Origin of the sequence: Roseimaritima multifibrata, from assembly GCF_007741495.1 — a bacterium.
GTDB lineage: Bacteria > Planctomycetota > Planctomycetia > Pirellulales > Pirellulaceae > Roseimaritima > Roseimaritima multifibrata.
On sequence record NZ_CP036262.1, the window covers coordinates 865,070 to 980,412 of the forward strand.

Annotated in this window: 75 protein-coding genes (2 of these 75 running past the window's edge); 45 read left to right on the top strand and 30 right to left on the bottom strand. The window is 54.5% G+C overall.

Annotated features, from left to right (window positions below; all coding sequences use genetic code 11):
- The 6 genes from FF011L_RS03290 to FF011L_RS03315 form a co-directional block, all read left to right on the top strand.
- Positions 1 to 2,062: the 3' portion of a PSD1 and planctomycete cytochrome C domain-containing protein gene (locus FF011L_RS03290; RefSeq protein WP_145350134.1), read on the top strand. 515 nt of this gene lie to the left of the window's left edge; only the last 2,062 of its 2,577 coding nucleotides appear in the window; the start codon falls outside the window, past its left edge; the stop codon is at positions 2,060 to 2,062.
- A gap of 133 nt (positions 2,063 to 2,195) precedes the next feature.
- The gene (locus tag FF011L_RS03295) at positions 2,196 to 3,608 is read left to right on the top strand and encodes a DUF1501 domain-containing protein (RefSeq protein WP_145350135.1); all 1,413 of its coding nucleotides are present in this window, start codon (positions 2,196 to 2,198) and stop codon (positions 3,606 to 3,608) included.
- A gap of 187 nt (positions 3,609 to 3,795) precedes the next feature.
- On the top strand, positions 3,796 to 4,971 hold the full coding sequence (locus FF011L_RS03300) for an MFS transporter (RefSeq protein WP_246109702.1): 1,176 nt from the start codon (positions 3,796 to 3,798) through the stop codon (positions 4,969 to 4,971).
- Positions 4,968 to 6,185 carry a M20 family metallopeptidase gene (locus FF011L_RS03305; RefSeq protein ID WP_246109703.1) on the top strand — a complete coding sequence of 406 codons (1,218 nt, stop codon included), beginning with the start codon at positions 4,968 to 4,970 and terminating at the stop codon, positions 6,183 to 6,185. The genes FF011L_RS03300 and FF011L_RS03305 overlap by 4 nt, the downstream gene beginning before the upstream one ends.
- Positions 6,186 to 6,197: 12 nt before the next feature.
- Positions 6,198 to 7,133 (top strand): amidohydrolase family protein, encoded by a 936-nt coding sequence (locus FF011L_RS03310; protein ID WP_145350137.1) that lies wholly within the window; start codon positions 6,198 to 6,200, stop codon positions 7,131 to 7,133.
- Positions 7,134 to 7,204: 71 nt separating this feature from the next.
- Positions 7,205 to 8,209 (top strand): threonine ammonia-lyase, encoded by a 1,005-nt coding sequence (locus tag FF011L_RS03315; protein WP_145350138.1) that lies wholly within the window; start codon positions 7,205 to 7,207, stop codon positions 8,207 to 8,209.
- 11 nt (positions 8,210 to 8,220) lie between these two features.
- On the opposite strand, the gene FF011L_RS03320 is transcribed toward FF011L_RS03315, so the two are convergent.
- The 3 genes from FF011L_RS03320 to FF011L_RS03330 form a co-directional block, all read right to left on the bottom strand.
- Positions 8,221 to 8,607: a hypothetical protein gene (locus FF011L_RS03320; RefSeq protein ID WP_145350139.1), complete on the bottom strand. Its 387-nt coding sequence runs from the start codon at positions 8,605 to 8,607 to the stop codon at positions 8,221 to 8,223.
- Between the two features lie 1,057 nt (positions 8,608 to 9,664).
- Complete coding sequence (locus tag FF011L_RS03325; protein WP_145350140.1) at positions 9,665 to 11,266, bottom strand: alkaline phosphatase D family protein; 1,602 nt, start codon at positions 11,264 to 11,266, stop codon at positions 9,665 to 9,667.
- A gap of 152 nt (positions 11,267 to 11,418) precedes the next feature.
- On the bottom strand, positions 11,419 to 12,711 hold the full coding sequence (locus tag FF011L_RS03330; RefSeq protein ID WP_218932988.1) for a nucleotide disphospho-sugar-binding domain-containing protein: 1,293 nt from the start codon (positions 12,709 to 12,711) through the stop codon (positions 11,419 to 11,421).
- Between the two features lie 119 nt (positions 12,712 to 12,830).
- Here FF011L_RS03330 and lpxB point away from each other — a divergent pair, with 119 nt between their 5' ends.
- Positions 12,831 to 14,012, top strand: a complete 1,182-nt coding sequence (gene lpxB, locus FF011L_RS03335; RefSeq protein ID WP_145350142.1) for a lipid-A-disaccharide synthase — start codon at positions 12,831 to 12,833, stop codon at positions 14,010 to 14,012.
- Positions 14,013 to 14,210: 198 nt separating this feature from the next.
- On the opposite strand, the gene FF011L_RS03340 is transcribed toward lpxB, so the two are convergent.
- The 3 genes from FF011L_RS03340 to FF011L_RS03350 all read right to left on the bottom strand — a co-directional run bounded on the left by FF011L_RS03340 (position 14,211) and on the right by FF011L_RS03350 (position 22,678).
- Entirely contained in the window at positions 14,211 to 17,972 is a 3,762-nt protein-coding gene (locus tag FF011L_RS03340) for a serine/threonine-protein kinase (RefSeq protein WP_145350143.1), read from the bottom strand.
- Positions 17,973 to 18,081: 109 nt separating this feature from the next.
- Positions 18,082 to 19,533, bottom strand: coding sequence for a DUF1501 domain-containing protein (locus FF011L_RS03345; RefSeq protein ID WP_145350144.1), 1,452 nt, complete (start codon positions 19,531 to 19,533; stop codon positions 18,082 to 18,084).
- Complete coding sequence (locus FF011L_RS03350; protein ID WP_218932989.1) at positions 19,526 to 22,678, bottom strand: PSD1 and planctomycete cytochrome C domain-containing protein; 3,153 nt, start codon at positions 22,676 to 22,678, stop codon at positions 19,526 to 19,528. The genes FF011L_RS03345 and FF011L_RS03350 overlap by 8 nt, the downstream gene beginning before the upstream one ends.
- 122 nt (positions 22,679 to 22,800) lie before the next feature.
- Here FF011L_RS03350 and FF011L_RS03355 point away from each other — a divergent pair, with 122 nt between their 5' ends.
- Complete coding sequence (locus FF011L_RS03355) at positions 22,801 to 23,625, top strand: AraC family transcriptional regulator (RefSeq protein WP_218932990.1); 825 nt, start codon at positions 22,801 to 22,803, stop codon at positions 23,623 to 23,625.
- A 20-nt stretch (positions 23,626 to 23,645) separates the two neighbouring features.
- Here the strand turns inward: FF011L_RS03355 and FF011L_RS03360 are convergent, their stop codons facing one another.
- Together FF011L_RS03360 and FF011L_RS03365 are read right to left on the bottom strand one after the other, a co-directional pair.
- Positions 23,646 to 25,262 carry a DUF6798 domain-containing protein gene (locus tag FF011L_RS03360; protein WP_246109704.1) on the bottom strand — a complete coding sequence of 539 codons (1,617 nt, stop codon included), beginning with the start codon at positions 25,260 to 25,262 and terminating at the stop codon, positions 23,646 to 23,648.
- A gap of 49 nt (positions 25,263 to 25,311) precedes the next feature.
- Positions 25,312 to 26,805 carry a SpoIIE family protein phosphatase gene (locus tag FF011L_RS03365; protein WP_145350147.1) on the bottom strand — a complete coding sequence of 498 codons (1,494 nt, stop codon included), beginning with the start codon at positions 26,803 to 26,805 and terminating at the stop codon, positions 25,312 to 25,314.
- A gap of 497 nt (positions 26,806 to 27,302) precedes the next feature.
- Between FF011L_RS03365 and FF011L_RS03370 the strand changes: the two genes are divergently transcribed.
- Both FF011L_RS03370 and FF011L_RS03375 read left to right on the top strand, forming a co-directional pair.
- Positions 27,303 to 28,409, top strand: a complete 1,107-nt coding sequence (locus FF011L_RS03370; protein WP_145350148.1) for a Gfo/Idh/MocA family protein — start codon at positions 27,303 to 27,305, stop codon at positions 28,407 to 28,409.
- 146 nt (positions 28,410 to 28,555) lie between these two features.
- On the top strand, positions 28,556 to 29,632 hold the full coding sequence (locus FF011L_RS03375; RefSeq protein WP_145350149.1) for an acyltransferase family protein: 1,077 nt from the start codon (positions 28,556 to 28,558) through the stop codon (positions 29,630 to 29,632).
- Positions 29,633 to 29,752: 120 nt separating this feature from the next.
- On the opposite strand, the gene FF011L_RS03380 is transcribed toward FF011L_RS03375, so the two are convergent.
- From FF011L_RS03380 to FF011L_RS03390, 3 genes are all read right to left on the bottom strand, one after another.
- Entirely contained in the window at positions 29,753 to 46,291 is a 16,539-nt protein-coding gene (locus FF011L_RS03380) for a CHRD domain-containing protein (protein ID WP_145350150.1), read from the bottom strand.
- 610 nt (positions 46,292 to 46,901) lie between these two features.
- Positions 46,902 to 48,206 (bottom strand): Lpg1974 family pore-forming outer membrane protein, encoded by a 1,305-nt coding sequence (locus FF011L_RS03385; protein WP_145350151.1) that lies wholly within the window; start codon positions 48,204 to 48,206, stop codon positions 46,902 to 46,904.
- A gap of 586 nt (positions 48,207 to 48,792) precedes the next feature.
- Entirely contained in the window at positions 48,793 to 49,857 is a 1,065-nt protein-coding gene (locus FF011L_RS03390) for an AAA family ATPase (protein WP_218932991.1), read from the bottom strand.
- Between the two features lie 158 nt (positions 49,858 to 50,015).
- On the opposite strand from FF011L_RS03390, the gene FF011L_RS03395 reads away from it, so the two are divergent.
- Together FF011L_RS03395 and FF011L_RS03400 are read left to right on the top strand one after the other, a co-directional pair.
- Positions 50,016 to 52,340, top strand: a complete 2,325-nt coding sequence (locus FF011L_RS03395; protein ID WP_218932992.1) for a DUF4159 domain-containing protein — start codon at positions 50,016 to 50,018, stop codon at positions 52,338 to 52,340.
- 314 nt (positions 52,341 to 52,654) lie between these two features.
- Positions 52,655 to 53,671, top strand: coding sequence for a hypothetical protein (locus FF011L_RS03400; RefSeq protein ID WP_145350153.1), 1,017 nt, complete (start codon positions 52,655 to 52,657; stop codon positions 53,669 to 53,671).
- A 276-nt stretch (positions 53,672 to 53,947) separates the two neighbouring features.
- On the opposite strand, the gene FF011L_RS03405 is transcribed toward FF011L_RS03400, so the two are convergent.
- Complete coding sequence (locus tag FF011L_RS03405) at positions 53,948 to 54,721, bottom strand: GDSL-type esterase/lipase family protein (RefSeq protein ID WP_145350154.1); 774 nt, start codon at positions 54,719 to 54,721, stop codon at positions 53,948 to 53,950.
- A 115-nt stretch (positions 54,722 to 54,836) separates the two neighbouring features.
- On the opposite strand from FF011L_RS03405, the gene FF011L_RS03410 reads away from it, so the two are divergent.
- Together FF011L_RS03410 and dcd are read left to right on the top strand one after the other, a co-directional pair.
- Positions 54,837 to 55,886, top strand: coding sequence for a DUF6807 domain-containing protein (locus FF011L_RS03410; protein WP_145350155.1), 1,050 nt, complete (start codon positions 54,837 to 54,839; stop codon positions 55,884 to 55,886).
- 88 nt (positions 55,887 to 55,974) lie between these two features.
- Complete coding sequence (gene dcd, locus FF011L_RS03415; protein WP_145350156.1) at positions 55,975 to 56,556, top strand: dCTP deaminase; 582 nt, start codon at positions 55,975 to 55,977, stop codon at positions 56,554 to 56,556.
- Here the strand turns inward: dcd and FF011L_RS03420 are convergent.
- From FF011L_RS03420 to FF011L_RS03440, 5 genes are all read right to left on the bottom strand, one after another.
- Complete coding sequence (locus FF011L_RS03420; RefSeq protein WP_145350157.1) at positions 56,544 to 56,960, bottom strand: OsmC family protein; 417 nt, start codon at positions 56,958 to 56,960, stop codon at positions 56,544 to 56,546. The genes dcd and FF011L_RS03420 overlap by 13 nt on opposite strands.
- Positions 56,957 to 57,952 carry an NADPH:quinone reductase gene (locus FF011L_RS03425; protein WP_145350158.1) on the bottom strand — a complete coding sequence of 332 codons (996 nt, stop codon included), beginning with the start codon at positions 57,950 to 57,952 and terminating at the stop codon, positions 56,957 to 56,959. The genes FF011L_RS03420 and FF011L_RS03425 overlap by 4 nt, the downstream gene beginning before the upstream one ends.
- Before the next feature lie 55 nt (positions 57,953 to 58,007).
- Positions 58,008 to 58,865, bottom strand: coding sequence for a hypothetical protein (locus FF011L_RS03430; RefSeq protein ID WP_145350159.1), 858 nt, complete (start codon positions 58,863 to 58,865; stop codon positions 58,008 to 58,010).
- Positions 58,866 to 58,984: 119 nt separating this feature from the next.
- Positions 58,985 to 60,433: an anti-sigma factor family protein gene (locus FF011L_RS03435; RefSeq protein WP_145350160.1), complete on the bottom strand. Its 1,449-nt coding sequence runs from the start codon at positions 60,431 to 60,433 to the stop codon at positions 58,985 to 58,987.
- 60 nt (positions 60,434 to 60,493) lie between these two features.
- A complete protein-coding gene (locus FF011L_RS03440) occupies positions 60,494 to 61,123 on the bottom strand; it encodes an RNA polymerase sigma factor (protein WP_145350161.1) in 630 nt (209 codons plus the stop codon).
- A gap of 254 nt (positions 61,124 to 61,377) precedes the next feature.
- Between FF011L_RS03440 and FF011L_RS03445 the strand changes: the two genes are divergently transcribed.
- Positions 61,378 to 61,923, top strand: coding sequence for an NUDIX hydrolase (locus FF011L_RS03445; protein ID WP_145350162.1), 546 nt, complete (start codon positions 61,378 to 61,380; stop codon positions 61,921 to 61,923).
- A 99-nt stretch (positions 61,924 to 62,022) separates the two neighbouring features.
- Here the strand turns inward: FF011L_RS03445 and FF011L_RS03450 are convergent, their stop codons facing one another.
- Together FF011L_RS03450 and FF011L_RS03455 are read right to left on the bottom strand one after the other, a co-directional pair.
- The gene (locus tag FF011L_RS03450; protein WP_145350163.1) at positions 62,023 to 63,318 is read right to left on the bottom strand and encodes a polysaccharide biosynthesis/export family protein; all 1,296 of its coding nucleotides are present in this window, start codon (positions 63,316 to 63,318) and stop codon (positions 62,023 to 62,025) included.
- Positions 63,319 to 63,323: 5 nt separating this feature from the next.
- Positions 63,324 to 64,322: a hypothetical protein gene (locus FF011L_RS03455; RefSeq protein WP_145350164.1), complete on the bottom strand. Its 999-nt coding sequence runs from the start codon at positions 64,320 to 64,322 to the stop codon at positions 63,324 to 63,326.
- A gap of 228 nt (positions 64,323 to 64,550) precedes the next feature.
- On the opposite strand from FF011L_RS03455, the gene FF011L_RS03460 reads away from it, so the two are divergent.
- On the top strand, positions 64,551 to 64,745 hold the full coding sequence (locus FF011L_RS03460; protein WP_145350165.1) for a hypothetical protein: 195 nt from the start codon (positions 64,551 to 64,553) through the stop codon (positions 64,743 to 64,745).
- Here the strand turns inward: FF011L_RS03460 and FF011L_RS03465 are convergent.
- Complete coding sequence (locus tag FF011L_RS03465; RefSeq protein ID WP_145350166.1) at positions 64,742 to 65,608, bottom strand: DUF1571 domain-containing protein; 867 nt, start codon at positions 65,606 to 65,608, stop codon at positions 64,742 to 64,744. The genes FF011L_RS03460 and FF011L_RS03465 overlap by 4 nt on opposite strands.
- Before the next feature lie 558 nt (positions 65,609 to 66,166).
- Here FF011L_RS03465 and FF011L_RS03470 point away from each other — a divergent pair.
- Positions 66,167 to 67,324 (top strand): prenyltransferase/squalene oxidase repeat-containing protein, encoded by a 1,158-nt coding sequence (locus FF011L_RS03470; protein WP_145350167.1) that lies wholly within the window; start codon positions 66,167 to 66,169, stop codon positions 67,322 to 67,324.
- A gap of 212 nt (positions 67,325 to 67,536) precedes the next feature.
- Positions 67,537 to 69,075, top strand: a complete 1,539-nt coding sequence (locus tag FF011L_RS03475; protein ID WP_145350168.1) for a TolC family protein — start codon at positions 67,537 to 67,539, stop codon at positions 69,073 to 69,075.
- Positions 69,076 to 69,078: 3 nt separating this feature from the next.
- Here FF011L_RS03475 and FF011L_RS03480 read toward each other — a convergent pair whose 3' ends face one another.
- Entirely contained in the window at positions 69,079 to 70,014 is a 936-nt protein-coding gene (locus FF011L_RS03480; RefSeq protein ID WP_145350169.1) for a YdjY domain-containing protein, read from the bottom strand.
- A gap of 201 nt (positions 70,015 to 70,215) precedes the next feature.
- Here FF011L_RS03480 and FF011L_RS03485 point away from each other — a divergent pair, with 201 nt between their 5' ends.
- From FF011L_RS03485 to FF011L_RS03525, 9 genes are all read left to right on the top strand, one after another.
- Positions 70,216 to 72,081 carry a hypothetical protein gene (locus FF011L_RS03485; protein ID WP_145350170.1) on the top strand — a complete coding sequence of 622 codons (1,866 nt, stop codon included), beginning with the start codon at positions 70,216 to 70,218 and terminating at the stop codon, positions 72,079 to 72,081.
- A 123-nt stretch (positions 72,082 to 72,204) separates the two neighbouring features.
- Complete coding sequence (locus tag FF011L_RS03490) at positions 72,205 to 72,627, top strand: hypothetical protein (protein WP_145350171.1); 423 nt, start codon at positions 72,205 to 72,207, stop codon at positions 72,625 to 72,627.
- Positions 72,624 to 73,055 carry a TadE/TadG family type IV pilus assembly protein gene (locus FF011L_RS03495; protein ID WP_145350172.1) on the top strand — a complete coding sequence of 144 codons (432 nt, stop codon included), beginning with the start codon at positions 72,624 to 72,626 and terminating at the stop codon, positions 73,053 to 73,055. Before FF011L_RS03490 ends, FF011L_RS03495 begins: the two co-directional genes overlap by 4 nt.
- Before the next feature lie 5 nt (positions 73,056 to 73,060).
- Positions 73,061 to 74,128, top strand: a complete 1,068-nt coding sequence (locus FF011L_RS03500) for a vWA domain-containing protein (RefSeq protein ID WP_246109705.1) — start codon at positions 73,061 to 73,063, stop codon at positions 74,126 to 74,128.
- A 13-nt stretch (positions 74,129 to 74,141) separates the two neighbouring features.
- The gene (locus FF011L_RS03505; protein ID WP_145350173.1) at positions 74,142 to 74,576 is read left to right on the top strand and encodes a TadE family protein; all 435 of its coding nucleotides are present in this window, start codon (positions 74,142 to 74,144) and stop codon (positions 74,574 to 74,576) included.
- A 511-nt stretch (positions 74,577 to 75,087) separates the two neighbouring features.
- Positions 75,088 to 76,146: a tRNA preQ1(34) S-adenosylmethionine ribosyltransferase-isomerase QueA gene (queA, locus tag FF011L_RS03510; RefSeq protein WP_145350174.1), complete on the top strand. Its 1,059-nt coding sequence runs from the start codon at positions 75,088 to 75,090 to the stop codon at positions 76,144 to 76,146.
- A 55-nt stretch (positions 76,147 to 76,201) separates the two neighbouring features.
- Entirely contained in the window at positions 76,202 to 76,819 is a 618-nt protein-coding gene (locus tag FF011L_RS03515) for a phosphoesterase (protein ID WP_145350175.1), read from the top strand.
- A 2-nt stretch (positions 76,820 to 76,821) separates the two neighbouring features.
- A complete protein-coding gene (locus FF011L_RS03520; RefSeq protein ID WP_246109706.1) occupies positions 76,822 to 78,030 on the top strand; it encodes a cysteine desulfurase family protein in 1,209 nt (402 codons plus the stop codon).
- Positions 78,031 to 78,248: 218 nt separating this feature from the next.
- Positions 78,249 to 78,974 carry a pyridoxine 5'-phosphate synthase gene (locus tag FF011L_RS03525; RefSeq protein ID WP_145350176.1) on the top strand — a complete coding sequence of 242 codons (726 nt, stop codon included), beginning with the start codon at positions 78,249 to 78,251 and terminating at the stop codon, positions 78,972 to 78,974.
- Positions 78,975 to 78,987: 13 nt separating this feature from the next.
- On the opposite strand, the gene FF011L_RS03530 is transcribed toward FF011L_RS03525, so the two are convergent.
- A complete protein-coding gene (locus FF011L_RS03530) occupies positions 78,988 to 81,264 on the bottom strand; it encodes an FAD-dependent oxidoreductase (RefSeq protein ID WP_145350177.1) in 2,277 nt (758 codons plus the stop codon).
- A 377-nt stretch (positions 81,265 to 81,641) separates the two neighbouring features.
- Here FF011L_RS03530 and FF011L_RS03535 point away from each other — a divergent pair, with 377 nt between their 5' ends.
- The gene (locus FF011L_RS03535) at positions 81,642 to 83,297 is read left to right on the top strand and encodes an alpha/beta hydrolase (RefSeq protein ID WP_246109707.1); all 1,656 of its coding nucleotides are present in this window, start codon (positions 81,642 to 81,644) and stop codon (positions 83,295 to 83,297) included.
- A gap of 92 nt (positions 83,298 to 83,389) precedes the next feature.
- Here the strand turns inward: FF011L_RS03535 and FF011L_RS03540 are convergent, their stop codons facing one another.
- Complete coding sequence (locus tag FF011L_RS03540; RefSeq protein WP_246109957.1) at positions 83,390 to 84,703, bottom strand: threonine/serine exporter family protein; 1,314 nt, start codon at positions 84,701 to 84,703, stop codon at positions 83,390 to 83,392.
- A 1,029-nt stretch (positions 84,704 to 85,732) separates the two neighbouring features.
- Between FF011L_RS03540 and FF011L_RS03550 the strand changes: the two genes are divergently transcribed.
- Both FF011L_RS03550 and FF011L_RS03555 read left to right on the top strand, forming a co-directional pair.
- A complete protein-coding gene (locus tag FF011L_RS03550; protein WP_145350182.1) occupies positions 85,733 to 86,470 on the top strand; it encodes a ribonuclease E inhibitor RraB in 738 nt (245 codons plus the stop codon).
- A 314-nt stretch (positions 86,471 to 86,784) separates the two neighbouring features.
- On the top strand, positions 86,785 to 87,084 hold the full coding sequence (locus FF011L_RS03555) for a hypothetical protein (protein ID WP_145350184.1): 300 nt from the start codon (positions 86,785 to 86,787) through the stop codon (positions 87,082 to 87,084).
- Between the two features lie 280 nt (positions 87,085 to 87,364).
- Here FF011L_RS03555 and FF011L_RS03560 read toward each other — a convergent pair whose 3' ends face one another.
- Complete coding sequence (locus FF011L_RS03560; protein ID WP_145350186.1) at positions 87,365 to 88,771, bottom strand: DUF3300 domain-containing protein; 1,407 nt, start codon at positions 88,769 to 88,771, stop codon at positions 87,365 to 87,367.
- Positions 88,772 to 89,086: 315 nt separating this feature from the next.
- Here FF011L_RS03560 and FF011L_RS03565 point away from each other — a divergent pair, with 315 nt between their 5' ends.
- The 7 genes from FF011L_RS03565 (at position 89,087) to FF011L_RS03595 (ending at position 97,268) form a co-directional block, all read left to right on the top strand.
- Positions 89,087 to 89,620: a sigma-70 family RNA polymerase sigma factor gene (locus FF011L_RS03565; protein WP_145350188.1), complete on the top strand. Its 534-nt coding sequence runs from the start codon at positions 89,087 to 89,089 to the stop codon at positions 89,618 to 89,620.
- A 35-nt stretch (positions 89,621 to 89,655) separates the two neighbouring features.
- Positions 89,656 to 90,612 (top strand): hypothetical protein, encoded by a 957-nt coding sequence (locus FF011L_RS03570; protein WP_145350190.1) that lies wholly within the window; start codon positions 89,656 to 89,658, stop codon positions 90,610 to 90,612.
- Between the two features lie 154 nt (positions 90,613 to 90,766).
- Entirely contained in the window at positions 90,767 to 92,392 is a 1,626-nt protein-coding gene (locus FF011L_RS03575; protein ID WP_145350192.1) for a c-type cytochrome, read from the top strand.
- Between the two features lie 54 nt (positions 92,393 to 92,446).
- Positions 92,447 to 93,091 (top strand): redoxin domain-containing protein, encoded by a 645-nt coding sequence (locus FF011L_RS03580; RefSeq protein WP_145350194.1) that lies wholly within the window; start codon positions 92,447 to 92,449, stop codon positions 93,089 to 93,091.
- Between the two features lie 382 nt (positions 93,092 to 93,473).
- A complete protein-coding gene (locus FF011L_RS03585; RefSeq protein ID WP_145350196.1) occupies positions 93,474 to 94,475 on the top strand; it encodes a hypothetical protein in 1,002 nt (333 codons plus the stop codon).
- 341 nt (positions 94,476 to 94,816) lie between these two features.
- Entirely contained in the window at positions 94,817 to 95,575 is a 759-nt protein-coding gene (gene map, locus FF011L_RS03590; RefSeq protein WP_145350198.1) for a type I methionyl aminopeptidase, read from the top strand.
- 244 nt (positions 95,576 to 95,819) lie between these two features.
- Positions 95,820 to 97,268, top strand: coding sequence for a sulfatase-like hydrolase/transferase (locus FF011L_RS03595; protein ID WP_246109708.1), 1,449 nt, complete (start codon positions 95,820 to 95,822; stop codon positions 97,266 to 97,268).
- A gap of 9 nt (positions 97,269 to 97,277) precedes the next feature.
- Here FF011L_RS03595 and FF011L_RS03600 read toward each other — a convergent pair whose 3' ends face one another.
- Complete coding sequence (locus FF011L_RS03600; RefSeq protein WP_145350202.1) at positions 97,278 to 97,556, bottom strand: DUF1294 domain-containing protein; 279 nt, start codon at positions 97,554 to 97,556, stop codon at positions 97,278 to 97,280.
- Between the two features lie 66 nt (positions 97,557 to 97,622).
- Here FF011L_RS03600 and FF011L_RS03605 point away from each other — a divergent pair, with 66 nt between their 5' ends.
- The 4 genes from FF011L_RS03605 to FF011L_RS03620 all read left to right on the top strand — a co-directional run bounded on the left by FF011L_RS03605 (position 97,623) and on the right by FF011L_RS03620 (position 102,721).
- Positions 97,623 to 99,560 carry an AAA domain-containing protein gene (locus FF011L_RS03605; protein ID WP_145350204.1) on the top strand — a complete coding sequence of 646 codons (1,938 nt, stop codon included), beginning with the start codon at positions 97,623 to 97,625 and terminating at the stop codon, positions 99,558 to 99,560.
- A 35-nt stretch (positions 99,561 to 99,595) separates the two neighbouring features.
- Positions 99,596 to 100,960, top strand: a complete 1,365-nt coding sequence (locus FF011L_RS03610; RefSeq protein WP_145350206.1) for an NAD(P)/FAD-dependent oxidoreductase — start codon at positions 99,596 to 99,598, stop codon at positions 100,958 to 100,960.
- A 379-nt stretch (positions 100,961 to 101,339) separates the two neighbouring features.
- Complete coding sequence (locus FF011L_RS03615) at positions 101,340 to 102,311, top strand: HD-GYP domain-containing protein (RefSeq protein ID WP_246109709.1); 972 nt, start codon at positions 101,340 to 101,342, stop codon at positions 102,309 to 102,311.
- A gap of 83 nt (positions 102,312 to 102,394) precedes the next feature.
- On the top strand, positions 102,395 to 102,721 hold the full coding sequence (locus FF011L_RS03620) for a hypothetical protein (protein WP_145350208.1): 327 nt from the start codon (positions 102,395 to 102,397) through the stop codon (positions 102,719 to 102,721).
- Between the two features lie 69 nt (positions 102,722 to 102,790).
- Here the strand turns inward: FF011L_RS03620 and FF011L_RS03625 are convergent, their stop codons facing one another.
- Together FF011L_RS03625 and FF011L_RS03630 are read right to left on the bottom strand one after the other, a co-directional pair.
- Positions 102,791 to 103,744 (bottom strand): tetratricopeptide repeat protein, encoded by a 954-nt coding sequence (locus FF011L_RS03625; protein ID WP_218932993.1) that lies wholly within the window; start codon positions 103,742 to 103,744, stop codon positions 102,791 to 102,793.
- Positions 103,745 to 104,262: 518 nt separating this feature from the next.
- Entirely contained in the window at positions 104,263 to 104,829 is a 567-nt protein-coding gene (locus FF011L_RS03630; RefSeq protein ID WP_145350212.1) for a hypothetical protein, read from the bottom strand.
- Between the two features lie 286 nt (positions 104,830 to 105,115).
- Between FF011L_RS03630 and FF011L_RS03635 the strand changes: the two genes are divergently transcribed.
- Positions 105,116 to 106,477, top strand: a complete 1,362-nt coding sequence (locus FF011L_RS03635) for a Gfo/Idh/MocA family protein (RefSeq protein WP_145350214.1) — start codon at positions 105,116 to 105,118, stop codon at positions 106,475 to 106,477.
- On the opposite strand, the gene FF011L_RS03640 is transcribed toward FF011L_RS03635, so the two are convergent.
- Together FF011L_RS03640 and FF011L_RS03645 are read right to left on the bottom strand one after the other, a co-directional pair.
- Complete coding sequence (locus FF011L_RS03640) at positions 106,474 to 108,255, bottom strand: hypothetical protein (protein WP_145350216.1); 1,782 nt, start codon at positions 108,253 to 108,255, stop codon at positions 106,474 to 106,476. The two genes, FF011L_RS03635 and FF011L_RS03640, sit on opposite strands and share 4 nt — an antisense overlap.
- A 380-nt stretch (positions 108,256 to 108,635) precedes the next feature.
- The gene (locus tag FF011L_RS03645; protein ID WP_145350218.1) at positions 108,636 to 110,477 is read right to left on the bottom strand and encodes a phospho-sugar mutase; all 1,842 of its coding nucleotides are present in this window, start codon (positions 110,475 to 110,477) and stop codon (positions 108,636 to 108,638) included.
- A gap of 169 nt (positions 110,478 to 110,646) precedes the next feature.
- On the opposite strand from FF011L_RS03645, the gene glmM reads away from it, so the two are divergent.
- Both glmM and FF011L_RS03655 read left to right on the top strand, forming a co-directional pair.
- The gene (gene glmM, locus FF011L_RS03650) at positions 110,647 to 112,008 is read left to right on the top strand and encodes a phosphoglucosamine mutase (RefSeq protein WP_145350220.1); all 1,362 of its coding nucleotides are present in this window, start codon (positions 110,647 to 110,649) and stop codon (positions 112,006 to 112,008) included.
- Positions 112,009 to 112,078: 70 nt separating this feature from the next.
- Positions 112,079 to 113,734 (top strand): leucine-rich repeat domain-containing protein, encoded by a 1,656-nt coding sequence (locus FF011L_RS03655; RefSeq protein ID WP_145350222.1) that lies wholly within the window; start codon positions 112,079 to 112,081, stop codon positions 113,732 to 113,734.
- Between the two features lie 32 nt (positions 113,735 to 113,766).
- On the opposite strand, the gene FF011L_RS03660 is transcribed toward FF011L_RS03655, so the two are convergent.
- Positions 113,767 to 114,843, bottom strand: coding sequence for a Gfo/Idh/MocA family protein (locus FF011L_RS03660; protein WP_145350224.1), 1,077 nt, complete (start codon positions 114,841 to 114,843; stop codon positions 113,767 to 113,769).
- A gap of 147 nt (positions 114,844 to 114,990) precedes the next feature.
- Between FF011L_RS03660 and nusG the strand changes: the two genes are divergently transcribed.
- Positions 114,991 to 115,343: the 5' portion of a transcription termination/antitermination protein NusG gene (gene nusG, locus FF011L_RS03665; protein WP_246109710.1), read on the top strand. It continues 289 nt past the right edge of the window; the window shows 353 of its 642 coding nt (coding positions 1-353); it begins with the start codon at positions 114,991 to 114,993; the stop codon falls past the right edge of the window.

The following is a 115,343-nucleotide window of genomic DNA, read 5'->3' on the forward strand; positions in this document are numbered from 1 at the left end:
GCCGGTTCAGCGCGGTAGCGATGTGGATCTAGAAAAGGGACGACAGCATTGGGCGTTTCAGCCGGCTGTCAAACATGCTCCACCGCAGATCGACCCCAACGCACCCGAAGAAAACCCGATCGATGCCTTTCTACTTGCCGGCCTGCAGGAGCAAGGGCTCCAGCGTGTCCCCTTGGCGGACAAAGAAACCTTTATTCGCCGCGCAACATTTGATCTTCTCGGTCTGCCGCCAACTCAGGAAGAAATTACGGCGTTTGTTGAGGACGATTCCCCTGCGGCAGTTCGGCGATTGGTCGACCGGTTACTCGCTTCTCCGCACTATGGAGAACGCTGGGGACGGCACTGGCTAGACGTTGCACGCTATGCCGATTCAAACGGCGTCGATGAAAACATTGCACATGGCAACGCCTGGCGCTATCGCGACTATGTGATCGCAGCATTTAACAATGACAAACCGTACGATCAATTTGTGACAGAACAGCTGGCAGGCGACCTGTTGGAATCGGGCGAGGATACATCGCTTCGCAATGAACGATTGGTCGCGACCGGATTTTTGGTCCTTGGTCCCAAGTTCTTGGCCGAGCAAGATCAAACCAAGATGGCAATGGATATTATCGACGAGCAGCTTGATACCGTCGGAAGAAGCTTGCTGGGATTGACCTTCGGCTGCGCCCGTTGCCACACACATAAGTTTGATCCGATTAGTCATCATGACTACTACGGGCTGGCGGGCATCTTTAAAAGCACGCATACGATGGATAGTTATAAAACCATCGCCAAATGGCACGAAAACGAGATTCCAACCCCCGCCGAAGCCGAACACATCGAAGCGCATCAGAACAAGGTCGCAGCGCAAGAGAAAAAGATTGCGGATCGACTTGCGGAAGCGTTCGCTCAGTTACCTGCAGTGACGGAAGAGAAGCCTGATGCCAAAAAGAAAACGGCCGCCGAAAAAGAGAAGCTGCTTCCTGCAGAAGTCCAAAGCGAACTGAAAACCTTGCGTGATGCATTGAAAGTGTTGCAGGACAACAAGCCTGAAATGCCATCGGCAATGGGAGTGACCGACGGCACGATCGTTGACACCCCAGTGCATCTGCGAGGCAGCCACCTAACGCTGGGCGACGTTGTACCGCGACGCTTCCCGCAAGTTTTGACCTCTGTTGATCAACCACCTCTTCCTGCCGAAAAAAGCGGCCGGTTGGAATTCGCGCGTTGGCTGACCAATGGGCAGCATCCACTGACCGCACGCGTGATGGTCAACCGAATTTGGCACGGGCATTTTGGCAAAGGGCTGGTTGGAACGGTCGATAATTTCGGGCTGCAAGGGGATCGCCCTAGCCATCCCGAATTGCTTGACTGGTTAGCCATCCGTTTCGTTGAAGAAGGTTGGTCGCTGAAAAGCATGCACCGCCTGATCATGACATCCGATGCCTATCAGGCCAGCAGCCAATTCAATGCTGAAAACCATCAAAAGGATCCCGGCAATCGCTATTACTGGCGGTTTGACCTTCGTCGCTTAGAAGCCGAAGCGATCCGTGATTCGTTATTGGCTGTCAGTGGGAAACTGAACCGCACGGCGGGTGGCAGCATGCTGACGGTGAAGAATCGTGAATTCTTGTTTAATCATACGTCTCAAGACAAATCGACTTATGTGACCTTTCGAAGGTCCATTTACATCCCGGTGATCCGCAATCATCTATACGACATGTTTAAGTTGTTTGATTACAGCAACGCCAGCATCTTAAATGGGAATCGAAATGTCAGCACGATCGCGCCACAGGCATTGTTCATGATGAATTCCGAGTGGATGGATGACGTCACGTTTTCGCTGGCGGATCGTTTGCTTGCGGCCTCGCCGGATTCCAAGCAGCGAATTGAACAGCTTTATCTTGATGCTTACGGACGCCAGCCATCAGACAACGAAACCGCGATGGCCCTGAAGTTTGTGACGCAAATGAATGACAACCTCGAATCGCAGTCCGAAGAAGAGGCTGAGCGACATGCTTGGCAGGCGTTGTGCCAGTCGGTCGTGTCGGCAAATGAATTTGTCTACATCCGCTAGCCAAATGCTCCATACAAAAGGTTGCAACAGCCACGCGGCATGAAATTGAAAAGCTCCTGAAACCTTTTTGGTCATGCAACGGATTGTGACTCACGCACCCTTCCCCTCCGATCCCACCAGATGACTAAAACCGATGATTAATCTATCGCGTCGAAAGCAGCTGCAGTCTTGTTGTGCAGGGTTTGGTTCGTTAGCACTTTATAGTTTGCTGGCCGAAGAATCGCGCGCCGCCATGAAAGGAATGCCACAAGGGGGAACTCCGCTTCCGCATTTCCCTGCGAAAGCGAAACGGGTCATTTTCATGTTTATGAAAGGCGGCCCGTCGCACATGGACACATTTGACTACAAACCTCAACTGCAAAAGGATGACGGGAAACCGCTTCCGTTTGATAAGCCTCGTGTTCAGTTTGCACCGACAGGTGACCTGCTGGGGTCGCCTTGGAAATTTAAAAAATACGGGCAAAGTGGAATTGCCGTTAGCGAGCTGTTTCCAAATGTTGCGGAATGCGTAGACGACCTGTGTATTATCAATTCGATGCATGGTTCGAATCCAGCGCATGGCGGCGCGAGCATGAAATTGCATACCGGTAGTGACGTCTTTGTCAGGCCTAGTATGGGAGCTTGGGTGTCGTATGGTCTGGGGACCGAAAACGAAAACCTGCCTGGGTTCATTACCATCTGCCCAACTTTGGCACACGGTGGGACACAGAACTGGGGGTCGGGATTCCTGCCCGCTAACTTTGCAGGGACTCCCCTTGGAAACGCGAGTCTTTCGTCGGAAGAAGCAAGGGTCAAGTACGTCAAAAATGCAAGGCTCTCGCTTGAAACCCAGCGGATGCAATTGGATTTAACGCAAGAATTTAACCGCGAATTTTTGAAAACGACCGGCCCCGATTCAACATTGGACGCTCGCATCAAGAGCTTTGAATTGGCATTCCGAATGCAAACGGAAATGCCGGCGGCGCTGGACCTTTCTCAGGAAACGGCAAAGACCCAACAGCAGTACGGAATCGATCAGGAAAAGACCGCCGATTTTGGTCGCCAGTGCTTGATGGCTCGCCGGTTTGTGGAAAGAGGGGTTCGCTTTGTGCAGGTCACGCACAGCAATACCGAAGTTCAATGGGATCAGCACGGGGGATTAAAGAAGGGGCATGAACAGAATGCGGCCGAAGTCGACAAACCGATTGCAGGACTGCTGCGTGACTTAAAGGCTCGCGGCTTGCTAGATGAAACGCTGGTGGTCTGGGGCGGCGAATTCGGTAGGACGCCGACCTGTCAGGGGGCGACCCGCGATGGCCGTGACCACAACCCCGAAGGGTTTACGATGTGGATGGCTGGGGGAGGCGTCAAGGCGGGGATTCAGTACGGTGCGACCGATGAATACGGTTATTATGCGACCGAAAACAAAGTCCATATCCATGACATGCACGCAACCATTCTGCATCTGATGGGTTTGGATCATCTTCGTTTGACCTACCGACATGCGGGACGTGATTTCCGTCTGACCGACGTCGCCGGAAAGGTCGTTGACGGAATCATTGCTTAGTCTTTTGCAGGTGTTTGGTCGTATGCGATTCCGCTCCCTGGTAATCGATTGATTCTCAGGGGCGTCATTTTTAGTTCAGTAGCTTTCTCCGTGAGTCAAAACGATCAACGTCCCACTGAATTCCACAGCACCGCCAGCGCCCCGTGCACGCTGGATTCTGTTGGCCCTGCTTGTCACGTCGATTTTGGTGAACTACATCGATCGCGGCGCCCTCTCCGTGGCGATTCCCGATATCGAGACGGAGTTTTCTTTATCCCCGACTCAGAAGGGATTGTTGCTCTCGGTTTTCTTTTGGACGTATGCGCTCCTTCAGATGCCAGCGGGCTGGGTTGTCGACCGCTATGACGTCAAATGGGTTTATGCGATCGGGTATCTAATCTGGACCATCGCAACCGCGATGACCGGTTTTGTTGGCGGGTTCACTGCACTGATTTTCGCAAGACTGCTGCTAGGGCTTGGGGAAAGTGCCGCCTACCCCGCGATATCACGATTGATCGTCGAAAATTTCCCGGAACGGCAGCGTGGGATGGTCAATTCGCTGATCGATGCAGGAACCAAAATCGGGCCTGCTTTCAGTATCCTTGCCGGCGGCCTGCTGGTCGATCGTTATGGTTGGCGTTCGCTATTTGTTGTCTTGGGGGTCGGTGGCTTTTTCTGGTTGATCCCATGGATTCGGTACGTTCCTTCGCGCCCGCATGCGGCAGCTAGCGATGCGACGGATACAAAAGTCAAGGACCGTCCCTCTTTGCTGCAAGTCAGTTTGCATCGTTCTGTTTTGGGAACTTCACTGGGAATGTTCTCGCTCGGTTATGTGTGGTACTTCCTGTTGACATGGCTGCCCTCCTATCTGATTGACGTTCATCAATTGAATTTGAAGGAGACCGCCGTCTCTGCGGCACTTCCCTTCTTGGCAATGGCCGCTTCATCCGTTTTCTGGGGCTGGGCAGCGGACCGGTTGATCGACCGCGGTCGCTCGCCGACTTTTTCTCGTAAACTAATTTCCTTAAGCGGTTTGACGATCGCTGCGGTGTTGCTGGTGGCTACTTCGCAGGCACAATCTTCGACCGCGTGTGTGGCTCTGTTGACGGGAGCTTGTTGTGCACTTGGCATGTTCACTGCAAATGTTTGGGCGATGACCCAGACGATGGGTGGACCGGCTGCAGGGAGTTGGACGGGGATCCAAAACTGCATTGGTAACATGGGGGGCGTTGTTTCTCCTCTGGTTGCAGGGTGGTCTGTTGAGCAGACCGGGTCCTATCAAACGGCATTTTATGTTGCCGCTGGTGTCATGCTTGCCGGAGTCCTCTCCTATCTGTTTATTGTTGGACCGATCAAAGAAATTGCCTGGCGGAAAGAAACATGAATGTGACAGCCCCTAGTGATGAATCGCTGCTTGAACTGCTGGCTGATTTGGTCCGTATCAATAGTGTGAATCCCAATTACGAAGGGGGAGTCACCGAAGCGGCGATGGCGGACTTCGTCGAACAATATTTCCAGCGGATAGGCGTCGAAACCTGGCGTCAGATCGTCTACCCCGATCGTCCCAACGTGATTGCCAGGATCCCTGGATTGGATCCTTCCCGGCGGATCGTGTTCGAGGCCCATTTGGATACGGTTTCGACGGTCGGAATGACGATCCCACCTTGGACGCCAGATATCCGCGATGGAAAGATGTATGGGCGTGGTGCATGCGACACCAAGGGTGGGATGGCCGCCATGATGCACGCGTTGGCTTCACTGGTCCATCAAGGTTATACGCCAGCATGTGATGTCCTCTTCGCAGCGACGATCGACGAAGAGTACTCTTACCGCGGGGTGGTCGCTTTGTGCGATTCGCTAGACCCGGGGCCTGTCGATCCGATCATTCTTGAAACGGAAGTTCCGCCTCGGAACCCATTGCGGGCAGAAGCCGCCATCATTGCCGAACCAACCGGATTGGAAGCCGTGATCGCCAGCAAAGGTTTGGTTCGCTGGAAAATTGAAACGCGCGGTAAAGCGGCTCATTCGGCAAAACCGCATCTGGGGAACAATGCAATCGAACAGATGGCACATGTCATTCGAGCGATCGAAGCAGACAACCTCCGTTTAGCAAAACTGGCACATCCTCTACTTGGCCCTGCGACGTGTAATATCGGAGTCATTCGCGGAGGGGTTCAGATCAATTTCGTTCCTGACCGCTGTGAGATTGAAATCGATCGTCGCTTGCTGCCCGGAGAGACGCGGGAAGGCGTCTTGGCCGAATACCAACAACTGCTTGACCGACTGGCCGCCGATCACCCTGCGATGGATGCGGTCATGCACCCTCCGATGCTAAGCGATCGCCCGCTGGAAACCGACGTCAATTCTGCGGCCGTCAAAACGCTCAGGCAGGTCCTTGAATCGCTCGGCCATCCAGCGGAACCGATCGGAGTCCCATTTTGTAGTGACGCCAGTAAGTTTGGAGCCCTAGGGATTCCAAGTATGATCTTAGGACCGGGTAGCATTGACCAAGCCCACGCCGCGGTCGAGTTCATCGAATGCGAGCAAGTCATTGCATGTGCCGAAATTTATCGTCAATTTGTTCTTCAGTTCAAGTAAGGCTTCGACTCCATGAATATCACTCGTCGAACATTTGTCCAAGGTTCGGTTGTCGGCGCCGCTGCCCTTGCCAACGGAATTGCAGTTGCCGATCAGACTGCCGCCACAAAACCCGCAGCAGGTAATTGGATCGATGCCCATGTGCATGTTTGGAGCCCTGATACGAAGAAGTATCCAACCAGTCCCGAGATCCTGAAATCGGATTTTCAGCCCGCTAGTTTTACTCCGCAAGAATTGTTTGCCGAATGTGAACCGTCGGGAGTCAACCGAATCGTTCTGATTCAGATGAGTTTCTATAAATACGATCACAGCTACATGTTCCAGGCGATGCGTGACAACCCAGGCCGGTTTTCGGCGGTTGCGTTGATCGATTATCAGCGGCCGGATCTGCGACCTCATGTCGAAAAAATGTTGGGAAAAGGAGTTCGCGGTTTTCGTTTGCATTCCCACGGTGACGCGGGAGAGTGGGTTACGGATCCTGGGATGGCGAACCTTTGGAAGTTAGCCACCGAGTTGGATTTTGCAATCTGTCCGTTGATCAATCCGAATGATATTCAGCATGTCGATTCGCTCTGCCAGAAATATCCAACAACCAAGGTCGTTATCGATCACTTTGCACGAATCGGTGTTAGCGGTCAAATCGAAAAGGAACCGCTTCGTCAATTGTGCCGTTTAAGTCGATTTGCCAATACGCATGTTAAGACATCTGCTTTTTATGCACTCGGCAAAAAGACGGCTCCCTACGATGATCTCATTCCGATGATCAAGCAGGTCTACGACAGCTATGGTCCGGAACGTTTGATGTGGGCAAGCGATTGTCCGTTTCAAGTAGCCGATCCCCATGAATACGAAGCCTCGATTGCTCTGATTCGTGATCGTATCGATTTCCTTAGCGAAGAAGACAAACAGTGGATGCTAAAGAAGACTGCCGAAAAAATGTTCTTCTAGGACGCGGCTCTCTTTCTTGCGATGCGTTTCCTCTGCCAGCCCTTATTCATTCCTGTACGATTTTTTCTGCCATGCCTAGCTTCTCGGTCGCTTCAATTTCGGATGTCTTGGACGCAGAAAAGGTCATCCGTCAGCACCTGTCGCCGGTACCGCTGATTCGTTCCTATGCGCTGGAGAAAGAACTAGGGCTTGAGCCTGGCCGCCGCGTCTGGATTAAGGATTACGGCTGGACGCCTGTCGGTTCGTTCAAGTTGTTAGGTGCCGTGAATTGGATGGCGAGGAACCTTGACCGAATTGCAGATCGCCCTGTTGCGGCACACTCATCAGGAAACTTCGCTTCCGGACTTGCCTTCGCAGGGCACGTGTATGGGAAGCGAGTGATTATCGTGATGCCGGAGGATGCACCGAAAATTAAATTCGAACGGACCGGATCTTTTGGTGCAGAAATACGCACCTACGACAAAACGACCGACCATGAAACGGGCGAACGAGATCGTTTGACTCGAGAGATTGCAGAAAACGAAAACGCCGTACAGGCTTCCCCTTATGACGACAATCATGTGATTGCAGGAAACGGGGTCGGAGGTCTGGAAATCGTGCAACAACTAAAGCAGCAAGACCGAGATGTATCGCACTTCGTCTGTGCTGTTAGTGGTGGAGGCCTGATGGCCGGTCATGCGCTCGCCATCCGTGACGGTTTTCCCGATGCCCGCATTATCGCTGTCGAACCATCCGAAGCGGATGATTTCCGCCGCTCGCTAGAGGCCGGAGAACGTTTGCGGGTCGATCATCCACTTAGCATCTGCGACGGATTGTTGTCGTACGATGTCGGCGAGCACAATTGGCCTATCCTGCGAGACCTTGTCGACCAAGCGGTCACCGTTGACGATCAGCAGACCAAGCAAGCGATGCGGTGGCTGGACGAAAAGCACGGCGTACGCACCGAACCGTCGGGGGCGATTACGACGGCGGCCTTGCTGGCGCAAACGGTGGATCTTTCAGGGACGGGGGATGTGGTTGTTGTGTTAAGTGGACGCAACGTCGACCCCGATGCATTTCAGAACTGGATCCAGTAAAGCCTCGCTTCTCAGCGAATGACTTTATCGTCTTTCGATGCGTTCCCTTGTGGATTGGGGCTTACCTTGTCCGCAAGGGTTTCCATGTACTGAATCCGTTCGTCCACTTGGCGGAGCAGCGTCTGAACGACCATTATCTTGGTTTCAAGCTCGGCCTTCAGTTCACGCTGCAGATCAAACATCGCCCCTTGCCAGCGAAGTGTTTCCACGGGAGCGTCTGCCAACGGCATGCTTTGCGGCTTGCTGGCTGCGACCTTTTTGAGTGCTTGGCGATGCTGGCGATCTTCCTGCCGATAACGTTTTTTAGACTTCATCTGCCGCCGGACAAACACCCAACCCATCAAGACAATTCCAGCCAACATCATCAGCTGAGGGAATTGCGAGGAAAAATCGAGCATTTCTTCGGTCCTAGGAAGTGGCAGGCTTTGGGGGCTTGAGCGTTCACTCGGATTTATCGGCACCCGGCTGGGAAAATAACAGCATTAGCGAAAGCGTGCAGGTTAAACCGGTTCTAACACCTAGGGTGTTTTCCTGTTAAAGGGTTAGCCTGCCGAACGGAATCCGCCGTCGCTGTCGATCATGCGAAACTCCAACGGATTGGCCGTTTGCAGGTACAAGTCTCTTTGTGGAAAGGCGATCGAAATTTTTGAATCGCGAAATAGACGATCGATACTTCGTCGTACTTCCGTTTCGATCTTTCGGTTTTTTGGTCTTCCAAAATCGCGACAACCGCTTTCTGCTGAGAGGGAAACACGTCGATCTGCTTTAGTTGTTCAACGTGGCTTTCACCGGTGGAGGGCATGCTTGGTGGAGTATCTGGTTGATTCTCCGATTCGGCTGGCTAAGCCGCTTGCTTGGCCTCTTTCTATATCATTACCACGCGAAGTTCCGAGGCGACATCGGCCTGTTTCTTGTCCAACGATTTTGGATCGACAGACATTAGCTGCCAACATGGGGTACGGAAATGGTAGCTGTGGTCCTAGTTGCTACCATCGAAGGGAGTGGCCCTGAACGTCCCTTTTCCGCTTTCAATCTCCCGTGGAAGAGGATCGATTTCATCACGAGCGGAATTCAGTTGACGCCTGAATCCAGCTGAGGAATGGCGGTCTGCGGCAGCCAGTAAATGCCAAAGCGATTGCGACGGCAGCTCGATTAAGTCGGGCAATGAGGCAGCAATCTTTGGATGACTTTGGCGGATAAGGCAAGAAAAGAACCGTCCAGGACTCTTCTCACAACGCAATCCAAACCGCCATGATCAACCCCTCGTTTGATGGTTGATCTTCGTGCGAATCGTCCATTATTCCGAATCTGCTCGGAAATAGACGCCCCGGGCAAACTAGAGGTTCAGCCGGCCCCACATCGGTTCAGCTCTCCAGGCTGGATTGCTAAACCGATGCCATGCGTCCTGGGCGAATGATCCGCTGCTCTTCTAGGGAGAGCAAGCGGGCCGCGGTTTTAAGCTGAAAACGCGCCTGGACGACCGGATTCAACGACAAAACTTGCTCGCGTTTGCGACGTTCCACCAGGCTTTAACACGTCGTCAACGACAACGTAATCGCTAACCCAGTTTTCAGGTGTCAAAGTACACCGCACGTAACCGCGTTCGCGATTGTAGAACTGGATCCCCGGGTTGTGGGATCGTAACCAATCGTGATCCTTCGGCTTCGCTGCGCCATTTCCGCCGCTGGAAATCGATGTCCCAACAAATTCTGTTGCCAGTACGGGCGTTTCTGGACGCTGGTCGTCCAGTCGTAGGTTATTCACCCAATTGCAGTGAATGTCACCTGTTAAAACAATCGGATTGGCAACGCGGCGATCGGTGAGGAATTGAAGTAACTGGCGACGTTCCGCGTTGTATCCAGGCCACTGGTCCATCGAATATTCTTGAGCTTCGCTTTTGCCTTGGAATCCGACCATCCCCATCATTACTTGCTGAGCCAGCACATTCCAGGTCGCTTCGGATTGCAGCAGGGATTTGCCCAGCCAGTTCTTTTGTTTGTCTCCCAACAGCGTGTTGGTTTTCGCCGAGGCAGCTTCATTCAGCGGAGAGCGTCGGTCGTTGTTGGGTTGATCCGAACGGTATTGACGGGTGTCGAGGATCTGGAAATTTGCCAAGCGGCCGAATGAGGCCGTTCGGTATAGCTGCATCTCGGGACCTTGCGGCAAACAAGTCGTTCGCAGCGGCATCATCTCGTAGTACGCCTGATATGCATTGGCGCGTCGAATCAGAAAATCAGCGACGTCGATCCCTTTCTGTTCACTGATGTCAGCGGCACAGTTGTTGTCGAATTCGTGATCATCCCATGTCACCAACCATGGGCAACGGGCATGCATGGCTTGCAGTTGGGCATCCCCCCGATATTGATTATGCCGGATACGGTAGTCTTCCAGCGATTCAATTTCTTTCCCGTGGTGCGTCCGCACTTTGCCGTTGCGTCCTGCTTCGTACTCGTAGATGTAATCTCCTAGGTGGAAAACCAAATCCAGTTCGTCTTCTGCCATTTGCTCGTAGGCGGTGAATAATCCTTGTTCGTAGTTCTGACAGGAAGCGAACGCAAACTGTAGTTTTTCAGGGAGGGTTTCCATCGCCGGCATGGTCCGAGTCCGTCCGATTGGACTGACAGCGTCTCCCGCAGTGAAGCGATACCAATACCAATGATCGGGACTCAAGCCATCGACCTCGACATGCACCGAATGCCCCAGTTGCGGCGTCGCTACCGTGGTGCCCGAGGCGACCACTTTGTTCATGGATTCGTCGGACGCGATTTCCCAGCGAACCTCTACCGCGTTCGCGGGCATTCCGCCAAACGGCTGCATGGGTTGAGGAGCTAGTTTCGTCCACAACACCATGCCGGTGCTGTTTGGATCCCCGGACGCGATGCCAAGCGTGAATGGGTCTTCGCTAAATTTCGGACTGGGATCCGCCCACGAGGTTCGTCCCAGCAATGGCAATGAAGCAAGTGAGGCACTGTAAGCAAGCAGCAGGCGGCGATTCAGACCACCTTGATCACGAAGGGCTGCGCGAATTTGTTTTGCGTTCGGTTGAAAATGAGTCATCGGAATCTAGCGGGGACAAAAGGGAATAAAAGCAGCCAATTGTTGTCACAGCACAACCAAGTCGGCAATGAATCGCAACGGGTAGTAATTCTAACCGCACGTTGGAATGCGACAGCTTCACGTGTTACCAATTCGCCCAGGTTCATCGAAACTTAACTTCCTAGGTTGGTCTGTCCTTCGCGAATGACTGGCTGGTTAGTCGACAACGCCCGCTCGACTATTTCCGCTGCTCGAGAGGCACCACCGTTGGTCAGGATATCCTCCTGAATCTGGGCCGCCCGTTGGCGATATTTTGGGTTGGACAAAACGTCGGAAAAAGCTCTTCGTAGATCGGACACCTGTCGCTTTCGCGGAATCATCATCTTGCCAACCCCCGAATGCTCGATCCTTGCGGCAACGCCAGGTTGATCGTTGGTTACTGGAAGCGCGACCATCGGTACTCCTTGGGCGAGCGATTCCGATGTGGTGTTCATCCCCGCATGGGTAATGGTCATGGCGGCCCGCTTCAGGAGTTGTAGTTGCGGTGCATGTGGAACGATGATCGGCCCGGGCGGAAGGTCGGGCAACGTCGATGGATCGCTTGATCCGAGTGAGACGACCAACTGCGCATCCAAGCCCTGACATGCTTCGATCAAGTTTCGAAACGTCCCAAACAAGCGATTTTGTAACGTCCCCATCGATGCATAGATCAATGGCTGGTCGTTCAATCGCTCGTACGGAAACGGCACGCTCGCCCGTGATTGTTCCTGCGTCCAAGACCCGACGTAGTGGAACCAAGGAGCGAGCGCTTGCCGAGGGAAATCAAACGATTCAGGAAGTTGGCATAGTTGTGCCAATGGCGAATCCAACTGCGTGAGCGAGCGACAGGGGGGCTGCTTCCATTGTCGACGATGTTGGTTGATCAATTTCAGTGCTGGACGGCTAAGAAAATCGATACCCCGCCAACCCATTTGATTGCGAATTCGACCCAGCCAATCGGAGCGGTAGTTCCAGTGAAAAGCAGGAGGCGGGACGTTCGGTTCACGATGGAACGTCAACGCGTTACAAATCGTCACGAAAGGAATCTGCATCGACTGGGCAACGGCGATATCTGCATGACGAAGTTGATCGATAATCAAACCGTCGACCTGCAGGCGTTTTAAGATGGCCGGCAGTTCTTGCAGGATCACCGACGAAAAATCTTGTGCATGGTTAAGCGTGCACCGGACCGCCGCAAATCCTTCCAATCTTCCCAATCGAGAGGCAAGCTGAGGGATCGTGCCCGTGGGGAAAGCGGTTTCGCCGAGTGGATGGTACTCCAGTCCTGCCGCGTTGACGGCACGCTGAGCGTCCCTCACCCCCACAAAGGTTACCTTGTGCCCCCGTTCGCGAAGCTGCCACCCAATCGCCAGGGTCGGATTTAAATGGCCGGGAACTTCGGGGCAGAGGCAGGCATAGTGAGCCATAAAGGCGAATCCCCTGGCACTTTGTAGTGGAATCAATATTGACGCCAATCGACGTTTCGCACTATAGCGTAGGGTACCGTATTTATCCGCGTAGGCCCTCTGTTCATGGTAGTTCGAAGATGTCGCAACGGCTGTTCTTTTCCGTGGGAGAGCCCAGTGGTGATCAGCATTGTGCGCGATTGATCGAATCCTTGAAGAAGGAGGCCCCATGCTTGGAATTGCGAGGCTTTGGGGGCCCGGAGATGCGTCGAGCGGGCTGTCAGCTGGATTTCGAGCTGACAACGATGGCGGTCATGGGAATCGTTGAAGTTCTGCCAAAAATTCGCGAATTCTTCCACTTGGCTGATCAAGCCGAAGCCATCTTTGCTAGAGGGGATGTCGACGCTGTATTGCTAGCCGATTTTCCGGGGTTCAATTGGCACATCGCCAAACGAGCCAAAAAGTACGGCTTGCCGGTCTATTATTACCTTCCGCCTCAGTTGTGGGCGTGGGCACCGTGGCGAATCAAGAAGATGCGCCGAACGGTCGACAAAGTTCTTTCGGTGCTTCCGTTTGAAGCTAATTGGTATCGCCAGAGGAACGTTGACGCCGAGTATGTCGGGCATCCTTTCTTCGACGCCGTCGCCGAATCAAAATTGGACAAGGCCGTACTAGCCGACTGCCAACGGCAAATCGATTCCGGACGACGGTTGGTCGCGATTCTTCCCGGCTCACGGCAGCACGAAGTGACGCGAAACTGGCCCGTCATGCTGGATGCGATTCGCCAGCTGGCAGCAACCTATCCCGATGTTCGCTTTTTGGTCGCTGCGTTTCGCGACAAGCAATGCCTCTGGTGCCGTGACCAGCTGACGGCAGAGGATCGCAACCTGCCGATCGATTTCTTTGTTGGTAAAACCAGCGAAGTCATCGAAGTTTCCGAATGTGCGATGATGGTATCGGGATCGGTCAGTTTAGAAATGATGGCCCGCAAGACTCCGGCGGCGGTCATTTATCGCGTCGGTCGAGTCTTCTACGCGACGGCGAAGATGATGGTGAATATTCCTTACATGACGCTTCCGAATATCATCGCTAACGAGATGGTCTATCCGGAGATGGGGTCTTGTGGATCGCCACAAGCGACGGTTGATTTCCTCGTCCAGCATGTCACACGGATGCTTTCCGATACGGAATACCGCACGGAGCTCTCACTGAAATTAGACAATTTGCATCGAGAGGTTGGTCAGCCGGGGGCAACAACCAAAGCGGCCGTCAAGATCGCTCAGTTGATGGCCGGCCCCTCCAGCTATGCGAAGGTGGCGTAAAAGTCCAACATGGGCTGACGGCAGCCCGTCCGACTTTGCGTCTCTTCTGGAAAGGCATGCACCGTTAACTCGCGTGGGCTCAGCGATCGCAGCTTTGAGAGGGCGTTCTTTCGCGGAGCGAAAGGCGACAATCGTTAAATCAACAGCGCGCCTTGCGTGGGGCTGCCCCTTTTTCGCTACCTTCGGTCTTCGCCATTTCTATTGGTCTGGACGGGCATCTTTGGTTGGGCGAGGCGCGGTGTATAGCCTAAGACTAGCGACGGGATCTTGAACTCGCATTTCTTCTAGCAGTTCGTGCAGACGCGATGGTCGCGACCTTCTGCCGGGTCGGTACTCTAAGCCATCCAGGGCAATCCGCCGGAATGGCTCTAGTTGCTGCTGATCCGCCCCTTTGGCGGCTGCGGTATACAGTTCTTTTGCTTGATCGGTCTGACCTTTCATTTCGGCAATTCGGGCGAGCATCAATTGGCCAACGACTACCGCGAATGGAACGTCTTCTCGAATCAGCAAGCGAGCTTTCCTGGAAACGGTATTCAGTCTTTCCCAGCTCTGTTCTGGGTTGGCGACAGCCAGCTGAAGTCCGACCGTTCCCTGCAACCAACTATCCCAGATCCGTCCCGCTTGCATGCGGAGGATGCCTGATTTTTTTAGTTGCCCTCGATACAGCTTTATTATTTTCTCTGCGTGATCAGGGCGTCCGATGTACATTTTTCGGAGTATCAACGCCACGTGCTTCAAAACGTCCAAGAACTGCCATTGCGGGTCGTGTCTTCTCGCTTTGGGAAGTTGGCTTCGCTTCTTTACCCAGGCCACATCTCCGTTGAACAGTGCTGCGGTCGCAGAGAATCCTGTCGTCGCCGTATCGAGCGTAAATTGGTCGTCACGATCCAGTGCATCGTGTTGCATGCTCTGAGCCACCAACATTAGCTGATCGATTCGCCCAAGAAAAAAGTAAGCGGTCAAAACAGGGAATTGCGTATGAACCGACTCGAAAACCATTCCGCGGCATTGTTGCCGGTATAGAGTGGAAGCTTTTTCCAACGAGAAAATGCAATCGGCATAGCTGGCTTGCAGCCAGTAGTGGTAACCGCGTGCTGCTGCGGTGTGTGCGATCGCATCGACATTCTCATCCTCTTCAACGCGCGCGTCCATTTCCGTCAGCAAGCGTGCGGCACTCCGTCTCCACCAGCCAGGGTTGTAGCTGCCCAAAACCGCATACGCGACAGCTCCACGCAGCCGCGCTGGCGACCCATCGGGCAGGTGAATCTTCAGCAATCCAGCGGTGATCAAATTCGCGGCATAGTGGTTTTCATAAAACGCTAACGCTCGCGTTACCTGAAAACAAATCCGCACGCGTTCATTGATCAGAGGATCCTCTGTTGCATCCACAGCGGAAGAATCGGACGCCGCGGGAAGACGGTATCCGCCGCGCCAGCGGAGTCGTAGCCTATTGCAGATGATTGAAAGGTTGCTTCGCCAGTTTGATTTTGGTGTGGGCAATCCCAGCCGAACTGCCAAATCAACAATGATGCTGAGAGCTTGCTCAATGTTCCCGGCGCGAATGAAACTTTCAGCTGCGGCAGCTTGGCACCAAGCTGGGTTTTCCGCTTGCGGATGTTCTGCCATTTCCAGATAGATCTGACCTGCTTCGGTCGATCGCTCGCCAGCAGTGTAGGCATCGGCAGACTTTTTCAGTTGTTCAAAAGCAGGTTCCGGAAGCAAATGCTGTGATGCCCGATAGTGCCATCTTCCGGCTTCGTAGAACGCATAGCGAGTTTCGGCTTCGTCGGCGGCTCGGATGGCATACTCTGCGCCCTTCTCTGGAAGATTTGCCTGGAAAAGATGCCCGGCGATCCGTGCTGCCGAGACCGATTCGCCTTCTTCGATCAGCCGCTCGGCCCATTGGAGGTGAGCTTGCTGCCACTGCTCCGCCGGCAAAATATCACTGAGCGCTTCCAGGATGGTGTCGTGAAAAATCTCTACATGGTGCGTGCTTGTTCGTTTGCTAAGCCACTGTTGTTGCAGTAACTGGGACAATACCTCACGTCCCGCTTCTCCTAAGTTCGTGATCTTCATGGCCAACGCAATGTCGACCGGCCCGCCAGCGGCGGCGATATGCGTTAGTAAACCACGAGCTGGTTCGGAAAGTCGTTCCAGCCGATGACGCCAAAGGCAACGAATATCCAAGCTTGTGTTATTAGACCAAGCGGCTAGTTCATTTGGTTTGGCAGCGGACATTCCGGCCGCCAGCTGCAACAAGTGATGGCAGTTCCCATTTGCCATTTGGACGACTTGCTGAATGATCGAATCGGTGAGAACGATTCGGCTTAGTTGTAAGTGACGCCTTAGAACTTCTTTTGATTCCGTTTCGGTTAATGGATCCAATCGCAATACAAATTCGGGACTGAGATCGGGCGGAATGAAATCATCGCGTGAGGCAGTGATGACGGCGAACAGGCCATGGACTTCTTTTTCCAGGCGGCGGATCAACGCCAAGCTATCTTGGTCAGCCCACTGGAGGTCATCGATAATGAGAATGACCGGGCCGTGTCGACAGACTTGGCTGGTCAGGTGGATCGCCGCGTCATTCGCCTCCGCCTGTCCTAACGAGCGATCGCGAGAGACTTCATTTGCCTTTTTCAAAACCCCGCGTAAGACGGGGAAAGAATAATGCAAGATCTGGGTGCTGACCGGATCCAGTTCCAGTTGCTCCGCGTTCGGTCCGCTGTACCTTCGAGCGAGCACATCGACCATTTCGTCAAATGCTTGTAACGGAACCTCTTCCCGGCTGCGGCACTGGGAAGCGAAGACCTGCAACCATGCGTGTTCTTTCAGCTGCTCTCGAATGGCATTCAAAAAACGAGTTTTTCCGATTCCTGGAGAGGCCGTCACGTGCAGGCGTCTTGCCTTGCCAGCGACCATCAGTGAAAGCCATTCGCGAACCTCTTGGATCGATTTTTCGCGGCCGACAATTCGCAGTTGCCATGGATTCACTAACAGCGACGAAGTTGCCTCGCTGGAATCGGCGGCCGTGGAGGCGATTTCCCAAGCGGTCGGACGTTCTGAAATCTCTACCTTTAGCATCCGCCGAATCAGGCGAGCCAATGGTTTGGGGGTATCGACTGGCAGCAACCCGTCGGAACTCATGTGTAATCCATGCCGGAACGGGTGGCAGCTGCGGATCAACTTGACCAGCACTCTCCCCAAACTGAACATGTCGCTGCCGGGCGGATAGTTCTGTTTGGTCAGAACCTCCGGTGCCATGTACTTGCGATTTCCTGCCACATAGGCGCGGTGTCCTTCCGGGTCCCAAACCGGATCGAAGGATCCGATCATTCCATAATCAATCAATCGCAATCGGCCCGTTTGATCGATTAGCAAATTATTGGGTTTGATGTCCCGATGGACCAATTGGTTCGAATGCAGCGCGTGCAGTGCCCGCCCGGCGTCTCTGAGAATGGAATTGATGCGATCATAAAAGACCGCCGCAGAATCGATTCCCTCGGCTCGAATCGCCGGTACTAGCGGCAAGCCGTCGATCTGCTCCATCGTGATAAAAGAATGCCCATCATGCTGATAAAGCCCGTACAGCATGACCAAATTGGGATGGAAGATTTCCGCAAGGGCACGGAAGCCTCGCTTTAGTCGATTGATCGTGTCGGCGTCAGGATGGAAGAGAACCTTTAACGCCAAAGTGCTTTGGGTTTTTAAGTCGGTGGCACTATAGACCGCACCGGTCGCCCCACGTCCGAGCAGTTTGTTTAGGCGGAACCCGCGGACTTCGGTCCCCAGTTTCCAGGGCAAAGATTTTGTTCGGCCGCTGGAACTATTGCGGCCATCGTCCGTGTCGAGGTCACCGTTTTCTTGCAGTTCGGTGCCGTCGTCGTCTTCGTCGTCAAATCCGAGCCCCGATCCGTCAATATCCACCCAATACCTCCCCATCATTTCCGTGTCGTCCACGGCCTGCCCGTACGACTGACAGGTAGTTTAATTACCTCACTTGGGGACGATATCCCCTTACTTCCGGAATCATGAAATTATCGGTCTGAAATGATTTCACCTGTTCATTCTACACGACCAGATCGTGGACAACTCGCGCCTCCTCGACCCCGGTTAGGCGGGAGTCAAGTCCCTGAAATGGGTAGGTGAAGCGTTCGTGGTCAATGCCCAATAAATGGAGAACCGTGGCATGCAGGTCCCTCACGTGCACTGGATTCTCGATTGCATTGTAACTGAATGCATCTGTTGCCCCATAAGAAATTCCTTTCTTGATTCCACCCCCTGCCAGCCAAAGCGAAAAACACCTTGGGTGATGGTCACGGCCACCTTCCGGGCTGTCCCAAGCTCCCTGTCCTGCCACGCTGCGTCCGAATTCTCCTCCCCAGATAACAAGGGTGTCGTCCAGCATGCCTCGTTGCTTCAAGTCTAAAACCAATGCCGCGCTCGCTTGATCGGTATCGCGGCACCGCGCCGTGCACCAGCTGCGTAAGCGGCTGTGATGATCCCAGTCAGGATGGAACAACTGAATAAAGCGTACGCCTCTCTCCGCCAAGCGACGGGCCAGGATACAGTTGGCGGCATAGCTTCCCGGGCGTCTGGAATCGGGGCCATACATCTCAAACGTTGATTCCGGTTCGTCGCGAACATCGGTTAGGTCGGGGACGCTGGATTGCATCCGGTAGGCCATCTCGTACTGTTGGATTCGGGTTTCAATTTCAGGATCGCCCGTCGACTGATGACGCATTCGGTTCAGTTCGTTCATTCCGGTCAACATCTTGCGACGCAATTCACTGGGCATTCCCGCCGGGTTTCTCAGGTATAGAACGGGATCGGCCGCACTCCGCAATTTGACTCCTTGGTAAACCGACGGCAAAAACCCACTTCCCCAGTAGTGGTCATAAAGTGGTTGGTCGCTTCCCCGTTTCATTTTCGAAAGCAGGACAAGATAACTGGGTAAATCTTGGTTCTCGGTGCCCAAACCGTAGCTGCACCAGCTTCCGATGCTGGGACGCCCGGTCAAAGGGTGCCCGGTTAGGAATTTTGTCATCGCTGGCGCATGATTGATTTCGTCGGTGACCATCGATTTGATAAAACACAATTCATCTGCAATTGCAGCCGTCTTGGGTAACCAGTCGCTCACGGTTGCCCCTGAATTGCCACGTTTCTTAAAGGCGGCATGAGAAGGCATGATCAATTGTGGCTTACCTTTGGTCATGCCCGTCAGACGCTGCCCACCGCGCACGCTTTCCGGCAGTGGTTTGCCTGCCTGCTTTACCAGTCCTGGCTTATGGTCAAACAATTCAATCTGAGAGGGACCCCCTGACTGCGTTAAGAAAATAACCCGTTTTGCGCGGGGGGCAAAATGGGGAAGCGCGGCCGTAGAAGCGGCTGCCGACTGGGAAGCCTGCATCAACTGCAACGCCATTGCTCCCAGCCCAACTCCAGCACCTTGTCCAAGGAAGTATCGCCGAGTCTGTTGCAGTTGAGCGGTTTGAGGGCTTGTGGAGGGATTATTATTCATGGGTGATCGCCTCGTCTAAGTTGAATACTAAACCGACGACCAAAGTTGTTACTGCTAGTCGAACGGGACTGGATTGGGGAGCGGGCAACTGCCCAACCGTCACGAATTCCATCGCATCATCAGGGTGTTCTTGATAGTACGCAAACGCTTCGGCGTACGTTTCTTCAAGGACCGTGATTTCCGTGTCGGTTGGAGGACGCTGCAAGATTCGTTGATAGATTTTTGTCAGCAACTTGGCATCCGTGGTTTCCTTGCTCAATAAATTGCTCAATAAATTGTCCGCCAAGTGTCGGGCCGCTTCCTGTGCCGTCAGATTGTTCATCAGCACGAGCGCCTGAAGCGGTGTGTTCGTGCGACGCGGAATAACCTCACAGGTTCGACGCATCGCATTGTCAAATAGAAACGTAGGCGCACTGCTCCGCCGCCAGAACGCATAGAGGGTTCTTCGATATTGCCCCGGACCAATCGTTGGTTTGTAGGTGAACCTGCCCATGAACTGATCCTGCCAGATCCCGGGAGGCTGGTAGGGGAAGACCGGCGGCCCACCGACCATCGGATTCAGCAGCCCGCTCTGTTGTAAACATGCATCCCGGATCATCCAGCTGGGCAAGCGAAAACGTGCTCCTCTTGCCAACCAACGGTTTTCGGGATCGTCTTGGAGAAGCGAAGGCGAAACCACGCTTGATTGCCGGTACGTACGGCTGGTGACGATTCGTTTCACAAGGTGTTTAAGGTCCCAATCATGGTCCATGAAATCGACTGCCAACCAATCAAGCAAGTCTGGATGCGTCGGCGATTCTCCTTGTAGACCAAAGTCGCCCGGGGTGCGGACTAGGCCTGCTCCAAAAAATAGTTGCCAAACTTGGTTGACGATCACCCGTGCTGTGAGCGGGTTTTCTTTGGAGACCAACCACTCTGCCAATGCAAGGCGATCGTAAGCGGTTTGCGTGGAGGGATCGTTCGGTCGTGAAGGAATCGCTGTGGGGAATCCGGGAGGAACGACTTCGCCATGTTGATCCCAGACCCCGCGCAAGAGGACGTGTGTTTGCCTGGGCTGGGCCCGTTCTTTCAAAACGGTTACCAATAATTCTCCACCAGCTTTTTCAGTCGCACGACGTTGTGCGACCGCTCGCTGGTGCCGTTGGTTGGCTTCCTGCCATCGAGCGTCATCCAGCAAGAACTGCTCTCGAAAGTCCTTCACAAGTTCGGGAGCCATGTTTTCAGTAAGGTCGGATGCCGTCGCGTCTTGTTTGGACGTTCCTTCATCGGAGCTGGGATCCGCAGGTTGTTTGGTTTCGTCTGCAGCCTGAAGTGACTGGGCCAGTCGCTCCATCGGCATCGGCTTTAGCGAACGGACCGCTTTGCCTCGCTGGTCGGTTAAGGAAAGCGTGAATTTCGCGATCAGTTCGCGTGGGGCCAAAGATCTTTGCATCATGATGATCTCTAGCTGTTCGTCTTCCTGCAAAACCAAGGGATCTTGCAGTTCGAAAACCGCTTGCTGAATCGCATCGACCGGTTTCGTCCGGGTGGTCCACCCGGTTCGTGGATCGTCATCCAAAGTGCCCGACACATTCCCGTACTTTTTGTCTTTCCCCGTCCCGTTTTGGCTGGCCGCTGCTTGGCGTAAGGGAAGTTCGGTCAGGTCACCGTTTCGGCGATTACGGACCTGCAGTTTGAAATTAGTAAGAATGAATTCACCGCTATCGGCGAACGAATACTTACCGTCGGTATGCGATGGGTCCGCGAGCACTTGCAGTCGCACACCGGTGACTCGTGCTAAGGGAAGTTCCTTCACGATCAGGTGATAGTCATCTTGATGATGCCCCTGGTCACTGGCATTGAAATGCCCTTCGGGACCTGGTGTCAACTTGGTGCCTTCGGTCGACCAGACCTCGGTGGCCCGGATCGGGTGCCAAGCTTGAAAACCTGACTTGGCTTGCTGATGCCATTTCTGAAGCTGCTTTTGAAAGGCGGGTTCGGCATCCTGTTGTACTTGTTGCAGCGCTGCTTCTAATTGCTGCTCCAACCGTTGTGCTTCTGCGATTGCCGGGGCCGTATGCGGAGACCGATAGGACATGAATGGTTTTGCTCCACCCCCTGCAGCACCACTTTCGTCGATGCTGTCAAAAAAGGCGGTCAGGCTGTAGTACTCTTTCTGAGAGATCGGATCGAATTTGTGATCATGACACTGTGTGCAACCCAAGGTTAGCCCCAGCCATAACGTCCCCATCGTGTTGGTTCGATCCAGTACGTAATCGACGCGTGATTCGGCCGGGTCGCGTCCCCCTTCACCGTTGTGCATGTGGTTTCGATGAAAGCAGGTCGCCAAAACCTGTTCATCGGTGGCATCGGGCAATAGGTCGCCTGCAAATTGCTCAATCGTAAATTGGTCAAAGGGCATGTTTTGGTTAAATGCATCGACGACCCAATCACGCCACGGCCAGTTTTCGCGGGTGGAGTCTTGTTGGAAACCATCTGTGTCGGCATATCGAGCTCCGTCCAACCACCACATTGCCATCCGTTCGCCATAGGCAGGACTGGCCAGTAATTCATCGATCCATTTTTGCCAATCCGCTTCCGTTGGTGTTTCGCCCAAACGTTTCATCGCTTCTTCCGTTGGCGGCAAACCTGTTAGATCAAAAGCCAATCGGCGTGCCAGCGTATGCACTTCTGCGGAAGGTGCTAAAGCCAATTCTTTTAGGGCCAGTCGTTTTTGGACGAAGGAATCAATCGGATGCGAAGTGTTTTCGGATTGAGCAATCGCTTGAGGCATTTCAAAAGCCCAGTGTGCACCCCATTTCGCGCCTTCGGTAATCCAGCGTTCCAGTTTGGCAACGGCTTCCTCGTTCAGTCGATCTTTGTGTGAATCTGCAGGCGGCATTAACGCGTCGGGGTCCTTGCTCTTAATCCGCACTAACAGCTCACTCGCATCAGGATCGCCAGGCACGATCGCTGCGTAGCCCCCCAGATCGGCTACCGCTCCCTCGCGCGTGTCCAGGCGAAGTCCCGCTTCGCGTGATCCTTCATCAAATCCATGACAAGCAAAACAGTTGTCCGAAAGGAGCGGACGAATATCGCGACTGAAATCAATCGCCTCTTCCCCGTTGGCTGGAATCGCCAAGCAGAGAAAAAGGAGAAGCGACACGAGGCCTCTTCGATCATTCGTGAACGTGCAAATCATGGTTAATAAAACAAATGGAGCTGGGAAGCTGTTTTAGTTACTGGGGGTTCGGCAACCGCAGAACTTTGGCTGGACCAATCACTAGTATGACTGGTCGCCGCGACAAACGATTGGCGAATGCCGGCGGTTTTTTGTATTATTTCCGCATGAATGTAAATCAGCCAGCGATAGAACCGATTCGTTTTTTTACGGATTTAGCAGATGCAAACGGATTGATTGACCTTTTCCGGACGTTGCCGGGGATTCATTTTTTTGCTAAAGATAGGGCAGGTCAGTTTGTCGCCGCCAACCGTCCATCGCTATTGCGCAACGGCCTTCGCAGCGAAGCGGAGATCCTTGGCAAAACCGACCATGACTTTCACCCTCCCGCAATGGCCAACGGATATCGCTCTGAAGATTGCGAGGTGATGGATTCGAGGACGCCGCTGCTCAACCAGGTCTGGCTGGTTTATGACTATCGGAACGTGCAGGAGTGGTTTGTTTCGTCAAAAATTCCGCTGTTTGACCGCGAGGGAAATGTGGCGGGAATCGCGGGAGTCATGCGGCCGTTTCTTGAAACGATCGATGCGTCGCCCTATCGCCCTTTTTCCGCAGCGATCACCGCGGTCCTTGAAAGGTATAACGAAAAGCTGAGGGTTGGTGAATTGGCTGCGTTGTCGCAATTGTCGATCAGCCAGTTTGATCGCCGTTTTCGAAGCTTGTTCAAGATGTCGCCATCTCAGTACATTCTCCGCGTTCGAATCAATGCTGTTCGTAATCAGTTGTCCCGTAGCGATACCCCGCTACTGAAGATTGCGATCGCTTGTGGATTTTACGACCAAGCTCAGATGAGTCGAAATTTCAAACGTCTGACCGGCATGACGCCGCTAGCCTACCGCAGGACCTTTACGCTTTCTCGTTCGTCGCAGTAAGTTTGAAAGGACACGATCCGTCAAGGCAACTGATAGACTGCGTAGTACTTGTTCTTCGTTAGCGGTGTTGGGTAGAGCGACTGAAGAGGAAGCCGGTACGGAACGGCACGTCGATCGACGACCATGTATTTAGCGCCGTATTGCTCGCGATACCGCAGCAGTTCACTGTACTGGATGGTGACTCGGAACCTTCCCAATTCGGGTGGGAACACATCATCAAAACGCGTTTGCCAAATTTTTAAATTAGGGACATCCTGGGGGACGTCTTTAAAGTTCACGACTTCCGCACGTTCCGCATACCATTTAAATGTTTGCTGATGTCGCGGAGTCAGGAAGACAGCGTCAGGATCGGTGTTCTCTTGAATCCATTGGCAAACACGCTTCCATTCTTGAAAGACTTCTTGTCGTTCCGCCATGGAAGTCTCTTGCGCATGCCCCTGTGCCGCTCGGTCACAGGAAGCTGGCAGATTGACCTGCTGCCGTTCGATCCCCAGCCAGGCGATACAGGCAACACTTGCCACCGATAACGGGATGGCGATCGCCCATCCGCATTTCTTTCCCCAGCGACAGTCAACGACAAATAGTCGTACCGTGGCAATCGCCAGCAGTAGTGGCACCGCCGCGTCGGTTAAGCGGAACCAATAGTACCGCAGTAATTTTGCCGCCAAATCTGGATGGGATTCGGGTAGCATCCCAATCACCAGTCCGATCCCCGCCAGCAGCACAGCCCCGATGGTGAAGAGCGTTAGGTCTTGCAGTCGTTTTCCGATCGGCTGGATCGCGACAATCGCCGCGGTCAAGAGAATCAACACACCATGGCGAATGTACCAATGGGCGGGGAAATCAGCAGGCAATAGATGATGCGGGATCCGTTCGTAGACATACGTACGTGCGGCAGCAACAGCGTCCTCGGGAGCTGTTCCAGCGGAAAGCCATAGTGCCGGCAGCAGACCGAACAATGCCAGTCCGCCTCCGATCGCCAGTGGCAGCAGTTGGCGTACAAGTGAACCACGTCTTTTTCCACTTGCGATCCAAACCAAGCCTGCGGCGAGGACCGACCAGCCTCCGACCAAAACATGGAAAGCACTCGCGGCCCCCAGCAACGGCCAGACCCAGGACCACCGTCGACAGACCATTCGTTCTAAAGCGAATAAGACAAAGGCATAGGCGGGTACTTTTGCTTCGATGCCACCGACCACCCATTCACCCGCTAAGTTTCCATATTGGATTCCCACGATCCAAATGCAAGCGGCCAGCGGACTGACGTAACGTTTAGGGGCGATCGCCCAGCACAATCGCTGCCAGCCAATCGCCAGCATCGACCAGCCGATCAGTCGCCCGATCCAGGCCGCAGCATCCAATGAGACGAACCGAGTCCACCAACCGAACGTCCAGTAGAACGTTGTGTGGGCTTTGCCGCTGGTCACAAACAAATCGTTTGCACACCAATCGGGTTGCCAAAACTGTTTCGCCTTGGCTAAGTAATGAGCCTCGTTGATCCCGGGTGTGGGGTCTCCGGCAAAAATCACAAAGACCAAAAGGATCAACCAAGCTTCCCAGCATCGCCAAAGTTTGGAGCAAGGCTGGCTTTCGTCGAAACCAGCATTCGCTAGCGAGGCTTGGGTTGGTTGATTCACGGCAAAACCAATCCATTCAACAAAGGATAAGATCGCAGGCGGATGTTATTTATTGACGGCAGAGGATGGCCGCCGTGCAATCACCAACCGAATCTGCGTTGACGATTGATCGCCAGAGTGCCGGAATCACTTCGTGCGGGCCTGCCTGTATATGCTCCGAAACGATCGCGGCGATTTCTTGTTGGGTCCAGCCGCGTTTATTCCGTTCTGCGGATTTTATCATATTGCCCGTTGCTGCCCACAGGACTTCGCCCGGTTGTAAACGGAAAGCGATATCGACCGGTTGGTAGTCAGGAAAACTGCACAGTGGCTGGGAATCTTTGGTGAGTACCCGAAATCCGTAGGACGAAAGGACCATCGCGTGGGTCGACCCAGCACAGGTCAGCACTCCCTCGCCTGTTTCCGGATCGATGTTTGCATACAGGAGGGAAACCAATTGTTCTCCTGTGTTGGTTTGCCAGAGGGTGTCGGCAACCCGCCGCACCAGTTGGTTGGGTTTTAACCGGTAGCCGGAATGGGACTGGAAAGCGGCCCGAGCGGTCGCCGCGATCATCGCTTTATCAAGCGATTCTGAGTGAGCTTCGGCAACGGCGAACCCAATTTGACCGTCGGGAAGAATGTCCCATGTGTGCCAGCTTCCTGCGACTGGCGAATCACTGTGAGTGCATCCATCGACGTACCAGCCTTTGGCCAGCGGCATCGCTGGAGGCAACTGCAGTTCCTGCCACATTGAAACCGCTTTCAGCGTGATGTCTGTTTTCTGTTCAGACCGAACGCGACGTAGCAACCGTTCGGCTCGGATTTCGGACGCTATCGACGATGCTGCCAATCGAGCGACCGCCAATGCCGTCGAATCGATATCCATCGCGATGTTGTTCCAGATCCAAAGGGTTCCAATTGGAACACCTCCTTCTGCGACGACTGCACAGATCGCTGACGCAAAGGGTTCAGGGCTGCTGTAGACTTCGTCAGTGGAATGGCAATCTTCGATCGCAACGACGTCCGAAACCATCGCTTCAAGGTCCGCGAGGGCTCCTCGCAGCGAGCGTGGAGCTACGACCAAACGCGGCGGTTGTAAGCCATATTGGGCTCGCATTTTAAGCGAGGAAGTATCGTCGTCCAGCATGTAAAACGCAGCGGCGACGCAGCCGATTCCTTCCGCCGCGCCCATTAGCACGTCGCTCAATCGAGCCGAGAAATCGGATTGTTGTTCGGGGTCGGCCAAAGGTGTCGTGGTGACCACCAATTCGGCTTCCTGGCGAACCACTGCCTGTTCGGCTTCGCGAAGTCGTACGATTAGGTTTGCCGCACTTTCGGCAAGCATCCGTGCGGAAGCTTTGCTGAGGGTTGATTGGTCCGCCGAAACAACCGGCAATAACTTTGGAGCTCCAACGCTTCGTGAACGCTGGTCTAGACGCCAACCCGTTTGCTCGGTGAACGATTGCCAGAACGTGGCCATCTCGTCCGTAAGCTGAGGGTCATTGGTTTGGGAAGGGCGAGCGCCTGAGTGTAGGCGAAGATAGTTTGGAGTTGTCGTTTTCACGGATATTGGCTTGCTGGTTGCCAGGCAATCCGTGCCTGTTGGATGTTCCGCACTTCCCGGCGGTGATACAGCGATAGACGACGATTCGGTCGTGACTATCAGACTGAATCGGCCGTCGGACTCCTTTCGCTAAGCAGAACAGCTTACGAGACCGAAGAATCTTGCCACGGCAGCCGCAGGATCGGTGTATCGGTCACAACCGATACCGTTTGCTGTACTAGCCGCCTTCCTACCGCCCCGTTCGATCATCGCGTCATTTCTCTTGCGTCATTTCTCTAGATGACGTTTCGATAGGCCTTCAAGTCGATTCCTTTTGCATCCGTCGGTTTGGCTGCCAGGAGGCCCAAAACTTTGGCAAAAAAACGCGGGCTTCCAGAAAAGAGTCGACTCACTAAATCAATAGACCATTGGGGAGGTTCTTCGCAGTCTCCTTGGAAGCCGCTATGCTAGTGCCTCGATATCTTGTCTTCGCTGCTCTCCACCGAACTGCCTCCACTATGCCTACCCAAACCTGTCGCTGGGGTTTTTTAAGCACCGCAGCAATTGCCCGCAAAAACTGGAAAGCCGTCTGCCTTTCGGGCAACAGCACGGTGACCGCGGTTGCCAGCCGATCCCAGGATTCTGCAAGCCGGTTCATCGACGAATGCATGGCAGAATCGCCGATGTTGCCAGCCCGTCCCGCAGCGGTTGAAGGGTATGAAGCCCTCTTGGCTCGTGAGGACGTGGACGCGGTCTACATTCCTCTGCCAACTTCCATGCGTTTGGAATGGGTTTTGAAAGCGGCCGCCGCAGGAAAACACGTTCTGTGCGAAAAACCGATTGCGGCAACGGTGAGTGAAGCCGAGCAGATGGTGGATGCCTGTGCCAACGCTGGCGTTCAATTTATGGACGGAGTGATGTTCAGCCATAGCGATCGCCTGGAATCGCTGCGAGCCGTTCTGGATGAATCGGGGCCCTGCGGCCAATTGCGCAGATTGAATGCCCACTTCAGTTTTAATGGTGGACCTGATTTCGAACAGCAAAACATTCGCGCCGACAGTCAACTGGAACCTCACGGTTGCCTGGGCGACCTGGGGTGGTACACGATCCGGTTTATTCTCTGGGCAATGGATTTTCAGATGCCTGAATCGGTCATTGCCCGCACGCTTCGGACCATGCAGAAACCTGGCAGCCCAGAGCCCGTGCCGGCGGAATTCACGGCAGAATTGAATTTTGCGAACGGAGTCTCCGCCGTTTTCTACAACTCGTTTGTCACCGAAAACCAGCAGACCGTTAGCATTTCGGGCGAAAACGGTTACGTCACGCTGAATGATTTTGTCCTTCCGTTTTATGGTCCTGAACTGGCTTGGGAAGAACATCAACACGTTTTGGAAATCGACAATTGCCGCTGGAATTTTGGCCAGCACAGTCGACGCAATGCGGTTGTGGAATACTCCAGTGGCGAAGCAAACGCTCAAGAAACCAAGATGATTCAGACGTTTGCAAGGTGCGTGCTGACGCAGGAAACCGATCCGTTTTGGCCGCAAATTGCAATCAAGACGCAACAGGTGCTGAATGCGTGCCGGCAAAGTGCTGATCAGCAAGGGGCTGTGGTGTCGCTGTAGCCTCGGCTCCGATCGATGTAATCGACATATTCGATTCGTCCGGCTTGGTTACCCCCCAAATGTTATGCATGCTGCCATGCCAGCGGAGCGTAGCGGTTGCTTAAACCTAGGTTTACGCAATCACTCCTCTTGCCAAGTTTGTTCAGATGCCTGCACCCGCTGTTCCTCATCGTCGAATCGTCGAATTAGACGCCCTTCGTGCAATGGCGGCTATCAACCTGGTTCTCTTTCACTTCACCCATGTCTATGCGGTGAAGTTCGGATACTCGTCTCCGTTAGGATTTGAGTGGCCGTACGGTGCGTATGGCGTTGAACTGTTCTTCATCCTGAGTGGATTTGTTAATGCGATGTCGTTGCTGCGACGTGGGCAGCCGACAAATTTCCTGCTTGCTCGGTTCATCCGAATTGCACCCATTTTCTGGATCGCTATCGGGGTAAATGCCTGCATCGCTGGCATGGCTCCCTTGTCGGAATTTCCTGTTTCCGGAAGCCAATGGCTGGCCAATTTAACACTCATGCCCAAAATCTTCGGGTTCGATTGCGTCGATCCGGTGATGTGGACGCTACAAATTGAGATGCTGTTCTACGGGATCTTGACGGTACTTTATGTTAGCGGGGCGTTGAAGCGGCCCGTCCTAACCTGGGCCGCGATGGTTACCGCATCGTTGCTTGTCTGTCCGCTGCACGATTCATGGATCGCTGCTGGAGAATCGGGCATGCATGTCCAATTCGCTGGAATCGTACGAAGAATAATGCTGCTGGATTTCATCCCACTGTTTGGGATCGGTTTCTTGCTTTACATGATCAAGATTGGCAAGGGACCGATGTGGCGCAATCTATGCGGAATACTGCTTGCCGCGGCTGTCTTTCATTCCATCGATCATGGGAAACATAACCCGCTAGCGACCGCCTTGATTATTGGCTTGGTAACGCTTTCAGCTTATGGGAAAATACCGCTCCTGAGGTTCCGCATTTTTGTTTGGATCAGCGCGATCTCTTACCCGCTTTATCTGTTCCATAACAATTTGGGGACCGTTCTGATTCATCGTTTTGATCAGGCGGGTGTGGCACCTGTGGTCGCCATGTGTATCGCGTTGGTATTCTCGATTGCGTTGGCGATTTTAGTGACCACGCGAATTGAACAACCGTTAACGCGTTACCTTCGGAACCGATTTCTTGAAGGCCGCATTGCGGCGGCAAAAAGAGCTTCCGCAAACTCATAAGAACGGGCCGCATCGATGTCCGGCGATGCGTGAACCTCGCTTCACACCCGTCGACAGCAGGCGGATCGCTCCGCCCCGCTGTCGATGGCTGATCGGTTATCGGCCTCTAGGTCCTAATTCCTAAAGGTTCTTTCCCTGAGCTTCTGCATCAGCCCACTCGAGCAGTAGATCGTCATCGTCGTCATCCGAATCGTTAAAGACGGCATCGACGGCGGCGGCGTAACTTGCTGCAGAAGAGGAACTGCTCGCGGCTTCACCTTGTGGAGCCGAAGATTCGCCTTGAGACGATCCAACGCGGCCCTGACGATTCAATACGTTGATGACTCGTAAGGCATCAAGTGGTGCAATCGATCCGTTGGCATCAACGTCCAAGTAATCGCCACCGAAGGATTGCAGAACCCGAACTGCCTGAGCCGAGGAGGCTGAAGTAATTCCTCGGTTCAGGGCGTTGATAACGGTCAATGCATCCAGCGGGGTGACGAATCCGTCGTTGTTTACGTCCGCAGGATCCCGCAGGTTGGTAAACCAGCCTGTGGTATCAAGCGGTTCGGAAGATCCAACGGGTGGGTCAAAATTGCCCAGCAGCGGAAGGGCAAATTCGTCACCAAACTGAGCGACCAAGTCATTGCCCAGAGGGGCAGGACTGTAAGGGTCAAAGACGGTGCTTGGCAAAGCGGCTTGCCGGTCCGAGACCAGGAAGTGGAATTCACCAGCTTCTTTGGGCAGTTGGCCTTGGCGGTTCGGAACCCACAATACGATGTCGTCGATTCCGTCCAAGTTCATGTCGCCAGCAACCGGTTTTTCACCGAAGCCGTTGAAGTAGTAATTGAGCGTATCGTCGACAGTACCGTTTCGATCTAAGTCAAACTGGAAGGTGCCGGTGTCGTTGTTGAAGGTGGCAAGATCATCTTGACCGTCGCCGTTGAAGTCACCAACAACCGGGATGCCTCGCAGTTCGGTGGCAAAACGTTCTCCGGCATCGATCTGGTTATTTCCATTCGTATCGAGGTACCAGAACTGGCCGTCAAACGCACCGATTTCATCGCCAGGATGGGCCGCGTTGAAGTTCCCGGCTACGGGGATCGCGTTCACCTGATAGTACATGGATCCGACAGTGTCGCCCGCACCATTATCATCGGTGTCGAGGAAGAACTGATAGTCGCCGTTGAAGAACCCGTAAGTTCCGACTTTGTCATAACCCGATGCGGTTACCGCTCCTGCTGGAGCAAAGTTGCCCGCAAAGTAAGCGTCGGTGATCTGACCGAAGTGATAGATAAAGTCGCGGTTGCTGGCGTCATTGTCCTGGCCTTCTGGATCCCAGACAAAGTTGCCGTTGATGTCTGCGTAAACGGTTCCCTGTGACCAGGTCGCAATTTCCGGACGACTGTCGACGGTGAAGCGAGCCACAAAGTCGCCGCCTGGGACTCCATCGCCGGAAACAATTCCCAGGTTGAACAGTGAGAATCCATTGGGTTCGTTGAAGTCCCCTTCACCGTCCAACGCATTGCCCGCTGGATCGGACAAACTGTCTTCCAACGTCAGTGTGAATCGGTCATCCGGCAGAGGGGTGTCAAACAGCAGCACAAATCGTCCGGTAGCGATCATGCCGTCAGCCGGTGGATCGCCTACGTACTGCAGGGCTGCAATCGAGATGATTCCCGAATGGTCACCGATCAGGTGAATGCGTCCATCCAGCGTTGCACTTGCCTCGATCGCAGCGTATAGGAACGCTGCCGTTCGGGCTGGTAGGTCTTGGACATCGACGGTCAAACTGGTGATCGCTGGTGTTGGACCTTGATCGATACCATCGGGCTTCAATTCAAACAGGTCGTAGCCAGGTGCGTTCGTAATGTAGACATCGGTAACCTGCGGCCCAGCGGTGTCGATGAACACGTCCAAGCGAATGCTGCCGTCGTTGGGCGATAGATTTCCTGAAACGTCCTCTGTCTGTAGTAGGACGGTTCGTTGCCCATCAACGCCCAGCCCTGCCAATCGTGGATCATGGTTGAAGTTGACGTTCGATGTCAATTCCCATGAACCGTTCGGGAACTGATTGCTTCCGTCTAGTGGCTGGGCAACCGTTTGGCCGATCAGAACATCGTCGTCGCCGATGACTCCATCGCCGTCCACATCTACGTACGCTCGGACAACGGAATTCGCTTCGGCATAACCAAAGAAGGTTGGCGTCATGTCGTTGGTGATGCCGTCGCTGTAGGTCGCTTCGACACCGATCACGCCGCTGTCACTGGATGGATGTAGCCCGTCCGTTGCGATGGAAGCTTCACCGAAGGAAGCGGGAGGAGCAACCGTATCAACGATCACTTCCAGCGAAAGGCTACGTGGCGCAAATCCGGTGGCAGGTGTTGCGGTGGCGGGCGCCGCATCATTGTCGGCCGGATCAATAATCTGAACGCGGCTGGAGATGAAGTGACTGCCATCGGTAAGTGGATCGGTAAACGTGAAGGAGTAGACTCCGTTCAAGTTCGCAATCGGCTGGGCATAACCAAGCAACACAGGATTGTGCGTGTCGGTTTCGTCATAGATTGCGACGCGGTACCCAGCGGTCAAACCGACAGGGGATGTCGCGGTTGAAGGATTGTGTGGAATCGCAATCATTTGATCGGGAGCATCCGCACCTGGGACGCCAATCGCATTGCCTGGAAGATCATTCAACAGAATGGCGTCATCCAAACGCAACAGAATCGTTGGCGTGTTGTCGTGCGTGATATTGTCAAATTGGCTGCGTCCACTGTCCGAAACGCCCGAGACGTTTTGGACATTAATTTGCCCGCGAACTTCACCCCCTGCATTGTCTGACGAATGCACGTTGATGTAGGTGTTGCCCGCCAGCAAGGCAGTGATATCGGCCGGGGTTCCGGTGAACGGAACGCCAACCATCTGCAAGCGGATGCCGGAAGGTTCTTGAACCCAGCCTGCAATCCCGGCGGACAGAGCTTGAATGACCGGGCCATTCACCCCGACAGCACCATTGTGGATGTGAGCGGCAACAAATTCTGGCAAGTCCGTTGCATTGGTCAATTCCACGCCGCTGACAAACAGATCTAAGTCAAACGTGTTGGCGACCGCGTCGTACTGGAAGTTTGCCGTTCCTGTTGCAGGGGTGATGACTGGTGGGTTCTCTTGTGATCCGGTCAGGATCGTAAGATTGTCGGCCAGTTCGATATCAAACGGCGTGGGAGCCGCATGATTGACTACGGAGAAGTTGTAGGCGTTGATGGCGTTCCCGGCATTGCCGAAGACCTGCAGATAATAGGTCTGTCCTTCGACTGCCGGAATTCGGACACGTTCGTTGTCGTCCGCATCGTTTAGGCCAAATCCGGCAATGATATTGCCATTGGCATCCAAGACATTGATGTCCAGGTTACCGTCGTTTGGCAAGCCGGGACGTCCGCTTGCAAGATTCCCGACTTGTCGGAAGTAGACCTGGAAATCAAGCGTTCCGGTCGTTTCGGCAACCACGCGGTAGAAGTCCTGATCGCCCGCGACATCTTGACCGTCACCAAACGGATTGGCCAAGGGGCCAGGATCGATGGTTGGGTCGACGTTGATCGTTTGCCCGGAACCCAAGTAGGTTGCGTTAAAGCGATCGTCGTTGCTTTCGAATGGATCGTGCTTGAAGACGGCCAACTGTGAACCGTTGCTGTCATTCATGATCGAAGTGCCCGTTTCGTCGATGAAATCGATCCGTTCGATTTCTGAGAAGACGGTTAGAAGTGGCTCGGCATTGCCTGGGCCGATTTCAACGCTTCCTTGGTCATCCGAAGCCCCTTTGCGGTAAACAACCAAGTCATCTGTGCCATCATCGACGACTAACAACCGGTCACTGGTTGCGTCACCGCCGCCGACCACGGTCATTCGCAGCGAATCGTTCAATGCGGCGTTGACGCCATGAGCGTCCAGCCAATTGATTCGAATCAAGTCAGCGCCCTGACCGGCAAGGACCAGTGCCTGTTCGACAGTGCTAGCGACTAGGGTGTCGATCTGCAGGTCCCCATCGACGGTATGCTGCAGGGTTGTCGGAGCGGCCTGGAAAACATCAATAACGTTGTTCGCAGAAGTTCCGTCGATTTGAATCGTGTCGAATCCATCGCCACCATCAAAAGTGTCGGCTCCCGCTTCACCGATCATGGTGTCTTCACCGTCGCCGCCGTTGATCAAGTCGTCGCCCGGTCCACCACGCAAGAAGTCGTTGCCGGCGTCGCCATTAATGATCGCCCCATTGCCGACACCAAGCGGAGAAGCGTTGGCGTTGATCACGTCATCGCCCGCGTCCCCATTGATTGTCAGCATGGTGACATTTAAGACGGCAGCTTCCGTGGTGATGGTGTCGTTGCCTTCTTGCCCGTGCAGGACCACCATATCCTGCGCCGATTCAAGGTGCTGGATATGAATGGAATAGTCGAAACCACTGACGTCGACGTTATTCTGATCTTGGGTGACCTGAATGTCGTCCGCGACCAAGCGGCCGTGAATTTCAACGGTATCGGTAACGCCGTCCCCTGGGGAAACTTGCAGGTCAAGACCCGCCAGGGTGGTGTGAATCAGGTCCGTCCCTTTCTGAATGGGCAGGCCAGCGGTCGAGGTTGCATCCGCCTGATTGTTAACGACGATTTCGTCAGCACCGGCCATGGCATCGATTTCGATATTTTCGATGTCGCTTGTACTGAGGAACACCTGTGCCATGTCTCGGCCGGTGGAATTCAGGGCGACAATGGCTCGTGATGCATCCTGCGTTAAGCCGATATTCTGCCCGGCAGGACCGAAGAAGATGGGAAAAGCAGCGGCTGCTGGATTGAAGTCACCACCGCCAAAGATTTCCATGCGATTGTCCGCTGCGTTGCCGATGAACTGTAATTCATCGCTGCCGCCCGCTCCCCCTTCGATCACATCGCTGCCATCACCAGCAATCCAGATAAACGTGTCGGAACCGTCGCCGCCATAAAAGCGGTCGCTGCCGGTGTTTCCGCGGACCGTATCATTGCCCGCCTCGCCATAGATCACATCGTTGCCCGCCAAAGCGTCGATAATATCGTCGCCAGCGCCACCGAAGATCAAGTCAGCCAACGGACTGCCAACGATGTTGTCATCCCCCAAACCGCCATAGATCGTGGCGTCTAACATTGTCGAAAGATTCACGATGTCATCGCCTGCACCCGCGTCAACGACCTTACGGACACCGGCCAACGTCAATGAAAGCGAGACGTTATCGGCACCGCCCAGCGACGAAACTTGCACTTCGGCAAAGCCCGTGTCGCCGGCTGTGACATTTATGCCAGACAATGTGATCGTGTCAGCATCTGACGTAAACGTGTCGGCCGCTTCGGTGCCGACGACATGTAGTACATCCTGTCCGGTTCCAGAAGAATTGGCGGTTAGTTCGTTACTAAAACCGACCAAATTGGCTGGGAAGATGGTGAAAATATCCGCGCCAAAGACGTTCACGAGGTCGACATCGTTAAACCCGTCGAAATCGATCGATTCACGTGCGTCGATTTGAATGCGGTCGCCAAAGATTGGCCCGGCGTCGACGGTCCAAAGGCTATCGGAAGCATCGTCATTGACGGTTAGATTGTCCGAATTGCCGGGGTTGGCCCGCAGCATCACATGCTCGACGCCGATATAAGGAATCGCCAAGACGCCGCCACCGACGATGGCCACTTGTCCGTCACCGCGGTCAAAGCCCGGGGTCACGGTGAATTCTTCGTCAGTGCCTGCAGCACCGTTCACGGTCAGCACATCGCTGCCGCCAGGGCCTCCGCCAAAGACATTGATATTCGTATAAGGCTGTGACTGATTGACGACAAAGTCGTCGTTGCCATCCAGCCCATCAAGGGTCAGGTTTTCAATACCGGTTTGGTTCAGTGCGAGGTAGGTGGCCGAAGGGGTGACCAGCGAAACTGCGCCGGTGGTCGCTGCAACGTCGAAGGCATCGTCAGAGCCCGTGCCGTTGACGACCAACGTGTCGTTTGAGTCACCACCGTCGATGTTCAGGGTCGCGTCTGCGCCAAGGTTTTGATACTGAATGCCAAGCAGTGTATTGACTCGGATCGCACCCTCGTCGCGTACGCTGCCTGGTGTATGAACGATCGTGTCGTCGGCGGCCGTCCCCACAACTGTGAGAACATCCCCGGCACCTTCACCGTCCAATTCCAGCAGTTCCACACCGCCTGGATCGGACGTGTGATCCAGTCCTGGGCATGCAGCGACAAAGGCTCCGATCGTGATCAACGAATCGGTGCCGTCGTCAATTCCGTTGCCGTTATCATCGATCAGCAGCGTTCCGGTATCGGAACCGGTCGGCGTGTAGACCAAGTTGTCTTGACCTGGGGTTGCTACCGCCAAGCGATCGCCTTCATTGGGGGCTCCGTCCGAAGGAGCTCCACCGGCTACAAAGACGTTTACATCCCAAGCCGCCAAGTTCGGAGCTGCCGTTCGCAGCACGATATCGTCATCCCCTGACAAGGCATCGATATACAAGTCCGGGACATCGGTGAACAAGATGGCGATCCCGTCGTTGACCGAAACGGTAAAGTCTTGAACGCCATCGGTTCCGGGATTGGTGCTCGCATCTCGAGCGATCACGGTGATGTCATCGTCACCATTCGTCCCAACAATGACGGCACAGAGAGCATCGATCACGCCAATCGCTTCGATGTGGTCATAACTGACCCGCTCGTTTGCACCGTTTAAGATTCCACCTTCGTCATTTTCAGGACCGGCTTCGAAGAGAACGCCCATCCCACCGGCCAAAACATTGATCAGGTCGCCAGCCGAACTGCCGATCGGATCACCACCATCGATGAAGACAGGGATTTGACCCGGAGTGACGTTAAAGGTGTCATCCCCTTCTAGCCCAAAGACGCCTAGCGATTCAGCGTTTGTCCAGGTGACCGTGCCGTTGTTATCAATGACAGGACCATCGTCGATCGCAACGGTACCGGTCAGCACGTTCACATCAAAAGTTTGATTGAGTGCGTTCCCGACAACGTTCAGGGTGTCTTCACCCGCTGCGGTGTCGATCATTAGCTGACCGCCATTCACTTGATAGGTGACCAGCGGCGATTCGCTGGCTGCCCAAGGTTGACCGGACCGATTCACACCATAGGCATGTTCAATCTGGCCTGAATCGGCGTCAAACGGAGTGACCGTCAGGTCGTCGTCGACAACGGTTCCCAGCACGGTCAAGTTGCCGCCATTGGAATTCACGTTGATTTGCTCAACGCCGGTAAAGCGAACCGGTGCGAGTCCGGCTTCGGTGACGGTTAGTGATTGGAGGTCAAGAACGACATCACCACCGGTCCCTTCGAAGCTCAGTGCATCACTTCCCGCACCAGGGTTGCCAGCCTGGATAGACACGTTGATAACCGCCGACGGGGTCACGGTGATCGCGTCGCTGCCATCTCCTGTGACGATCAGCAGATCGCTAATCGAAGGCATTAAGGTAATCGAATTGATCAAATTTCCGTCGATGCTGTTAGTCAGGTTGCCGGCACCATCGAAGGCTACTTCGTCATCCATGTCGGTAGCGAAGAAGACAACGTTATCGCTTTCGCCAGCAATCGCACTACCAAGTACGCGTGCTGCAAAAGGGTTCATTCCTGCAAACGACACCGTTGGCATGGTGAACGGGGTTGCCGAAATGTTCATCGTCCCTTCGATGGTCCCCGAATCGGTCAGCGGAGCACTGAAGTATTCGAACAGGTCTTCGCCGTCCGTTCCTGTGACGGCAAACGAATCCCCTTCGCCAAGCTGACCCACCAGTTCGACATCTTCGGTGCCGCTATAGGTAACCGTTCCGGCAGCACCGCTGTGATCGATCGTGCCAGCCCCTTGGCTGGTCGGATTCAGTGTCAGGTTATCCAGTCCAGGAACCGACAGGACGGTCAGCGTGTCGCTGCCGTTGGTCGATGAACCGGATTCAACAGTGAAGGCGACGCCAGCTCCCGCCAGTCCGGCATCGACGACGATGTCGTCATCGCCGTTCTGCCCTTGCAGCGTGATGTTTGTAACGTTCGTATACGTCGCAATGGGGCCGTCGTTCACTTGAACTTCAACCGTTCCAGCGGCAGTCCCCGTCGCCGTAATGTGGTCATCGTCGCCTGTTCCGCTGACGATCCCCAAACCGGCGACTCCGGCCAGATCGACGGTGATTGATTCGATCTGCTCAAAGCTGACGTCGGCTGCACCGGCGGCCGAGAAACCACCAGCACCAGGTTCCGAACCGACAGCGAAGGTCGGAGTTGCGAATGGTGTTAGAACCAGAGTGTCACCGATGACGCCGACTGGATCGCCACCCTCTACGGAAATCGATACTGAGTCCGATTGAGTGACGTTAAAGGTGTCTCCGCCAGCGCCACCCATCACAACCAGATCCTGCACGCTTGCGGTCACTAGGTTGATGGTTTCCAAGGCATCGACGGTCACTGCGGCATCGCTGATCGTAATCGTGTTGGCCGCGTTGTTGGCATGCAGCAGGACGGCATTGCTGCCGGTCAGTCCATCCAGGCTAACGTCGCCGGTGTTGCTGAAATCGACCGTCAAAGATTGACCCGCCAACTGCAGCGAACCTGCATTTGTGCCGGTTGGAGTGACACTGAAATCATCGTCACCGACCGTTCCAAGAATCGTCAGGTTACCACCGAGAGCATCCACGTTTAGGTGTTCGACGCCACTGAAGCTAACAGGTCCAAGCCCCGCTTCGGCGATCGTCATTCCTTCTAGATCCAGAGTCACTGGGCCACCCGTTCCAACAAAATTTAATACGTCGCTACCGGCACCGGGATTGCCAGCCTGAACGACCACGTTGATATCTGGCGATGGAGTCAGTGTGATCGCATCGCTGCCATCTCCGGTCACAATCAGCAACCCGCCAATGGACGGCATCAAGGAAATCGAATTGATCAGATTTCCCGCGATGCTGTTGGTCAAGTTTCCTGCACCATCGAAGGAAACTTCGTCATCCATCTCGGTCGCGAAGAAGACGACGTTGTCGTTTTCGCCAGCAATCGCACTACCAAGCATGCGTGCTGCAAAAGGATTCATTCCTGTAAACGATACCGTTGGCAAGGTGAACGGAGATCCTGAAAGATTCATCGTCCCTTCGATGGTCCCCGAGTCGGTCAACGGAGCACTGAAGTACTCGAACAGGTCTTCGCCATCGGTTCCCGTAACAGCCAGCGAATCGCCTTCGCCAAACTGACCGACCAGTTCAACATTTTCGGTTCCGCTATAGGTCACGGTTCCGGAAGCAGCACTGTGGTCAATCGTGCCAGCCCCTTGGCTGGTTGGGTTGAGTGTGAGGTTGTCCAGACCCGCAACTGACAGGACAGTCAGCGTATCGCTGCCGTTGGTCGATGAACCGGATTCAACGGTGAAGGCCACGCCAGCACCCGCTAGTCCGGCGTCGACGACGATGTCATCGTCGCCGTTCTGGCCTTGCAGCGTGATGTTTGTGACGTTCGTATACGTCGCAATGGGGCCGTCGTTCACTTGCACTTCAACCGTTCCGGCAGCCGTTCCAGTCGCTGTGATGTGGTCATCGTCGCCCGTTCCGCTGACGATTCCCAGACCGGCAACTCCGGCCAGGTCGACGGTAATCGATTCGATCTGATCAAAGCTGATGTCGGCGGCACCTGCTGCGGAGAAACCACCCGCATCCGATTCAGGTCCTGCAGCGAAGGTCGGAGTCGCAAAAGGTGTTAGAACCAGAGTGTCGCCAGTAACGCCGACTGGATCGCCACCCTCTACCGAAATCGATACCGCATCCGATTGAGTGACGTTGAAGGTGTCTCCGCCAGCGCCACCCATCACGACCAGATCTTGCACGCTGGCTGTGATCAAATTGATTGTGGTCAAAGCATCGACGGTGACCGCTGTATCGCTAACGGCAAACGTGTTGGCCGCGGAATCCCCATGGACGACCACCGTATCGTTTCCGCCTAGCGAATCGACGGTGACGGCTCCAGCGGCCGTAAAGACGATTCCCAGACCGTTCCCGTTGTTCTCCAAAATGCCACCGCCAGCGGTCGGCTTGATGCCAATGTTGTCGTTGCCAGCCGTGCCGGTAATCAATAAGGCTCCAGCACCTGCGTTAACATTCAGGTTTTCGATGCCGGTGTACGACATCGTGCTACCTGCGATGCCAGCTTCGGTTACGGTTTGTGCGGCAAGGTCCAGCGTGAGGTCGCCACCGGTTCCGTTAAAGGTCAGTGTATCGCTACCGTCGCCGTTATCGCCGCCGATAACGGAAACAGTCAAGTTGGCACTTGGAGTCACGGTGATGTTGTCATCCCCGCCCAAGGCGTTGATCACAACGGAAGTGAATGCGGACACATCCACTGAGTTACTAAAGCCCAGTTCGTTTGTCACTGTCACGATGCCCGCCGCAGTGACTTCGATCGTGTCGTTTTCGTCGGTGCCTTGGATCACGGTTGCGGTTCCGGATACCGTGGCGTTTTCGACGCCTTGGTAGGCCAGCGACAGGAGCGGGGCTCCACCCAAGGTGACAGGATCAACGATGCCGGTGCCGGGATCGGTACCAGGCGTAATCGTTGCGTTCTGCGTCGTGACGGTCAGTGCATCGGCGCCAGCCTGCCCGGCTGCATTCAACGCCAACGCATTTACCGAATTAAGCGTGTACGTCAACGCGACTCCGCCGGCCTGCGTGATAACGCCGCCATCGAGTGCATTGGGAGTGTAGACAAACGTGTCATCAAGGGCTGAGCCCACCAGTTCGACAGAATCGCCCGCCGAACCACCGCCGTTGACCACAATATCGGTCAGGCCGGTTGGGAGTGTCGCGTTATCCAAGCGAATGGTGTCGCCGCCGCCAGCGGCATTGATGACAAGGGTGGTTTTGTTCGAGAAGTGGATCGGTTCAAAACCGTCGATAGCGATTTTTCCCCATGCAGGGTTGAGTTCGCTTTGGCTGTAAGTGATCGCATTGGCGGCAGCGTTTGCGTTTACCGTAAGGGTCGCCGCAACGACTAGATCCACAACCGGTTCCAAGCCGCTGAAGTGAACCACCTGCGTCGCATCGCCACTCACGTGGGTGACCGTCCCTGCATCGGCCGTTGGACCGATATCGTAAGTCGACGAATCGATCGCGTTTGGACCAACAAGCATCAGTTGATCGTTACCGGACCCACCGTCGTAGGTGATTCCGCCGGGCATGTCACTAAGCCCATCGATGTTGTCCAGGATCAGCGTATCATTGCCCGCTCCACCGAAGACATTGACGGTATCGATATCGATATCGCCACCAACTCCGCCACCGATTCGGCCAAGGATGGAGATCTCATCATTGCCATCCAGAAGGTCAAAGTTGACCACATCGATGTTATTGATATCCCGAATGCCGTACAGCAATAGTCCACTGACGCTGTCGGACACATTGACGATATTGTTCCCGGCCGTTCCCGCGGCGGTGAAGTTCGCAACGACGGTTTCGTCTCCGCTGGTCTGCGGGGTTGTGCCATCGGTCCCCAACAGTGTCAGCGTATTGGTATCGTTTAGGGAACCATCGTTGTCATCGATAATGATGTCGGTGTTGTTGACAAAGTCGATGTCAACAATCAGTGACCCATCGCTGGCGTTGGTGACAATCAGTTCGCCATTGTCGGGGCCAGAAGGTTTGACCACGATATTTTCGCTAACCGCACCGCCAAACATCGACGTGTGATAGATCAGCAGATCGGCTTGATCGCCGTCCGAACCAGCTGGTGCTCCTTCGTTGTAGAAGACGTCGATGTCCCAGCCCTGCGGTCGATCGTCAGCGTAAGGAGTGATCTCAAGCGTGTCGACCAGTTCGCCGCTGTTGTAATTCAGGAACGAAACGTTTCGGAAACCAAAGATCAACGTTCCATCAATAGGCGAGCTACCATTTAAGCTCCAGCGGAACTCATTGTCACCATCTGCATCGGGCTGAAATTCGGGCTGTGCCCCCGGGATAGGAGTGGCCGAACCGTCAACGTCGACACCGATAATTACCAGATTGTCGGTCTGATCGACGGTGTTGTTATTGTCACCAATGAAGTTCACCGTCTGGCTAGGATTGCCTGGTGTTGCCAACAAGGTTTCGATTGAAACAAACGTGACAGGCTGTGTTTCAATGCCACCGACAGATGAGGTCATCGAAACGTTTGGAGGGACCGCTTTGTCACTGTAGACGTTGGCTTCGTTCTGCAGGAACAGATTTAGAGTGTCGCCCGGCGAAGCGGGGGCGACGGGGATGCCACCGTCGATAAAGATCTGGGTGTCGACGCTTGGGGTGACGTTAAAGATGTCGTCCCCTTCTAAGCCACGAACGTCCAGGTCGGGGACGGTATCATCATAGGTGACGACATTTGCACCGAACTGCACCGTCGTCGCATCAATGTTGAACGTCTCGGCCGCACTGGTGCCATCGATCAACAGATCCGCTGTAATATTCCCAGCAAAGTCGTTGTTGGTGATATTGCCGGATCCGTCAATGATTCGAATTCCGTAGTTGTCGTTATTGGTGATCATGCTGCCCGAAACATTGGTCACGCCACCATCGCTAAGAATTCCACCGCCCGCACCTGGAGAGTTCGTGGCGAGGTTTGCATTGATCGTTGACAGGGTCACATCCAGGGTGCCTCCCGCATTGAAGATGCCTCCGCCACCCTGAAAGAAGTCGCCGCCATTGGCCGTGTTGTTTTCGATCGTGGTCCCATCGATCGTCATCGTTCCGGCCCCATTCCATAACCCACCCCCTTCGGCGGCTGCGGTGTTCCCGCTAACGGTTCCGCCGGTGATCAAGCTGTCGCCAGGGCCGGTGATATGTAGGCCGCCACCATTTCCGGGATTAGCTGACGTGGAGTTGTTGTCCAGGTTGACGTTCGTCAGCGTGATGCCTAGTCCAGCACCCGAGTTGTCCTCGATACCACCACCGGCACGAACGGCGGTATTGCCATCGATGAAGGTATTGGTGACGGTCAATGTTCCGCCTGCATCATTCAGAATCCCACCACCACTACCAGCTGCTCCGTCGGCGATGTTGGCGATGATTGTTGCGCTATCGATATTGATAAAACCGCCCGAATTAAAGACTCCGCCACCACCCTGATCGGACAACGCACCGCTCGCCGTGTTGCCAATGATGGTCGTTCCATCGATCGTCATCGTTCCTGTACCGTTCCACAGTCCACCACCTTCGGCTGCGGCCGTGTTTCCAGAAACCGTTCCGTCGGTGATCAAGCTGTCGCCAGGGCCGGTGATATGTAGGCCGCCACCATTTCCGGGATTGGCTGACGTGGAGTTGTTATCCAGGTTGACGTTCGTCAGCGTGATGCCCAGTCCGGGACCAGAGTTGTCCTCGATGCCACCGCCGGCTCGAACGGCGGTGTTGCCATCGATCAAAGTATTGGTGACGGTTAACGTTCCCCCTGCAGCATTCAGAATGCCGCCGCCACTACCTGACGCTCCATCGGCAGCGTTGCCGGTGACGAACGCGTTAGCGACATCGATCATGCCACCAATATTGAAAATCCCCCCCCCACCTTCACTGGCCCCTGCACCGCTAGCTGTGTTGTTTTCGATCGTCGCTCCGTCAATTGTCACAACGCTGTTTGTGCTCGCAATTCCGCCACCTATCACGCCGGAAATATTGCCTGCAATAGTCGGCGAACCGATGATTGCACTGGAATTCGCGATGTAGATCCCTCCGCCACTATTCGACGCACTGTTGTCAGAAATGTCGACACCGCCATCGATGGTCAATGTGCCAGCAGAGAAGAAATCAACCCCGCCGCCTGCGTCAGTCGCGAAGTTATTACTGATCGATGTCCCGGCTTGAAGATTTAGGTCAACATTCCCCGGAGTGGCTGAAATGCCTCCGCCAAAAGTGGCTTGGTTGTCGTGGATCGAAGTTCCTGAAATGGTTGCGACTGCCGCCACTCCAGCCGATCCGTCAAGGATCCATATGCCACCACCGCTGGCACCACCAGCATTATTTCCCGCGATTTCACCGCCCGTAATGCCAATCGTTTCTGCTTGATCAATCTGTAGACCACGTCCGGGCGTGTTGATCAAATCAACATTCGTCAATTGAACGTTGTCGTTGATTGCCAAGCCACCGGTGATGATCAAAGAGGCTGCGTAGGCCGTATCCAGTGTCGTGATCTGTAGTTGGTCGCCTTGGTCCCCCAGGTTCACGGTCAATGAATTTGTCGGGTTGGGGATCACCGTGTTTTCAAAGGTCGCCCCGTTGTCGATGATTTCAATCTCGCCAGGATTGACGCTATCCTGCAAGGTTGCGTCATTGGGGGTGCCCAAAGGCAGATTGAGGATGGTGTCGGCGGCATTGCCTGCAGCAATTGGTTCCAGTCCGTCGTAAGTAATTGTTGTTGTTAGCCCACCGTCGCTCAAAACGATGTTGCCGTTGTTCCCGTTAGGACCGACATCCACGTAGTTCAAGACTTGTGTCTGAACCGTACCGAAAATGGTCAATTCATCACCGGTCACTCCGGACTGGAGGCCACCATTGAACTGCACCGAAGTTGTGAACATTCCGTTTGCATTAAAATCGATGATGACAGAATCGTCACCATCGAGTCCCTCGAAGATAACGTTGGATGTTTGGATTTCGATCGGCGCTGCGCCATCAAGCGAATAGGCGACCGAATCATTTGTCGATCCTCGCATCAACAGCAGTGTGTTGTTGGCTGCGGTGCCCGTGATGGTCACGGCACCGGGGTTCTGCAGGTCAAACGTTTCGATCGAGATGTAATCGATCTGTCCGCCACCCACGTTGACCGAAGATTCGGTAACGGTCATCGGGTTGCCAGCTGCATCGACGATCAAGGTGTCGCCAGGTGAAGTTGGTGCAACCGGATCCTGTCCGTCGATCAAGAAGGACGTGGTTGCCTGAGGGGTGGGGACAAAGGTGTCATTGTCGTCTCCGCCACTCACGTTCGTGACCGGGGCGTTGATTGTCCCCGCCAAAGTGACCGTTGCTCCGACGCCAATATCGCTGTCGCTAATTGGATGATCCACTTCGACAGTGACTGCACCTGCGGGAGCGTTCAAGGTCGCACTCGCCTGCACGTCGATATCGTCTCCAGCGGAAAGAAGGATGTCGCCCGCGTTAGACTGTAGCGTCGCTCCGGTCGCCGTGATTGAATCTGCAGCGCCGGCGGAGTCGTCGACAGCGATTATTAGGTTTCCTGTGACCGTGATGTTTTGGTTGATGGTCATCGCCCCGGTCGATATCGCAGCCACTGAACCTGCGGTGATCGGTTGATTGAACTCAATCGTGCCGGCGTTCACCAATAAAGCTCCTGCAGCAATATTCGTGGGCGAAGTTTGAAAGCGAACTAGACCTCCGGCGGCCGCGTCCAATACCAAGTCCGCCGTAAACGATGGGTCCAAGCCCTCCACACCAATAACATCGGCTGCATTGCTCGAATTGATTGTTAACGAACCGGTTGGGTTCATGAAGAACGTATCTTCAAAGGTGCTGCCCGTTAGTTGGCTACCGCCGACTGTCCCCGGATCGTTGCTTAACACCGCATCAAGGTTTGCAATCGCAGGGAGATCGAAAATGATGTCGGTGGCAACCCCGCCATTGATAATCGGTTCTAAGCCGGCAAATGTGATTAGCTTGGCGTCCTGTTCAATCTGACCATTGAACCCGTTTGCGTCACTATCAACAAATGTGTAGGTCGTGGTTCCGACAGGGCCGGTATAGCCATCGAGCGTTAGGCTGTCACCTGCGGGAGTCGCTTGGTCGCCACCGTCAAACGAGAATCCGCCGTCAGGAATTGGATTGCCGTTGGAGAAATCGATGAACAGCGAATCATCCCCGTCACCCCCTGCAAAGCTAATCGAATTCAACGTCGCGGCAGCAACTGTGGTCACTGTTCCGTCTTGGATGATATCGACCAGGCTGTTATCACCGGCGTTCACTCGCAATTCGAATTGGTTGTCGGATCCATCCCCCACAAAGACCGGATCGGTGGTGAGAATCTGCAGGCTCCAACCGGAGGCGATTTCGCCGAGGTCGTTGTCATGATCGTCGAATGCATAGAGTTTCCACTCGCCGTTCGCGTCTACACCATTGAAAAACGTCAAATCGGTATTGCTAGCTCCCTGGGGAGCTGGCGAGGGAAAGTCATTAATGGTGCGCGGGATGACGGTACCGGCTTCGCTTTTATCATCGGGGGTTCCGACTGTAGGCAAGAACGATCCGCTAACTAATTCGCCACTGTCAGGGAACCCCGTCGCCGCTTGTGCGTCAAAGGTGACATCCAAGCTGCTGACCGCACTCAGTCCGCCGACGCTTCGCATCAAGATCGTTGCGGTGCCATTTGGATCGACCAGCATCAAACCCACATCATCGGGCGAGTCGTGCGAAAATCCTTCAATTTGAACATTCACATCGGTAACGGTGCCGTTCAGCCCCGAAACCTCAATCGAAGAAGGATAGGTCGCCGCTGGAGCAGCATTGTCCAGCATGATCGCATCGGCATTCGCAAACGTTGTTAGCAATCGGCGCTGTTCAAGGTTCTCATGTCCGAGCAATCGTTTTCGAAGCTCTTGGCGACGCGACTTCTTTTGCGAGTGACGCTTGTCGGTGCGAGCGGGTTTCGAAGCACGAAAGATATTGCGAATGCTCATGTCACGGTCCTGAAAAACTAGATGCAAATACGATGTGAGCGACCTCTAATCGCGCCGGTGGGAATTCTTCCCCCTAGCAAGACGGGGGAGATGGCGACAATGAGAGGTGTGAATATCGGTAGAATAGGCAGAGCTGATGGCGCTTGCAACGAATTTGTCATGCGGGCTTCTAAGAAATTTCGGAAAAATAAAAATTTCAGGTTGACTAAATGCGGCTCCTTGACCAACCGTAAATCGACGTTTGCAAGGCGAAAGCAAGGGGATCCTCACGTTTCGCCCCCCCCGGTGAGGACCGTTGAGGAGTGCACCGAACGGATTGCCCGCCGGAATTAAAGATTCCGCGAAAATTGACGCGAATGCGCAGAATGACGCCGGCTCCGTAGAGCGGCGTCGATTGGGGCTGGGCGATTAAGGCTGCCGTCCGGGAAAAGTATGCCCGCTTAGATGGAGGACATTGGCAGCTTCTGCTCCTGTGAGAGTTTCTCGGAGCCGATGGCGACGATCCGCTGGTGAGGTTATTCGATTGACCGAAAAGCGATTCGCCAACGAAAAAAGGGGCCCGACCGAAGTCGGACCCCTATTTGGGAAAATCAATTGCTGCGTTGGGAGTCTAGAACAGCAGCGAGATGCGAGCGGTCAATCCGCTGTAAGTGGTCGTTTCGCCTACATCGACTAGTTTGTTGCTGCGAACCGAGTCGATATATCCGCGAGTCGAAACGGTTTCGTACCAACCGCTCATCATGTATCCGGTCTGCAGGCGTAGGTTGTTCTTGTGGTTCATCCAACCGAGCCCAAGTTCGGCTTCCAGTACGGGGGTTGCGTGGAAGTCTTTGAAGTCGTTTGCGATGACACCGCCACCAAACTGATTTACTTGACGGTAGTTGGCGGTCCATTCACCGGCCATCAAACTGCCCATTCCCTTGCCGTAAAGAAACAGTCCCGTTCCGCAGCTGTAACGTTCGAAATCAAGTCCACCAGTGATGCCGAAGCCGTCGAAATCGATATCGGTCGAAACGGTGGTCAGTCCGGTTGCTACAGCAATTGTCTGCGATCCAACAAATCGTTGCTCGGTGTTGCCGTAGCGAAGGCCAGCCGACCAGTTCACGACACTGTTCTCGGTTCGTTTCCAAATTTGACGATAATTGAAGTCGAGCGTCTGGAAGGACATGTCATGGGCAGCAGTCGCCTGCAAACTTGCGGCTCCTGCGGTCAACCCACTTGGGTGAATGACTTGGGAATCGATGATATTACCTGGACGAGCGGTAAGCGTATTGGTGTCTCCGCCATCCCAGCGGGTATACGCCAGGTTCAAGCTGCTGCATTGATTTGCGGCAAGGGCTAGGCCGAAGCGATAACCAGGCTCGGCATCCATATCCAAGATTCCCATAGGACCAGTCGGAGCTGGGTTTGCCCCTCCCAAGCCATCCGTTTCGATAGCATGAATCAGGTCACTGCTGCCCGGAGTTAGGTAGAGGAATTCCGCGTACCCTCCGGTTCGGTGAGCCCACCATGGCTGGCAAGCTACAGCCGCTTTGCGTCGGCTCTTTCGCATTCCATGGCCGCCAGTGTCGCATCCGCCGTCGCAACCGATTGTTTCGCAACCGCATGTGTTTTCCATGATGCCGCAGCTGCCGTCGCAGACAGGAGCTTCACAGCCGCAGCTGTTTTCGTATCCGCCAGGATGGTAAGCGGACCCTGAACGGGCGAATGCTCCCGCCTGCTGAATGTCGTTGCCGTTTAGGTGGCGATTGATTGCGTCCTCGTATGCCGAGTTCGATTGGACGTCATTGTCTTGGGCCCCGTAACCATCCGCTGCGTAGGTGCCAGAGGTGTTTGCTGCAGCTAGGCCGCCAAGCACGGCTAATCCAGTGGCTGCCATGCAGTTACGCAGTTTCGAAATCAATCCAGTGGACATAGGATCCGCCCTTAAGTAATGCAATCAATCGTTAAGACATGCGGGGACGGCACCAGACGGCACTTCCGTGACAAACGGAATCTTCCCCTTCTACAGAGTGATTGATCGACCCGTCAGAGACGAAAAATTACGATTAACTAGATCCAGGTGAACAGCCTTCCTAACCGGTAAACTTTGACATTCCTTGCTCAATGCATGAGAACTAGCCGCAAATGCTGTTTCCCGCTGTAGATTTGTCCCCTAGCCCGATCGGTTTAGAACGGAAAGGGAAACGTCCTGTTTGCGGGGTGCCCGTTCCGTAAATCGCGCAGGGGGATCGATGGGGTTTACTATGTTCTCCTCTCCAGGGAGGGGCGATTTGTGAGTGAGGAGAGGGGTACTGCGCCGATGTTTTGACGTCGGTCCTTCATGTCCCCTCGGTTGTCCCCTGAATCTAAACCTTGAGGGAGATTATGCATCGCCGGCCTGCTCCGACGAACTGCCAAAGACAATTCGTATTCGATGCCGTCGAAGGAATGCATGGCGGCACGTGTTTGGGCGGCACGTGTTGCGGTCTGGAGTCGCAATCGTCCGTGGCTTGTCGGGGCTAGCTCTTGGGCTGTGACTTCTTGAATTTGTCAGGACTGGGGACTGGAACATCGACAACCAATTTGCGGATGACCGCGTCGGTATCCATCCCTTCCGCCTGAGCTTGAAAGTTCGTTGCGATTCGGTGTCGAAGAACGGGAATGGCCATTCGCGTCACATCTTCGGGAGCGACACTGAATCGTCCATCCATCGCGGCCAACGCTTTCCCCGCAGCGATCAGATTCTGACCGGCTCGTGGTCCCGCACCCCAGTCGACTAAATCTCGAATGTATTCTGGCGCTGATTCGTCGGCGGGACGCGTCGCCCGCACCAGGCTCGCCGCATAGCGAATCACAAGTGGGCTTACGGCGACACTATCGACTAGTTTCTGAACGTTCAGGATCGCCCGCCCCGAAAGGACTTTGTTCGGCTGCTCTGATTCGCCTCGAGTCGTCGCGGTGAGGATTTGTTCTTCTTCGATGGCCGACGGGTACCCAACCTTGATGTTAAACATGAAGCGATCGAGCTGAGCTTCAGGAAGCGGATACGTGCCTTCCTGTTCGATCGGGTTCTGAGTTGCGATCACAAAGAAAGGCTTCGGCAAATCCATGGTCTCGCGACCCACACTGATTTGCCGCTCCTGCATCGCTTGCAGCAATGCAGCCTGAGTCTTCGGAGGGGTTCGGTTGATTTCGTCAGCCAATAAGATGTTCGTAAAAATCGGTCCTTCCTCAAACCGAAAACTTCGACGCCCCTGTTCGTCTTCTTCTAAGACCTGCGTCCCCGTGATATCCGACGGCATTAAATCGGGGGTGAATTGAATTCGTTTGAAACTGACATCCAAAATATTTGCCAATGTGCTGACCATCAGCGTTTTGGCCAATCCGGGAACCCCCTCCAGCAAACAATGGCCGCGAGTAAAAATCGCCGCAAGCAATTGTTCGATGACCTCGTCTTGACCAACGATCACTTTGGCCAATTCGGTGCGCATCATCTGTTGGTGCTGAGCGAATTCTCGCAGCACATCCCCTAGATTACGCGACTTTCCAGCTGGCGGCGGTGGGGGAGTAGGAGCGGTTGGCATTGCAGGAACATTTTCAAAAAGACAAATTCACGGGAAGGGCCCGTATCTTACGGGGAAGGAACCTATTCAAGCAACGTCGCTCCTCGGCGGGTGCTTTTTTGGGCCGGGAAGCGTACCATAGCTATGGCTGATCGTTCATTTAAATGGAGTTGATATTGGTGCGTGCTTTTGCCTTCGTTTGTCTGTTTTTTGTTGCACCAAACCTGACCGCCAGTCTTTCGGCGGCGGAGATCACCGCGAACGACGTCCAGCGGTCGATCAACGGGGGTGTTCAATACCTCCGTTCGACGCAATCAGAAAATGGAAGCTGGCCCGCTTACCAGGGCCAAACCGGTGGCTTGAGTTCCCTTTGTACGCTAGCCCTTCTAAATTGCGGCCTACCGGCCGATGACCCGACCATTAAGAAGGCACTCCGCTATCTACGCGGTTTGACGCCCGATCGCACCTATTCGGTCTCGCTTCAGACGTTGGTGTTTTGCCAGCTTGGGGCGGCCAGCGATATCGGCGCGATCACTCGCAACGTGCGGTGGCTGGAATCGGCGCAATCAAACCGAGGCGGCTGGGCTTACGGAACGAATTCTGCGGGGCCTGACCCATCGAATACTCAATTCGCGCTATTGGCTTTGGGGGCGGCACAGGATCGAGGCATTCGCGTTGACCCGGCGGTCTTTCAAAAGTCGCAGACCTACTGGCTGCAATCCCAGAAGAACGATGGTGGATGGAGCTATCAGAGCGGATTTTCCCGAGGCAGCATGACGTGTGCCGGGATCGCTTCCTTGATCATCTGCGAAGGGCGAATCGGTCGCGGAGACGCACAGATTGTCGATGGCCGTATCATTTGCTGCGGTGGGGCCTCCGAAGAATCCGAGCCGATCGAAGAAGGGCTCGCTTGGTTGGGAAACCGCTTTAGCGTGAATACGCATCCTGGCGCAAGTGGAACCGCCTCGCTTTTCTATTACCTGTATGCAATGGAACGCGTCGGGCGGATGACCGGACATCGCCTAATTGGTGGCCACGATTGGTATCGCGAAGGGGCTGAATTCCTGATCGGAATCCAGGACCCGTTCCAGAACCGCTGGCGAGGAAATGGCTTTGGTGAAACCGATCCTAACATTACAACATCGCTGGCCTTGTTATTCCTTTCCAAAGGGAAGCGACAGGTGGTCGTTGGACGATTGCAATACGTTAATCAAGGTGCCGCCCAGCCACCGGATGACTGGCAGCGACATCGTGGGGGCCTGCAGCAATTGGTTCGCCACGTTGAAAGGGCTTGGGGGCGTGATCTAACGTGGCAGACGCTCCGTTTAGAGGACGCATCCACCGCCGACCTCTTGCAAACACCGGTATTGATTATCAGCGGCAGCGATGCGTTGCAATTGTCACCCGAACGCAGCGCAGTTCTGAAAGACTATCTGGACAACGGAGGCTGCATTCTTTTCGAAGCGAACGCGGGTGATGGGTGTGGAGATGCAGGCCCCTTCGAACGGAGTGTACAGAAACTTTGCCAGGAATGGTTCCCAAGTTCCCGCCTGGAAAAGCTTCCTCCTGAACATCCGGTTTGGTCCGCCGAAGGTCGAGTCCAACCCTCGCATCTTGGGAATGACTTTTGGCTTTACGGGGTCCAGGCTTGCTGCCGGACCGCTGTGATGTATTCCCCGAAAAGTCTTGCCTGTCGCTGGGAGCTAAGCGACCCTAGCGAGCAACGCATGGCAACGCCCGCTGTCATCCGCAAGGAAACCGCAGCGGCTGTTCAGTTAGGGCAGAACATCATCGCCTACGCAACGGGCCGAGACTTAAAAGATAAATTGGATACCCGTTCGATCCTGGTAACTGACTTCGACGCGGCGAACCAAAGAGGCGTCCTGCGAATTCCAAAATTGGCGGCTGCGACCGACAGTCAAGAAGCAAACCGAGCCTTGCCTAACCTTACTACGATGCTGCGTGATAAATTCTCAGTGCGGGTAATGCCCGTCGAGACCGAAGTCCCGCTAGATGCCGAGGCTCTGTCCGCATTCCCGATTGTCTGGTTCCATGGCAGGACGGACTTTGTTTGGTCTGATTCGGACCGACAGGAACTGCGGAAATATATTGATAACGGGGGTGTTGTGTTGGCAGATAGTATCTGTGGCAGCGAAGCATTCGCCAAAGCCTTTCGGCGTGAATGGAAAGCGGCTATTCCGGAAAGCCCCTTGGAATCGATGCTTCCGGATCACCCTGCGATGACGGCACAGTTTGGTTATGACCTAAGCAATGTCACCCTGCGAAAGCCGTCGGTGGGGCCGAAGGGAATTACCATCAGCAAACGGAAGACTTCACCCACCATTGAATTCGCAATGCACAAAGGGTTGGTTGCCGCCTATCTTTCACCGTACGATCTCAGTTGTGCGCTGGAAAGTTCCAATTCCATCCAATGCCCCGGATACGATACGACGGATGCCGCGAAGATCGGAATCAATTTGATCTTATATGCAATGCAGCAGTAATCGCTCGTCACGTTTCTAAGTGGGTGGTGGATCCAGCTTAGGGGGGGGCCTTTTATCAGGCAGGGATCGCGTGCTCGAGACTTGACGGCAGCGTCTGACGCAGTTGCTCTCGATGTCCTTTGCAAGCATTGAGATGAACTGGAGTCTCGTTGCATAGGCTCAAATCCGTTTTTTGAGTTGATCAGCCCCCTCTGCGGCGGTAGGATGCAGGAATCGAGTTGACTTACTCTTTTCTTATGCATGGGGTAGATGAAATGTGCAATGTAAATCGGAGTGAAGTGTTCAATGCGAATGAAGTCAGCATATATCATGTGATGAACAAAACTACTCGCAGCACGTATCTGTTCGGTTTTGACGTGCGATCGGAGCGTAATTATTCGTACCGGCGAGGGTGGTATCGCGACCGGATGGCATTGCTGGCTCGTTTTTTCTGTATCGATGTTTTGGCTTACAGTGTGATGTCAAATCATTGGCATGCGGTCTTGCGTAATCGGCCCGACTTAGCGGCGAAGTTAACGCCACGCGAGGTTGCTATTCGCTGGCTTTCGGTCACGTCCCGTGCGAAGTGTCGCAGTAAGAACGGCGGCGAAATATCCGAATCCGAAATCGCTAAGATTGTCAACGATCCCGAAGCTGTTGAAGAGCGTCGCTCACGGTTATCGAACATCTCTTGGTTTGTTCGACAGATGTGTCAAACGCTTTCCAGACGCTGCAACAAAGAAGACGGAGTGACAGGGCATCTCTTCGGCAATCGATTCCAGATGAACCGTTTGCTGACTGAAGAGGAGGTCCTTGCGGGAATGTTGTACGTCGACTTGAACCCACTGCGAGCTGGTTTAGCGGATGCGTTGGATGACTTTGCCGAAGTTTCGATCAGCGATCGGCTGAGAACGCTCGATGAAGAAGCCGTTGATTTTGGCTCATGGCTGGCACCGTTGGAACTACCGAGCGAGGTAGACGGCAAGCAAGTGGTGGTTGCGAACAAGCTAACGGCGGCGCAGGTGGAGGAGCAAGTGCGGAAGCGAGAGACGCTAAGTGAAAAGCTCGGATGCGTTCCAATGAAGCTAGAGGCCTACGAAGAGCTGTTGTGGCATTTGGCGATTCAGTCGCGACCAGAACTGCAAGCTTCAGAGAGGCTTCCCGCGAACCTGTTTCGAGGCCCGATAAAGCTACGGGAGACGTCGGTCAACATAGAAGAACTGAGCGAGCGGCACGCGCAGATGGGGCGTCGCTACGCATCGCCAGTCGACCAGCAAACTCGCATCTTGCTCCAGCGGCGTCTGGCCGCCGGGGATTCTATACCGATCGATAGTACCTGGTCGGTCGGTTAAGCCGAAATTTCGGCTCATCCAGTCGCTTGCCGCGTCCCAAAAGTCAAGAAACGGGCCTTTGATCGCTACCGGTACATCAATGCCCCAAAAAAACACCAAAAAAGAGCCGTAAAGCCCCACTCCCCAAGCAAATTAGCCGCACAAAAACGGCTAAATTTAAAGAGAAATCAAAAATTCCCAGCTAGCAAATCAAGGAATGTCTTCCCGACCATAGACTGTCCTGGATTCTTTGCTTCCTGACCATAGACTGTCTTGGGTTCTTTTGGTTGCAGCTTGCTAGTTGGTGGGCAGGAAGTCGTCTAGGCGTTGCTTGATTAGACGACCCCATAGTTTATAGCCGGAACGGGTGAGGTGCAGTTTGTCGCTCCGGAAGCTCTCGGGGATCGGATTGCCTTCCGCGTCGAGGTAATATTCCGCTGTAGGGATGAAATGAACATTCGGCGTTGTCAGGCAGTATTCACGGATCGCTGCGTTAACCTGGCGAATTTCAGACCACGTTTTCCAGCGGCTTGCTGTGGGGGTGATTTCAATGACAAATACCGGGGCGTCCGGTTGATGTTTGCGTGAAACTTCAATCACGTAGTCCATTAACTCGATGACCTCTTCTGGCGTCTTGTCGGTCTCGCGCCCCGTTACATCGTTGGCGACGAAGACTACCATCGCCTTGTACTGGTGTGGCTCGATCAGCCGTTTGGCAAAGACCGCGACATTCGAGAAATTGCTTCCTCCGTAGCCTCGCTGGATCGGAAGATAGGGGGCGATGTCCTCTGCGATCGTCTCCCATAACCGAATGCTACTGCTGCCGATAAATAGGATCCCATCCTCTGGGTCGGGATTCAGTTTATCCCTCGCTTCAATCGCGTTGATCTCTTTTTCCCAGCGTTTTTCCGCGGCAGCTTTGACGGCTTCGTCAAATGGGACTTCGGGATTCGCTGTAACTTCTGTCGTGGGGACCGCGACCGGAAGCGGAGATAATTTAGGTAAGTCCTGTCCGAAAAGACTCGATCCAAGGACCGCAACCAGAAGAAATCCAAAGGAAGGCAAACGCATGATGACTCACTGTCTGAAACGAAGGTGGGGGGACTGTATGATAGGGGATCTGCGGCACTGATATCCCATACAGTAAACCAAACCCCGTTCCCGGTCCATTTTTGTTGAGCCTGCGATGAGCCCTTTTCAGCTGCGAATAGTTTTGACGATCGGATGTTTGCTTGGTGGGGTTGTCGTTCACAATGAATCGGCATTCGGAAAAGAACCTCTGCAGGCGAAATTGGTCCAGTCGCCGACCGCAATTTCGGTCTCCCTGGGATCACAGGAGGTGATGCGTTATCACATTGGGACCGTGCCTTCACCGGAAGGGATGGACCCAGACTATGCAAGAAGTGGCTACATTCATCCATTGAAAACCTTGCAGGGGAGAACCGTCACTGGAGATTTTTCGCCCGATCACCCCCATCAGCATGCCCTTTTTGCCGCCTGGGTTAAAACCAAATTCAATGGACATCCCGTTGATTTCTGGAACCAGCAAAGGAAGACCGGAAACGTTGTTCATCATGCGGTCGATTCGGTCACAAGCGATGCCAAAGGAGTCCGGTTTACTGTCCAACATCGTTACATCGATGTGACGGATCCCGAGCAGTCAGTCGATGTATTGGCTGAAGAGTGGGATGTTTCGGTGCCTCATCAGCAGGGACCCGACGTCCTCTTCGACATCCATGTCCGTCAGAAATTGATCGCTGATTCGCCGCTGGAGCTGGCACCCTACCTGTACGGCGGAATGGCCATGCGGGGCGGCAATCAATGGGTCCGCGAAGGGGCTGCTAAGGTGGACCGTCAATACAACGAAGCGATCAAAGATGGGGTTGCGGCGATTCCCCCCAGTCTGGACCAAATCGGGTTTGCGTTTTTAACTAGCGAAGGGCTGGGACGTCACAACGGAAATCACTCAAAAGCCCGCTGGGTCGATATTCATGGCAAGACCGATGATGAGCTGGTCGGAGTGACCGTGTTGTCGCATCCCGACAATTTCCGCGCTCCACAATCGGTAAGGCTGCATCCCTCTATGCCTTACTTCTGTTTTGCCCCTGTCGTGGAGGAAGGTTTTGTCATCGACAAGAACCATCCCTATAACGCAAAGTACCGATACATCGTCCATGACGGATTACCTGATGCCGTTGCAAACGACCGACGCTGGGAAGAATATGCCGCCGAATAGCCCCTTTTGGTTGACAGTTTAGGGGCCAAGACAGGACAATCTTTGACTTCGGTTTCAAACCGCCCGCACTTCATTTCAAAGCCTATTCATGATCCTCTCCGGTGATGCGATTCAAAAAAAGTTAGGCTCCGATATTCATATCGAACCATTTGACAGCGAACGCTTGAACCCGAATAGCTACAACCTAAGACTGCATGACGAGCTGTTGGTCTACGAAGAGATTGTTCTCGACATGCGGACTCCCAATCGTTACCGCCGCATGTCGATACCGCCAGAAGGGCTGGTCTTGCAGCCAGACCGGTTGTATCTGGGACGCACGATAGAGCGACTGGAGACCCACAACTTGGTGCCAATGGTCAGCAGTCGAAGCTCGCTGACACGCCTGGGGCTTTTTGTGGGAACCAACAGTGGATTTGGCGACGTCGGCTACAGTGGCCACTGGACTTTAGAACTGTACTGCGTCCAGCCGATTCGAATCTACGCAGGTGTCCAGGTTTGCGAAATTTTCTACCACGAATTATGTGGCGAAGTTGACGAATACTGCAGCAGTAAATATCAGAATGCTAACGATATCCAGCCGAGCCTAATGTTCCGCGAAATTGGTAGCGGCGACGAAAGTGAGCAGCAACTGGAGCTTGATTTTGATCGGCTGGCCGATCACTCTTCGTAGATGAAAATAATTGGCGCATCGATGTCGTGATGAAGGCTTTGGTGCACTGGGCATTTCCCCGCTGCCGCTTCCAGTCGCGAGCGAATCTGCTCGGGGACTAATCCAACGGGAAACGTGACGGTGGTTTTTAGGGAACCAATCCGCCGCAGCGGGTGGCTGACCATCTCTTTAATGACTTGGACACGAGCCCCAGCAAGGTCCAGTTCATGGCGTGCAGCCACCAAGCCCATGATTGTCAGGATGCAGGATCCAAGCGCGGTGGCGACAAGATCGGTAGGCGAAAAGTCATTCCCTTGCCCGCCGTTATCACGGGGGGCATCGGTTGCTAGTTTTGCCCCGCTAGGGCTATGGACGGCCACCACTTTTTGGCCGCCGTGATGCTGAGCCGTGATTTCAACGCTCATGATGGGATCTCCAAAATAATTTTTCCGCTGACTTCCCCGGTTCCTTCGAGGGTTGCCTGTTCTTGTAATGCATGGGCTTCTGCGGCTTTGGAAAGCGGCAGTCGCAAGCCGATTCGCGGTTTCAGTTGTTCGTTCGCTAGCCACTCGTTGATGTCATCGGCGGCGACTCGCATTTCATCTGGGGTCGCTTTAAACATCACAAAGCCATGCAGCGAGCATTCTTTAACATAGAACGCGCCGACAGGAAAACTAGGACGCGCGTCGCGGCCCGCCATTAGGACCATACGGCCTCGCTGTGCAAGCAGGTCAATCGCAACGTCGAAGTCCGGCTCTCTTCGTGTTTCCCAGAAAATATTGACGCCCTCGGGAGCGAGTTCATGGGTGCGTCCGGCGATCGATTCGCGTTGATAGTTGATCGTATGATCGGCCCCTAAGTCGTATGCGATTTGACATTTTTCGTCACTGCCACAAGTGGTGATAACCTGAGCTCCATTGGCTTTGGCCATCTGGACCACCATCGATCCGACTCCGCCAGCGCCACCGATGACAAGGATCGTTTCGCCCGATCGAATTTTGGCTCGGGAGAGACCGATGTGTGCGGTGATGCCGACAAGCGCCGTCGCAGCAGCTGTGCTTGCTTCCACGCCATCAGGAATTGGATAGACCCATTCTGCGTTTACGGCGGAGAGTTCTGAGAAGGTCCCTTGCCGGCCGAGCAATCCTTGATTCGTTGCCCAGACGCGATCTCCCGAACGGAATCCGGTTACCCCTTCACCTACTTCAACGATGGTCCCGGCAAGGTCGCAGCCGGGAACATAGGGAAGAGGTAAATTCATCGCAATTGCACCACTGCGAATGTAGGTGTCAATTGGGTTCAGGGCGACCGCTTCGTTTCGGATTAAAACCTGTCCCGTACCGACAGTCGGATCGGGCAAATCGCCATACTGAATGACATCTGGAGCTCCGGTTCGTTCAAAATAGGCGGCTTTCATCAGAACAGGTCCCCGTCAGGAAAAAAGGGTCAAAGAGTGCTGCAGGAATGGTGACTTACTGGATATTACCTTCTGGCTTTTGGGGGATGCCCCATAAACTTGCAATCGCAATCCCGCTGACAACGGCTCGCAATAAGGCTTCGTCCCAGACGAACAACCCATTGGCCGATATACGGCTGAGAGCCGCTATCATACCCCACATTGCGATTCCCAACATGGCTAATCGTCGCGGTCCCCAAATCGCCAGCAGTGCTAGCCCCCACTCCAAGAATGCAAATCCCCACATCAGTGTTCGGGTGACCGAATCGACCAACTGGTAACCATTCCAGCGGCTGATAGAGCGTGTTAACAGCGAGTCAACGGTGACGGGATGGAAGATCACTTTCCAGCCATAGCAAAAAAAGACAATCGCTGCCGCATAGGCCAACCAGCGAGAGACCTGTTGCAGCGTCTGCTCAGCGGATGCTGAATCGCTGGAAATTTGAATCGAACGAGCCAGGGCTATTGGCAGGATCAACATGCCTGCGTCCTGTCCGATCATCCATATCTGAAACGCTCCCTCGGCGAAGGCTGCCGAAATACTAATGGCTGCTTGCCAGATCGTGGCAAGGAGTGCAGCAAGTAGTGAGACGTGCAGCAATACCGCTCGCGTTTTTGGGGCCTGTGTCCCCGCTAGGCCAGCGATCAGGGCCAACGTGAAACAGCTGATCGCCGAAGCGGTCGTCCCGAATTGTAGAAATGCCCATGCGAATCGTTCGCTGCCGGTTCGTTCCAGTAAGAAAGTACGGAGCGGAAAGTCGGCACTTTCACCGGCCGATTCCATAACCGAAAGAAGGCCGAATGCATATAGCGTGACAACGATGCGAAGGGTTGTTTGCTGGGCTCGCAAGGAGGCAAGAAGCGTTTCGTTCACGTTTAGCCGTTGCCCTCCATCGCCCGTCGATTCCGTGTCGCCTTTACCGAATGGTGACCTGAAGAATGAAAATGGTCTGGACACCAAGCTATGAAATCGGACGGTTCGTTGCAACAAAGTCAGTTGCGCGGTAGGGGTCTAGGCGGAGATTTTGGAGGAAACTTGGAATTGGATGAAGGAGGTCCCGAGGGGCGGAAAAAGGAATCACGCATTCGGCCTTCGCGGCTTTTGCTCTCAAGCAATGGGAAAATCCTCTCCGGAGGCGAAAGTTCGATTTCCAGTTGGACCCGGGGCTCTAAGCCGGCAAGGGTTTGAGCATAATTTGTGCGAGTCTTTCGCTGGACCGCTTCGACCAACCAACCTCGCACCAAATCCTCTTCCATGTCGCCTGATGAAGGGAGTTTGTCCAGCGTCTCACGAACCAGAGCTTCACGGACCGGATCGCTGAGGACCGCTTTGATCGCATCTTCTTCAGCGATACTGAACGGGGCAAACCGTCCTCGACCGATAACAAACAGCCAGTGAAGCAAAGCCGTTTCTTCATCGGGAAAACGGTCGTCTTGGTCGGGTCCGGAGGTTCGGTTGATGTAATCGCGTGCGTATTCTTTCCATAGTTGGTCACTGTTTTCCAAGTTTTCCAGCCATCCGGAAGCGATCAGATGCAGTGCGTCAAAGATCGCATCGGAATCGCTTTCGCTTAATTGCCGAAGCCATAGTCTGCGTGATTTAGCAAGCGATTTACGAAACGCGAGTTCACGGTCGTCGGGATTTCCTGACTGGATCGTCGCAGCTGTTTCATCCGACCAGTTCCGTTTTAGGTGGGCGTAAGCTTCGATCGTGCGAAGCAGTTCCTCAGGGTTTTCGGTCGCAGCGATCTCTTGTGCACGTTGCCGGACTTCTGCTTGCTTGTCAGGCGATAAGTTCTGGAACCGCTGCCACCCGGTGTCGATCCGGCGGCGTACCGTAGGGTGAAGCAGAGGCAGTTGCTCAGCCAGTTCCGATGGCGAAAGGTCTTGCAGTTCGGGAGTCGATGTTGGCAACCCTTTCGGACCGAAGGCACCTACCTTTTCGGCTGATTCGATCGTGTCCAGCCAAGTCGGATCCTGGCTAATTTCCTGCAACCATTCCAGGTCATCGGTAACTAGGTAAGCATCCAAATGTTCGGCGATTGGCAGGTCAGCAAATTGTCGCTGCCGTTCGACTTCGTGTGTAATTAAAACCAGTACTGCACCCACCGCGCCTGCCGCAACGGTCGCCAGCAGGATCGCGATCAAGCGTCCCCACCGGGGCAGCGGTCGTACGGCTTTCGTCTCGGACTGGATGTCAGCCGCAACCATTTCCAGAGTCGACTGCGTAAAGTTGTCTTTGACCGTTGCCTGGGGAAGGTCTTCAAGCATCTGCCAGCCACTCTGTAATTCCCGCATCCGAGCACGGAGCGAGGCATCACTTAGTAGCTTGCGTTCCAAATCCTGTCGCTCCGCAGTCGATAGCTCGCCGTCCAGATAAGCAACAAGTTGCTCATCCACTGGATCGACATCGATATCGTGTGGCGAGGGTTGACTGGACATGCTCAGGGTTCGTCCTGCGGCTGGATTTGGAATGCGAATGAAACGCGACTTAGGGGGAAGTTAAGGATTCGGCTGGCTTGGTTGAGAACCTGAATCGATGTAGGGGGCGAGGATGTCTTTCAGATTAACGCGAGCTCGACTGAGCAGCGATTTGACCGCCTTCGTACTAAGCTCCATCACTTCAGAGATTTCTGCGTAACTAAGTCCTTCAAATTTTGAGAGCAGCAGTGCTTCGCGTTGTCGATCTCCCAGCAAGTGGATTGCGGCTCGCACAATTTCAGCTCGCTCCTCTCCCTCGATCACGCGGGTGGGCATTAAACCGCTTGAATCGACTGCCAGCGAGGACAGGACCGCCGCTTGGCTACCGGATGTGGTTCTTGAGGTGTCTATCTCGCTGATCTCTTGTCGTCTTCCCGAAGATCGGGCTGCATTGCGAGCTACATTTCCTGCGATCGTAAACAACCATGTCGAAAATTTGGCTCCGGGTTGGTAGCTCTTGCGGGCGCGAAACACTCGCAAAAAAACCTCCTGAGTCATGTCATCTGCTAATTCTCTTTTGGGACCCATATGCTCAAGCAAACGGAGCAACCGTCCCTGATATCGTTGCACAAGTTCCTCAAACGCACCGGCGTCGTCTTCTTTCACGCGCAGCATCAATCGCACGTCCGGGTCGGACTTTTGATATCGCATTGCAGTGGAGGGGCTGACTGCCAAAATCGCTACCGTGTGTAAGTCGTCGAAGCCAATCGGTGGTGAATGGGCCAACCTTTAGTTTAGGATGCTCGTCTAGCTTCGGATACGGTCCAAGTTGTTGTTACTATTGAAACCCGCTGGAATGAGAAGGTTTCGCAACTTTTTACAGGGCCGACGTCAACTTTCTCCGTTGCCGTTTCATCTGAATCGCTCTTTTTTTGCTCGGCCTCCGCATTCTTCATGGAAATTTGATGTCAACTCCGTCTCCGGATTCAGAAACCGTTTATTCGTGTGCGCGATTTACGGTACACGAAGTCCCAGTGACTCTGCCGAGTGGGGAGCAGGTGATCAAACCGATCATCCGGCAAAACGGAGCGGTTGTCATCGTTCCGGAACTACCCGATGGCCGAATTGTGATGATTCGAAATTATCGCTACTCGCTTGGCAAAACCCTTTTGGAACTGCCTGCTGGCACCATGGAACCGAACGAAGATCCACTTGAAACGGCCGTTCGCGAGCTCCAGGAAGAAACCGGGTATGTCGCGGGCTCGATAAAAGCGGTGCAGCCTTTTTATGCCGCCCCTGGAAACTGTAATGAACAGATGCACCTGTTCATCGCCCGTGACCTGACACAAGGTCCACCGAAGCGAGAATTAGGGGAGCAAATCGAAAACGAAATTCTTGATTGGGAGACGATCGCCGAATTGCTGCAGGCGAACCAAATTGAGGATGCGAAAACACTAATCGGGGTCATGATGTATGACCGTTTCTACCGTCAGCAAAAAAGTCCCCGCTAAAAGATCGTTTGACAATCAGAAGGGTAACTTTGCAGGCGTTTTAAAGAGCCGTGCGAACGTTGATTCCCTTACGAGCTCCGCCGCGTTTGCGACCTCTGTTTAATTGTCATTTAGCGAATAATTCAGATTCACCGTATTGAGAGCCGCGTTCAAAACGATTTCGGTCGGGGTGTATTTTAGGATAACCAAGTCCCCGGGCTGAATGATGATTCGCTCGCGAGGGTTATTCATCGCTTCGTGAATGTCGACTTCGATTTTCATCTGTTGTTCACGCCCCCAGCGCCGCACCAATAGAACCCGACTGGGTGGGAACACGTTGCCAGGTCCATTGACGAAACTGGTCGTCGCGGCGACCGGTCCATCAATATGTCCATTTGCGATTGCGATCGCTTCCAATACGTCCACGTCGTGGTCTCGAGGCAAGGGGATCTTCGCTCCACCTAACAGCCCACCGGTCAAAAAATATTCTTTGTCGCGTGCGGGGACAAACAGAACATCGTTGTCGTACAACAAAATATCTTCGGGGCCAAACGGCAGAGGGGCGTCGGGCCTTAGCCGCAGTGGGATGCGGTGGATGCCTGCCGAACCACCGATGCATTGACTGACCGCGTCATAGCTTTCCCCTTCTCGCAGCATCGTGACCGCTTGCATTCGCTGCGTGTCATTGGTTTGTTTCGACCGCAGCACCCAGACTTCATCCAGCCCGTCCAGGCCGGGAAGGCCTCCCGATCTGACGAGGGCATGCAGTACATCATTCTCATAGGCGGGCAATTCGATAACATCGGCCGACCCACGGCGCGAAACGATTCGCGTGTCATCTCGGGTGACTGTCGGAGCCAGCGAACTGCTGTCTTCCCGGATCACCATGACCCGCTGACTCCGAGGCCGAATCAGGTTCACTTGAATGTTCTCTTTGCCCGCCTTTAAAAGTTTACGCTGCTGAACGTAGACCTGCCGAATGCGATCGTAAACCTGCGGCAGTGTCAAACCGGAAACATAAATGGGATCGGCCATCGGCAAGCGGATGGTTCCGCTATGTTGAACCTGAATGGGTTGTCCAACAGCCGGCTCGCGAAGCAAATTGGATTCGCCGTTGTTTCCCGGCAAGAATGCGACGGTCGGCATCAGGCCTCGGTCACCGAGAATGTCTTCGATATGGATGCCCAGAACGTCGCCAGCTTGAACCACGTGCTCTGCGGGCATGGGCTGTGACAACAGCGAAAGATCCAATGGGATCTTGGCTTCACGCCGGGGAACTCGCAGCATGTCCGGCAATTGGCTTGCCGGAACAGCGCCACGGATTGCGCAGCCGCCAAAGGCTGACAAAGCGATCAACAGCAGCGTGCAAAGTGCAAACGGCGAGCGTTGAGCAGTCGTGTTGCGGCGATGATGCATGGTTCTTATCGAAGGGTCCAAGGACTGGTCACAGGTGGAAGCCGATTCGGCTGCTGTGCGGCCTGTCGAATGGGTGGGGTTTGAACCGCCATCGGTGGAGCCGAGTGTTGATAATTCGCGACGTGATTCGTCGGTGAAGCCATTTGCATCGTTTGTTTCGCAGCCTGCAGTCGTCCGAATGCAGCATTCATCGGAACGCGACTTCCAAGTAGCAAATCGTCATCGTCTGAACCAGATTCCTGATCGAGTAAAGGATCGCTTTCAGGTACTAGGTCCAAGTCCGATTCCAAAATGTCACCCGGAAATTGTTCGCTTGGCGGTGCGGGGCTAAAGGGGATTGGTGATCCAGGAGGTGCTATTTCGTTGGAGTAAGGAATCGAATTCTCTGCGGACGGAGTTGGCAAGATCTCCGTGGGAACCGGCTCAGCGTACCCTTCGATAGGAGGCGCGATGTCCAGCGATTCCAAAGTCGGAGGTAGCGGAGTCGGCAGCGGGGGCAAGGGGGATGGCGAATTGTTGACCATCCCATCCGGTGCCAAATCTGCGTGGCAACTGGCGGTATAAATCGCTTGCGGCGCGGGATGCGGCTGAGCCGGCATGCTGCCCGGCACGGTTGCATAGCCTTGTTGCCCACAAACGAGGGCGGCTTCGGCTCCATCGATAAAACCTTGGTGCCACTCGCCAACACGGTGCGTGTTCTCGGCGTGTCGCACTCCGGGGCCCCAGTAGCGACTGTCAGGAACGACGGGTGGTTGCCCCGATCCGCCACGCAGCACGTCGGTGTAGCCATCCAACCAACCAGCGCGATAATCCTCGGTGCAGCCGGTCTGTTTAGCGTTCGCCCCAAACTGATTCTGGAAAGCGGTATCGGCCATCGCTCGAGTCTCGACACGCCAGGCTGCTCGCCGCCCTGTAAATTCCCAGCTCACGCAGCCACTCAATCCGAGCAGCATGATTCCGCTCATCAGAGTAGCGGCGATGGTTAAGAATGAACGTTGAGGCACGATAGTCGCTTTCCTGGTGCGAGTTTTCCGAATGCAGTAGTCCTTCGGATAACAAGCTGATCGGCGTTCCAGTTGCGACGGATTGACCGATTGTGCCGCTCTCTGGCCTCGCACATTCAGAGCGGACCGATTATGCGGAAAAACAGACAGACTCCCCTTAGCCGCCAAGTCTTCTGCGAGCGTTACAAGTTAACACCCGAGAGTGCTAGCAAGTGGCAGTGAAATCTGTTGAAACCATTCCACACAGAACGTACGCCTGAAAAGACGCATGGGGTGGTCCGCAGTCATGCGGGAGGTGTGGCGCATGAAAAAACGCAAGCGAGTGACGGAAAAGCGGTCACTCGCTTGCGTTTTGATTTGGTCCTACTGGTCCCTCGCCAAATAACGGGGCAGGATCCAGCCTGCCTGTTTGACGGGCTTTAGAAGTTGTAAGCCGGGTTTTCGCGATCGAATTCGCTGTCGGAAAGCCCTGGATTAATCTTCACATCCAAGTAGTTGTACTCTTCGATAATCGCTCCGGTCCCACCTGGTTCGGTCGGCCAATCGTAGGCGACATAGCGGATCGGCAAATTGAGTTCATCATCGATAAAGATCTGAGCTCGACTGAATTCCAGCTCACTGACTCGGCGTGGCTGGTTTAGTTGGATGACGGTGCAGACACGATCTTTCAGCTTCGCATTTTTCCGGAATTCGCAGGTGATTTCTGGATGCTGGCGAGCCGTTTCTCCGCGCTCAATCAACTTGACAATCAGGTTCTCGATCCCGATCTCCGTTAGCGGATACCGCTGCCCACGCATTGCCAGAGCCCCATTTGGGTCGAGGGGAACGGTTGGCAAGAAACGGCCACGCATTCCGCCTTCGTGGGCGATCAATCGTCCGTCGTTCTGGCCTTCGACATAAACGACTTCGCGTCCTTTAACCGACGTGGGTTTTAAGAACATCAAATAAACGCCGAATGGCGTGTGCAATTGGCCTGATTTGACTTTCCGATTTCGAATTTTCGCAAACATGAAATCGGGATCGGTAAGCGTCCCATTTAGACGCTCGCGTTTGACGATCACGGTTGTGTAATCGGTCACGTTTTCTCGGATATTGACCAATCCTTCACGCGCCATCTCCAAGGCACGATCGAGCGGATTCACCGCTTCGCGTGGCACGCTATTCGCCCGCGAAACCCGGAAAATGGGTTCGTGAGTGTTCGTGGACGGTGGCTGCGCAGCGAGGGTCGTCGCTCCAGCGGCAACCGAACCAAGTGTAAGCAATAGATTTCTGCGATTTCGATCCATTTGAACGTCCTTCCTTGGTCGTTTGTTTGCCGAGATTCACCATGCGTTTGGTTTCCCCGACGGTGTCACACGAAAAATAAGACCGTGTGTTCGCTCCATGGTCTGCTATCGCCCAAGCGTAGCGTTCCAAACGAGCGATTGAGACGATTCCTTCCCAGGTTTTCTCGTCTCTCATCCTAATGACCATACAATCAGCACTATTTGACGTCGTGCACAGCTACTTCACGGAGAGTAGCAAAATTGCCTTCATTTTGGAAACAGCATTCCCGGACCGTTTTCGTGCTTCGGTTTTGGGTTGTTTGCACGTTGGAACCTATATTGGGGTAAGGTTTTTGGGGGTTTATGCCCCCACACTGACGGGGTGCCGCGGTTGTGACGAGGAATAATGCTGGCGCGGCGAAAGATCCACCGACGATGGTGAAGGATTCGCCATTGATTGGCGAAGGAACGCTCTACAATAGAAAGGTAACCGTTCAATGTTTCCGAGCCTTGTTTCTCGGTAGAAAGCGGGCCGTTTTCCCGCTTGTTGCGTCTCTTTTTCGATAGGAATCTTTAGCCATGCCTGCTTCTCGACTCGCTCGTCGATCGAACCTCTTTCCGATCCTGTTCGCTGCCACTGGATTGTTGGCGATTGCAGGATTTGGCCCGGCAGCCTCGGCTCAAACCGTGACCGAAGCGGGTGCGGCGTCGTCGGAAAACGCTCGACAAGAAGCGGTCCTCGCTGGAATGGAGTATCTAAAAACCAAAGGGCAAAATCCGGATGGTTCTTTTAGCGGGTCGACCGGTGCGGCCGTCACCGCTTTGTGCGTGTCAGCCATTTTGGAGAACCGCCCACACGCGATTTCCGATCCTGCCGTAGTCAAAGGCTTGGAATTTCTAAAGCAAAACGTCCGGAAGGATGGGGGGATCTATGCCGCGGGGTCCAAACACCGGAATTACGAAACCTGTGTTGCCGTTCAGACTTTTAAATTGGCCAACAATAAGGGGCAATATGATGACGTCCTGAAACAAGCCGACCGATTCCTGCGCGGCCTGCAGTGGGACGAAGGAGAAGGTATTGAAACATCGGATACCGCTTACGGCGGTGCGGGCTATGGCAGCCACAATCGCCCCGATTTGTCCAATACCAGTTTTATGATCGAAGCCCTGCGTGAACTGGGGGCGGACGAGAACGACCCGGCGATCCAGAAAGCGCTTGTGTTCGTCAGCCGCACGCAAAACCTGGAATCCGATAAAAACGACACCCCGTTTGCTGCCAAAATTAATGATGGCGGGTTCTACTACACCCCGGCAGCCGGTGGGCAGAGCCAAGCCAATCAGACGGCGAACGGAGGTCTACGCAGCTACGGTTCGATGACTTACGCCGGTCTAAAGAGCATGATCTATGCTGGGCTTGATAAAGACGATCCTCGCGTTGCGGCCGCACTGCGATTCATCAGCGATAACTACTCGCTGGAATCCAACCCCGGAATGGGGGCTGCAGGCCTTTATTACTACTACCACACGTTCGCAAAATCGCTTGCTTTGGCCGACATGGAAACCCTGAAAACCAGCGACGGGAAAACGCACAATTGGCGTCAAGACCTAACCGAGACTCTCAAGGCAGCCCAGCGAGAAGACGGTTCGTGGGTCAATGAGCAGAACGCACGCTGGATGGAAAGCGATGCAAATCTTGTCACCGCCTACGCCTTGTTGGCATTGTCTCAGCTCAAGTAAGCGATCGCGATTGATTCGCTTGTAGCGGTAGGGGCGACCTTGCGAGCGATCGCAGGGTCAAAATAGTCATCGCGTCCTCTGGACCGATAACCCTTCTATAAGCCACGTGGGTCCGCGATTTTAAATCGCGGACCCATGCAATAAATCCAAGGATGGATTTTAGCGCCCTCTGCTGGCTGGCTTGAACCGGCTATTTCGGCAAGGACGCCCTTATGAGCTCGAAGCGTATTTGGTCCGCACGACGGAACCAACTGCTCCTTGCAACCTGTGCTGCGGCCACCTGTTTATTATTCGGGTGTGCACAGTCCAACAGTCCACGGCAGGTGACGGCTCCCTCGCAGGTACCCGAAGAGGTCATGCTGGCGGCGAAACCCGCTTCCTCGGCCGCAAATAGCCCGATCCAGACCGTTCTCTACAGCGACCCGGAAGACCTTGATTCAGCGGTCGCGATTGATCTGCAACGATCGTCAGTCGTCGAAGAAGCAACGCGACTGGAGGAAGCTCTGGTTCCAGGAAATGTCGCTTCTGTCGAATCGGCAGAGGCTTCGCAGCCGGCGATCGGAGTCGAGGAGTTTGTTCAGCGAGCGATTGCCGCTCATCCAGAACTGATTGCGGCTAGGCATCGGATCTCCGCAGAAAGGGCACGAATCCCCCAAGCTCGCGCGCTGCCTGATCCGCAGTTCAACAACACTTTCTGGCCCATCCAAGACCAGGCATTGCAGACGGCAGGAGGGCGAGTTGGTAACCAGATGTCACTCACCCAAGGCGTTCCTTGGCACAAAAAACGGGAAACCAAAGCGGCGATCGCCGCCCGCCAAGCACATATCGCTGAAGCCGAATACGAAAGAATGGAAAGGGCGATCGTCGCCGGCACCAAGCAAGCTTATTACGAAGTGTGGTATGCCGTTCAAGCCATTCAAGTCCTCGAAGAAACCCAAGGACTGGTCGAAGATCTAAGGGAGATCGCCGATGCCAGTTATCGAACCGGAGGCCGGCAACAGGACGCGCTGCGAGCCCGCATCGAAGCCGACCGATTGGAAGACCAGCAGCTTCGTTTGCGTCAACAATTGGAAACCGCACAGGCGGACCTTGCCACGTTCATCCAGAGCCCTGCTTCGGAAATCCCGCCCGTCACTGCAGAGCTGCATTTGGAGGATCTGTCGGGTCACTTAGATGAATGGATTCTTGCAGCAGAAAACTGTAACCCCGAATTAAAGGGGCTTGCCTGGGAAGTCGAACGCGACCGACAGGCCGAACGTCTGGCTTGCTTGCAGAAGTACCCGGACCTGCAGTTTGGAGTGAATTGGTCCTTGATCAGTGACGACTACAATGTTCTCAGTCCCGTCGCCGACGGGCATGACAACATTAATTTCAGTGTCGGCACGACTTTGCCGATCTGGCGAAGCAAGATTCAAGCGGGAATCCGCGAAGCGAACCACCGCAGAGCTTCGACAAGCCAACGGCTGGAAGCCAAGAGAGATTCCCTGGAAGGCCGCTTGAGGAGCCTCCTGTCTCAGGTTCATCGGATTGAGGATCAGCGGCAACTATATCGCCAGCGAATCATTCCTCGAACCGAGGAGACTCTTCAGTTGGTGATCGCGGATTACCAGGGGAGCCGAACCGATTTTTCATCGGTGATCGAAGTCTATCGAGAGCTTCTAGTGTTTGAGACTCAACTGGCTGAATTCGACGCCTCGCTCGCAAAGACGTTCGCTCAACTAGAGCAAACCGCAGGGTGTCCGCTTCCCTAGACGCTACTGAGCGGGAACCGCTTTCTTCAGCCATTTGTCCGCTGGCGGGACCGACGCATCCGCCTTGCCTTCTGGCAGGGGCTGCGGCTTATCCGACGGAAGAGGAATTGGGATCAAGACCAAGCGGACCGGTGTCATTTCCGGAGGGACATTCCCTTCGGCGGCGCTGTACTGCAACGAGGCATTCTCTTTGCTGCTTAGGACGGGAACGTCTAGCATCGCGGAACCGAAATTCGAAACACAGATCATGTCTCCCGAATCTGCTTCGTAGTGTGATTCTCCCGTTGCCGGGTCTTTCCAGAATTGGCTGCCAGCGAAGACCCAATTCTCCTGCATCGTTTTCTTGGTGCCTGTTTTAAAAATCCATTCGCGAGCGTCTTTCTTGTGCAGTTTTCCTTCTTTGTCGAACCACATCACCCAAATTTGAATCGCCTGGCCCGTTGGGGGCACAAACTTTGGCACGTATCTAACCGGCGTCCCACTTTGAGCCCCAACGGCTAGCAATGCGGTATGAACATCACGACTGCGAGCCAGCACGGCAACGACCGATTCGTGCTCCTTGGTCCCGGCGGGACAAGCGAACATTTCCAGCATCCCACGTGTCATCGCGACGTACCCATCGACAAGGACTTGGCCCCCCTTTTTGTCGACCCATAGCCGTCCCTTTTTGCTTAACTGAACCGCTCCCTCGGGGGCTTCAAAGGCTTTCGCAACCAGTTCTTCTGGATCGACGCGTTCAAAGGAGAGTTCGGCGCCCTCTTCGCTCGCATCCTTCGCGTCAACGGGCGGACCACCTGCGGCGGGGGATACGGGCAGTGGGGCGGGAGTCGCTGGCGTATCCCCGGCCTCCTGGGCCTGAGCCAAGCCTGAAAGGATCCCGACAAGAATCATCCCGAAGGGAATCGGTAAGGCGGTCCAGGTGCGAAAACATTGAATCATGGCGGCGACGGTAAATGCTTGGGAACAAAAACAAAAAAGGCCCCACGACAATCCGCGAAAAAGAGAGCGTCTGGGTAATCCCTTCGTAAGTGGTTAGTATTTTAGCAGGTTGATTGAGTTGCCAAGCCAGAATGCGACCTTTCTAACGCGGTTTCTTTTCCTCCCGATCCTTTTTCAGTCTTTTTAAACGAGTAGTCCGGCATGGCGACGCGAACCGATAAAAAATCCGTTTCTCCCACCGAGCAGGAAACGGTTGCGCCGTCGGAACTCGCGTTGGAACTTGCTTTGACTTGGCAGGACCTGCGGAAAAAAGTCGAGAAGCAACTTGCCCGTGAGACACAGCGGCTGGATCATTTGTGGCCCGAGTACTCTTGGGCGAATGTGAATCCCGATCAAATCCATCTTGAATGGGGATATGCGGCGGCAACCGGGCATCCCCTGCCAACGCTAACCGAAGCCCTGTGCCAGCTTGCTGCTGCCGGGGATGTCTCCGCGATCGAACAGGCCGATATCCCTGCCGCTGCCGAGGCGCTCTGTGATGAACTTCTGCACATTGGACTGGTACGCGGCAACTATTTAGAGGTCCTCGGCTGGGCCTATGCACTCCCTTACCTGACGGACCATCTGGAGGAATCGCTTTGGTGGAAAGTTCTGTCACGATTGGTATCCGTCCAGCAAGCAGCCCATTCCCAGGCTCCACAGGAATCGATTGCCCAGCTTGTTCTGGGGGGAGAGCTAGGGCTTGTCCTCGCCTGGAGGCTGCCATTTGTCCCCGCCTGCAAGTCGCTTGTTGAACCAGCGAAAGAATCGATCCTCGGATGGTTTGACTGCGATGAACAATCCTTAGATGCCGCCTTGGAAGATGCTGGAATCGCCACGCGGTTGGTGCTCGCTTCGGGACTAAGGGTTATCGGTTTGATGGAGAAAGTTGCCCGGCGGAAACTAAAAAAAGAACCGCTGAATACGCTTTGGGAACTGGCCACCTGGGTAGCTGCCTTGACCCATCCCGATGGAACGGCCGCTTTCTCCTTCGCTTCAAAGGATTCCATTGCCTGCGATGTGCAGGCGGGGGGATTGCTTGAGACCGCCGCCAAGAAACTGGATGAGTCCGCTCTGCTTCCTGCCGTGCAGGCTTCCTTGGGGCAGACTAAATCTCGCGGTCGCTTGGCTTGGCAGGTCAGTTTGCCGGAACCGACGCTTAACAGCGAAGAGGCTCGGCTTGCGGCAATGCTTCCCGAATGGGACGTGCGCCGCGGTCGCCTGCACGTCTCTTATCGCGATGAAGCATTTCGCCTGCAGGTGCACGCCGGCCACCCGATGCTTATTGACGGCGAATGGGAAGTCGAAATCAAGCGAGATGGCGCTCCGGTGACCGCTCAAGGACCATGGGTCGAGATCTGTCATTACACGGACGACGATGTCCATTACCTGGAACTGGAACAGGCTTGGTCCGGCGGTGTGACGTTGCAACGCCAGTTGATGGTCGTACGTGACGACCGTTGCCTTTACTTAGCCGATGCCGTGCTGACATCCGAAGGCAGTTCACAGGACAAGCCGGCTCAACTTGAATACACAAGCCGCTGGAAGATCGCGTCAGAAATCCAAATGGAACCGGAAGAAGATACGTGGGAGATCTTGATGAAGGATTCCAAACTGCGTGCGATCGCCATGCCTCTGGGATTGCCTGAGTGGCGCGTCGGTCCACAGAATGGGACGTTCGATGTGAATGCGGACGGCAATTTGGAATTGCAGATGCGAGGGATTCAAAATCTTTATGCCGCTATCTGGTTTGATTTCGAACGAAAACGCTTTACGAAGCCAAGAACTTGGCGCCAGCTGACCGTTGCCGAATCCCTTCGGATCGTCGCGCCTCACGAAGCCCAGGCGATGCGAGTCCAGGTGGGGAACGACCAATGGATGCTGTACCGCAGCCTCCGCGGTCGGATCAGCCGTACAGCCTTGGGTAAGAATCTTGTTGCCGATTTTTACTGTGGGCGATTTAATCCCGAGGACGGCTATATCGAAGAAATGGTCACGGTCGATAACGATCCCGACGATTCGCTATAAGCGGCATAATCGACAGGCCCCCCCTAAGGGAGTTCTTGTTCGTTAACCAAGTGGGCCTCCACTGGTAAATATGTGACGTACTTTCAAGCAGTTACGTTTTACGTTCATGCTTGAGAGTATCTGATGGCTAAGTCCCATAACAAACGGCGCCGACAGTCTTTGGTCGATTCCGAAGTCCAAGGCAGCTTGCTTCGCAAACTTGCGTTTCATTGGTGCATCTTTTTCATTGCCAATACCCTTGCTTTGATGATCTGGATTCGAATGTTCGAACATCCAGAGCATGGTTGGGGAGAAACATTTCTCGATAGCCTTCGCCGGTTCCTTCCCTTTTACATCGTCAGCCTTGCTTTGATCCCTGGTTTTATCTGGGACACGATGCAGCTGACGCATCGTTTTGCCGGTCCAATCCTGCGCCTTCGCAGCGCATTGGCCGATGCAGCGAAGGGCCGCGATGTCGAACCACTTCAGTTTCGAGATAGCGACTTCTGGGGCGAAATTGCTGAAAACTTCAACGCCGCCATCTCTCGTAAAGCAACCAAATCATGAACCGGTTCCTGAACTCCGCCTCCCCCCGGAGGTCTCGATCAACCGCCTCGGTTCGCCGTGGTGCCGCAGCGGTGGAATTTGCGGTCTGCTTGCCCGTCTTGGTGCTATTGGTCTTTGGTGCCATCGAAGGGGCTAGTTTCATTTTTTTGAAACAGTCGCTTAATGTGGCCGCCTACGAAGGCTGCCGTGAAGCGATACGAAACTCCGCGGCGACCGCTGAAGCGACCTCGCGTGCCGATGCGATCTTGGTTGCCCGAAACGTTAACGATGCGACCGTCCGGTTCATTCCAGCGGACGTCACAACGGTGTCACGTGGCGAAAAAATCATTCTTGAAATCACAGCTCCCACACGAACCAACAGTCCTCTAGCAGGACAGTTCATCAACAATCGAGACCTCGTCTCTCGCGTTGTGATGGTGAAGGAATAACGATCATGAAGTTACAACCACGGACCAATCGAACGCCAAGAAACCGCCACTCCGGTCCCCGTGCGACCCCGCGTCGCGATGGTTCGATGCTTGTTCTGTTAGCCTTTGCGATGGTCATTTTTATGGTCTCCGCTGCTTTGGCAATTGACATCGCTAGGATTCATTTGGCCCGTACGGAATTACGGACTTCAACCGACGCGGCAGCAAAAGCGGCCGCCGAAGCGCTCTCGCGAACGCAGGATGTGAATGCCGCCGTAGCTCGAGGGCAGGAAATTGCCTCGGATAATTTGGTCAATGGCAGTCCGCTGCTACTCCGTCGTGGTGATTTCCAATTCGGTCGATCCGAAGCGGATGCCGATACCAATCGCTTCACCTTTACGACCTCCGGGCGACCGCAAAATAGCGTGCGCGTACGTGGCGAGAGGACGGAAGGCTCTGCTTCCGGAGCCATCCCGTTGATCTTCGGAGCCATTCTCAATCGAGACATCTTTGAACTTGGGCACAATGCGACGGCTACCTACATCGAACGCGATGTGGCTTTGGTTGTCGACCGCAGCGGATCGATGCGAGGTCAAAAATTTAGAGACTTAAGAGACGCCCTGGACATCTTCATTGAAACCCTGGACGCGACCCCGGTCGAAGAAGAGGTCGGGTTGGCGTCGTACAGCAACCGTGCCACCGCGGATGTCGAACTGACCAGCGATCTAAGTCAAATCGCGGCGGCAATGGACGTAATGCCGGTCGGAGGTACCACCAGTATTTCAAGCGGGATGGCTGCCGGAGAATCGATTTTGACCAACGGGCGATCCGAAGACTTCGTCGAACGAACCATGATCGTGATGACCGACGGCCAGCACAACACCGGTGCCGAACCACGAACGGTCGCCACCCGCCTAGCCGCTGATGGGGTTTTCATTCATACGATCACCTTTGGTGCCGGCGCGGACCAGGTCCGGATGCGCGAAGTCGCAACCATTGGACGGGGGCGACACTACCACGCTGCCGATGGCGACGAATTGCGTGCGATCTATCGCGAGATCGCGTTAACCCTCAGCACAATGATCACCGAATAACATCGAGCCTCCCATGTACGTACAACGAAAAAGACGATGCAGCCGTGGCGGTTGTCAGACCCGTGCTGGCCGATGCGGCGTCGTCGCGGTCGAATTCGTATTCGTGGTCACGATCGCGTTTGTGTTTTTGTTTACCGCGTTTGAATTCTGCCGGGTCGCCATGATTCGGCACACCGTCGACAACGCAGTCTATGAAGCCGCCCGCAAGGGGATTATCCCGGGCGGAACCAGCGCCGAAGCACAGCAACAGGCTAGAGACATTTTGGAAACGGTAGGAGTCGAAACGGCTGTGGTTAGCATTACCCCACCTGTCATCGATCGAACCACCGAAGACGTGACCGTTTCGATTCGAGTTCCATTGGACGCAAATTCGCTGATGCCAATGAATTTTTTCAGAGGCAAAATAGTCGAACGGACATTGACCATGCGGCGTGAAGGAACTCGCTAGGTTCGGTCTACAACCCGCAGAACGCGAGCCGGGGCGGCCAGAGGGCCTCGGTTATGCGAGCATACGGACGGGCAAGATCGTCCCCGTATGTTTCCGCCGGGGCAAGCCAAATTCCAGCTGCTTTGACATCTGCGGGCGGATTTTTTTGCCGACCGACGTGAGCCGGCCGGAAAATTCTTTGTGTTTTTTATGCGATTGCAGGACGGTTCGCGCCGTTCCGCTAAAAGAGTCGATGGCATTGGGGGCAAGCCCGTACGCCGGAACTTCTTCGCCAGCATGTGAGCCCGTCAGCGAGGGACAACCAGTGCTGTCCAGCACGCTTCGCGTCATGGTTTTCTAACCCGCGAATATCAATTCCCTGGGTCGTCAATTCGTTAGATCTGGGATAGGCTGCCGGTAGTTTGAATTCCCTGGCTTAGGATCGCTTTAAAATCCCATCCAGGGACCATTCGGACGATTGACGAGGCGCCAGTAGGAGCGCCCCTCTGTAGCCCCACGTTGACCGATTTGCATGAACGATCACCTGATTGCCAGTTACGATTACGACCTGCCTCGCGAGCGGATTGCTCAGGAACCGGCCGCGGTCCGTAGTGACGCTCGCCTGATGGTCTTGGATCGCCAGTCCGATTCGGTCGAACACTGCTATATCCGTGATCTTCCGGAAATCTTGGCTCACGAAGATACGTTGATCCTGAACAACAGCCGCGTCGTTCCTGCCCGCTTGCTGGGACATCGCACCCGCACCGAAGGCCGCTGGCAGGGGCTTTACCTCCGCAGTGATCCTGAAACCGGAATCTGGGAAGTCCTTAGCAAGACTCGAGGGCGTTTGCAAATTGGGGAATCGATCACTCTGCAGGATCGTAAAGCCCTGCCTGGTGTTGAATTGCAAGTCATCGCTCGGACTGAAACCGGGAACCTGCTGGTCAAACCTCTTTCCGAAACCCCCACCTCCGAATTGCTTCACCAATTTGGGTGGGTTCCGATTCCACCCTATATCCGCGATGGCCGAATGGTCGACGCCGATGTTCAGGCCTATCAGACGGTTTATGCTCAGCATGATGGATCGGTCGCCGCTCCGACCGCGGGCCTGCATTTCACTCAACCGCTTTTGAACGCCCTTGATAAAAAAGGGGTTCGGCGTGCGGAGGTGACTTTGCATGTTGGAATCGGGACCTTCCGGCCGATTTCGGTTGATCAGCTGGAAGACCATGAAATGCACACCGAGTGGGCTAGCCTGTCCGCTTCCGCAGCAAAAACGATCAACGACACGCCCGCCCGCGGCGGCAAACGAATCGCGGTGGGGACAACCAGCGTGCGAACCGTTGAATCTGCAGCCGCCGAAGATGGCACCTTGGCGGAGTGGAGCGGTCCTTGCAACCTGTTCATCACGCCGGGATATTCGTTTAAAGCGATCGACGGCCTGCTGACTAACTTTCATCTGCCGCGAAGTTCACTGTTGGTCCTTGTCAGCGCACTGGCTGGTCGCGAACGGATCATGAAAGCCTATCAGGAAGCGATCGATAACGAATATCGTTTCTTCAGCTATGGTGATGCGATGTTGATTTTGTAAATCCGATGTCCCTGCGGATGCTCTCCAACCATTCCTTTTCAATAGCTTAAAATCGATGTCTCCAGTCACCGAAGAACAGATCCTGGTTATCCCTGCGGCCACCATTGATTCCATCGGCCCCTTTACCGGATTCCAGCCCGATGTGGACCGTTATCTAAAACCGATCCTGGCCAGCGACGAACTCTCTTTCCGCCCTCGCGGGGCGATGGAGAAAGACCCCTCTTTCAAACAGTTGATCCCCTATGTCGTACTGCAGTGGACGGACGCTGCGGGGGAACCGCATCTATTTGCCTACACGCGAGGATCGGGCCAAGGGGAATCACGACTGCACGCGAAACGAAGCGTCGGCATCGGCGGACATATCTCCGCCGAAGATGCTGCCGGTGGCAGTGAACCCTACCGGACCGGGATGGAACGCGAACTGACGGAAGAGGTTCGAATCGAATCGACTTTTGAAGAAACCTGCGTCGGTTTGATCTATGATCCTTCGACCGAAGTTGGCGAAGTCCACGTAGGCGTGGTCCATCGATTTGTACTGCAAACCCCTGATGTCCATCCAAACGAAGATGACATTTGCGACACCGGTTTCGTTTCGCTCTCGCAATTGCGAGCCGAGAAGGATCGCCTGGAGACCTGGTCGCAACTTTGCCTGGATCACCTGTTTAAGGTTTAGCAATGAATGACTTGATCTATCTGGATCATCATGCAACCACTCCCTGCGATCGACGCGTCGCAGCGGTGGTGCAGCGGATGCTTCTAGAGGATTACGGAAACGCATCCAGCCAACATCGATTTGGGCAGAGTGCCGCGGACGCCGTCCATTCTGCAGCCGAAACGATTGCTCAAGCATTGGCAGCGCAAGCCACGGAACTGGTTTTTACCAGTGGAGCGACCGAAAGCAATTCTTTGGCTTTGCTGGGCGTATGCCAGCACCCTCGCCAAAAGCGACGCAAAATTGTTACGGCTGTAACTGAACATCCCGCGGTCCTCGATCCGATTCGGCGGCTGGAAGCAGACGGTTTTGTGGTCGAACGGATTGCCCCCTACCCGCAATCGGACCCGAACGTCGGACAGGTTGATGAAGAGGCAATTCTGAACGCGATCGATGACCAGACGGCCGTGGTCTCGGTCATGCTGGCGAACAACGAAATCGGAACCATTCAGCCGCTGCGACGGGTCGCGGAGAAATGTCATCAAGTCGGTGCCCTGCTCCACTGCGATGCGACTCAAGCTGTTGGCCGCATCCCGGTTTCGGTCGTGGATTTAGATGTCGACCTGCTGAGTGCGTCGGCTCACAAATTTTATGGCCCCAAGGGGGTAGGCTTGTTGTACATCCGGCAAACCGGCCGACGTGTTCGCATCCGTCCTCAGATTGAAGGCGGCGGTCAGCAGCGAGGCTTGCGAAGCGGAACCCTTAACGTGCCCGGGATCGTGGGCATGGGCGAGGCATTGAAATGGGCGGTTGAAGAAATGGATACCGCGACCTTGCGAATCGCTGGTTTGCGGCAACGCCTATGGGATCGGCTGAAAAGCGGAATCCCTGAATTGGTTCTAAATGGACCATCCATCGCCGACGCCAATACCTCTATCTCTCCAACCGATTCGGTGCTCCGGCGTTTACACGGAAACCTAAACGTCATGTTTCCACGTGTTGAAGGCGAAGCGCTGATGACGACGGTGCCGACGGTCGCCTGCTCAAGCGGTTCGGCCTGCAGTTCCGTCGACCCTGCCCCCAGCCACGTCCTGATGGCAATCGGCTGCAACGAATCGCAAGCCCGCTCAAGCCTGCGATTTGGGATTGGACGTCCAACCACCGAACAGCAGACTGATGAAGCTGCGGATCGATTGCTGGACGCTTTTCACCGCCTAAGGCAAATGGTTTAACGCAGGGGAATCACTGAATTCGGTTGTTTGCCTGGAACTTGCTATTCAGGTTCCGTTTCTGCAATCGTGCTGGATGCGAGCGGGGGTACCGCTCAAACGACGGATCCAGTATCCAGGCTAGTCTCTCGTTGTGTGCTTGTCGGCTATCATACCCCGAAACCCATTTCACTTAATTCTTCTATTCCCTTTACTAGCCGTTTGCTAAGGAGTCCTCCTCCATGATTGAATTGGGGGTCAATATTGACCATGTGGCAACCGTCCGCCAGGCACGCCGAACTTTCGAACCCGATCCCGTGATTGCCGCGGCGCTCGCGGAGCAAGGTGGTGCCGACGGCATTACGTTTCACTTGCGCGAAGACCGTCGTCACATTCAAGAGCGCGATGTCGAAGTTTTGATGCAGACTGTCACGGTAAAAACCAATCTGGAAATCGCGTGTGATGAAGCAACGGTAAAGATCGCTTGTAAGGCTAAGCCAACTTGGGCGCTGCTGGTTCCGGAAGGCCGCGATGAAGTGACCACCGAAGGGGGCCTGGATCTGACGACCGACAACGGACGGATCGCCCGCGCGATTGACCAGCTGCGTGAACAGGGGATTCTGGTCAGCCTGTTCTTGGATCCCGATGTTGCTCAGGTCGAAGCGGCGGCGGCCTTAGGTGTCGATGCCGTTGAACTGCACACGGGGCCTTATGCGAACGCAGGCCACAAGACTCGCGAGGTCGAGCTTCAGCGATTGGCCAAGTCCAGCGAACTGGCCGTTCAGGCTGGCATGCGTTTCCACGCGGGGCACGGCTTGAATTACGTCAATGTTCGGCCGGTCGCCGCGTTGCCAGATGTTATCGAGCTGAACATCGGCCACTCGATCGTTTCTCGAGCCGTCATGGTAGGAATGCGAGAAGCCGTCGCGGAAATGCGACGGCTTCTCGATCTGGTTCGCCCGTTTTAAACAGCGGTTGCTGCTATTGCTTTACAACACGGATCGCGTCGGCGTGGACTGTCCCGCCGGCTCCGTCCGTGCTGAGTGTGACCGAAACTTTCTGGCCTTTCTTCAGTTGCAGTGAGGCCACTTTCGACTCGGAATGCTCCGCAGTCGTCTCGCCCTGCATGTCGATTCTTTTGGTCCCCTGCTGAGCCTCATCGACGGACCAGGTGACGGGGACCGTGGTGCCACGATTGGGGTGGGGGCAATGAAGCACGATCACGTCGTACTTTCCGTCCTCGGGGATCGCTGCGGTGAACCGGATCGAGGAATTGGAATCATTCCCTGCGTACCGATAACCGTGGGCGATGAACCCTTTCAGCCCGGTGCCAACGGTCCATGTTCCACGTTTCTCGGCAGCTTCGTCATCGACGACGATACCTTTCAGCTTGTTGGGGTTCACTCCCTCCATCGGACCACGCGGCCCGGCGGATGGTTGGACGTCGTCGGGAATGACCATTTCGGAGGAAACGGTTTCGCGGCGCGCGACACCGGGCAGTTTCAGCAGGTCGTCCATTTCGCTCCAGTAACTCTCGTAGACATCACGAGGCCGACAGGTGTGGTCGATGCAGATCGACGCGGCTTTGCCCACGACTTCTCCCATCATTCCGCAAGTCTTCATCACTCGCACGGTTCCCAGTGCTTCGTGCGTCACACTAACGTTACGCCCAGCCATGAACAGGTTGGAAACGTTTCTGGAATAGAAACAGCGATAGGGAACGGGGTAACCGTAAGAACGGTCCACACGTCGGTCGTGGACCGCGTAGCTGATGAAAGGGTTTTCGGGGAATTTTTTGGAGTACTGTTCCTTTGGGTAATGCAAATCGATCGACCAGGTACTGGGCACACATCCGTCGCTAAATTCGTGTTTTTCAACAACGTGATCCTGGGTGAGGACAATGTCTCCCATCAGTCGTCGGCTTTCACGTGGGCCGCCAATGTATGCCACCCAGGCCAATGTCGCGTTCGGATGCCGCTCGGCTCCATCGCCGTTTTTCATCGCATTAAACGCGCCATAGACGGCGCGTAGATTCCAGTCGCGAATTGCTTCGGCGCCTCCGATCGGGTTTTTATCAAATCCACTTTCCCAGAACCATTGTCCATGGTGATCGCGAGGGTAAGGGAAATCCTGCATCGACAGCTGGAGGGCCCACGGGGTTTGCGGGAAGGTTTGCGGTTCCTCTTGTTCTGCCCAAACCCACATGTTGCTCATCCCCATCCGGCCTTCGGGGGTGACGTCGTAATCGGCGTTGGCCCATTCACCCAGCCAGCCATGCCCTGTGCAGTCTGCAAACAAGGGGGCGGAGAAGCGACGGATTTGTCCGCTGCGAACGTCAAAGGCATCGACCGACTTGATAATCCCTTCGACCGTCTCTGCCGCGTAAGCGTGGTGATTGAGGAATAGGTCGATGTTCTTTTCGGCTCGAACCTTTTCTTCTTTTAGGTCGTCAACGAACTCTTCCGCTCGGCCTGGTGATTTGGTCGCATGGTCACAAAACTCTTCGACGATTTCGCCGATCCGTGGATAGTTGCCTCGCCGAATCAGTCCCATGGCCCAGACTCGAACTTCGCTCGATCCGTTTCCGCCCAGCACGCTTCGGTCTTGAATCAAGGCAACCTTGCAGCCCATTCTTGCTGCCGACAATGCGGCGGCCGTTCCGGCGTAACCACCGCCGACGACCACTAGGTCATAGGACCGGGATTCAATCGTATCGCCCGTCAGTCCCAGACGCTCGCGCCGCCAGGAGGACATGACTTCGGCATCGTTCGAGGGCGGGGTTGCATCGGTGCTTAGGTAGATCGCATCGCAGCGTCCATCAAAACCGGTCAGGTCGTGCAACGCAATTTTGTGTTCGCCAGCAGCCAGTTTTACCTTGCCACCGGGCTGCCACATCCAATCGGCTCCGCTGGTTCCAAAGGTTGGTTCCAGAGCTTTCCCGTCGATTTGAACTTGAAATTTCCCCGGTGCCCCGCTCGCTTCCCAGCGTGCGACCCAGTCATAGGTCCTGGTGAAAACGTGGTACTCGCCATCTTCTGGTACGCTGAAAGTGGTGGACGCATCGTCGACCGGTTGCCCAAGCCCGTGAGCCAAGAGGTAGGGAGACCCCATGGTCTGGATAAACTGAGTGTCCAGTTTCCAGCCCCCTTGGTTCTCAAATGCCTCCGCTTCCAGCAGCACATCCGCTGCATTTGTTGAATTTGCCGTCAGGCACGACCAACTGATCAAGACAATCCAGCAGTACAAAAGGCGGCACATCACAGAACCCTAACGTGAAACATGGGGGATTAAAAAGAAACAAGAACCTGTGGCTCATCGTTTCGTTGGTTTCTCGAATCCCCGATTCTACACGAGACATCGTGTGAGGGGCGGGAACGGGCACTAAAGATGCCAGGACGGGAAACTTGGGACCCTTTTCTTGTCCGATGGTCGTGACAGCAAGAATTGAAATCACTAACCTGCCGGTAGGGCGGTGGTGGCTGGCAAACATCCCCTAATTTGGGATCATACGGACAGTTTTCTTACCGTTCTGCTAAGAAAGTCGTTGGCATTGGGCGGACGCCGCTACGCTAATGAATCGTCTGAACGGCCAATACCTTACCCGCATCAAAAATACTCGTCTGGAGTCTTCCCCCGTGAAAAAATGGTTGCACGAATACTCTCGATCATTTTCCTACGTCGGATTGGTGGTGGCGACTCTTTTGTTTGCTGGCTCGGTTTCGCCGTCTTTGCTTCCTCGTCCTCCGGTCGTGCAAGGGATTCTCTCGGGGTTTGTCCTTGCCATTGGGTATGGAATCGGAGTCCTCCTCGTACTGACTTGGCGATTCCTGCAGTTGCCTATTGTTTCGGATAAAACCAAGCTCTGGGGAAAGCGGGTCTCGACCGTGATGGTCGGAATCATCGCGTTCTATTTTGTTTGGAGCACCTCGGATTGGCAAAATTCAATTCGTGAGCGGATGGATATGCCTCCCGTCGAATCGGCCTATCCAATCACCTTTTTCACCATCGCCATCCTGTGGTCTTGGGGCTTGGTTTTGTTGGCCAGATTCCTGCTTCGCTGCAATCGTTATCTGTCCGCAAAACTTCGGCGTTTCGTTCCTCGCCGGATCGCAACGGGAATCAGTACCTTTATCGTTTTCTTGGTCACCATTTTCGTGGCAAACGGGGTCGTCACCGATGGTGCACTGAATCTGGCGGACAACTTTTTTCTGCAAGCGGACCAGATGATCGACGAAGGGATCGAACGTCCCGAGCGATCTCTTGTCTGTGGCAGCCCGGATTCCCTCGTCCCTTGGGATATGATCGGCCGCAAGGGAAAGACATTTATCGCCGGTGGGCCGACTGCGGAAAGTATCGAAGCGGTCACCGGGGAGACAAGCCTGGAGCCAGTGCGAGTCTACGTCGGAATGGAGACGATCGACGACGAAGTATCGCAAGCCAAGCTGGCACTTCAAGAGTTGATTCGCGTCGGTGGGTTTGACCGGTCCATTCTGATTGTCGCAACCCCGACGGGAACCGGTTGGCTGGATCCAGGGGCCGTCGATACGGTCGAGTACTTGCACAATGGGGATACCGCCACGGTAAGCATTCAGTATTCCTACCTGCCCAGCTGGATCACGATTTTGATCGATCCCGATCGTTCCAAACGTTCCGCAAGAGCCCTTTTCACGACGGTCTACGACTACTGGAAAGGGCTTCCTAAAAACGGACGTCCTAAGCTCTATTTGCAAGGGCTAAGCCTTGGATCACTGGGGTCCGAAGATGCTGCCGACTTGCTGACGATCTTTGAAGATCCGATACATGGAGCCGTCTGGAGCGGGCCTCCATTTCCGAGCCAACAATGGAAGAAGATTGTCCACGATCGCAATCCAGGGACTCCAGAGTGGATGCCGACTTATCGCCAACAAAGGATCATCCGCTTTACCGCTCAAGAAAACCACTTGCAGATCGATAAACCTTGGGGAGCGATGCGGAACGTCTACATCCAGTATGCCAGCGATCCGATGGTTTGGTTTTCCCATGACTTGGCATGGCGTCCCCCCGCGTGGCTGAATGAACCGCGTGGCCCCGATGTTTCGCCTCAATTGCAGTGGTACCCGCTGGTAACCTATCTGCAAGTCGCCTTTGACCTTGCGATTTCGACCAGTGTGCCGGTTGGGCACGGCCACAACTACAGTCCCGCCAGTTACATCGATGCGTGGATCGGAGTGACCGATCCCGAAGGCTGGACACCCGAGAAGATAGCTCTCTTAAAGGAAACGATTGTTCCCCCAATCGATCCCGATCCTTGAACAACAGAGCAATACCCCCATCAGGATCCTCAACCACTCAACCGAGTCTCCTTGTCTCCTTCACTCCTTCACTCCTTCACTCCCCCACTCCTTCACCCCCCACTCCCACCCTCCCCCTCAAGGTCCACCAACGGCTCGCTTCCGGCCAAACCCCTCATTTGCTTCTCCGTCGGCATGATGACATTGGCCACCAATAAACCGGCGACAATCGAAACGGCGACCAGCAGCATCGTTGCGACCGTGCGAACTCCGCCAGACAAATTTTCGTGGATCATGATTGCTGACACGCCAGAAAATCCCATGCTTCCTGGAACCAGTAGCAACAGGCCAGGCATCAGCATGATTGAAGCGGGCTGGTTCTTTACTCGTGCAAACAGGTTGCTCGCAATGCCGACCGCAAGAGCGGCGGTCCATGCGGCCGCGGGCGGATCTAGAAAGACATCCGCGCTGACCACGGTTCCATAGGCGATACAGATCGAAAGGAGCATCCAAATTCCGTCGCGACGTCGTGCTCGAAACAAAATTCGAAAAGAGATTGCTAGCGGGACAAGCAAAAGCATTCCCCAGCCGACTCCCATGGCTGGGGAGGCATCGACCGGAGTATTTACGAAAAACGTTTTGGCGACTCCGTAGCCCATAACGACTCCGAAAATGATCGTTAGGAATGTGGTTAATGCTCCCGCCATTCGAGCGGTTCCAGACGCAAGGTTCTGTGTCGCCAATTCATTGATGCTAACGGTGAACTGCAGCCCGGGCACCAAAAAAATGAGGCCAGCGAGCAGCGTGGTTTCGATCGTTGCCGCGGGATAGAACCACTGAATCAGACTGGCGAGGGCGGTGGCAACAAATCCTCCCAAAACATTATTTAGATGTTCAGGGAACCGACGCCATTCACAAAATAGACTCAAGCAACCGATCACCAGCCCGATCAATCCAGCCGCCAGCACTACCGTTTGGCTTCCGCCAATAATGACGCCCACCCCAGCGCTTGCCATTCCGTAAGCGAGCACCGAAAGGACCAACGGATATTCGTAGTTAGTCTGTTTGATGACCTGCAATCGATCCCATGCGTCCTGCACCCCCAGTCGCCCTTCACTGATGTCGTCATACAGTGCGTATAGTTCTGCCAGCATCGCCAGATTGACTGCCACTGGGGATACCCGAATCAGCCGTGTGGAGTCCTGGTCATCATCAAAGGTGACAAACAAAGATGTCGGCGTCGAAAAGAAATGAGCCGGTACCCCTACCTGCTGAGAAACCTGTTCCATCCGCTGTTCAAGTTCGTACGCGGGGGCTCCCCCGAGATGCAAGCAGCGTGAAAGTTCCACGACCAATCTTTGTGGAGTGGATTCAAGCGTGCCGGTACGGCGAATTTCACTAGCGAAATGTATCGACAGATTCTTCACAGCAGTCAAAACGAGCCAACCTCACAAGGTGATTCCAAACGGCATTGCAACGCCTCACCGGCGTTGTCGTTCACATCGATGTCCGAGAGTCCCGCTCCGCTGGAGCTGCCTCGGGTCACGCGGCGTTTCGTCTTCGTTGAAGAGACTTACAGCCAAAGCGGGCTATCGATTTAACATTAAGCGGGAACAGACGATAGCCCTCCAATACTCAGATCCCCAGCTCCTCCGCCACACCGATCCTTTTTTCCGCTCCGGACAGCCCGACCGCCCCGAATCCGCGGCATTTGGAAGGTGAACAAGATTGTGCGGGTTTGCCATAAGAGGACACGCCGGGACTTGTTTTGTTCACCTAAATGTACGGATGAGTCCTTCTATTGCAGCCTGCTGCCTTGGTCGTTTTAGCACTGCGGGTGAGTTTTCGATTTCCTTTCTGTAGCTCTGTGGTTTAAGCCGAGAATCGGCGGTTTCGTTGCTCCAGTGTTGCTCGCTCGGCTGACCGAACGAACCTTCGATCATGATCGACGTGACGTTTCTCGCCTCTCGATCGAAGGTGTCGCTTCGTCGTTTGCCAGTCGCCAAGGAGCTGAGCTCGGATAGCGTTGGTGAGGCCGGAGCCGAGTACGAGTACCGCGACGCTGAGCACGAGCACGAGCACGAGCACGAGCACGAGCATGAGCACGAGCACGAAGTACGAAGAGGGCACGAAGGCAGGACCCGGTCGTTCTGAGGACGACGGATGTTTTGGCAATGAATCGTAGTCGTACTTAGGGCGCAGCCCGGTGCTCGTCGTCCTGTTCACCTCGCGGCACCGATGACCGAACCAACCTTCGGCTATGCTCGCCCTGATGCTTAATTTCAATCCGGAAGGAAGAAGGCCGGAGGGGCAATGCGATATCGTTGGCGTTTTGTGACGCCTCGAGGTGGAACCGGTGGTAAACGGTGAACTCAAACACTAACCTTACCTCAAGAGGACCCGGTTGAAACCAAGGTTCGGCGAATGATGACACACCACAAAGCTGGAACGAAACAATGGATGAAGAACCCGATGTTCATTTCGACATCGATGCGTTATTTGGTCATATGGCCGCCGACGTCGATTATAACCCCGAAGACGAGCTGGACTGGGTCTTTGTGCTGCGGTCGAAAGATCAGGGCGCTTTAGAACAGGTCGCCCAAGACTTGGAATCCGACTTCACGATCGAAGTACAAGGGAGTGTCGAAGAAATCGTTGATGGCAAGGTCACCGTCGGAGATCCGATTTTGACTCTCAGTCGAGTCGCGGCCTTTACCGCGGATGACGTAAAACAGATTGCTGCGCAAGTTCAAGCGATCGCTGACGAGCGTAGTTTGACCTACGCTGGCGTCGAGTGTTACGAGGCGATCGATGAAGATGAACTGTTCGGTTGGCTCGCGCCAGAGGATGCTGGATGGCGTTTGCGGGGGATGACCGAGGTTGGGCTTGAGGAGAACGCGGAGTTGCCCTGGGTGTTTCTTGCCGTTGCACCGAGCCTTGATGCATCGACGTCGATTGCGTCGGCACTACAGGAGGCGGGCTTTAGTGACCGAGATGACTATGACGAAGCGGACGAGGAGGGAGATTTCGCAATCTGCGTGTTCGTCGTGGGACGCAATAATGAGCTTGAACTAGACATGGCTTCCCAGAAAATCGCCAAAATCGCAGAATCTCATGGTGGTAAATTGCTTGGGGTTCAGTTCTATACCCGTGACGAAGTTGCAGACGTCTTCGGTTCTGGCGAAGAGGAATAAGCCCAAGACCGACGATCTCTGAATCGCAGCAAAGTGGGGAGGCGATTTCTGGCCGCCCCGTTATCGTTCTCCCTCGCATGATGTGTTTTGCAAAATCCCTTTTTGTTCGGAACACGGATGAGCCAATCGAGATCATCGCATGGTTGATTTCGATTGGCGTGGGGCGGGGGCCTGGGCTTCGCTGGAGTCGTCTAGGTTTCCGTTGGCTGGTGGCAGCGACAAGTGTCTGCCGGCCGCTGAGCTGAAAATATTCCCGCGCCGTTAAGGTTGTTAAGTTTTTTGTAAATCCAATACTCGCTGCGGGGATCATGTTCGTGTTCAAAAAACTACTGATTTCAGTTTCGTTGGCCTTGCTATGCGTCGGGTGCGATTCCGCGGCTAAGAAGCAACAGGCGGTGAATGCGCAGCAAGCAGCAACCTTAGCTGAGCTCAAAAAACTTGGGCAATCGATGCACAATAGCCAGGCCAAGGAATCCGCATCCGCTGGTGCGGCGACTGATGTTCCACCCGTTTCCGACGATTTCAACAGCGAGGATGCATCGGGATCGCTATCCGCGGCTGACAATTCGGAAGCTATTGATGGCAGCGTGGCTTCTCCAGTCCCGGCGGAATAACGGATTTTGTAGCAACTCTTCTTACCGCTGTGAGAATGCCTGCGTCCTATTCGTCTGCAAGCGATCCACCAGCCTGCAGATTTGCAATTGCCGAAGTTTTCATTCTTGGCGATACGTCGCGAGCCATCCGGCCTTTTGGCGGGGGTGAATCCCGCTTCAATGATTTTCGCCGCGTACGCTGTGTCTGGTAATGCCGTGCCGGTCGATGACCTTCTGTCGCAGTCCGTTATCGAATCGTTGGACGCAAGGTTTTTGCTTGCGTCGTTCGACCGGGGCCTGCCTATCGGCGACCACCGCCGCTGCGACTTCGGCCGCCACCGCTGCGACCGCTACTGCTGCGTCCCCCTTGGTTGATGTTGTTGCCGCTGCGGCCTGACAGGGACGACGAACCAAGTTGAGAGCGTTGCGACCGGCTGAGTTGTCCTCCGTGCGATCCGGAATGGACGGATGCGGTGGGCCGAGCGAATCCGCTGGCTCCCGCTCGTTGGCTGTTGCCTCGCTGATTCTTACCATTGGCACGGGAGGCTGCGCCTGCTTCGCGGCTGAAGGGGCGATTCTCGGATCGCGAGGTCGAGGCGGTTTGTACGTCGCGGCTATTTTCCGTTTGGGGTTGTGAACCGCTGCCCACAGAGCCATCTCCTCCGGTGAAGGTCTGGCTCCCCTGATCGGTCGTCAATGTCGTTGAGACTTGTCCATCGCCAGCTTCCGTCGTCGTGCTGACATTTCCATGAGTCGACGAAACGTCCGTCGAGCCGTTGTAGCTGCTGTTGCCCACGCCACCGGCGGTCCCCGATGACTGATGGCTAATGGATGAACTGCCGTAGCTGCTTTGCGTTGAAGTCGATCCACTTCGGTCGAAATCAATGGTGCCGTCCGCGTTTTGCTGAGTCGATCCCGATCCCGTGTGGGCTCCGGCGGCATAGTCGCCAGTCGCCGGATTGACCACGGCCCCGGCCGCAGCCGATTCAACTTGATAGCCGGATGCTGTGCTGGTGAGTGATGCTCCCGCACCACCAGCGCCATAGACCGTGTTTCCGTTTGGCCCGCTCACTGCCCCAGCACCAACAATGCCGGTGATGGTCGTGTTACCTTGGGACGCTTGGCTGTTCACGACCAGTTGGTATTCTTCCTGCAATTCGTGGACGGCAACTTTTCCCCAAAGTGCAGCGGTGTAATACCCGTAAGCTGGTGAAACATATGCCGTTGCGACAGGTACGTACGCGATCGAAGGATTGGTTGAGGCGGAGTGAATGGTCCCATTTGCTTGAGCCGCCTGGAATCCGGCACGGACGCGATCGATGGCAGCCCAGACGTCCTGGATTTGAGTTCGAGCGGCGATGCCTAACCTTGTTGTGAGCGGAAGTTGCTGGTCCAACTGCTGCAGTAGATCTGGATAATTCGTCAGGTAGAGAATGCTCTCGGAAGGTGCGCTGTTGAGGTTTCCTGTAGCCGCTTGATGCAACCGTGAAGGATCTTGAGCCGCTTGCAGGATGTGTTCCACGGTCTGATCTGAGTAGAAAGCGTTGCTGGCAACAAGGGCGTCCAATGCGGGAGCCGATAGTAACGTGACGGGGAGTTGCTGTTGGGTTTGCGCAATAACGGGTTGCGGTAAGTTGACAACAAATACCATCAGGCTGGCAAAGAAGCAGGTTGATGCACCAACTGGTTTTCGAAAGTGAGATAACATCGTGGTTGTGTCCGAACGGAGTAGTTGAGAAGCGATGTGAAACCGAATGATCGGTCGACATAGGTAATTGCTTGCTTGCCGGTGATCGAGGACACAAAATCATTTTTTCTTTAGATGCCAGTGCGGTTCCTGCCGTCGTTTACTCCTCCCGGTCAGGTCAACCAGCAGAATCGTTAGAATCGTCGGATCTGGTTGTCGCTGAATTTCGTTCTTTTCCCTAAGAAAAATGTCCTCGATCGTATTCCTGCGGCCAATATCTAAGAAGAACCTACGTCGTAAACGACCTTGACTTCACTTGGATGCACGCCAAATCTCATGAATTCGTCGCAACCCAATGCATACGATTTGTTTGAAATCCTTGTGCGTGAGAACTCGCGGATGCTGATGGCGTACATTCGCTGTGCGATTCGTGATTCGGCGTCGGCCGATGACATCTGGCAGGAAACGATGTTAGTCGCTTGGCGGCGGATTAACGAGTTTGATCGTTCGCGACCATTTGGCCCTTGGCTTCGAGGCATTGCCGCTCGAGTGATTCTAGGATTCGGACGCAAGCAGTCGTACACGGTCCAGGTTGACGAATCGACTCTTGAATTTCTCGATTCGCGATTCGAGAACCTGCAGTCGCTCCGTGGTGACACGTTGGACGAGAAACTGCAAGCGTTACGCGATTGCGTCGCCTCATTGCCGGAACATTACCGGACCTGCATTGAGATGCGGTTCATGAAAGGGGTCAAACCGAGCGAGCTAAGCAAGCAGATTGATTTGACGCTCGAATCGGTCAAGAAACGACTCGTTCGTGCCAAGGCAATGTTAGTAGCCTGCATCGATAAAAAAATGATGACCGAGTAGTTTGAACCAACATCCTGTTTGGCGAGAGTAAAACGATGACGCGAGATCCAAACCGACTGTCCGATGCGAATGATCAGTTCATTGAATCATTGCTGCAGGAAGCCTACGACCCCGGCGCGGAAGCCGATGACGCTCGCATCGATCGTTTGATGGAACAAATTCGCGACGGCCAAACGGATCCATCGGCAACGGTAGAACTCCGCAAATCGCCGCTACAATCTGCAAGTCGGTGGGGGGCCCGGTTGGCGATCGCAGCTTGCGTGTTGATCGTCTGTGGGTACGCCGTTATTTCAATGTCGGGGTCCCATTCCGCTTATGCCGCCGTGTTGCGAGCAATCGAAGTTAATTTGCCAACGCGTGAATACCGTGTGCAGATGACAAACCGCTGGCCGGTTGTGGGCGAACGTGACGTAACGGCCAAACTTTACGTGAACAATCGTGACGAGTTCTGTGTTTGGCACCCAGGCTGGTTGCCAGGTGGTGAAATCTGGGTGGGTGGCGACCTGGACTCTCGTTGGATCGTTCCCCGGGTTGGTCCCATTGTCACTGGTGATGAGGACTTGATCGCATCGGCATTGCAAGGACAGGGCTTGGGGACCCCGATGTTGCACCTGCGGACATTGCTAACTCGAATGAGTGAGGACTACGATCTGAGACTCTTGGCTGACGAGGATATTTCAAACCCTCGTCAGCCGAGCGAATCGATTCGGTGCCAACATGTTACCGGTGTCCGCGCTGTCTCCAGCGGCATGACCCCGATCCAAATCGACCTGTGGGCGAACCGAGAAACGGGAGTTGCTGAGCGAGTGGAACTTGTATGGCCTCAAGACACGGAAGCCTGGTTGCCGCTGCGGTGGCGAATCGATCTCATTGCGTTTCCGGAGCTGGCCGACAATTGGTTTGAGTTCCAAGGACACAGCGAGCCCGGTCGTATCGTTATGCCAATGCCGTCGGGGATTTCCGAGGATCCACCTGCCCTGCCGTTACGTTGATCTGCACTCGTTCTCAAATGTCGCTGACGCTGTGATAATTTTTAAAGTTTTCGGTCCTCGACCGGATTGGTTCTGACAATAAGAAAGTGATCGACACACGTTTGTGGCCATCGACGCCAGCATGTGTTGCCACTTCATTTTGAAGGAACCGAAGATGCGTCTGTTGAAAAGTTTTTTGATCGGTTTGGTTTCCGTGGTTGCCTCCAGTGTGACGGCATGGAATTCCGCAGCAGCGAAAGATCGAATCATTGCATACGATCGTGATATAGCGCCGATCATGCGTGAGCATTGTGCAGGATGCCATCGTCCTGGGCAGTCCGGGCCATTCTCGTTGTTGTCGCGAAGCGACGTGGTCCGTCAGGCCGCAACGATTGGGGCCGTTGTTGAAGACGGATACATGCCGCCATGGAAGCCCGTTCCGACAGGGATCAAGTTTGCCAACGATCGGCGTTTGACGCCTGAAGAAAAAGACTTGATCGAACAGTGGGTGTCGCAGTTGACTTCCCCTGAATACGAAGCCGAGTTGGTGGATTTGCCTGTTGAGCCGCTTGACAGTGTAAACGAACGCAGTGCTTGGTCATTGGGGCCACCCGATTTAGTCGTGCGGATGCGAGAACCGTTTGCGGTGCCCGCAGAAGGTCCCGATATTTATCGTTCGTTTGTAATGCCGGTCGGTTTGGCCGATGATCGATGGATTAAAGCGATGGAGCTTCATTCGATGGCGCGTGGGACCGTTCATCATGCTCTCTTTTTCGTCGACCCCGATGGTACCGCGAGAACTCGGAGCAAACGGGATGGTCAGACCGGATTCAGTGGAATGAGTTTCCTCAGCCCTTCGGGATCAGGCTTTGACGCGATCGCAAAGAATATGAATCGTGGGCTGGGAGGTTACGTCCCTGGAGCCATCCCGAATCGACTGCCTGACGACCTTGCGAGAAAACTGCCTGCCGGAAGCGATATCGTGATGCAGACGCACTTCCATCCGATCGGCCGTGAAGTCAACGAACAAGCCGAACTGGGGCTCTACTTTGCTAAACAGCCCCCTTCCCAGCGGATCATTCCAATCCAAGTACCTGCCTTGTTCGGCATCGGTGCGGGAATCGATATTCCGGCCGGCAATGAAAACTACTTGGTCGCCGATACCTATAAACTGCCGATCGACGTCGAAGCAATTGAGATCGGAGGGCATGCGCATTATCTATGTAAGAGCATGCGTATGACGGCTATCCAACCCGATGGTAAACAGCTCGACTTGCTGCGAATTGATTCATGGGATTTAGATTGGCAAGATCAATATCAATTCAAAAATCGGATCTCGCTCCCTAAGGGGACCATGTTGCGAGTCCAGATCCGATACGACAACTCGGATTCAAATCCTAGCAATCCGTTCTCTCCACCCAGACGCGTCCAGTGGGGGCGAGAATCGAATGACGAAATGGGGTCGATTGTGCTGCACGTGGTCGCAAGAACGGAAGCTGACCGTGAGGTTCTGGAACAAGATATTGAGCGGTTTACACTTGCAAGTATCCGTCGTCGCATCGATTCTCGCACCAAAAGCTTTAGCCGATTGACGGGGCTAAAACCCGGTGTGAACCTGTTGTTGACCCTCTTCGATCGCAACCACGATGGTGCCCTGCAAGGTGAGGAAATCCCTGTTTCTCATCGAAACAACTTGCTGGACTTTTTTGATCTGGACGCGGATCAAACTTTAAGTTCGGCCGAACTGAAACGAGCTCGTGAACTTTACGCAAAACTGATGCAGAGCGACGACGATTCCTAAGCCCATACGCTCAACCTTTCAGCATCTTCTTCCAACACTTCAGTGGTCTGAATCATGATAATAACTTCCTTCTGGCAACGTCCCTTCCCTTGGATATGTGCTCTGTTTCTTATTTTCGTGTGTGGACGTGGTGGCGTCGGGTTCGCCACGGATGCCACGACTGGCCAAGTCCACTCCCCTGCGACCGTCGCAAATTTGGTTGGGACGGACTTTAGCGGGAAGGAATCCAAGCTGCGGAATGGCGAATCCAAAATTGCGACGGTGATTTTCTTCGCCAAAACCGATTGTCCGATCGCCAACAGCTATCTACCTGCGTTGCAGCGAATGAAGGACGAATTCCATCCACACGGAGTTCGATTTCTCTTGGTTTATCCGTCGCCGGTTGTGACAACGGAAGTCGCTCGCACGCATGCGGAGGAATTTGCAATCCAAATCCCCGCGTTTATCGACAGCGATCTAGCCGTCGCTGAGGCGTTGGACGCGATGGTGACGCCCGAAGTATTTGTTGTCGATCCCACTGGAACCGTCCTTTATCGAGGACGAATCGATGACAAATATGTGGGCTTCGGAAAGCGTCGATCCGCAGCCACGCGAGAGGACCTGTGTGAAGCCCTACGCGATGTCGTCGCAAAACGTCCTGTGCGTGTACCGGCAACCAAACCGATTGGGTGTATCATTGCTCGGCACGTAAAACATTGAATGCCCAGGAAAGAATATGGGGTGTTTCATGCGTCCGTGGGATTCCTGTCCAGGCTTGTCAGGGCCCATGCATGACTCCAATGAACGTTTTAGAAAAAGGGACGGAAGATCCTGCTGTAAAGTTAGGGTTTATGCCACCGCAATTGGGAAATCGGTGGAATGCGGTGAAGGCACGCATTAACCTAATTCGAAGAAGTTCTGGCTTGATTGCCAGGAGTGGTCTCATTCAACATTTTGGAACACCAGAAACTACTTCGTCACCGTCCCGTTCGTGGTGAGTGACTTGGATCTGTCAACGTTTGTCTGCTGGCAAGCTTGTTGATCACTTTTGTCTTGATTCAGCTGGCCAGTTTCCATTGTCACACGCATCAGGTTTACACAGATGATTCATCGGAAGTGCACTGCACCTATTCTTTCCCTCTTCGCCTGCTTGAGCGTAATCGCGTCTCTGGCCGCTGGCGATTCCCCCGCTGGGGATCGTGCGATTGTTGAAGAGATGCCAGGAGTTGTTGGGTTTTGGACTTTCGGCGAAGAACCCGGGCAGCCCAGGCTTTCGACTGGCACCGAAGAGATCCTCCCTTTGACGGAAGTCGGAGGATCGATTCCTCGTGTTGAGGGTGGTCCGTATTCGGGATACGCCGCAAAGCTGGACGGAAAGCACTACTTTAAAATCCCATACGCTGAAACCGGCAAACTGAATATCTCGGGGCCTGATGCTCAGGTCAGTATGTTTGCGGTTGTGCGAATCATTGACTTAAAGCAAAGCCGTACGATCGCGGGGATGTGGAGCGAAGGCAAGGGACGCAACGACGATACCGGAACGCGGCAGTACGCATTGTTGATGAATATGCCAACGTACGGGGGGCCGCGTCAGCTTGTGCCGCACATCTCCAGCGAAGGTGGTGTGACTCGGCGAGCCGACGGAAGTGCCTTTCCATGGTGTGCTGACTACGCGGCGTCCGTCAGCGAAGTGCCCGAGGAGAAGTGGTGTACGCTTGGGTTCACGTATGACAGCAAGTACATTCGCGCTTATGTGAATGGCGTGATGGAACCACGTAAACTACAGGCGAAAAAAGATAGACGCGACGATCCTTATTTTACTCAGGAAGGGCCGGGCGGCGGCGATCGCGGCATGAATCCCTATTATCACGGACGTGGTATCTTTCAATACGATCCCGAAAAGCATGCCACGACAAAGCCTAGCGGGGGTGCTGATTTCACCGTTGGGGCTCGCTATGCAGTCGGTTCGTTCACGGGCGAAGCGACGATCGGGCGATTCGGTGGCTTGGCGGTCTTTGATCGTGCCCTCTCCGACGCCGAAATGAAACAGCTTCACGATTCAGCAAACGTTGAAGCGTTGAACATCGCTTTCGACAGCGAATGACGCACGCGGCGAACCAATTGATTTTGATAATGTTCTTCGACTGATTTGCTCCGGCTGCTCTCTTGATTAAGTGGATTGAGAGTTCGCATCAACGAATGGAGATTCGTATCGCTGGCTAGGGGCCGGAACTGAAGAACATTGCTCGTTTTTGTTCGGGTAGGTATGCTGAAAGCTCGCAAGATCGGTTCGGTGGGCGAATCATCTGTCACTTTGTATGCCTCTTTTGAGAACGGTGTGGTGCACTCGATCTGCGAGTTTGCACATTGCGTTTCGACATGACGGCTGCAATCTCGGTGTGGATTCTGCTGTGAGTCCTCGCTCAGCTGGAATAGGGTAAAACGATGACCGTAGAAAATCAGGACGATATTGATGGGGTCCTGAATGCTGGACGGGTTGTTGCCCGAGCTCGCGATGCCATGCTGAACGCGGTGGAACCGGGAATAACGACCGCTGAATTGGATAAGGTCGGAGACGAGTTGCTGGATCGCTTTGGGGCCAAGTCTGCGCCCAGGGTCACTTACAACTTTCCAGGGGCAACCTGTATCAGCATTAATGAAGAGGTTGCACATGGTATTCCAGGTGACCGAATCATTCGGGCTGGGGACATTGTAAATGTCGATGTTTCCGCCGAATTGGACGGTTACTTTGCCGACACGGGGGGGACCGTTGTTGTGCCGCCTGTGGCCAAGGTCAAGACGCGTTTGTGTGATGCCACTCAATTGGCATTAAAGCTGGCGATCGCCGAAGCTCGAGCAGGGGCTCCGATCAATCGAATCGGAAGAGCCGTTCAGCGAACCGCGAAGTTACATGGGTTCAAAGTGTTTCATGATCTTGCCGGCCATGGAATCGGGCGGAGTCTCCATGAAGAGCCTGAGGGGATTGTCAGCTACTTTGATCGTCTGGATACACGCCGACTGAAACTGGGGCAAGTCGTTGCCATTGAACCATTTCTTTCAACCAAAAGTACTCGCGTGACTCAAGCGGATGATGGGTGGACTCTCCTCGCACACCCCCAGAATCTTTCCGCACAGTACGAACACACGATTATTGTGACGAGGGGTGCCCCGATCGTTGCGACACTTTCAGATGTTCGCTGCTAACTGCATCACACCCTCTGCCACGTTATGCTGGGCATCCTAGTTGCTGTTTTTAAGCGATTTAGGCTCTTGCTTGGAACAATGTTGGTTTAACGTCCAGCGACTACCCGCCACCTAGAGAAGAGGATTCCACATGTTTAGGGTTTTTGTGAATACACCTTGCCGCGTTCACCGAACCGTTCTTCGCCGCCCAGCCTTCCCGAATCTGTGTTTTGACGTTCAGACAAGGCTTCTTCTAATCGCCTGTGTGGCACTGATTTCACAGGGATTGTTGGCGAGTTCTGGTCGAGCGGAATCGAGCGAACGCCCAAACGTTTTGTTGATCGTCTCGGATGACCAGGGGTACAACGATTTAGGACTTCTGGGCAACGGAATCCTTACCCCGAACCTCGATCGAATCGCCAACGAGGGGACGCGGCTGACGCAGTTCTATGTCGCTTGGCCGGCATGTACGCCGTCGCGTGCCAGCCTGTTGACCGGACGCTATCCACAGCGAAACGGCATCTACGACATGATTCGCAATGAGGCTCCTGACTACGGATATCGGTACACGCCCGAAGAGTACGCCGTTTCCTTCGAATGCATTGGGGGAATGGATGAACGCGAGAAGATGATCCCTGAGGTGTTGAAGCCCGGTAACTATGTCAGTGGTATTTTTGGTAAATGGGATTTGGGAACGTTGCGTCGTTATCTGCCAACGTCTCGCGGGTTCGATGACTTTTATGGTTTCACCAATACCGGCATCGACTACTTCACTCACGAGCGTTACGGCGTTCCCAGCATGGTCCGAAACCTTGAACCGACGACCGCCGACAAGGGGATCTACTGCACCGACCTTTTCTATCGTGAGGCAGCTCGATTCCTTCATCAGAATGGTGGTGAGGAATCTGAAGAGAAGCAACCATTCTTTCTGTACCTGCCTTTTAACGCACCACATAACTCGTCGTCGCTAGACCCTCTTATTCGTTCCTCCGTGCAGGCGCCTCAGGCCTTCAAGGATATGTACCCTGCGGTTGAATCTGAAACGCGTATTGCCACTAAGCATCGCTACGCCCCCGGAGCAAAAGTCACGACCCCAGCGGCCCGCCAGCGAGACTACCGAGCCGCCGTCACTTGTATGGATGACGCGATCGGGAAACTGCTGGAACAGCTTGAACAAGAAGGGCGTCTTGATAACACCATCATCCTCTTCTTTTCGGACAACGGTGGAAGCGGAGGTGCGGACAACTCGCCGCTTCGTGGACGCAAAGCCCAGGTCTGGGAAGGAGGGATTCGCGTCCCCTGCCTGATCCGCTGGCCTGCCGGTGGCATTCCTGCGGGGGCTGTGAACGACGCATTCCTTACCAGTCTTGATATTCTGCCCAGCCTTGCCAGTGCTTGTCAGACTCCATTACCCGCCGACACCAAGCTGGATGGCTACGACTGGTGGGCTACCCTGCGTGGCGAGCAACCTTCGCCACGAACCGAAATGTTTTGGAAGCGGCGCAACCTGCAAGCGGCTCGTGTTGGCAATTGGAAGTGGACCGACATGGGCACGGGGAACGAAGGATTGTACGATCTTTCCAAAGATCCCGGCGAACGCAAAGACCTGTCTAAGCAGCACCCCAACGTCCTGAAAAAAGTGAAAGGACGTTATCAAGACTGGCTAACCGAAATGGCCGAATCTGAGCCGCGCGGTCCTTTCCGCGATTTCTAGACTTTCCCGCTAGCGATTGAGCCACCACCACCAGAACAGGCTGGTGGTGGCCACGTTTAAGAACACGCAGCTGGCAAACCGAACGCGGTAGGACCACTTCTGCGTCTTGTGGCGGAATTTGCGACTTGCCAGCCAGCCCCCCGGCCATCCCCCGAATAGCGACCAAGCCAACAACGTCTTTTCGGCAATCCGCCGCTGGTCCTTCGCGGCAGCTCGTTTGTCTAAAAAGTAAAGCAACGCGGTGATTCCACTGGCTAGCAGTGTCCAAATTGCAAAAACTGCTAACATAGGTCAGATCTCGACTCGGATCGGGTTCAATGATTGTCAGACGCCCCTTTGAAAAAGTTCTACTGAATGCAGTCTCGTTCCTCGAAACACGCATCCGCATCGGTCGCATTAGAAGCCCTAGGGTCGCCGGATGCCTACTATGACGAACTGAGCCGTTGGTTGGAACTGGAAGGAGTCGCCGAGCGTGCTCGAATGGTCCTACGGCGTCAGAATCGTTCCCGCGCCGACGTCGAAAAGCGAGGGGAAACCCTTGTCGACCTGGAATGTGTGGATCATCAGACCGGACTCGCAGGCCGGTGGTTGCTTGATTTCAGCAAACCGAATGACGCCCCTCTGCCCAGCAACCGCTTGAAAGTGGGAGTCCCTGTTGTCCTCAGCGATGACCGCGACCCTAAGGATCAAGGCATCCCTGGCGTCGTCAGTCGTCGCCAAGCCAATGTGATTCAGGTGGCGACCGATGCTTGGCCGGAGGGCTATCGTTTTCGAATCGATCTGTCTGCCGATGAAACTACACGGCGTCGCCAAGTCGCCGCGATGAATCAAGCACGGACGGCTCGAGGGCGGAATCGTCAGCTGCGCGACATCCTTCTTGGAAGTCGCCCTGCCCGTTTTGATGAGCCCGAAAACATACCGATTTGGAGCGATCTAAACCCGCCACAAGAAGACGCCGTTCGGTTTGCAATGGCGGCTCGAGACGTCGCCATTTTGCATGGCCCGCCTGGGACCGGCAAAACAACAACGCTGGCAGAAATTATTTACCAAGCCGTACAACGCGGTGACACGGTGCTTGCCTGTGCTCCCAGCAATACCGCGGTCGATAATCTTCTGGAACGATTGGTTGGAATGTTGCCAAACGTTTTACGAGTCGGTCACCCGGCACGCGTCTTCGAAGCGCTCCGTGGACATACCTTGGACGAACTGGTTGAAAACGACCCGACAACCGGCGTGATCCGCGACCTTCGCCGCGAGGTTCAGGAATTGGTCCGTGCTGGCAACAAAGGGTACCGCGGCAAGCAGGGACGCAATCGCAAAGGGGCCCTCTTCGCGGAAGCCGGTCAGTTGCGTGGGCAGATTCGTTCACTGGAAAAATCGGTGATTCGAAGTGTGCTTGATACCGCGGATGTGATCTGCACAACGACCACGATCGATGACGATCTGCTTGGCGAACGCTGGTTCGATCTTGTTGTCGTCGACGAAGCCTGCCAAGCAACCGTCCCCAGTATCTGGCAAGCGGTCCTGCGAGCGGAGCGATTGGTTTTGGCAGGCGACCATTGCCAGTTGCCGCCGACAGTTCTCAGTGATGAAGCGGCCGCGGCGGGCCTGCGTGAATCGTTGATGCAACGTCTGGTGGAACGCGAAGGGGCGTCTATTTTTCGACGGTTGACCGTGCAGTACCGCATGCACGAACAAATCATGCAGTTTTCATCGGAGCAGTTCTATGAGAACGAACTGATCGCCGACGCATCGGTAAAACAACATCAACTGTGTGACTTGCCGGGAATCCAGGAAACGGATCTAACGATCGATCCCATCACCTACATTGACACGTCGGGTGCGGAACTACGTGAAGAACTGGAACCGGAAGGGGAAAGCAAACGGAATCCGGGTGAGGCAACGCTAATCGTTGAATTGGTGCGTCGCCTGATCGATGCCGGAGTAACCGGCGACCAGATCGCCGTCATCGCCCCTTATGCGGCTCAAGTCCGTCTGCTTCGCAATCAGATCGATATCCCTGATTTGGAAATCGGTACCGTCGATGGTTTTCAAGGTCGAGAAAAAGAAGTCGTGCTGATCACGATGGTGCGGAGTAATGAACAAGGAGAAATCGGATTTCTTGCAGATACTCGGCGAACCAATGTTGCTTTAACCCGAGCGAGACGAAAACTAATTGTGGTGGGAGAGAGCGCGACGCTGGCACACAATCCGTTTTATCGCCAGATGCTTGATTTTTTCGAGCAAGCCAACGCGTATCGATCGGTTTGGGAATTCGGAACGATTTCTTAATCGTTTGACCAACGGATAATTTGACAGGACAAGACATGGCACATGTGGTCGTCATTGGCGGTGGATTTGCAGGAATCAATGCCGCCAGGAAACTAGGTAAATCGGGGAAGGTCGCGGTCACTATCATCGACCAGCGAAATCACCATCTGTTTCAACCGCTGCTTTACCAAGTTGCGATGGCGGGGCTGGACCCATCGGATATCGCGGTCCCCATTCGAGCTCTGATGCGACCCTATCGTCGTGTTCGCACGCTGCTGGGACGCGCCAGTTCGATCGATTTGGAAAACCGCATCGTTGGCTACGATGGAGGCACCCTTCCGTTCGATTATCTGATCATCGCCTGTGGCGCTAGCCATAGTTATTTTGGAAAAGATGAATGGGAACGATTTGCCCCAGGACTAAAAAATCTTGGACAAGCCACCGAAATTCGCCGGCGCGTTCTTGTTGCTTTTGAGCAGGCCGAACGGACCAATGACTTAGCAGAGCAAGATCACTGGATGACGTTCGTGATCGTTGGCGGAGGGCCGACGGGAGTGGAATTGGCGGGTTCGATCGCAGAGCTGGCGCGGCATGCTTTGGCAAAGGATTTTCGGACCATCGATTCGACTCATGCGCGTGTCATTCTTGTTCAAAGCGGAGATTCGATTCTGAAACAGTTTTCACAAGATCAGGCGGACTATGCGACGAAAGCCCTCGAAGACCTTGGCGTCGAAGTCGTGCTGGGCAATCGTGTTACCGACATCAATGCAGGCGGAGTCGTCATTGGTGACCAAACCATCAACGCCGGAACCGTGTTGTGGGCCGCAGGCGTGCAGGCCAATCCGATCGGCGCTCTGTTGGGCGTTCCACTTGATAAAGCTGGCAGGGTGATCGTGGGCAAAGATCTGTCGATCCCCGAACATTCTAATGTGTTTGTCGCTGGCGACCTTGCCCATGTTGAAGGAGAAAAAGGGAAACCGCTTCCCGGTTTGGCCCCCGTTGCGATGCAAGCTGGGCGGTACGTCGCCGATTTGATCTTGACGGAAGTGGGCGAGCGAGAAGCGAATGTAAAAGCGAATCAACCTGCCGCTGTCCAGAACCGAAAACCTTTTCATTACCGTGACAAAGGGCAGATGGCCACGATCGGCCGCCGGCGGGCGATCATGCAGTCCGGTTCGATTAAGAAAAATGGATTGATCGCTTGGTTTGCGTGGTTAACGATTCACATCTATTTCCTCAATGGGTTTCGGAATCGTTTGTTTGTGTTCCTTAAATGGTGTTGGGCGTATGCAACCTTTTCCAAGGGGGCTCGCCTGATTGTCCAGAAAGAATGGAGGCAACGCGAATCGGACAAGCTGTCGCCTTTTGCCGATGGGATCGAAACGTATGAGGATCCGATTTCAAACGATCCTGCCTCTTAGGGGCCAATCGCGCCTGGCGGTCTTGGGGGAACGCCGTCGGTGCGCTATTCGTGGTCACTATCCACCACCCGCGATCGACGCTCTTTGAAGAGGAGCGGCATCGGGAATGCGTGCAGTGTTGCACCCTTTGTTGTTGCGCGTGCTTGGCGATTGGATCGCCCATTCTGGATTTCGATTGTGCAACCCGCAACGTTTTTGATTGCTGCGGCAATTGGAACGGTAACGCAGGGGAGGCAGGATCTGCGGTTCTGCCGGTTTGGGATATGCTGTTCTATAGATGGGGCAAGAACCCCCCGGGTTTTGTAGGTGACTTATGCGATTGTTAATCTAGATTTGGAGGTGAAGAATCATTGTTTGTCGCCACCTGCTCGATGATGCTGTGCCCAACTCGTCCCTCCCAACCGATTTCATTCCAATCAGTGTTTCGACGCTCATTCCGTCGCAAATCATGGATGCGGATCTCTACCGTGCTGACGAATCGGCTAGGCGATTGGTCCTGTATCGCGGCAGTGATTATCCACTGACGATCGAGGATCTGCAGCGGCTGCGTGAAAGAGGCGTATCGCGGCTCTTTATCGAATCGGACCGACGCGACGATTACCAACAGTATCTTCGCAAGATGGTTTTCGAATCGGATAGCGAATCGTCATTGCCTGTGTCGGCGCGAACCGAGGCTCTGGGGGCGGTCGTCCGCGACATCCTGCAAAATGCGTTCGCCGGTGGTGACGCGAATGAAACCATTCAATCGGCCCATGAATTAGGGACGCTCACCGCAAACATTCTTAGCGAGGACACCTTTGCCGCGAGCGATCTGTCGCGCGTTTTAAGCCATGATTACGCGACTTTTACCCATTCGGCCAACGTCGCGTTTTACGCGGGAGTCCTTGCCAAGCACTTGGGGTATTCCAAAGAGGATATCCAACAGATCACAACGGGCGGCCTGATCCATGATCTGGGCAAGCTTGAGATCGACGACAAAATTCTTTCAAAACCGGCCCGCCTTGATGAGCGAGAATTTCGCGAAATCAAACGGCACCCGACCTTGGGATTCATTCAGGTCGCGGAACGTTCCGATGTGACTTGTGGTCAGTTGATGATGGTTTATCAGCATCACGAGCGGTTAGATGGCGGGGGATATCCCGTTGGAGTCACCGCCAATGAAATCCATCCCTGGGCGAAAATTTGCACCGTGGTGGATGTTTTTGAAGCGTTAACAAGCCATCGTCCCTATCGCACCCCGATGGCAAAAGCCCGGGCTATAGAGCTGATGCAACGAGACCTAGGAACCGCATTTGATCCGGAGATCTTCGCATGTTGGGAAGAAATTACTCGCAATTGCTGGCACAATTAATTGGCCAGACCCATTGGGGCATCGAGTTACCGGAGTGCTTGGAAAGGTTTTTCCAGGAGACGGGACTTGCACATTCGTCACCGATGGATGAACGTCGCGGAGGCCGCGTCCGAATTCGTACGCGCGCGCTGCTGATACCCGAAGGAGGGGTGCCAGCGATTCATCGCTCGACGACTCCCCTGGGGATCTATACCTGCGACTTTTCCAAACAAGGAATCGGCTTCCTTGCTTCCGAACAGTTTTACCCAACCGAGACTGTGCGGCTGCTGTTGCCGACGTTCTGGATGCGGCTAGAAGTTGTTCGCTGTCGCTACCTGGGAAAAACTTGTTACGACAACGGATCGACGTTGCTTGAACGTCACGAACCATCGGTCGCCGCTTTTGAACCACTAGAGCGCTGCCACCATTAAATCACATCGCTGCCGATCCCGATAAACAGGCCGGCAGCGATGTTTCGTTTGACTGCAAACTTTGCGGCTCTATCGCGAGCTGGTATCCGAAGGTTGCTGAGCGGTCTGAGCAGCTGGTTGTTTGTAGAAGTCGGGCGGCAAGGTGAACGGTCCTGCCACAGGATTTGCAGCTGGCTGGTCCGCTGTCGGTTCCGCACCTGGTTGCTGGCTGGTGGCCATGACCTGATTGACGGTTTGAGACAGTTGCTTTGCCGCGTCGTAGGCTTGCGGGGCAGCTTGAGCTACGTTCGCAATCTGTCCCGCGGGCCCATCCAGTCGAGCCAACAGTTCTTTGGAGCGATCGATCGCTCGGCGAACCGCCGAATCGTCCGAAGCATCGTCTTCGAAACTTAAAGCCTTGTTCAGCTGCAGCCTAGCTCGATCATAGTTTCCTTGGTTGAATTCCAAGTAAGCCATGTTGAAATGGGCGACCGCAGGTTTGTTGTGCTGAGTCAGGGTTTCCAACGCTTTGTCGGATTGACCTGCGTCAAACTGCACGCTGGCCAGCACGTTGGCGTAGCGAGCGGTTCCGGGAGCGATCGCCAATGCTTTTTGGATCGTCTTGGCGGCCTCCTCGTGCTCTCCAAGTTTCGAAAGGGCTAGACCCCAGTCGTTGTACAAGGAAGCGTCGTTGGGTGCCGACTGAACCGCTTGGCGGAAGTAGTCGGAGGCTTCTTTGTAAAGCGATTGCCGAAATTTTAAACGAGCGACGCTTGCCAAAGCAGGCGCGTTTGTCGGTTCGGCTTTCAACGCTTTATTGTAGTTCTCCAAGGCCTTGTCGAGGTCACCGGTGGTTTCCCACAGCTGACCATTGGCGACAAAGACCTCAGGGCCAATCGAGTCGGGTTTGTTATCTAGACGAAGTGGATCATCGGCGGGAATGGTTTGCCCCATCGCGTCGACCATCTCTTCTGACTTAGGAGAAAATATCCCCGCGATACTCGATGTCGTTTTGCCGTAGGCACTTTTGACAGCTGAGGACATGGTGCTAACCTGTCCCCGAGCTCCTTGAGCCGTTGCGGCGACAGTCCCCGTAATCCCTTTGGATTCGGAAGTTTCCATCCCGGCGGTTTGCGTTGGCTCGGCGTTTTTATTGAAGGGGTTCAGTCCAGCAAGTGATGGCCCACCTCCACTTACACAGCCCGAACAAACGAGTAGAGCTGCTCCAAGCGCGGTCCGCTTGGATATTTGTAGTCTGTTTTTTGTTTGCTTGGTCATCACCTGGTTCTCCCCTGAATGCTCCATCGCCGAACGAATGTTCCTATTCTCGGGCGATTACCCATTTCATCGGTTACTCCACTTAAGCCGCTTGACCGTTTTTTGCCTGCGACGGAATTTCAACCAAAACGGGGAAAGGCAAACAGGCGAGGGGGGCTGGCGAATATGGAGAGGAATCATCGGAATCCTTAACGAAAACAGGGCCGTTCCCACTGGAAACGGCCCTGATAAGTTTTCGATCGTGGTTCGCAATTATTTCTTGCGAGTCTGGCGATGCAATGCGATTATGGGTTGCCTAGGTTGTCCGACGGGAGCACAGGCTTCGGCATTGCGGCTTCTCTAGCCCGTGTGATTTGAGATGCCAAGGCACCGGGCGAGGTGGCTGGATTGACGTCCGTTATATAGACCATTGGCGGAGCACCGTTGACGGCCATATGACTTAAGGCCGACCGAACGGCATCGACGCGAGCTTCGGTCTCTTTTTCGCTTGTCCCTCGCAGCACATGGACGACTCGCCGGTTCTGCGGTGCTTGCGAGGCAATCCAGTGGACGCGGTCACGACCGGCTGCCGAAAGGGCACCGTCGCCGTCACGGAAAAGTTCGTGGCCGATGGTGTTGTGCAACATCCAGCCTTTCTGCACCATCACATGGAATGGGGCACGGGTCTGGTAGGCGGCCATCTCCGAAAAAGGCTGAGGCCACACATTGTTGCGGTGGTAGCCAATGTGCATTTCGTGCTTGAATTCGTGCCACCACTCGCCGGCCGTCGCAGCAGGGCTGAAGACAGACCCGGATGCTGAGATGACCGCCAACAGTGCCAGCAATTTTGTTCGTTTTGGTAGCGACTTCATAGCGGCCATCCTTGTGAAGGGGAATCCGCCAAAATCAGCGGTGCTAGAGTGTTTCGACGTGGCGGTTCCACCGCCTCAACGTATTGACTGCGTCGTTCTTTCCCATCGGCTAATCCGCTCTCCCCACTTCGGTTTCCTCTGTTCCTCTGGCTCCTTTGGCACAACCGTCAAAGTCTGCCTAATCCTACACCTCCTTTGGCGGACTTGGTTAGAATAGGGGTTTAACGGTTTCAGGCCGCCGAGCTTGCCTACCGTTTATTCTTCCCATACCAAGGAATTAACAACGATGTCGAACCGCCGCGAGTTCATTAAACGTTCCGGCCAAGCCGCTGCAATCGGCGCCATGGTGACCGGTGCTGCTAGGCAAGCTCACGCAGCCGAAGATAATACGATTCAGATTGCACTTGTCGGATGTGGAGGCCGTGGCACGGGGGCTGCCCAAAACGCGTTGTCGGTCGATAACGGTCCGATCAAGTTGGTGGCGATGGCCGATGTGTTTGAAAAGAACTTGCGGAATAAGTACGAAGCACTGCACGGCGTCAAAAAGTTTCAAGCTCGCGTCGATGTCCCCGAAGAACGACGGTTCTTGGGTTTTGAGGCCTACCGAGAAGCGATGGATTGCCTGCGTCCAGGGGATATCGTGATCCTCGCGACCCCGCCTGCTTTCCGCTGGGTGCAGTACAAGTATGCGATCGAAAAAGGACTGAACGTCTTTATGGAGAAACCGGTTACCATCGACGGGCCGACCTCCCTGCGGATGCTGGATATCAACAAGAAAGCGGTTGAGAAAAATCTGAAAGTTGCTGTCGGTTTGATGTGCCGGCATTGCCGCGGTCGTCGGGAACTATTCGATCGGATTCAGGATGGCCAAATCGGCGAACTGAATATGCTTCGCGCCTACCGACTGGCCGGACCGACCGCGTCCGCAGCCGTGATGCCGAAACCCGATGGCATCAGCGAACTGATGTACCAGATCAAAAACTTCCACGGATTTCTCTGGCTGAGCGGTGGTGCGGTTAGCGATTTCTTGATCCATAACATCGACGAAGGATGCTGGATGAAGAACGACTGGCCGGTCAAAGCCATGGCATCTGGCGGACGCCATTATCGCGGAGAACATATCGATCAGAACTTTGATTCCTACGCGATGGAGTTCACCTTCGCCGATGGCGCTAAACTGATGGTCGACGGACGCACCATCCCCGGATGCAAACAAGAATTCGCAACCTTCGCACATGGGAGCAAAGGATCGGCGATTGTTTCGACCGCCGGACACCTGCCAGCGAAATCGCGGATCTTCAAAAACCAGGACATGCGGCCAGAAAACATGACCTGGGAATTCCCGCAGCCGGAACCGAATCCTTACCAGTTGGAATGGGACGATCTGATTGCCGCCGTACGTAACGACGAAACGTACAACGAAGTCGAACGTGGAGTCATGGCAAGTGCCGTCGCTTCACTCGGCCGGATGGCCGCTCACACCGGTCAAGAGATCACGCTGGATCAATTCTTGAATTGTGAGCACGAATTTGCTCCCGGAATCGAGAGCCTGACGCTGGATGGTCCATCGCCGCTGCAAGCGAATGCAGAAGGCAAATACCCTGTGCCCATGCCAGGCTTGGTTAAGAAGCAAGAGTACTTAACCTAGTTCGCTTGAGATTGTTTCACCAGCTGGATGGAAACATCATTAGCTTGCTGACGTTGGGCCGCTACGGCGGTCGCAACGTCCGGTGAAAAAGCATGCTTCCCCGTCCGATCGGGGAAGCCGGGCCAGTGGGCAATTCCAGCGGGAACAACGTCGGATAAATGCCGTCGCTCGGGTGGAAGGTAGGTCGATTTGCTGGGATCGTCATAGACGGTCCGCCGTCCCCATAACCCGGCAAGCCCATCCATATAAAGTGGCACCCAGTCCGGATGCTGCTCTAAATGTTGAACGGCAGGGGGATCGGCAATGCGGTCTAGCAATACCAGGTTGGGATTCCCAAATTCAAGGACTCGATTGGAATCGACGGGACCGGAATCCGGCCCGCGATGACGGCGACTTAGGTCCTGGCCAAACAGTAGGTCGAAATTCATGTCGACGACGGTCTGCGGATAACAGGTGTCGTATCGCCCGTCGAAACCGACGGTGGTCGTTGGCGCCAAGGCGGCGAGTGCGTACTGAGCCCAATTGAACGTGACGACCAATCGTCCCTCAAGTTGCTCGTCCGCCATGTATTCAAAAGCCGAAACCGGGTATTTGCTGCGGTCCACGCCAAAGTTCGCGAAGGTGTAGCCCAAGATTCCTGCTAATCCTCCGGCAACCAACAGAAATTCTCCGATCAGCAGTCGAGTTGCCAGAGGGGACGTTTCTTGCGACTGTCCCAGGCTAGGTCGCCACTTCACGATTTGTTGCCAAAGTGAATGGATGTGTACGGGCATCCAAAACCCAAACGCAATTGCAAAGAAAGCAAGGTGGCGCAGGTGCCCGATCGCCTGGACAGCGATCAACCCGAGGACCACGATCTGCACCCAGTCTCTTTTCTGTTTGGTCCATACGGTGGCGACGATGGACAAAATGCAGAGGGTGAAGAATGGGACAATGACCCCTCCACCCTCAAAGATGGTTGCCCATTCGGAAACTTCCGGGCGAGGCTGCTTCAGCGACATCCACATCCAGTACGGCAGTTCCCAGCCGTAGGGGTTAACGAAAATCGCAGCGATCGATGCTAGGCCGATGCAGCCTAGATACAGCAGCGTACGCAGGTTCGGCACGGTTGTGGAATCATCGTGGTGCTTTGTAATCTTGCGTCGATGGAGAACGAATTCAATTCCTCGCAGCCCCAGCACGGCTAGCAGCACACACAGTCCAGCTGCAAACCCACCGTGGGCGTTGGTCCACAATACCATCACAGGGACGCACAGGATCAACCACTTCCAGTCGACACTCCATGACGATTGCCAATTGCGAAAAGCTTTATCAAGGGAAAACAGCAGGACGCCACAAAAGAGAAAGCTAAACAGCTGGGGACGCATCAACCAGAATTCTCCCAGGCCTGCCGCAACGGGCAGCATTGCCACTGCGGCAACCACCATCGGTACATCGTGGGCGGCCGCGCTGCGAATCATCAACCACAGCAACCACAGTCCGGCGGCGCATTTGAGGACCATCAGTCCCAGGCCACCCAGCGTTCTTTGGCCAACCGCGACCGCCAGTTCAAATAGATTTTCGTGATTCACCCACGGATGATCCGGAGTGGAATAGGTATGGCTAGCAGTTGTCGGCATTGCCCCCGCATGGATCCAGTCTTCCCCGTACTGAATGTGTCCCCACAGGTCGGGTTCGATACTTCGCCACGCCAATAGATTGGCGACCGCTAGAGCCAGCAGGACAAGAATGCCGTAATGAAGCCAACGGTTTGCAGAATTCGAGGTTGCGGCGGGCATGGGTCAACGAAGTTTGGTGGACGACAACTTCCCCCGTCTTCAGCGATCGCAACCTACAGAAGCGACCGACGGCGGCCGCTGAAAAGTACCTCAGGATTCGTTTGCTGCCCGCTGGATCCTTGCTCCTGCATGATGCAACAGTGCAACATGCCGTGGCAAAACGCAAAACCGTTAGAACCTGCCCGCTTTTCCTAGCCCGGATGATTCATGGCAGCGTTTCTGTATCCTTCACTCTCCCGACGGAGAATGCTCAATGCCATCTGCGGGCGGTATTCCTAGCGGACGGCTTGCGCCGTTCCGTTAAGAAGGTAGCTGGTATTGGGAGGGTGCTGTTTCCAGGCTGCCAAGCCTTGGGTGGAAACGTTTATCGATGGTCGGGGCTAGATTTTTGCCGAGTACGATTCGACGTCGCGGATCAATTCATGGTTCCGCTTGCTGAGCACCTCTTTGGCTGCGGCGACATCTTGCGATTCCGCCGGTGGCAAGCAGGTAAATATATAGAATTTGACCTTCGGTTCGGTACCCGAGGGACGCACAGCGACATAATTTCCCGATTGCTCCAGATCCAGGATAACCAAATCACCCACAGGGCCGTCCAGCTTCATTGGAGTCCCTCCACCAGCCGGCAAAATTTGCAAGTTGGCGTAATCGCGGACTTGGGTGACTTTCATTCCGCCCAGTTGCTTTGGTGGATCGGAGCGGAAGGTCGCCATTAATTTTTTCATGTTGGCCATCCCCTCGCTTCCTTCCATCACCACGTTGATCAGGTGTTCGTTGTGATAGCCATGGCGCTGATAGATCGCGGCTAGATACTCATGCAACGATTGCCCATCCGCTTTCAATTGGGCGGCCAATTCGCAAAGCAACATGCAGGCAACCGGAGCATCTTTGTCACGGGCATACTGCCCCACCAGATAACCGTGCGATTCTTCGGTGCCAAACACGAATTTGTCAGGGCCATCGCGATCGATGATTCCCGCGATCCATTTGAAACCGACCAGCAGATTGCTTTCGCAGCCGACTCCATACTGCTTCGCAATTTTGCCGATCAATGCGGTTGTCACCAACGTCGTCACCACGTAATGCTCGGGTGACAGAGTCCCTGCAGCTTTTCGGCGTGACAGGATGAACTCTTCCAGGATCGCACCAATCTGGTTACCTGTCAGCGTATCCCATTCGCCTTGGGAATCGCTTGTGAGCGGAGCCGCGACACCAACGCGGTCGGCGTCCGGATCGGTCGCCAGGACCATGTCGAATCCATTGGCTCTGGCATATTCGATCGGTTTGTCGAAGACAGCCTTGTTTTCGGGATTGGAAACGTGACCGGGGACGTTGGGGAAATCTCCGCTCGGTTCCGCGTGCGGTTCATAAACTTCGACGTCTTTGAATCCATCCCGCTTCAGTAGGGGAATCGTCGCGTAGGCGCCCACACCGTGCAGTGGAGAGTAGAGAACTTTGACGTCACGAGGACCGCCCAATTGGCAGGCATAGGCTGCATCTTGATAGGCTGCATCGATTTCGTCCGTGCAGATTTCAACTTTCCCTTCGGCCAAAGCGGTATTGAAATCGATTTTTTCGATCGCATCGCATTCCATGACCCGGGCGACGATCTCTTTATCGTGAGGCGGCAAGACCTGACCACCCGACGACCAATAAACCTTTACCGCATTATCTGAAGGGGGATTGTGACTAGCGGTCACCATGATCCCACACGAACAATCTTTGGACCGAACCGCAAAAGACAACTGAGGGGTCGCGCGGTATTCATCGAGGAAATAAACTTTGAATCCTGCGGCGACCATGACACCAGCACATAGTTCGGCGAACTCGCGCGAGCGATGTCGCGTGTCGTAGGCGATCGCACACGATAGTTTGGCGTCGCTTCCTAGTTGTTCGCGAACGTAGTTAGCCAGCCCTTGAGCACTTTCGCCGATCGTCCGTTCGTTAATCGCATTGGAACCGAATTCGTACATTCGGCCGCGACGCCCTCCGGTTCCGAAGGGGATTACCGTCCAGAAAACGTCATCCAGTTTCTGCCATTTTTGATCGGCAATGTGCTGCACGATCCGGTCGCGATAGTCCGCATAGCGAGGTTCCAGCAGCCAGCGTTTAATGTTCTCAACGGCTGGAGCGGTCACCTCGCCGCGCTCGGCAGCTTGATTTAATTGTTTCAACGCTTCATCAACAGAAAGAACCGATCCGGAATTGTCAGTGGAAGTCATGTAATTGCAGCTCGCTGAAACGAAGAAGATAGACGCGGGGATTCTAGAGGGTTTTAGCTTGATGTGAAACGGACCGGGTCGCCGAAAAAGCCGCACAGCGTTAGGCTATGACGATAGAAATGCACCGATATCCACCCTTCTCGCACATTGCTTTGCACCGGCTTCACACATGTCCAAACTGATCATTAGCGTAAGTGGGCTTCGCGGAATTGTTGGCGAAACATTGGACCCTCTTGTCGTCGCTCGCTACGCAGCAGCCTTTTCAGCCCATGCTGGTCCAGGCCCTCTGATCGTTGCCCGCGATGGCCGCGCGACCGGCCCGGTCCTGCGGGACGCGCTGACGGCCGCTTTGCGAGCCACCGGGCGGGATGTCCTGGACGCAGATGTTGCCGCCACCCCCACCGTGGGCGTTTTGGTCCGCCAGCATAAGGCAGCCGGAGCCGTTCAGATTTCTGCCAGCCACAACCCGCCGCCCTACAACGGGATGAAGCTGTTTGGTGCGGACGGACGAGTCCTGGACGCAAAACAGGGGGCAGCGATTCGCGATGCGTACCAAAACGATTTTCCAAAATGGGTCTCCCATGATCAACTGGGAACTTTGACCCGTCTGGAAGATCCTCATTCGGAACATTTACGGAAAGTATTGGAAACGGTCGATGTGGCGGCCATTCGCAGCCGTGCTTTTCGAGTCCTGTTGGACAGCAACCATGGTGCAGGCGCACTCCTTGGGCGTCGCTTGCTGGAATCTCTGGGCTGCGAATTTGTGATCATGGGGGAAACGCCAGACGGACAATTTGAGCACACGCCAGAACCAACCGCCGTCAATCTGAAAGGGATCGCCGAGAAAGTTCGTGATTCCAACTGCGACATCGGTTTCTGCCAAGATCCTGACGCGGATCGCCTGGCCTTGATCGATTCTGAAGGGAACTATATTGGCGAGGAGTACACTCTGACGCTGTGCATCCTGCGAGCGCTGCAGGACGAAGCGACACGGGGCCCAATGGTGATTAATTGTGCAACGAGTGCGATGTCGGAAGCACTTGGGCGGCAAGCGGGAATTTCTGTCTATCGAAGTGCTGTTGGCGAAGCGAATGTCGCGGACCTGATGATCGAAAAACAGGCGACCTACGGTGGCGAGGGGAATGGCGGACCTATCGATCCACGTGTTGGTTATGTTCGTGACAGTTTTGTTGGGATGGCACAGATCCTGGATTTAATGCAATCCAGCGGCCAATCCGTTGCCGATATCGCCGCGACGATTCCGGCGTTCGCCATTCATAAAACCACCGCAACGGTCGATAGCGATCAGTTGCCAGCGGTCCTGGATGCGATCGCTGAATCGATGAGCGATGCAACACAGGATCGGCAAGATGGGCTTCGCTTAGCCTGGGACGATGCTTGGTTGCTGGTGCGGGGCAGCAACACTGAACCGATTATTCGTTTGATCGCCGAAGCCCCCCAAGCCCGTTTAGCGGAAGCCCTTTGCGAGCGAGCTGCGGAAATCGTGACTCAGGTCATCCAAGGAAAATAGCGAAAGCGAAGTTTGGTTTACAATGGAGGGAAACTTCCGTTTCATTTGCCGTTCGTGAAAGTCGACCTGGATGCTCCGCTTAATCCTTCTGGCATGGTTCGCTTCGGCCGGGATGCCGCTGCTATTGGCAGAGCGTCCTGACTGCCGCTTGGTTTATTTTCCGTTGCCCGCCGAGGCAGGCGACGCGGCAAAGTCGAAAACCTTGTGGCAGCAAGCGAACAGCGAAATCGCCGCCGGAGACGCCGCCGCAGCATTTCACACGCTCTGGCAGTGCCATCATGCGGATCCCGGCAACCTGCTGGCTCGCCGAGCATTGGGGTTGCCCCCCGCAAAAACGTCTCAGGTGGTCACACGTCGCGGTCGCTCCGCGCCTCCGATTTTGCGTTGGCGGCCCGGCAGTTACCAGCAAGTTGAAACCGCTCATTTTACGATCTTTTCCACCGCAGATCCTGAAGCCATCGCGAGCGTTGGCGAACAGCTGGAACGATTTTACTGGGTCTGGGCCCAGGTCTTTTTTCCTCTTTGGGAAGGGCGTACCGACGTCGGTCGAGGCCTTCGCGGGGATGGGGCGATTGGTCGTGGCAATCAGCGGATGCAAGTCGTGCTGTTCAAAGACGCAGCCGATTACATCCGGACGCTAAATCCCCACGTTCCCGGTATCGAACGGTCGACCGGTTTTTATTCGGATCCGCAGCGCTGCACTTTCCTTTTTGCCGGAGAAGAAGCCGACCCAGCGACCTGGCAGCACGAATTGACGCACCAATTGCTTAGCGAGGCAACTCGGTCACGGTTGAAACCGGATCAGTTGCCGGGCGAAGCTTCGCAGTTTTGGCTGATCGAGGGAATTGCCACTTATATGGAATCGGTTCGTTTCGGCAAGACGCAAGGCTGGGTCGGTGGCTGGGAATCTCCGCGACTGCAGTTTGCCCGCTATCGTTGGTTGAGCGCTGGTGATTCTATGCCTTTAGCCGAACTGATTCCTGCTGGGCGGATCGCGGCGCAGCAACGCGAGGACTTAGCCCGTTGGTATGCCCATGCCGCCGCCTACACGCATCTGCTTATGGACGACCAGGACCATCGTTATCAACAGGCCTTGTTTGCCCAGCTGACAAAGGAATACGCCATCCCGCGGCTTGCGGAGGAACCGCCGATCGTCTCACCGCCGATGGACCTTCAAGCGATCACCAAGCAGATGATCCCCTTCCTTCGCTTGGATGACCAGCGTCTTTTTCCGCCGGCGACCGACGTGTCTTTAAAAGCCATTTGTTTGGGTAGGACCCGTGTCACCGCGGCCGGGCTAGCAGCGTTGCCGCCGCAGCCCGATCTGCAATGGTTAGACCTGAGCGGCTTGGCGGTCGATACCGCCGATGTAACGCGTTTGGTTCCGGCGCCGGGATCGTTGGATCAGCTGAACTTGGAACGAACTGCGATTGATGATTCCCTTGCCGAGTGGTTGCACCAAGCCAGTCGACTAAGCGAACTAGATCTCAGTCTGACAAAAATTGGTGATCCGGCTTTGGCGGAATTAGCGGCGCAGACGCCTCTGGAAACCGTTTGGTTAACTGGGACCCAGGTGACCGCTGAAACCGTCAAGCGATTGCTTCGTTTTAAAACGTTGGAGCAGATTGACGTTCAAGGAACCCAGGTCAGCGATTCCGAAATCGAGCAGCAGCGGACTGAAAATCCTGAGGTCCATTTCAATCCGCTGCAACTAATCGCTCAGTAATCTGAACGATTTGGGGCATGGAATCGGTTGGTTTAGCCAAGCAGTTTGATTGTTTTCTGCTCAGCTGCACTTTTGATGGCGGTATCGACGATCTGCTGCCCGATCCTTGATATTTCGGTGCTGCATGGTCCATCGATCGGCAGATCGTTCTGGACTCGGCTGACGTAGTAGTTAATCAAGTTCTTCGATTCCGGCGCCAGCGGGTCGGCCGCCATTTCAAACCCTGCGGGCTTCTGTTCGGTTTGCACAAACAGGCTTGTCTGGTAGTCGTAGCAGCCGATGGTTCCCTTGGTCCCGACAATCACGAAACCACACCGAGGCTGGGGCTGATGGGTCCAAGGATCTGTAAAGGTTCCCCAGCGTGTTTCAAACTTGCTTAATCCGGTCGTGTATCGAGCGACCGCAATGCAATGTTCATCCACCTCAAGGCCTTCGGGCTGATCGACCGTAGCCGTTACTTCAATCGGTTTGCGGCCGCCGAAGAACCAGGTCCCGATCGTGGTCCCGTAGCCGATGTAATCCAGCAAAGACCCGCCGCCAGCGGCCTTGGAGTAGAACCAACTTTTCGGTTTTTCGCGAGCGATTTCCTCGGCGGTCGTTTCGCGTTTGTCCGCGCCGTGGTACAGAGGCCCACGATTGCCTCCGTAGTAGTGAACTTCGATCACTTCGCCGATCTCATCCGCTTCGATCATTCGTCTGGCTGTTTGGTGCGGAGCCGACCAAGCGAGCGGCCAGTTGATCATCAATCGTTTGCCCGCAGATTGGGCGGCTGCGATCATCTGATCGGCTTCGGCCAGCGATGCTGCCATCGGTTTTTCGATAATGGCGTCGGCGCCGAACTGCATGATGCGGTCGGTCCAAAGTCCATGGTCTGCAGCGGAGGGACAGAGGACCACGACATCGGGCTGTGATTCGGCCAAACATTTTTGATAGTCGGTAAAGACCTTCTCTGCAGGAATGTCAAAGGTGCGAATGGCTTCCGCCATGCGATCTTCCTGGGGATCACAAATTCCGACCAATTCAACGTCCGGATTCTCCGCCACGGCGCGCAGGTTATCTCCCATATGGAAATGCTCAAAACTAATCCCAGCAACACGTATTCGGCTCATCGCACTCTCTCTCAGCGGGCTTCGGAAAATGAATCAGGGCTCCAATTGTAAGGTCCCCTAATGAGCCAATGGTATCCCCTCATTCACTGGTGCTGTTCAATCTGCTTTAAATCGATCAGACTATTGACTGGATTCGATTGAATGTGAATGAAATCGATGACGGCGTATGAAACCAAAATGGAGTCTTGTTTCGTCGCACTTTTACAGCTGGAGTACGTGTCGATGCCGTTGCTGCCTGAAGAACCCGATATCTTCCCTGCAAATCTTCTTGAAACGGTAAGCGTCGAGGCCCCTTGGTGGGCGATTTACACGCGTTCGCGCCAAGAGAAGGCCCTGATGCGGCAACTGCGGCAAGCAGAAATTGCCCACTACGGCCCGATTATTGAACGCCGCTACCGCTCCCCTGCCGGACGGTTGCGAAAGTCATATTCTCCACTCTTCGCAAACTACGTCTTTCTTCAGGGCGACGAAGAAGCTCGCTATCAAGCGGTCTGTAGTGG

What these genes read in the sequence shown, in the direction of transcription:
- FF011L_RS03295 (WP_145350135.1), top strand. Translation starts at nt 2,196, where the DNA reads ATGATTAATCTATCGCGTCGAAAGCAGCTGCAGTCTTGTTGTGCAGGG.
- FF011L_RS03305 (WP_246109703.1), top strand. Translation starts at nt 4,968, where the DNA reads ATGAATGTGACAGCCCCTAGTGATGAATCGCTGCTTGAACTGCTGGCT.
- FF011L_RS03310 (WP_145350137.1), top strand. Translation starts at nt 6,198, where the DNA reads ATGAATATCACTCGTCGAACATTTGTCCAAGGTTCGGTTGTCGGCGCC.
- FF011L_RS03315 (WP_145350138.1), top strand. Translation starts at nt 7,205, where the DNA reads ATGCCTAGCTTCTCGGTCGCTTCAATTTCGGATGTCTTGGACGCAGAA.
- FF011L_RS03320 (WP_145350139.1), bottom strand. Translation starts at nt 8,607, where the DNA reads ATGCTCGATTTTTCCTCGCAATTCCCTCAGCTGATGATGTTGGCTGGA.
- FF011L_RS03325 (WP_145350140.1), bottom strand. Translation starts at nt 11,266, where the DNA reads ATGACTCATTTTCAACCGAACGCAAAACAAATTCGCGCAGCCCTTCGT.
- FF011L_RS03330 (WP_218932988.1), bottom strand. Translation starts at nt 12,711, where the DNA reads ATGGCTCACTATGCCTGCCTCTGCCCCGAAGTTCCCGGCCATTTAAAT.
- lpxB (WP_145350142.1), top strand. Translation starts at nt 12,831, where the DNA reads ATGTCGCAACGGCTGTTCTTTTCCGTGGGAGAGCCCAGTGGTGATCAG.
- FF011L_RS03345 (WP_145350144.1), bottom strand. Translation starts at nt 19,533, where the DNA reads ATGAATAATAATCCCTCCACAAGCCCTCAAACCGCTCAACTGCAACAG.
- FF011L_RS03355 (WP_218932990.1), top strand. Translation starts at nt 22,801, where the DNA reads ATGACTGGTCGCCGCGACAAACGATTGGCGAATGCCGGCGGTTTTTTG.
- FF011L_RS03370 (WP_145350148.1), top strand. Translation starts at nt 27,303, where the DNA reads ATGCCTACCCAAACCTGTCGCTGGGGTTTTTTAAGCACCGCAGCAATT.
- FF011L_RS03375 (WP_145350149.1), top strand. Translation starts at nt 28,556, where the DNA reads ATGCCTGCACCCGCTGTTCCTCATCGTCGAATCGTCGAATTAGACGCC.
- FF011L_RS03380 (WP_145350150.1), bottom strand. Translation starts at nt 46,291, where the DNA reads ATGAGCATTCGCAATATCTTTCGTGCTTCGAAACCCGCTCGCACCGAC.
- FF011L_RS03385 (WP_145350151.1), bottom strand. Translation starts at nt 48,206, where the DNA reads ATGTCCACTGGATTGATTTCGAAACTGCGTAACTGCATGGCAGCCACT.
- FF011L_RS03390 (WP_218932991.1), bottom strand. Translation starts at nt 49,857, where the DNA reads ATGCCAACCGCTCCTACTCCCCCACCGCCGCCAGCTGGAAAGTCGCGT.
- FF011L_RS03400 (WP_145350153.1), top strand. Translation starts at nt 52,655, where the DNA reads ATGAACAAAACTACTCGCAGCACGTATCTGTTCGGTTTTGACGTGCGA.
- FF011L_RS03405 (WP_145350154.1), bottom strand. Translation starts at nt 54,721, where the DNA reads ATGCGTTTGCCTTCCTTTGGATTTCTTCTGGTTGCGGTCCTTGGATCG.
- FF011L_RS03410 (WP_145350155.1), top strand. Translation starts at nt 54,837, where the DNA reads ATGAGCCCTTTTCAGCTGCGAATAGTTTTGACGATCGGATGTTTGCTT.
- dcd (WP_145350156.1), top strand. Translation starts at nt 55,975, where the DNA reads ATGATCCTCTCCGGTGATGCGATTCAAAAAAAGTTAGGCTCCGATATT.
- FF011L_RS03420 (WP_145350157.1), bottom strand. Translation starts at nt 56,960, where the DNA reads ATGAGCGTTGAAATCACGGCTCAGCATCACGGCGGCCAAAAAGTGGTG.
- FF011L_RS03425 (WP_145350158.1), bottom strand. Translation starts at nt 57,952, where the DNA reads ATGAAAGCCGCCTATTTTGAACGAACCGGAGCTCCAGATGTCATTCAG.
- FF011L_RS03435 (WP_145350160.1), bottom strand. Translation starts at nt 60,433, where the DNA reads ATGTCCAGTCAACCCTCGCCACACGATATCGATGTCGATCCAGTGGAT.
- FF011L_RS03440 (WP_145350161.1), bottom strand. Translation starts at nt 61,123, where the DNA reads ATGCGATATCAAAAGTCCGACCCGGACGTGCGATTGATGCTGCGCGTG.
- FF011L_RS03445 (WP_145350162.1), top strand. Translation starts at nt 61,378, where the DNA reads ATGTCAACTCCGTCTCCGGATTCAGAAACCGTTTATTCGTGTGCGCGA.
- FF011L_RS03450 (WP_145350163.1), bottom strand. Translation starts at nt 63,318, where the DNA reads ATGCATCATCGCCGCAACACGACTGCTCAACGCTCGCCGTTTGCACTT.
- FF011L_RS03465 (WP_145350166.1), bottom strand. Translation starts at nt 65,608, where the DNA reads ATGGATCGAAATCGCAGAAATCTATTGCTTACACTTGGTTCGGTTGCC.
- FF011L_RS03470 (WP_145350167.1), top strand. Translation starts at nt 66,167, where the DNA reads ATGCCTGCTTCTCGACTCGCTCGTCGATCGAACCTCTTTCCGATCCTG.
- FF011L_RS03475 (WP_145350168.1), top strand. Translation starts at nt 67,537, where the DNA reads ATGAGCTCGAAGCGTATTTGGTCCGCACGACGGAACCAACTGCTCCTT.
- FF011L_RS03480 (WP_145350169.1), bottom strand. Translation starts at nt 70,014, where the DNA reads ATGATTCAATGTTTTCGCACCTGGACCGCCTTACCGATTCCCTTCGGG.
- FF011L_RS03485 (WP_145350170.1), top strand. Translation starts at nt 70,216, where the DNA reads ATGGCGACGCGAACCGATAAAAAATCCGTTTCTCCCACCGAGCAGGAA.
- FF011L_RS03490 (WP_145350171.1), top strand. Translation starts at nt 72,205, where the DNA reads ATGGCTAAGTCCCATAACAAACGGCGCCGACAGTCTTTGGTCGATTCC.
- FF011L_RS03495 (WP_145350172.1), top strand. Translation starts at nt 72,624, where the DNA reads ATGAACCGGTTCCTGAACTCCGCCTCCCCCCGGAGGTCTCGATCAACC.
- FF011L_RS03500 (WP_246109705.1), top strand. Translation starts at nt 73,061, where the DNA reads ATGAAGTTACAACCACGGACCAATCGAACGCCAAGAAACCGCCACTCC.
- FF011L_RS03505 (WP_145350173.1), top strand. Translation starts at nt 74,142, where the DNA reads ATGTACGTACAACGAAAAAGACGATGCAGCCGTGGCGGTTGTCAGACC.
- queA (WP_145350174.1), top strand. Translation starts at nt 75,088, where the DNA reads ATGAACGATCACCTGATTGCCAGTTACGATTACGACCTGCCTCGCGAG.
- FF011L_RS03515 (WP_145350175.1), top strand. Translation starts at nt 76,202, where the DNA reads ATGTCTCCAGTCACCGAAGAACAGATCCTGGTTATCCCTGCGGCCACC.
- FF011L_RS03520 (WP_246109706.1), top strand. Translation starts at nt 76,822, where the DNA reads ATGAATGACTTGATCTATCTGGATCATCATGCAACCACTCCCTGCGAT.
- FF011L_RS03525 (WP_145350176.1), top strand. Translation starts at nt 78,249, where the DNA reads ATGATTGAATTGGGGGTCAATATTGACCATGTGGCAACCGTCCGCCAG.
- FF011L_RS03530 (WP_145350177.1), bottom strand. Translation starts at nt 81,264, where the DNA reads ATGTGCCGCCTTTTGTACTGCTGGATTGTCTTGATCAGTTGGTCGTGC.
- FF011L_RS03550 (WP_145350182.1), top strand. Translation starts at nt 85,733, where the DNA reads ATGGATGAAGAACCCGATGTTCATTTCGACATCGATGCGTTATTTGGT.
- FF011L_RS03560 (WP_145350186.1), bottom strand. Translation starts at nt 88,771, where the DNA reads ATGTTATCTCACTTTCGAAAACCAGTTGGTGCATCAACCTGCTTCTTT.
- FF011L_RS03565 (WP_145350188.1), top strand. Translation starts at nt 89,087, where the DNA reads ATGAATTCGTCGCAACCCAATGCATACGATTTGTTTGAAATCCTTGTG.
- FF011L_RS03570 (WP_145350190.1), top strand. Translation starts at nt 89,656, where the DNA reads ATGACGCGAGATCCAAACCGACTGTCCGATGCGAATGATCAGTTCATT.
- FF011L_RS03575 (WP_145350192.1), top strand. Translation starts at nt 90,767, where the DNA reads ATGCGTCTGTTGAAAAGTTTTTTGATCGGTTTGGTTTCCGTGGTTGCC.
- FF011L_RS03580 (WP_145350194.1), top strand. Translation starts at nt 92,447, where the DNA reads ATGATAATAACTTCCTTCTGGCAACGTCCCTTCCCTTGGATATGTGCT.
- FF011L_RS03585 (WP_145350196.1), top strand. Translation starts at nt 93,474, where the DNA reads ATGATTCATCGGAAGTGCACTGCACCTATTCTTTCCCTCTTCGCCTGC.
- map (WP_145350198.1), top strand. Translation starts at nt 94,817, where the DNA reads ATGACCGTAGAAAATCAGGACGATATTGATGGGGTCCTGAATGCTGGA.
- FF011L_RS03600 (WP_145350202.1), bottom strand. Translation starts at nt 97,556, where the DNA reads ATGTTAGCAGTTTTTGCAATTTGGACACTGCTAGCCAGTGGAATCACC.
- FF011L_RS03605 (WP_145350204.1), top strand. Translation starts at nt 97,623, where the DNA reads ATGCAGTCTCGTTCCTCGAAACACGCATCCGCATCGGTCGCATTAGAA.
- FF011L_RS03610 (WP_145350206.1), top strand. Translation starts at nt 99,596, where the DNA reads ATGGCACATGTGGTCGTCATTGGCGGTGGATTTGCAGGAATCAATGCC.
- FF011L_RS03620 (WP_145350208.1), top strand. Translation starts at nt 102,395, where the DNA reads ATGGATGAACGTCGCGGAGGCCGCGTCCGAATTCGTACGCGCGCGCTG.
- FF011L_RS03625 (WP_218932993.1), bottom strand. Translation starts at nt 103,744, where the DNA reads ATGTCCTCAGCTGTCAAAAGTGCCTACGGCAAAACGACATCGAGTATC.
- FF011L_RS03630 (WP_145350212.1), bottom strand. Translation starts at nt 104,829, where the DNA reads ATGAAGTCGCTACCAAAACGAACAAAATTGCTGGCACTGTTGGCGGTC.
- FF011L_RS03635 (WP_145350214.1), top strand. Translation starts at nt 105,116, where the DNA reads ATGTCGAACCGCCGCGAGTTCATTAAACGTTCCGGCCAAGCCGCTGCA.
- FF011L_RS03640 (WP_145350216.1), bottom strand. Translation starts at nt 108,255, where the DNA reads ATGCCCGCCGCAACCTCGAATTCTGCAAACCGTTGGCTTCATTACGGC.
- FF011L_RS03645 (WP_145350218.1), bottom strand. Translation starts at nt 110,477, where the DNA reads ATGACTTCCACTGACAATTCCGGATCGGTTCTTTCTGTTGATGAAGCG.
- glmM (WP_145350220.1), top strand. Translation starts at nt 110,647, where the DNA reads ATGTCCAAACTGATCATTAGCGTAAGTGGGCTTCGCGGAATTGTTGGC.
- FF011L_RS03655 (WP_145350222.1), top strand. Translation starts at nt 112,079, where the DNA reads ATGCTCCGCTTAATCCTTCTGGCATGGTTCGCTTCGGCCGGGATGCCG.
- FF011L_RS03660 (WP_145350224.1), bottom strand. Translation starts at nt 114,843, where the DNA reads ATGAGCCGAATACGTGTTGCTGGGATTAGTTTTGAGCATTTCCATATG.